Genomic DNA, 112767 nt, shown 5'->3' with positions numbered 1-112767 from the left:
CTCGAGTTCGCGTTCGTCTACGTCGCCTACCCGCTGTACGCGATCCACGCCGTCCTCACGGGCACCTCGCTCGCGCTCGTCAACGCGCTCGGCGTCAAGTCCGGGTTCGGGTTCTCCGCCGGCGCGATCGACTACCTCCTGAACTTCCGCATCGCGTCCATGCCCCTGCTGCTCATCCTGATCGGGCTGGGCTACGCGGTCGTCTACTACTTCCTCTTCCGGTTCGTCATCACGCGGTGGAACCTGCGGACGCCTGGGCGCGAGGAGGACGACACGCCCGGTGAGTCGCTGCCCGGCGGCTCACCTCCGGGCGAGTCCCTGCCCAGCGAGCCCGTCGAGCGCGGGACTTCCCGCGACGGGCGCGCCGCAGAGGCGGCCCCGGACCCGGACCCGGACCCTGACCCGCACCCCCCGACATCGCCCGACCCCAGCACCCCGCCCCCGAACGCCGACGTCAGGAGCAGCTCATGAGCACCGCCCTCCGCACCCCTTCGGACCACCGTGCCCGCGCCCCGCGCCGGGGGACGCACCCTGCGTTGAGCGGGGTCGGCGTCAGCCCCGGACGGAGCATCGGCGTCGTCGCGACCATGCCGGCCCCCGTGCCCGAGCCGCCCGTCGGGGAGGTGGACGACGCCGCAGACCTGGAGCGCGTCGTCGGCGCGATCGAGGCGGCCGTCCGGGCGGTCCGCGAGGACCTCATGGACCGGGCGGCCTGCGCGAGCGGGACGGCTTCCGAGGTCCTGACCGTCACGGCGGCCATGGCCGGCGACCCGACGCTCCTCAAGGAGGCCGTGCGCCGGGTGCGCGAGCGTCGCGCGACCCCGACGCGCGCGGTCTGGGAGGCGGGCAGCGCGCTCGCCGACCGGCTGGAGTCCCTGGGTGGGGTGATGGCAGGCCGCGCCCGGGACGTGCGGGACGTCCGCGACCGGATCGTGTCCTCGCTCCTGGGGCTGTGCCCGCCCGGGGTGCCGGACCGGGACCGCCCGTTCGTCCTCGTCGCCGACGACCTGGCCCCCGCCGACACGGCCACGCTCAACCCCGACCGGGTCGCGGCGATCGTCACGACGGGCGGCGGGCCCACGTCCCACACGGCGATTCTCGCGCGCTCGCTCGGGATCCCGGCGATCGTCGCGGTCGCGGGGGCGGGCAGCCTGCGTGACGGCGAGACCGTCCTGGTGGACGGCTCGCGGGGATCGGTCGAGCGCGACCCGTCGCCCGACGACGTCGCGCACCTCGCGCGCGCCGCGCAGCGTCCTTCGGTCTTCCGGGCGTTCGACGGGACGGGCCGGACCGCCGACGGGGTCCGGGTCCAGCTCCTCGCCAACGTCTCGGACGCGCGCGAGGCGCGCGACGCGGCTGCGGCCGGGGCCGAGGGGGTGGGGCTCTTCCGCACCGAGCTCTCGTTCCTGGGCAGGGACGCCGAGCCCGAGCTGGCCGAGCAGGTCGCGGCCTACCGTGCGGTGCTCGCGGAGTTCCCGGACCGCAGGGTCGTGGTCCGCACGCTCGACGCGGGCGTCGACAAGCCGCTGGCGTTCGTCGGGGCGACCGTCGAGCCCAACCCTGCGCTCGGCGTGCGGGGGCTCCGGACCGCGGTGCGCTTCCCGCAGGTCCTGGACCGTCAGCTCGAGGCGATCGCGCTCGCGGCGGCCGCGGAGTCCGCCGACGTGTGGGTCATGGCCCCCATGGTCGCGACGCCCGACGAGGCCCACGAGTTCGTGGACGCGTGCCGCGCGCACGGGCTGTCGTCGGCGGGGGTCATGATCGAGGTCCCGGCCGCCGCCCTCCAGTCGCGCTGGCTGCTCGAGCACGCCGACTTCGCGAGCCTCGGCACCAACGACCTCACGCAGTACACGATGGCCGCGGACCGGGAGCTCGGTGGGCTCGCGTCCTTGTCGACGTCGTGGCAGCCCGCCGTGCTCGCCCTGATCCACGCGGCGTGCCAGGGAGGCGAGGCCAGCGGCCGCCCGGTCGGGGTGTGCGGCGAGGCGGCAGCCGACCCGGCCCTCGCGGCGGTGCTCGTGGGCCTGGGCGTCACGTCGCTCTCGATGACCCCGCGCGCCCTGGGCGACGTCGCCGCCGTGCTCGCGTCGACGACGTCACGCGAGTGCGTCGACCTGGCCCGCCTGGCGCTCGCCGCACCGACCGCGGGCGCTGCGCGCGCTGCGGTCCGTCGGCGCCTGACCGTCCTGGAGCGACTGGGGCTCTAGGGCACGGCGTCTCGCCCCCTCGGGGTACGGGGGAGCGACGTGCCGTGCGACCTGCCCGACGGCAGAGCCCGGGCCGGGTCGTCGCCTCACCTCCGGGGACCCCGGGAGGCGGGCCGACGACGCGGCGTGCGCGCCGCCGTCGGGCAGGATCGTGGAAGGAGCCACCGAGGGCTCAGGCAGAGTCCTGCTCGAGGTACGCGACGAGCGACTCGAGCGCGGCCAGGGCCCGCTCGTCGTCGGTGTCCGTGGACAGGACGACCTCGTCGCCGTGACCAGCCCCCAGCGTCATGACACCGAGGATCGAGGATGCGTCGACGGCCTCGCCGTCGCCCTTGCGGATGGTCACGGGCACAGCCTGCTTTCCTGCTTCGGCGGCGAACAACGCCGCGGGGCGCGCGTGCAGCCCGTCGGGGAGAGCGACGACGGCGGTACGTTCCACGAGGGTCCTCCTGTGCTCTGGACGGCTGCGACGGTCAGCATCCTGCCAGAGTTCCGTGGCCCCGACGGACGACCTGTGAACGACGCACATCCGTCGGGGCTAGGGTGGCGGACATGCGCGAAGCGACGACGCCCGACGCCCAGCCGCCCGTCCCGGGCGAACCCGGCGAGGGCGAGCCCAGCACGGGCGACGAGCCCCGGATCAAGGTCACGCTGTCCAGCGCGAGCGTGTACCCGCGCAAGGCGCCGTTCGCGTTCGAGGCCGCGGCCCACCTGGGGTACGACGGCATGGAGGTCATGGTCTGGTCCGACTCGACGACCCAGGACGCCAAGGCTCTCGCCAAGCTCTCGGCCGACGTGGGCGTCCCGATCCGCAGCGTGCACGCCCCCACGCTCCTGGTCAGCCAGCGCGTGTGGGGTCGCCTGCCGGGACCCAAGCTCGAGCGCACCGTGGACCTCGCGCTCGAGCTGGGCGCGGGGACGGTCGTGGTGCACCCGCCGTTCCGCTGGCAGGGCCTGTACGCGCGCGGGTTCGCCGACCACGTGCGCGAGCTCAACGCGGCGACGGGCGTGACGATCGCGGTCGAGAACATGTACCCGTGGCGCGGGCGCAAGCGCGAGGTCCAGGCGTACCTGCCCGGCTGGGACCCCACCGACCACCCCTACGACAAGGTGACGCTCGACCTCTCGCACGCGGCAGTGGCCCGGCAGAACAGCCTCGACCTGCTCGACGTGTTCGGCGACCGGCTCGCGCACGTGCACCTCGCCGACGGGACCGACTCCATGTCGGACGAGCACCTGGTGCCCGGCCGCGGGGGCCAGCCGTGCGACAAGGTGCTGGGCGAGCTCGTGCGCCGCGGGTGGGAGGGCGACGTCGTGGTCGAGATCGCGACCCGGCGGGCGCGGACGGCGGCCGAGCGCTTCGAGGACCTCGCGGCGTCGCTCGCGTTCGCGCGCACCTACCTCCAGCCCGGGCAGCACGCGGAGTACGAGCCGCCGCCGGGGCACGAGCACCGGCACCTGGACGCCTGGTAGGGCTGGTAGGGGTCGAGCGGGGTGCGCCGGGTGAGCCGGGTGCGCGGGGTGAGCCGGGTGCCGAGAACGGGGTTGTGTTCGTTCTGAGTGGCAGAACGAACACAACCCCGTCCTCGACTGCACGGACCCTCGTGCTCGGCGGGGGCGGCCGGTGCCCTCGTCCGTGCCGATCGACCGCCGGTGCCGATCGACCGCCGGTGCCGGTCGACCGGCCGGGACCGCCGCCGTCGGGCTCGCCCAGGCAGCCGAGCCTGCCTACGCGGTGGGGCTCGCCCCAGCCGCCGAGCCCGTCTACGCCGCCGGCCCCGCGAGCGCGGCCTTGGCGTCCTTCGCGGCCGTGCTCTGCGCGAACGCCGCGACGAGGATCACGACGCCCGTCACGACGAGGTAGAGGCCCAGGAGGACCGTGATGGTCTGCAGCCCGGTCACGGGGCTCACGAGGACCAGGATGCCGAACACGACCCACAGCGCGGCCGTGGCGAGCTCCCAGTCCCAGCCGGGTTCGCGGGTCCTGCGGGCGCGCAGCGCGCCGACGAGCCCCACGAGCCCCGCGACGAGCGCCCAGATGCCCACGAGCCGCAGCACGAGCGTGACGCTCGCCGAGGGCCAGGCCGCGAGCGTGATGCCGACCGCGATCCCCAGGCCTCCCACGACCCAGCGCCACACGCCGCCCTCGCCGTTCTTGCGCTGCCGCCCGGCCTCGATCAGGAAGAGGACCCCCTGGAGGGCGGCCATCGCGGCCACGAGCCACGTGAGCCACTGGATGCCGCGGTCGGGCTCGACGAACAGCACCACGCCGACAACGAGGAACAGGATGCCGCGCAGGTAGGCGAGGCCCCACAGGCGGCGGGCGATCTTGGTGGTGCGTCCGGTGAGGGACTCGTCCTGCTCGGTCATGGGGTCCACCGTCCTCACGGGGCCTGCCCCCGGCGGGTCCGTGGGCGTCGCAGGGCCTCGTTCCTGGGAACGTAGCGCGCGGGGGTGCCGGGCGCGCGGCGGACCCGCTCGGGCTCCCGGTCGAGCGAGGAGTTCACCCGGCCGGCATGCCGAGCACGAGGTTCCGCGCGGTCGAGCACGAGGTTGCGGTCGTTCCGGGCGGCAGAACGACCACAACCTCGTGCTCGGCACCCGGGGGCCCGCGCCTCGGCACCCGCAGGGCCCGCGCCCCGGCATCCGAAGGGGCGGCCGTCAGCCCTGCTCGCGGGCCCGGTCGATCGTCATCTCGACCCCGTCGAGCAGCCTGTCGAGCGACGCGTCGAACGGGTCGGTGGGTGTGTCGAACCCGCCGGCCTCCCAGATCCGGGTCATGACGGGGTAGCGCTCGACGTCGAACCAGTCTGCCCAGAAGCTGCTCATCGACGTCCAGTACTCGTCGCTGCTCATGCCGCTCGCGTCGTTCTCGACGGTCTCAGCCACAGCGGCCCGTGCGAGGCCGCGCACGAACGTGTCGACCAGTCCGAGGATCTCGACGACCTGGTCGGCGGGCAGCCCGGTGTCGACGAGCGTCCGCAGCCCGGCCTCCTGGGCGTCGAGCACGTGCGGCGACAAGGGGAGGCGCCACATGTTGGTCTGCAGGATCCAGGGGTGTCGCTGGTAGAGGTGCCAGACCTCGCGCGCGTACCGCGACAGGCCCTCGCGCCAGGGGGCGTCGGCCGGGGGCAGGTCGAGCTCGCCGAACGCCCGGTCGATCATGAGGTCGACGAGCTCGGTGCGCCCGGGCACGTAGGTGTAGAGCGACATGGCGCCCACACCCAGGCGTGCGGCGACGCGGCGCATCGAGAGGGCCTCGAGCCCGACCTCCTGCGCGACCGCGGTCCCGGCCTCGACGACCTCGGCGAGGGTCAGGCGCGCCTTGCGCCCGCGCGTGGGCGGCGCGGGCGGGTCCCACAGGAGCGCGAGGCGCCGGGTCACGTCGTCGGGGCGGGGGACCTGGTCGGTCGGGTCGTCCACGACGTCCTCCACGACGTCGTCCGTGCCGTCAGTGTCAGCGCCGGCTTCGGCGTCGACCGATGAGTCGGGGGTCCGGGCGGAGTCCACCCCGTCGGAGGGGACGGGGGTGACGGTGTTGCTGGCCATGGTGCCTGATCCTCCCACTTCCGCGCGGTTCCGGGGACCCTTCAGTTCCCGTACGCCGTATGCTAACGTGAAATCTCTTTCCAGTACACCGTACGTGAGAGGCGTGAGCCATGATCCATACCGAAGGGCTGACCAAGACGTTCCATCGCAAGAAGGAAGTGGTCGAGGCGGTCAAGGGCATCGACGTCGACGTCCGCGAGGGCGAGCTCGTCGCGTTCCTCGGCCCCAACGGCGCCGGAAAGTCCACGACCCTGCGCATGCTCACGAGCCTCCTCGAACCCACTGCGGGCCGCGCCCAGGTCGCGGGCTTCGACATCCGCACCCAGCCCGCCGAGGTCCGGTCGCGCATCGGCTACATCGGCCAGGGCAACGGGGGAGGGTTCTCCTACCGGGTCGCGGACGAGCTCCACAACCAGGGCCGCTTCTACGGTCTGCCCGCCGCCGAGTACCAGCGCCGCGCCGCGGACCTCCTTGCCGCCCTCGAGCTCGACGGCCTCGGCAAGCGCACGGTCCAGAGCCTGTCGGGCGGGCAGCGCCGCCGCCTCGACGTGGCGCTCGGCCTCATGAACCACCCGCCCCTGCTGTTCCTCGACGAGCCCACCACGGGCCTCGACCCGCACAGCCGCGCGAACCTCTGGGAGCACATCGGTGCGTTGCGCGAGAGGTACGGCATGACGATCGTCCTCACCACGCACTACCTCGACGAGGCCGACTCGATGGCCGAGCGTGTCGTCGTGATCGACCACGGCACGATCGTCGCCGACGCCCCGCCGGCCGCGCTCAAGCGCGACCACGCGGACGACGTCGTGACGCTCGTCGTCGCCGGAACGCCAGGTTCCCAGGGCCAGTTGCCCGACGACGTCACGCGCGTCCGCGCCGCCCTCGCCCCGGTCTTGGGTGGCGTGGGCAGCGTGGGCGAGGGAGGAGGGGTCGGGCGCGACGGAGCGGGGCGGGCCGGCGGACCCGACCGGGCCGACCGAGCCGACCTGGCCGACGGGTCCGCCGGCCAGAGGCTGCAGGCGACCGTCGGCGCCGGGGGAGACGTCACCGTGACCCTGTCCACGACGCACGGCGCCGACCGGCTGCCCGAGGCGATCGAGTCCTTGCGCGTCGCAGGGTTCGCGGTCCGGTCGGCCGGGCTCAAGCAGGCGAGCCTCGACGACGTGTTCCTCAACCTGACCGGTCGGAGCCTGCGCGAGGAGGCGGCGTGATGGACGAGCAGACGGAACCGACGACGGGCACCGGCGCGGGAGCCGGTCCGGGAGCCGGTCCGGGAGCCGGTCCGGGAGCCGGTCCGGGGACCGGACCGGAGGTCGGCCGCGCGGCGGCGCGCACGGGCCTGACGAACCGTGCGCCCGGCACGGGCGGGACCTCGACGCAGACCGCACCACGGACCGGGGTGAGGGAGCAGACCGACCGACGCTCCGACGTCGGGCGCTCGCGGGCCGGGAAGTTCCTCGGCGACACCTGGGCCGTGTTCACGCGCGAGATCCTCCTGGTCCTGCGCGACCCCTTCACCCTCATCTTCTCGCTGCTCCAGCCGCTGATCTTCCTGGCCCTGTTCGGACCGCTGCTGACCGGCGCCGTGGGCGGCGGCATGGGCGGCCCCGGCGGGTCGACCGCCGCGACGCTCCAGTGGTTCGTGCCCGGCGTGATCGTCATGATCTCGCTGTTCGGTACCTCCATGACCGGCTCGAACCTGCTCTACGAGATGATGACCGGTTCCTACGAGCGGGTCCTCGCGACGCCGCTCGACCGGTCGGCGATCCTCGTGGGTCGTGCCCTCAAGGAGTTCGCTCCGCTCGTCGTCCAGGGGCTCCTCATCGCGGTCGTGTGCATCCCGTTCGGCTTCACGTTCTACCCGCTGCACGCGCTTGCGGGCCTCGCGCTCCTGGGGCTGTTCGGCGTGGGCGTCGGCGCCCTGTCGTGCGCGCTCGCCCTCGCCGCGAAGAGCCGCGAGTGGCTGTTCTGGGGCGTGCAGCAGTCGCTGTTGTTCCCGCTGCTCATCCTGTCCGGCATGATGCTGCCGCTCGAGGCCGGACCCTCGTGGATGCAGACCGCGTCGAAGTTCAACCCGCTGACCTACATGGTCGACGCCGAGCGGGCCCTGTTCGGCGGGACGTTCGCGAGCACCGAGGTCCTGTGGGGCGTGGTCGCGGCCGCGGTCACGTGCGCCGTGGGGCTGTTCGTCGGCATCCGCCGGACCCGGAAGTCGGTGTGAGCGCCGTGGGCAGGGTGACGTTCGACGTCGGGCTGTCCCTCGACGGGTACGTCGCGGGACCGCACCAGTCCCTCGAGAACCCCCTCGGCGAGGGCGGCGAGGAGCTGCACCGGTGGATGTTCGAGGAGCCCGAGGCCAACACGGCCGCGCTCGAGTCCATCGCCGCCCCCACCGCGTTCGTCATGGGGCGCAACATGTTCGCGCCCGGTCGCGGGCCGTGGGACGAGTCCTGGAGGGGATGGTGGGGCGAGGATCCGCCGTACCACGCGCCCGTGTTCGTGCTCACGCACCATCCGCGCGAACCCCTCGTCATGCAGGGCGGCACGACGTTCTTCTTCGTCACGGACGGGATCGAGTCCGCGTTGTCGCAGGCGCTCGCCGCCTCCCGCGACGGGCACGTCGGGATCGCGGGTGGCGCCTCGACCATGCGGGCCTACCTCGCGGCGGGCCTCGTCGACGAGTTCGGGCTCCATGTCGCGCCCGTGCTCCTGGGGGCGGGCGAGCGGTTGTTCGAGGGCCTGGGCGACCTGCGGGTCGAGCCCGGGCCAGTGAGCAGCAACCACCTGGTGACGCACCTGTCGTACCGCGTGGTGCGGGGGCTCGTCGGGGAGGGATGAGTGCTTGACCGACGTGACCGTGCGTGGACCGGTCATGGCTGACACGCAGGTCCGGCTAGGGTCGTGTCACATGATCACCGACCCGCGCACGGATCCGCCACGCTCGGGAGACGAGCTGACTCTCCTCCGCGGCTTCCTCACGTTTCACCGCGAGACGCTGCGCTGGAAGACGGCTGACCTCGACGCCACGCAGCTCGACCAGAAGCATGGCCCGTCGACCATGACCCTGGGTGGGATGCTCAAGCACCTTGCGTTCGTCGAGTCGTACTGGTTCACGGAGATCTTCCAGGATGGCCCGGCGCTGCCGCCCTTCGACACCGTCGACTGGGACGCCGACGCGGACTGGGACTGGCACAGCGCCGCCGGTGAGACCGCGACCGAGCTCTGGGGGCTTCTCGACCGGGCGATCGATGCCTCGGACGCGGTCGTGGCGCAGACCCTGGCGGACCCGGAGGGCGCCGGGCTCGACGCCCGCTCGGTGCGGGCGGCCCGTGACGGCGACCGCTGGGACCTGCGGTGGATCCTGATCCACATGATCGAGGAGTACTCGCGGCACAACGGGCACGCCGACCTGATCCGCGAGGCGATCGACGGCAGCGCCGGGGAGTAGGTGCCCGGCGCGGGCCGTTGCGGCCTCCCGGCGGCCGCGCCAGGATGTCCGGCATGACCACTCCCTCCGTCCCCGAACCCGCACGAACGCCTGCCCGCGGGCTGGGTCGAGGCGAGGTGCTCGGGTTCGTCGCCGGGGTGCTGCTCGTCGGCGTCGGGGTGTGGCTCGCGTCGCGCTCCTACGGTGCTGCCTCGTTCGGGTGGTTCGCGTACGCACCGCTGTCGGGGGAGACGTTCTACCCCTCCCGCCCGTGGTCCCAGGTCCTCGGGTTCGTCGCGCTGGGGGCAGGGCTCCTGGTGCTCGGCTTCGTCGCGGGGTGGGCGGTCGCGCGTCGGCGGGGCGGTGACGTCGGTACCGGGTCTGACCCGACCTCGACACCGAGATAGAGGGCCGGCGTCGAGGTAGAGGGCCCAGAACCTCTGTCTCGACGGGAGGGCTCTACCTCGGCGGCCGTGCGTCCATGGTGCACGGCAGAATCGATCACGTGACCACCGCGAACCCTCCCTATCGACTGGCCCTCCTCGACCTCGACGGGACGCTGACCGACTCGGCCCCCGGCATCCTCTCCTCGGTCCGGCACGCCTACGCGACCCTGGGGATCGAGCCACCGACCGACGAGACCCTGCGGCGCTTCGTCGGCCCTCCGCTCCACGAGACGTTCGCGCTGCACGGGGTCCCCGTGGACCGGGTCCCGGAGGCCCTCGCGGCGTACCGCGAGGTCTACGCGGCCGGAGCCATGCTGGACAACTCGCTCTACCCGGGGATCCTGGAGTGCCTGACGGCGGCGCGCGCCGCGGGCGTCCGGCTCGCGGTCGCCACCTCCAAGCCCGAGGTCTACGCGCGCCGCATCACCGCACACTTCGGGATCGACGACCTGGTCGAGGGGGTCTACGGCGCGACCCTCGACGGATCGCGCGGCTCCAAGGCGGACGTGATCGAGCACGCGCTCGCGTCGCTGGCAGCGTCCGACGGCGTGGCGGGCACGGCTTCGGTGGCCCCGGTGGACGAGGCGGCCTCGGCAGCCTCGGCAGCCTCGGCAGCCTCGGAGAGCGAGGAAGCTCCGGGAGCGGGGCGTGTCGGGTCCGTTCCCGACGGCATGCCGCCGCGCGAGGAGATCGTCATGGTCGGCGACCGCGAGCACGACGTGCTGGGTGCCGCTGCGCACGGCATCGGCTGCCTCGGCGTCTCGTGGGGGTACGCCGGGCCGGGGGAGCTCGAGGACGCGGGCGCGCTCGCGGTCGTGGCGAGCGCCGACGAGCTGGCGCGGGCGCTGCGGGGCGAGTGACGCCGTCGGGCGGTGAAGAGCGAGGCCGCGAGAACCACGGGAGTCGCGAGAGTCGGATCGAAGGGCGTGACGAGCGGACCCCGCCGAGGGGCAAGGACCAGCCGCAGGAGTGCACCGGCGCATCCCGCGTGCACTTCCGACAACAAGTCCGCAGACACAGGGTTGACCTTGACGTAGCGTCAACTTCTAGGGTCGATCGTGCTGCCTCACCCGAGGCCTGCAGAACCCGCAGCCCACGACGGCGCGCGTCGTCGTGGGCCCGACCGTCCAGGAAGGAGGAGCGCATGACCGCCAACGCACCGCATACCGCTACCGACTGGTCGATCCAGGAGATCGCCCGCCTCGCCGGGACCACGAGCCGCACGCTGCGCCACTACGACGCGATCGGGCTGCTCGTGCCCAGCAGGGTCGGGCACAACGGCTACCGGTACTACGACGGGCCCGCGCTCGTCCGCCTCCAGCGGATCCTCCTCCTGCGGGACCTCGGCGTGGGCCTCCCGGCCGTCGCCGAGATCCTGGATCGGGATGGTGAGGCGAGCCTGGCCGTGCAGGCGGGGGCCCTGCGGACCCATCTGGACGCCCTGCGGTCCGAGCAGCAGCGGCTGACACGACAGATCGCGTCGGTCGAGCGCACGATCACGACCATGGAAGGAGGTGGGCGACTCATGGCGGACGACATGTTCGACGGGTTCGACCACACGAAGCACGAGGCAGAGGTCACCGAGCGGTGGGGTGCCGAGGCCTACCGGACGGGCGACGCCTGGTGGCGCGGGCTGTCCGCGCAGGACAAGGCGGCGTACCAGGACCGGACCCGGCAGCTGGCCGCCGACTGGGCGGCCGCCGCTGCGGCAGGCGTCGCGCCCGACGGAGACGAGGCGCAGGCGATCGCGCGCAGGCACGTCGAGTGGCTGAGCGGGATCCCGGGCACCCCGGGGCACGGCTCGGCGCCGGTCAGGGAGTACGTCGTCGGGCTCGGGGAGATGTACGTGGCCGACGAGCGGTTCGCTGCGAGCTACGGCGGCGTCGAGGGGGCCACGTTCGTGCGGGACGCGCTCGCTGTGTACGCGGACCGGAACCTGTAGGTCACCGGCCGCACCGGCCTCCCTGCCACACCCGCCACGACGTGGGGCCGAGGTAGAACGTGCTGCGCGAGGTAGAACGCGACGAGCTCTACCTCGCGCAGCACGTTCTACCTCGGCGAGCAGGGTCGTCAATGGCTCAGAGCCCGTGCCGGCAGGATGATCGGCGCCCCGCCACCCGGGTGCTCGACGACCTCGACCGGGTAGTCGTACACCTCGCTCAGCCGCTCGGCCGTCAGCACCTCGGCGGGTGCCCCGTCGGCGACCACGCGGCCGCGAGCCATGAGCGTGACCTGGTCGGCGTAGGCCGACGCGAGCCCCAGGTCGTGCACGACGACGACCACGGCACCCCCGGCCGCCGCGTGGCGGCGCGCGATCTGCAGCACGAGCTCCTGGTGCTTGAGGTCGAGCGCGGCGGTCGGCTCGTCGAGCATGAGCAGCCCGGTCCGCTGGGCCAGGACGCGCGCGAGCGCGACGCGCGCCTTCTCGCCCCCGGACAGCGACGGGAAGTGCCGGTCGGCGAGGTGGGACACGTCGGTCGCGGCGAGCGAGTCGGCGACCACCTCGTCGTCGGTCTCCTCGAGGGGCGTCCCGCGCCAGGGTGCGCGGCCCATCTGCACGACGTCGAGCGACGTGAACGGGAAGCTGAGGTGGATCTGCTGCATGAGCACGGCCCGGCGCATCGCGAGCTCGGTCGCGGTCCACGACCCGAGCGGGGCGCCGTCGACCAGGACGGACCCGCCGTCGAGCGGCAGGTCGCCCGTGAGCGCACCGAGCAGCGACGACTTGCCCGCGCCGTTCGGCCCGAGCAGCGCCCGGACCTCGCCGGCCCGCACCGCGACCGACACGTCGCGCAGCACGGGGGTCCCGTCGAGCGAGAGCGTCGCCCCGCGCGCCTCGGTCACGACCGTGCCGGGCTCGGGAGCGCCCGGCAGGCGCGACGTGCGCCGTCGCCCTGTGACCGCGGTCCGGAGCGACGACCAGAAGCTGCTGCCCTCGTGGCGCGACTCGAGCTCCACGATCCCTGAGGTCCCGCGGCTCATGCCCAACCTCCCTGGCGAGAGCGCGTGCGGCGCAGCAGGTAGAAGAAGAACGGCCCGCCCACGAGCGAGGTGATCATGCCGAGCGGCAGCTCGACGTTCGCGACCGCGGTGCGCGAGACGAGGTCCGCGAGCAGCAGGACCACGGCCCCGCCGAGCGCCGACGCGGGGATGAGCCAGCGGTGGCTCGGCCCGCAGACCATGCGGACCAGGTGCGGCACCACGAGCCCGACGAACGCGATGATCCCGGTGAACGCGACCCCGGCCGAGACGAGCAGCGCGACGAGCACGATCACGATCTGTCGCAGGCGCTCGACGTCGACGCCCAGGTGCTGCGCGGCGCGCTCGCCCAGCGACAGGAGGTCGAGCTGGCGGCGCAGCAGCATCGCGCCGACCACGCCGACGATCGCGATGGGCGCGACCACCGCGACCGATCCCCACGTGGCCCCGCCGAGCGAGCCGAGCTGCCAGAACACGATCTGCTCGCGCGCGGCCGGGTCGGCGACGAACGTGAAGAACGCGAGCAGCCCGCCCGCGAACGCGTTGACCGCGATACCCGTGAGCACGAGCGTCACGACCTCGGTGCGTCCGCCGGACCGCGAGAGGGCGTAGACGACGAACGTCGTGATCAGTCCGCCCAGGAAGGCGGCCGCGGCGACCCAGGTCCCCGAGACGAGCGAGCCGGCGGTGACGATGACCGCGCACGCGCCCACGGCCGCGCCGGCGGAGACGCCGATCACGCCGGGCTCGGCGAGCGGGTTGCCGAACACGCCCTGCATGAGCGCGCCCGAGCAGGCAAGCGCAGCCCCGACCAGGATCGCCAGGACGACGCGCGGGAAGCGCACGACCCAGAGAGTGTTCTCGCCCTGCGGGTGCGAGGGCATGGGCCCGATGTCGAGGCCCATGTGGTGCATGAGCGAGCCGAGGACCTCGGCGGGCGACACGGGCACCTGCCCGGTCATGCCCGAGAGCACGGTGAGGACGAGCAGCGCGACGCCGAGGCCGATCATGAGCCAGGTCGCTGCCCGTCGTCGCCCGCGCCCGACGGCGGGGAGCGCGGGGGTGGGCTTCTCATGGTTCGCGGTGCCGCGGGACGAGGGGTCCGGCCCGACGGCGCCGCGCGCCGGGGAGCCCGGCTCGCCGCTGCCCGTGGTCGTCCCGTCCGCGGTGCGCGGGGCGGTCGTGCGCTGCGCGGTGGTGAGGGAGCCGGAGGTCGTGGGTGCCGTCGTCGGGCCGGCGGGGCGGGAGGTCGGCGTCACGGGGCGGTCGACCCTGCGGCCGCCGCGGTGTCGGCCGAGCCGACCGCGCTGACGTCCGGCGCCGGGACTCCGTAGAACGCCTCGACGAGCGACGCGATGGTCTCGCCCGTGCGGGGGCCGAACGTCAGCAGGCGGCTGCCGTCCATGTCGATCACGCGCTGGCCCTGGCCTGCCGGGGTCTGCGCGAGGCCAGGGATGGCCATCATGGCGTCGAGACCGCCGCTCGACTCGAGGCCGTCGGTCATGACGAGGTAGGCGGCCGGGGCCGCCGAGATGATGGCCTCGCTCGTGACGGGCGCGTACTGCTGCGTGAGCCCGATCGCGGTGCCCGCGTCCGTGCCGCCGATCTCGCGGATCAGGTCGTCGGCGCCCGAGCCGGGCCCGAACAGCATCTTGATGTTCGACCCGCGCAGGTACAGGAACGCGACGAGCGGGTTGCCCGTGTCCGCGGGGACCCCGGCGAGTGCCGCACAGATCTGCTGGTCGGTGCGCTCGACGAGCGCCGCCCCGGCGTCGGGGACACCGAGCGTGGTCGCGACCGCGGTGATGCGGTCGTCGATCCCGTCGAGCGTGCGGGCCTCGTCGAAGTACACGACCGGGATGCCCGAGGACTCGAGCTGCGAGCGTGCGGTGTCGGTGAGGAGCGTGGCGTCGGTCAGGATGACGCTCGGGTTCAGGCCGAGGATGGTCTCGATGTTGAGGGCGTGGCCCGCGCCGGTCACGACGGGGACGTCGGCGGCCTCGGGGAAGCCCGTGGGCAGGTCGCGGCCCACCACGTTCGCGCCCAGGCCCAGGCTGTAGACGATCTCGCCGAGCGTGCCGTACAGGTCCACCGCGATGATGCGCGAGGCGTCGGTCACGGTGACCTCGCGGCCGTCGAACGACTGCACGGTCACGGGCAGCGTCGGGGTCGGTGCCGAGACGATCGGGTCGATCACGTTGTCGGCGAACGTCGCCGTCGTCGGGCCGGTCGGGAACGTCGCGGGGTCCACGGTGGGGCGCTCGCCCGTCTCGAGGGCCGCGCAGGCGTCCAGGGCGACGGCCTCGGTGGGGGCGTCCGGGGTGGCCGACCCGCTCGAGGCGGGCGCCGGCGTCGGGCCCTCCGGCTCGTACGGGAGCGGGGCGCATCCTGCCGCGAGCAGCACCGCGGCGAGCGTGGCGACGCCCGCGAACGACGATCGGCGCAGGCCGCGCGACAGCGGGCCGCGCGGACGCTCGGGGGACGGGACGCGGGCAGGGTGCGACATCACAAGGGCTCCAGCAGGGATCGGCCGCCCCTGCGAGAAGGCGGCTCCGGGTAAGTTGAGGCTAACCTATGCAGGGCCTCGGCAGGGATGCCGGTCCACGGGATCTTCTGTGATCTTGGAGACGCTCCCGGCGGTCCCGGAGGTGCTGCCGGTGGTCGAGCGCGGCCGGCTCGTGGTGCCGAACATGCGGTGGGCGCCGAGAATCCGGAGAATCTCGACGCCCACCGCAGGGTCGACGCACGTCGACCGCATTCTCACCGCACGGTCAGCAGTGGACCGCGCCGAGCTCCGCGAACAGCGCGCTGTTGAGGCGGAACGCGCGCTTGGCCTCCTCGACCGTCTCGGCGAGCTGCTCGTCCGTGAGGTCCAGGGAGTCGAGGCGCTCGCGGTAGACGTCCTTGAACGGCTTGGCCTTGGGGATCTCGTCGAACGTGTAGAACGCGAGGCCGTCGGGGCCGAGCCCGTAGTGGCGCTCCATCATGCGCTTGATGATCTGGCCGCCCGACAGGTCGCCCAGGTAGCGCGTGTAGGCGTGCGCCGCGTAGGCGGGGAGCGACGTGCCGACCTCGAGCAGCCGGGCCACGTACGCCTCGGTCGCGGGCAGGATGCGGATCTCGGTGGCCCAGTCGGGCCCGACGAGGAACGCGAGGTCCTTCTCGATCGAGGGGGTGCGGGTCAGCTCGTCGAACACGAGGGTCGCGCCCTGGGCGTCGTCGCGGATCTGGGCGCTGGCCTGCTCGAGCGCACCGTAGATCGCGAACTGCTGCGCGGCGAGGTCCGTGTAGGCGGCGACGTCGAGCTCGCCCCCCATGAGCTTCTCGACGAAGCCCGTGGTCTCGGCCTGCTCGTGCTCGGGGCGGGTGCCCTCGCGCAGGCGCAGCGACAGGGTCGCGGGTGCGGCGTCGGTGGCGGGAAGGGTCTCAGCGGTCACGAGGGGCTCCTGCGGTTCGTCGTGTCACGTGCACGACGTCGGCACGTGCGCCGGGGTTCGGCGCAGGGTCCACGGTGTGGTGACACATCGTCATGACGTCGCGTCAGGAACGATACAACAGTGAGGTGAGGTTTACCTATGCTCTGTGGGGGAGATCTCACGGACTGGTCCTGGGGGCGTGGTGTCACCTCGTGGGCAGGGCGTGCTCCGCGACGTCCTCGGGGTTGGGCAGGCCGTGCAGGAACCGGTACCCGACCGCGGCCACCACGACCGTGAGCCCGCCCGCGACGAGCAGCGGTGTCGTCAGGTCGATCCGGGCGAGCAGGCCGCCCAGCAACGAGCCCAGCGGCATGGTGCCCCAGAGCAGCGTGCGCCACGTCCCGTGCACGCGCCCCAGCAGGTGGCCCGGGATCGCGGCCTGGCGCAGCGACATGACCAGGACGTTCCACACCGACGTCGACCCGAACGACACCGCGAAGCACACGACCGCGACCGGGATCGTCGGGAAGAATCCCATGACGACGAGCGCGACCGGCCCCACGAAGTTCGCCGCGGCCATGACGGGCCCGGCGCCGAACCGGACCTTGAGCGGGCTCACGACCACGGCGCCGACGATGCCCCCGACGGCGCCCGAGAGCATGAACACCCCGAACCACTGCTCGGGCACGTCGAGGCGCTCGAGCACGAACAGCACGTCCGTCGCGATCGCCGCCGAGAAGAACAGCGCGATCAGGATGCTGAGGAACCACAGGGGCCGCAGCATCGGGTGGCTCATGATGAAGCGGAAGCCGTCGGTGAGCTGGTGCGCGAACGTCGCACGGACGGACGGGAGCGCGGGCGTCCCGGCGTCGTCGTGCGGTGCGCCCGCGGCGGCGGTGGGCGCGTCGTCGACCCGGCGTCGGCGCACGCGGTGGGCGCCGGCCGCGGCGGCGGGCAGGAAGAACGCGAGCACCCCCGCGACCGCGTAGGACAGGGCGCCGATGCCCAGCGGGATCACGACCGCGACCGCGAACAGCGCCGACGTCACGGGCACCGCGAGGAAGTTCTGGACGACGAGCTCGCCCGCCTCGATGCGGGAGTTGGCACGCGGCAGGTCCGCGCGGCGCACGATCGCGGGGACGACGGCCCGGATCGCGCCGTCGTAGAGGGTCTCGAGCGCGCCGTACGCGAAGATCACCGCGTACAGCCACCAGATGGTCAGGGTGTCGGTCGCGAAGAGCGTGAGGAGCGCGACCGCGAGGAGGGTCCGGGTGCCGTTCGCGATCGCCATGGCGTGGCGACGGTCGATCCGGTCGAGCAGCACCCCGGACGGGATCGCGAAGAACAGCCACGGCAGCATCGCGACGGCCGCGATGCCCGCGATGAGCAACGGGTCGTCCGTGAGGCGGGCCGCGAGGAGGGGCGCGGCGACGCGCGCGATCCCGTCGGCCAGGCTCGAGCTGATGTTCGCGGTGAAGACGTTGGTGAAGGACCGGCCGAGCCCGCGGCGCGCGGGTTCGTCAGGCTGCCCGGACGGCCTCCGGGCAGCGTCAGCGGGGGGTGGGGGTTCTGCGGGGGGCACCGGAGAACTCTAGGCTCCCTGCCGCAGGGCTGTGCGCGGAGGTCACCGGCCCGACGGCGGAGCCTGGGCCGTGCCGTCGGGTGCGGTCTTGTCCGAGCCGCGGCCCGGCAGCGGATCCCGGCGGCTCCGGGAGGGTCCGTTTTCCACGGAGTCGCAACAATTGTTGCGGCTCCGCAGAAACACACCCCTGGGGGAGAGGCCCGACGGCGAGAGACGTCGGCGGGTGCCGGCGCAGCAGGACGAAAGCGGGCCGGGAAGAGCACCCGCACCACGTGAGAGGCCGGCGGCGGCTCCCGCCCCGGGTGCGCCAGACGTCTGCGCCAGGCGCGCAGGACCGCTCCGCGGGGACGTCCTACGCCGCGACGTCCTGCGTCCGGCGCGCCACGAGCGCGCTCTTGCCGCGCTTGCGCTGGGCCGCGGCGAACATGGCCATGAACACGGCCGTGGTCACGAGCGCGGCGATCGCGTTCGCGACGGTTCCCTCGGGGGTCGAGTGCCGGTCCCCGAGGGTGAGCAGCAGGGCGACGTTCACGAGCCAGTGCACGAGGGTCGCGAGCGCGACGCGCTGCCCCACGGTGCCGCGCCCGAAGTGCCCCACGAGCACCGACAGGGCCACGGTCGCGAGCAGGAAGCCCACGATCACGACGGGCCCCGCGGTGAAGATCTGCACGTGCCACACGCCCCACACGAGGCCCGTCACGACGCTCGCGACCAGGAGCGAGAACCGGTTCTCGAGCAGCGGCTGGAGCATGCCGCGCCACCCGATCTCCTCGCCGGCCGCACCCACGAGGTAGGTGAGGAGCAGCAGCACGAACGGCACGCCCGCGGTCGCGTGCACCCCTGCGAGGGGTTCGCCCTGCACCAGGAGCGTCACGACGAGCACGCCCCAGTAGAGCAGGCACGCCGCGAACGCCAGGACGAGGTGGGCGACGACCTGGCGCCGAGGGACTGCGCCCGGCAGCAGAGGCGCGAGGCGCCCCCGGAAGATCGCGAACGTGAGCCCGGCCCCGACCGCGGGAGCGAGCTGGACCAGCGGGAGCACGCCCGGGTCGATCCCCGAGACCGGCTGGAGGAGGAGCAGCGCGCCCGACGCGACGACCGTCAGCACGACGAACGTGAGGGTCGGGACGAGGAAGGCGCGAGGTGCTGGGGCGGTCGAGGTCACGCCGCAGGCTCGCAGCCCGTCGCGCGGGGTGTCAATCTCAACCGGCCACGAGCTCCTGCGTCCCGACGGCCCGCAGGACGAACGCCTCGGTGGCCTCGATCGCGCGCTCGCGCTGGGCGGGGTCCTCGGGGATGAGGCGGCCCGAGAGGCACGCGTTGACGAGCTGGACCGTGGTGCTGAGGTCCTGCTCGGGGAACTCGCCGCACTCGATGCCCGCGGTCAGGATGCGACGCAACGTGTCCTCGACGATCACGGCGTGCTCGCGCAGGCGCTGCTGTGTGCCGCGCGAGAGCACGGTGCGCAGGTCCGGCCCGGGGGCCAGGTGGAAGACCCGCTTGAGCTGCGCCTGCTGACGGATGTAGGTGCGGAGCTGCTCGACCGGGTCGTCGACGCCCTCCAGCGCGCGCTCGAGGGTGCCGACGTACTGCTCGGTCTCGTGCGTGATGAACCCCAGGAGCAGCGACTCCTTGTCGGGGAAGTGGTTGTACACCGCGGTGCGTCCCACGCCCGCCGCGGCGGCGATGTCCGCGAGCGAGATCGCGTCGAAACCGCGGTCCATCATGAGGTTCGAGAGCGCCGCGAAGAGCTTCTGACGGGTCTGTGCGCGGTGCTCGTGGAGCGAACCGCCGATGATCTTCGGCATGCTGACATCATAGGCACTTGCTGTCAGAATGCTAATTCGCAGGATCCTGCGGCTCCTGAGCCCGCCTCGCGATCCGGCTGCCTACACTGGCAGCAGCCCCGGATCGACCCGACAAGGACGTCGGAGGAAGGCGATCATGACCGACCATCGTGCACCCGCCCGCCCCGACGGCCCCGACGCAGACGGCAGCCCCCACATGCCGCCCCGGCCTGCGTCCGTCCGCGCAGCCCGTGAGGCCTTCCTCAGCACGGGCGCGCTCCCGCCCGGCATCCGTCCCCTCGTGGCCGAGTCGTGGCGCCGCAGCGCCCGCAGCGGCGTCGACCCCGACTCGCCCCAGCCGGACACGTCCATCACCGACCTCGACCTCGGCGCCTACCGGTCGCAGCACCCGCTCGCGCGAGCCATGCCGGTCGTGCGCGACCTCCTGGTCGCGGGCCTCGCGGGCGAGAGCGCGGTCGTCGCGCTGACCGACGACGCCGGTCGCCTCCTGTGGGTCGAGGGCAGCTCGAGCGTGCGCGACCAGGTGGGACGCATCGGGTTCGTCGAGGGGGCGGTGTGGCGCGAGGAGCGCGTCGGGACCAACGCTCCGGGGACGGCCCTCGCGACGGGCCGACCGGTCCAGGTCCTGGGTGCCGAGCACTTCACGCGCCCCGTCCAGTCCTTCAACTGCGCGGCCGTGCCCGTGCGCGACCTGCACACCGGCCGTGTCCTAGGGGTCCTGGACGTCACGGGAGGGCGCGTCGCGGGGTCGGGTCTCGTGCTCTCGCTCGTGCGCGCGTCGGTCGCGGCGGTCGAGCGCGAGCTCGCCGAGCACGTCCCGCCCGGCGGTCGGCTCGCAGGGGCTGCGAGCGCCCCGCAGCTCGACGTCCTGGGACGTCCGGGGGGCACGCTGCGGGCGGCGCCCGGAGCGGCGGCGGGGTGGCCCGGCCCGGGCACGTACGCGACCGTGCCCGACGGCGGCACGCACGCTGCGCCGTCGGGCCGCCTGAGCCTTCGCCACAGCGAGATCCTCCTGCTGCTCGCGGCGCACCCGCGGGGGCTCGGTGCGGACGAGCTGGCCGTGCTGCTGCACCCGGGCGAGCTGTCGGACGTCACGGTGCGGGCCGAGGTGTCGCGCCTGCGGCGGGCCGTGGGGCCGCTGCTGGGCGGTTCGCGCCCGTACCGGCTGGGCGGGCTCCTGCGCACGGACCTCGACACCGTCCGTGACCTGCTCGCGGTGGGCGACGTGCACGGGGCGCTCACGGCGTACGCGGGGCCGGTGCTGCCGCGGTCGGTCGCGCCGGGCGTCGAGCAGCTGCGCGACGAGCTCTCGGCCGAGGTGCGCGGGGCGGTCCTCGCGTCGGGCGACCCGGGGGCCGTGGGCCGCTGGCTCGCGAGCGACGAGGGCGCCGACGACCACGCGGCGTGGCGCCGGCTCGCCGCCCTCGCCGCGCCGGGCAGCCCCGCCGCGGCGCGGGCCCGGGCGCGTCTCGCGCTGCTGGACCGCTCGCTGGGCTGAGGTACCCGCCCCGACCGGGGCGTGCGCTCGTTCTGACAGGTTGACTGCAACCCTCCTGCAACCCTGGCGCCCGTAGCGTCCTGACCAACCCGGCGCAACGGTGCGCCACGGGCCGTGGACCGCGTCGGCCGGCGGGCAGCCGACACCACGCAGGCCACGCACGGCACGGAGCACTGCAAGGAGGCAGACGCACATGACCGTCTACGCAGCACCCGGTACCCCCGGGGCGATCGCCGAGTACAGGTCCCGCTACGACCACTGGATCGGCGGCGAGTACGTCGCACCGGCGAGCGGCCGGTACTTCGAGAACCCGAGCCCCGTCACTGGCCGCACCTTCACCGAGGTCGCGCGCGGCACGGCCGAGGACATCGACCGCGCCCTGGACGCGGCCCACGGCGCCGCCCGCACCTGGGGAAAGACCACGGCGACCGAGCGCGCCGTGATCCTCAACAAGATCGCCGACCGCATGGAGGCCAACCTCGAGAAGATCGCGGTCGCCGAGACGTGGGAGAACGGCAAGCCCGTGCGCGAGACGCTCGCCGCGGACATCCCGCTCGCGATCGACCACTTCCGTTACTTCGCGGGCGCGATCCGCGCGCAGGAGGGCTCGATCTCCGAGATCGACGAGGACACCATCGCGTACCACTTCCACGAGCCGCTGGGCGTGGTCGGGCAGATCATCCCGTGGAACTTCCCCATCCTCATGGCGGTGTGGAAGCTGGCCCCCGCGCTCGCGGCGGGCAACTGCGTGGTCCTCAAGCCCGCCGAGCAGACGCCCGCGTCGATCCTGTTCCTGATCGACATCATCGGGGACCTGCTGCCCCCGGGCGTCCTCAACGTGGTCAACGGGTTCGGGGTCGAGGCGGGCAAGCCGCTCGCGTCGAGCCCGCGCATCCGCAAGATCGCGTTCACGGGCGAGACCACGACGGGCCGGCTCATCATGCAGTACGCGAGCCAGAACATCATCCCGGTCACGCTCGAGCTGGGCGGCAAGTCGCCCAACCTGTTCTTCGAGGACGTGGCGCGCGAGAAGGACGACTTCTACGACAAGGCCCTCGAGGGGTTCACGATGTTCGCCCTCAACCAGGGCGAGGTGTGCACGTGCCCGTCGCGCGCGCTCATCCAGTCGTCGATCTACGACTCGTTCCTGGGCGACGCGATCGAGCGGACCAAGGCCGTCAAGCAGGGCAACCCCCTGGACACCGAGACCATGATCGGCGCGCAGGCGTCCAACGACCAGCTCGAGAAGATCCTCAGCTACATCGACATCGGCAAGGCCGAGGGGGCCAAGGTCCTCACGGGCGGCACGCGCGCCGAGATGAGCGGCGACCTCGCGGGCGGCTACTACGTGACGCCGACGATCTTCGAGGGCAAGAACTCGATGCGGATCTTCCAGGAGGAGATCTTCGGCCCCGTCGTCGCGGTCACGGACTTCGCCGACTTCGACGACGCGATCACGGTCGCGAACGACACCCTGTACGGCCTGGGCGCGGGCGTGTGGTCGCGCGAGGCCAACATCGCCTACCGGGCGGGCCGCGAGATCCAGGCGGGCCGCGTCTGGACGAACTGCTACCACGCGTACCCCGCGGCGGCGGCGTTCGGCGGGTACAAGGGCTCGGGCGTGGGCCGCGAGAACCACAAGATGATGCTCGACCACTACCAGCAGACCAAGAACCTCCTGGTCAGCTACTCGGCCTCGAAGCTCGGCTTCTTCTAGGCCTGCAGGAGGCGACCGTCGTGTGCGGGGTCCGGGACGTCCCGGGCCCCGCGCACGGCGGCCGCACCGTCCGGACCGTCCGCCACGAGGGAAGAAGGAACCATGCCCGACGACGTCACGCCCGCCCCGCAGGTCACCGCCCCGGGGGCGGTGGGCGCCGTGCCGGGCGGGGCGGTGGGCACCGCACCGAGCGAGGGACTGCCCGGGCGCGTGACCCTCACCGAGGGCGCGGCAGAGCTGCTCGCCCGGCTCCGCGTCCAGTACGGCGAGCTCATGTTCCACCAGTCCGGCGGGTGCTGCGACGGGTCGTCGCCCATGTGCTACCCGCAGGGCGAGTTCCTCACGTCGGACGCCGACGTGCACCTGGGCGACCTCACGGTCACGGACTCGTACTCGGCTCTTGCCGAGGTGCCCGACGCCCTGCCGCTCGGGGGCCTGTCGGCCGACCCGGCGCTCGCGGTGCCGCCGGGGCCCGTGGTCCCGGAGCACGGGGCGACGCCGGCCCGCGGGGCGGCGACCGTGCTGTCGGCCGTGGTCTCGGGGCACGTGCTGTCCGAGCCTGCGGTGGCGCCGGGGCTCGCGGGCGACGGGACGCGGGCCGGTGGCCCGACGTTCACCGTGCCGTTCTGGATGAGCCGCAACCAGTTCGAGTACTGGAAGCACACGCACCTCACGGTCGACGTGGTCCCGGGACGAGGGTCGGGGTTCAGCGTCGAGGCGCCCGAGGGCGTGCGGTTCATCATCCGGTCGAGGCTGTTCTCGGACGAGGAGTCGGAGGCGCTCGCCGGCCAGGTGCTGTGATCCGCCGTCCTGTGACCCGCCGTCCTGGGCCCCGCAGTCGGGTGCCCGCCGGCCCACCCGTGCGGTGCGGGCACGTCGTGCACGTCACACGAGGACGAACGTCACATCCGGCCGCCGAGCACACCTCGTCACCGCGCCCGGCCACCCGCGCCGTGGCAGTCTTCCGAGCATGAGTGCTGAACCGCCCGTGGCATCCCCGGCCCCCGCCCGAGTCCCCGGCAAGGTCGTCCTCGCCTGCCTCGCAGCTGCTCTCGGCGGGCTCCTGTTCGGTTTCGACACGTCGGTCGTGAACTCGGCCGTCGGTGCGCTGAGCGAGCACTTCGAGCTGACCGCGAGCATGCGCGGCATGGTGGCCTCGCTGTCGCTCCTGGGCTGCGCTGTCGGTGCATGGTTCGCGGGATCGGTCGCGGAGCGGGTCGGCCGCGTGCGGGTCATGCTCCTCTCGGCGCTGCTGTTCGGCGGCTGCGCGGTGCTCGCGGCGTTCACGCCGTCGGTCGCCCTGCTCCTGCCGGTGCGGTTCGTCGCGGGCATCGGGATCGGTGCGGCCTCGGTCATGGCCTCGGGCTACATCGCGGAGGTCGCCCCGGCGCGAGCCCGTGGACGCCTCGGCGGGCTCCAGCAGCTCTTCATCACGGTCGGGATCTTCGTGGCGCTCGCGGCCGGGTTGGCGATGTCCCGCGCGGCCGGGGGCGCGGCGCACGAGCTGTGGGCCGGTCTGCCGGCCTGGCGGTGGATGTTCCTCGGCGAGCTCGTCCCCGCAGCCCTCTACGCGCTGGCCGCGTTCCGTCTGCCCGAGTCCCCCCGGTACCTGGTCGCGCAGGGCCGTGAGGACGAGGCCAAGAACGTCCTCCGGCGGTTCACGGGAGTCGACGACCGCGAGGTCGACGAGACCGTGGAGGAGATCCGGACCTCGATCGGCGAGCACGCGACGACGTCCTTGCGCGACCTGCGGGGCCCGGCCCTGGGGCTCAGGCCCATCGTGTGGATCGGGCTGGGTGTCGCGGCACTCATCCAGCTCAGCGGCATCAACGCGGTCTTCGTCTACTCGACGTCGCTGTGGGAGTCGGTGGGCTTCACCGAGGCCCGGGCGCTGACCATGTCGCTCGTGACCGCGGCGGTCAACATCGCCGTGACGGTCGTCGCGATCGTGCTCGCCGACCGGTTCGGGCGGCGTCCCATGCTCGCGGCCGGTTCGGTCGGCATGGCGGTCTCGCTCGCGGTCACGGCGTTCGCGTTCGGTCACGCGACGACGTCGGCGGCCGGCGAGCTGGTCTTCCCGCAGGTGTGGGCCATGACCGCGCTCGTGGCCGTGAACCTCATGGTGGTCTCGTTCGGCCTCACGTGGGGGCCGCTCGGCTGGGTCCTGCTGGGTGAGATGTTCCCGAACTCGATCCGTGCGACGGCGCTTGCTGTGGCGACGGCCGTGCAGTGGTTCGTGAACTACGGCGTGACCCGGTCCTTCCCCGTCGTGAGCGAGTCGTGGGGGCTGCCTGCGACGTACGGGACCTTCGCGGCGATCTCGGCGTTCGCCGTGTTCTTCGTGCTGCGCTTCCTGCCGGAGACCAAGGGGCGGACCCTCGAGCAGATGGGCGACGGTGCCAGGGTGGGGTGAAGCCCAGGATCTCACCCTGTGCGGTGCTTCCCCAGGTCCGGGCGAGAATCGTAGCGTTGGATCGGAAACCTGGGGAGGGCCGCCGATGTTCACACAGGTCGTCGTGCACCGCCCCAAGGACGAGTTCCGGGGCGAGACGGTGGCGTTCCTCCAGCGCGTGACCGAGGCCGCCCGGGTGCTCCCGGGGGTCGTCGAGGCCGTGGTGTGGGCCGAGGGCGACGGCGAGCGCTTCGTCCTGACCACCACGTGGGAGTCTCCGGCGACGTTCGCGGCGGGGGAGGACGCGCTGTTCGACCTGCTCCAGAGCGTCCCGTACGACGAGTGGATGCGTGAGCCCCTCGACGTCCTGCTCCTCGACGAGATCCCGCCGCCGGCAGCCTGAGCGCCGGGGGTTCACCCCGGTGCCCCGCGGGCCTAGCATTCCGTGCATGACGTCGACGCCCGCTCAGCCCGCCCCGCAGGACCCCACCGGGATCACCCCGGACACCAAGGACTGGACGTGGGTCCTCGATCGCCCGTGCCCCGAGTGCGGTTTCGTGTCGTCGGCCGTGGACCCGGACCAGGTCGGCCCTGCGGTCCGGTCGTCGGTCGTGCGCTGGCAGGAGGTCCTGGAGCGCCCCGACGCGGCGCTGCGCCCGGACGAGCACACGTGGTCGCCGCTCGAGTACGCGGCGCACGTGCGCGACGTGTTCGGCATCTTCGACGTGCGGCTCGCCTCGATGGTCGAGGGCGACGACCCGCAGTTCGCGAACTGGGACCAGGACGCCGCAGCGGTCGAGGGCGACTACGCGAGCCAGGACCCGCAGGTGCTCTCGCGCGAGCTCGCGTTCGCGGGCGACCGGGTCGCGGGCCGGTTCGACGCCGTCGGGCCCGACGACTGGGAGCGTCCCGGCCGCCGCTCGAACGGCTCGGTCTTCACGGTCCGCACGCTCGGGCAGTACTTCCTGCACGACGTGGTCCACCACCTGCACGACGTGGGCGCGCCGACCACCTGAGTCACTCCCGGCCCGGCCCGGCCCGCCCACGCGAGCCCGACGTCCCCCGCACGACCCACGCCCGTAACCTCCCGGCATTCTTGGCGGTCGTCGACCCGTCTAGCGTCACGTCATGACGCTTCCTCTGACGGGGTCGGTCCCCGAGATGTACAGCAGTGACCATCTGCTCGCGCTGCCGCGCTCGCGCGGCGTGGCGCGTCCGGGGATCGAGGCGCTCGCGCAGGCCTGGTACCCGGAGGCGGGCTGGGTCAGCGAGCCGTCGAGCGGTCCGGCGGAGCGCCCCATGGCGGGGGCCCGCTTCCGGGGCGTGGTGCCCGACGACGTCCGTCGCCCCGGGGTCCTGCGGCTCGCCGAGGGCGTGGAGGTCGTGGGGCCGTTCGTGGTCCCGGCTCCGCAGTCGCTCGCGCTGGACCTGGCCTCGTCGGTCGCGGAGCTGTGGGCCGTGCGTGTCGCGCACAGGTCGCGCGACCGGCTCCCGGCCGAGGTCGACGACCGCGACGGCCTGGCACGGGTCTTCGCCGCGGGGCTCCCGGCCGAGGTCGACGACCGCGACGGCCTGGCACGGGTCTTCGCCGCGGGGCTCCCGGACGACGTGGAGCTGCGGGTGGTCCGGTGGATGGTGGCTGCTGCGCGCAAGGTCGGGGGCACGCTGTTCGTCGACGGCGTCGTGCCGCTCGCGCCCGAGCCCGCGGCCGCGGTCGACCTGACGCTCTACAGCGCGCAGGCCCTGACCCCTGACGCCGCGCTCGGTTCGCTGCAGACCGTCGTGCCGGGCGCTCGCGTCGTGGAGGTCGTGGAGCGCCCGGACCGGCTGGTCGACTTCGCGCTCGACGGGGAGACGGCGTACGACGGCGCGCTGCGGGTCGTGGTGCGCAAGGTGGACGTGGTCCCGGCCGTGCTCGGGGCCCTGGACTGGCGCGAGTACGGCCCGTTCGCGTACCGCATGAGCTGGGTGCCGGCGGACTCGTACGAGCTCGAGGTCGAGGAGCCGTCGGGTCTGCACCTCATCGCGCGCTCGCGCATGCGGGCCTCGGTGGCCCGGCTCGCGTCGGTCCTGCAGGGGCGGGCGGCCGGCGTGCTCGTGGACGACGGCGGCTTCGAGGTGACCTCTGCGGAGGTGGACGAACGCATCGCGGCGGTGAGCACGGCCCGCTTCTGGGTGTGACCCGCTCCCAGAGTTGTCCACAGATTCTGTGCACAAGCCTGTGGGTAACTCCGCGAGACCGGGCCTCCGGTTGTGGATGAACCTGTGGTCTCGGCCCGGGCGGAAATACCTCGTGCAGAGGTCTTGCCGCGGGCCCCGGCACAGGACTAGAAACGACAGTGTTGGCTCCGACGGGTACGGACGAGGCAGCCCCGACGACGCTCTCCCGCACGGGAGGACGGACCGGCAAGGACGCTGGAACCACAACCCCGAGGGACCCTGGTCGACCGGAAAACGGTGGGACGTCTCGTGGCCGCAAGGCCCCGAGCTGCGGGTGACGACGCAGGTCTCCAGCGGACCGGAAGACCGATCGTGAGAGACACCTCCCAAGGAGACCGGGACGGACTTCGGTACGTCGCGGGGGAGGCGTCGAGCCGCGACGTCGACGCGGAGCCCGGCCGGCCTACCCCTGCGGCCGACCACACAGGGCACACGGTCATCAGCGAGGCCCCTGGCGCAAGCCAGGGGCCTCGCTGAGTCCCGGGTCCGCCCCTGGCGGCCGGGTGGGCCGCAGTCCTGCGGCACGCCTACGCTCGACCCATGAGCAACCTCGAGACCCGGCCCCGCGAAGAGGTGTGCGCCGCGGGGAGCCACGCTCCGTCGTCGGGCACCCCCGGCACAGCACCGCGCGTGGAGATCCTCGACCACCGCCAGGTCCCGCTCGGCGGGACCCGCGCCATGGACGTGCGCCGCACCCTGCCGCAGCGCGCGCGCTCGCTCGTGGGCGCATGGTGCTTCCTGGACCACTACGGCCCCGACGACGTCTCGACCTCCGACGGCATGCAGGTGCCCCCGCACCCGCACACGGGCCTGCAGACCGTGAGCTGGCTGTTCGAGGGCGAGATCCTGCACCGGGACTCGGTCGGGTCGCTGCAGACCGTGCGGCCGGGCGAGCTGAACCTCATGACGGCCGGGCGGGGCATCTCGCACTCGGAGGAGTCGCCCGCGGGCGTGCGGCCGCCCCTGCTGCACGGCGTGCAGCTCTGGGTCGCGCTGCCGGGGGACCGGCTCGGCGACGAGCCGTTCTTCGAGCACCACGGCGACCTGCCCGTGTGGGCCGGGCCGGGAGGTGAGCGTGTCCAGGTGCTCGTGGGTGCGCTGCGGGTCGCGGGAGTCGAGCTGCGGTCGGCCGCGACGGTCTTCACGCCCCTGGTCGGGGCGCAGGTCGACCTGCCCGCGGGGGGATCGGTCCAGGTCGAGGTGGACCCGCGGTTCGAGCACGCGCTGCTCGTCGACACGGGAGACGCGTCGTTCGAGGGCGTCCCCGTGCCCGTGGCCTCGCTCGGCTACGTCGAGCCGGGGTGCTCGACGCTGACCGTCTCCGCGGGCGACGGGCCCGTGCGGGCCGTGCTGATCGGTGGGGCGCCGTTCGCCGAGGAGATCGTCATGTGGTGGAACTTCGTGGGGCGCTCGCACGACGACGTCGCGGCCGCCCGCGCGGACTGGATGGCGCAGGTCGAGGTCGTCCAGGACGACGGGGCGGACGTGCCCGTGCCCGTGCCCGGGGACGGCGGCACGCGGTACGCCCCGGGGGCGTCGGGCCGGCGCTTCGGGGAGGTCGTGGGGTACGACGGCGGTCCGCTGCCCGCCCCCGTGCTGCCTGACATCCGGCTCGTGCCGCGCAGGCGGCCTGTCTGAGCCGCCCCTCGTGCGTGTTCGTGGGAGCGAGCAGGCCGCCCTCCTCGTCGGGGGAACCCCCTCGCCCTGTCGCGTGCCGGACGTGGACCCGGGGGGCAGGAACCAGTGCCGAGCCGCAGACCTACCGCTTCGTCCCCGGCCGCTCCGACGGGTCCCAGCCGGGCCGCGGCTCGCGGGACGCCACGGCGGCGTCGCGCGAGCGGTACACGATGTAGGGCCGGAAGATGTACGGCACGGGCGCCGAGAACGCGTGCACGAGCCGCGTGAAGGGCCACAGGATGAACAGCAGGTTGGCCGCGACGATGTGGAGCTGGAACGCCGCAGGCACGCCCGCCATGAGCTCGGGCTGCGGCTGGAGGTACCAGAGCGAGCGGAACCACGGCGAGATGGTCTCGCGGTAGTCGTACCCGTGGTTCGCGGCGAGGAGCTGGGTCTGGACCGTCGCCCACGTCCCGAGCACGATCGACGCCGCGAGGAACACGTACATGACCTTGTCCATGCGCGTGGTCGCGAGGAAGACCGGGCCCGTGGTCCGTCGGCGGTAGATCAGGATGAGGAGCCCTGCGACGAGCACGAGCGCGGCGAGCGCCCCCATGTACGTCGCGACGAAGTGGTAGGCGCCCTCGCTGATCCCCACGGCCTCGGTCCACGTCTTGGGGATCACGAGCCCCATGAGGTGCCCGAGGATCACGAACAGCAGCCCGAAGTGGAACAGCGGCGACCCGAGGCGGAGCAGCTTCTTCTCATAGAGCTCGCTCGACCGCGTGGTCCAGCCGAACTTGTCGTAGCGGTACCGCCACACGGACCCGACGACGAACACCGCGAAGGTCACGTAGGGGAAGACCACCCACAGCAGGATGCTCCCCGTGCTCGCACCGTTCATCGTCGTACCTCCTCGGAGGGCGCCCCCGCGGGGGCGAAGGGTTCGAGCGGTCCCATGGCCGACAGCCCGACCATCTCGGTCGGCGGTCCGGAGGTCACGAGCTCGAGGTACCGCCGCTCGGTCTCGGCGTCGAGCGGGGGCAGGGTCAGGCACACGGCCTCGACCACGAGCGCGTACGGGCTGGCCATGGCGGCGAGCGCCGAGCGGAGCACCTCGATGCCCTGGCGGTGCGAGCCGAGCAGGCCCGCGGCGATGCGCTCCTCGTCGCGGGACCGGGCGCGTGCGGAGAACTCGAGGGCCATGGGGAGGTAGTCGGGCAGCTCCTCGCCGTCGACCTCCCACCCGGCCGCGCGGTAGGCCTGCACGAACCGCACGAGCGCCATGCCGCGCTTCCGGGTGTCCCCGGCGGCGTAGTAGGAGAGGTACATCGAGCACTTGCGCTTGAGGTCGAACGTCGCGACGTAGCGCGCCTCGAGCGCGGCGGTCTCGCCGGCCTCGAGGTCGTCGAGGAACGCGCCGAGCCGCGCCCGGACCTCGGGAGGAAGCTGCCCGACGACGTCGCGCACCTCGCGCGCGGCGGCGAGCGTCCCGGCGTCGGGGTAGTCGAGCAGGAGCGAGGCGGCCATGTGGGTGGTGCGCCGTTGCGCGGGCGTGGCCCGCACCGGGGCGAGGGGCTCCAGGAGCGGGGTGCGCGCCGTCGGGCGGGGCAGGAACGTCGTCGAGGGCGACTTCGAGAACAGTCCCATCACCGGGCCGCCGTGTCGTCGCCCGAGGTGTCCGGCCCGGGGCCCTCGGCCCCACCGGGCGACCCCGGCGGGAACAGGCCCGCGGGCCGCCCGTTGCCGTCCCAGTTGAGGAGGTTGACGCGCCCCGAGGTCGACGGGCCGTTGGGGGAGTCGGCCGTCTGGCGGGCCTGCAGGACGTGGAAGTTCTCGACCGCGACGGGCACCGGGGTCCCGCTCGACGAGCCGAACGGCCCTGCCCCACCCATGCCGCCCATCCCGGGGCCGCCGTCGAAGTCGAGCGAGCAGCTGATCTCCTCGAGCTCGCGCGCGATCTCCTGGTGCGCGGTCGGGATCACGTAGCGGTCCTCGTACTTGGCGATCGCGAGCAGGCGGTACATCTCCTGGATCTCGGTGCCCGTCATGCCGACCGCGCGGGCGATGGCCTCGTTGGGCTCCTCGCCCAGGTTGATGTCGCGCATGTAGGAGCGCATCGCGGCCAGCCGGCGCAGCGTGCGCTCGACCGGCACGGTGTCGCCCGCGGTGAACAGTCCCGCGAGGTACTCGAGCGGGATGCGGAGCTTGGAGATCGCCGCGAACAGGGTGCGCGGGTCCTCGCCGTCGTTGCCCGACGACCCGACCACGTCGACCACGGGGGACAGCGGCGGGATGTACCAGACCATGGGCATGGTCCGGTACTCGGGGTGCAGCGGCAGGGCCACGCGGTACTTCTGGATGAGGGCCCAGATCGGGGACGCCTGGGCGGCCGCGATCCAGTCCTCGGGGATGCCCTCGGCCCGGGCCGCCGCGACGACCTCGGGGTCGTGCGGGTCCAGGAACACCGAGCGCTGGGACTCGAGGAGCTCGTGCTCGTCCTCGACCGACGCGGCCTCGGTCACGCGGTCGGCGTCGTACAGGACCAGGCCCAGGTAGCGCAGGCGCCCCACGCACGTCTCGGAGCAGACCGTGGGCAGCCCGACCTCGAGGCGCGGGTAGCACAGCGTGCACTTCTCGGCCTTGCCGGTCTTGTGGTTGAAGTAGACCTTCTTGTACGGGCAGCCCGTGACGCACATGCGCCAGCCGCGGCACTGGTCCTGGTCCACCAGGACGATCCCGTCCTCGGCCCGCTTGTACATGGCTCCTGACGGGCACGACGCGACGCACGCCGGGTTGAGGCAGTGCTCGCAGATGCGCGGCAGGTAGAACATGAACGTCTGCTCGAACTCCGAGGCCACGTGCTCGCTCATGTGCTGCAGGATCGGGTCGTCCTGCATGGTCTCCTTGGACCCGCCCAGGTCGTCGTCCCAGTTGGCCGACCACTCGATCTTCATGTCCTCGCCCGTGAGCAGGGACTTGGGCTTGGCGACCGGGGTGTGCGGGCCCTGTGGGGCCGAGAGCAGCATGTCGTACTCGTACGTCCACGGCTCGTAGTACTCGTGGATCGAGGGGAGCTTGGGGTTGGAGAAGATCGTCGCGAGCTTCTTGGCCCGACCACCCGCGCGGAGCTTGAGCTTGCCACGCCTGGTCCGGACCCAGCCGCCCTGCCACTTCTCCTGGTCCTGGTAGGTCCGGGGGTAGCCGAGCCCGGGCCGCGTCTCGACGTTGTTGAACCACACGTACTCGACGCCCGTGCGGTTCGTCCACGCCTGCTTGCACGTGACCGAGCACGTGTGGCACCCGATGCACTTGTCGAGGTTCATGACCATCGACATCTGAGCCATCACGCGCACGGTGCCACCTCCTGGTCGGATCGGTACGTCAGCGGTCGGCGACGAGGGCGCAGACGCCGCTGCGGGGCGCCCATCAGTACGTCACGTCCTGCGAGCGGCGACGGATCGTCGTGACCTCGTCACGCTGGTTGCCCGTGGGGCCGAGGTAGTTGAACGCGAAGGCCAGCTGCGCGTAGCCCCCGACGAGGTGGCTGGGCTTGAGCAGCACCCGCGTCAGCGAGTTGTGGATGCCGCCGCGCAGGCCCGAGGTCTCGGCGAGCGGGACGTCGATCGTGCGGTCGGTCGCGTGGTGCATGTACACCGTGCCCTCGGGCATGCGGTGCGAGACCACGGCCCGCGCGACGACCACGCCGTTGCGGTTGTAGGCCTCGATCCACTCGTTGTCCCGGACCCCGATCTTGACGGCGTCGCGCGGCGACATCCAGATGTTCGGCCCGCCGCGCGAGAGCGAGAGCATGAACAGGTTGTCCTGGTACTCCGAGTGGATGGACCACTTGGAGTGCGGGGTCAGGTACCGCACCGCGACCTCGGCCTGACCCTGCGACCCGGGGTACCCGCTCGGGGAGCGGTCGCCGAGCGCCGGGGAGTCGGGGAACAGGCGGTGCATGTCGAGCGGCGGCCGGAACACGGGCAGCTGCTCCCCGAGCTCGGTCATCCAGTCGTGGTCGAGGAAGAAGTGCTGGCGCCCTGTGAGGGTGTGCCACGGCTTGAGCCGCTCGACGTTGATCGCGAACGCGGTGTACCGGCGCCCCCCGTGCTCCGAGCCGGACCACTCGGGAGACGTGATGACCGTCGTCGGGCGGGACTGGACGTCGGGGAACGTGACGCGCTTGCCCTGCTCGTCGCGCGCCAGGTCCGCGAGCTCGACGCCCGTGCGCTTCTCGACGTGCTCGAAGCCCTGGACGGCGAGGCGACCGTTCGTGGTGCCCGACAGCGCGAGGATCATCTCGCACGCGTGCGTGTCCTTGTCGAGCCGCGGGCGACCCGCCGCAGGTCCCGAGGGCACGAGCCCGTTCTTCTGCCCCAGGACCCGCACCTCCTCGCCGGGCGAGAACTGCACGCCCTTGGTGACCATGCCGAGCTTCTCGGTGAGCGGGCCGAGCGAGGCCATGCGGTCCGCGAACGCCGGGTAGTCGCGCTCGACCACGACCAGCTTGGGCATGGTCACGCCCGGGACGAGGGGCCGGGACGCCGACCCTGCGCCCGAGTCGACGATCGTGCCGTGCGGCACCGACATGGCGTCCGGGGTGTCGTGCAGCAGGGGCGCGGCCACGAGGTCCTTGCGCACGCCCAGGTGCTCGACCGAGTACTCGCTGATCTTCTTCGCGATCGTGTGGAAGATGTCGAAGTCGGTACGGGTCTGCCAGGGCGGGCTGATCGCGGGGTTGAACGAGTGCACGAACGGGTGCATGTCGGTCGTGGACAGGTCGTGCTTCTCGTACCACGTGGCTGCGGGCAGCACGACGTCCGAGAACAGCGTGGTGCTCGTCATGCGGAAGTCGAGCGTCGTGAGCAGGTCGAGCTTGCCGCGCGCGCCCTCCTCGGCCCACTCGATCGACCGTGGCCGCCGCCCCGGCGCCGACTCGTCCGCGAGCACCGCGGAGTCGGTCCCGAGCAGGTGCTTGAGGAAGTACTCGTTGCCCTTGCCCGAGGACCCCAGGATGTTGGCCCGCCACACCGTGACGCAGCGCGGGAAGTTCTCGGGGGCGTCGGGGGCCTCGACCGCGAACCTGAGCGCGCCGCTGCGCAGCTCGGAGACCACGTAGTCCGCGGGCTCGGCCCCGGCCGCCTCGGCCTGGTCCACGAGGTCGAGCGGGTTGCGGTCGAACGTCGGGTAGCTGGGCATCCAGCCGCGCTGCGCGGACTCGACCAGGCAGTCGGCCGTGGTCCGGCCCGCGAACATGCCCGAGCCCAGGGGGGTCGCGAGCGCGTCCGCGGGCAGCCCGTCGTAGCGCCACTGGTCGGTCGCGACGTACCAGAACGCCGTGCCGATCATCTGGCGCGGGGGCCGCGACCAGTCCAGGCCGCCCGCGTACTGGGCCCATCCCGTGACGGGCCGGCACTTCTCCTGCCCGACGTAGTGCGCCCACCCGCCGCCGTTGACGCCCTGGCAGCCCGTCATGGTCGTCAGCGCGAGCATGGCGCGGTAGATCGTGTCGGCGTGGAACCAGTGGTTGGCGCCGGCGCCCATGATGATCATCGAGCGCCCACCGGACTTCTCGGCGTTGTCCGCGAACTCGCGCCCGATCCGTGCTGCCGCCGCCGCGGGGACCCCCGTGAACTGCTCCTGCCACGCGGGGGTGCCGGGGGAGTCCGCGTCGTCGTAGCCCGTGGGCCACTCGCCGGGCAGGTCCAGGTCCTCGCGGTTCACGCCGTACCGGGCCAGCAGCAGGTCGAACACCGTGGTCACCAGGTGCCCGCCCACGCGCCGCACCGGCACGCCGCGCGTGACCGAGCCCGCGCCCCCCGTGTGCATGCCCTCGTCGCCCTGGTCGGGGTCGGGCGAGAGGTCGAAGCGCGGCAGGTCCACGCGCGCGGTCGTGGTGTCGTCATGGCCCGACGGCGCCGCCCCCGTCAGCGGATCGTGCCCGGTCGTGCGGCCGTCCGCGACCGACAGCAGCGGTTCGACGCCCTCCAGGTCGAGGTTCCACTTCCCCTCGTCGGCCTCGCCGAACCGGTGTCCCAGCGTGCCGTTCGGGATCACGGGCGAGCCGTCGGCGTCGAGCAGGACGGGCTTGAAGGCCGCGTTCGCGGCGCTCGCGGCGCCCGGCAGGACGTCGTCCGCGAGGTCGGCCGCGGTGAGGAACTTGCCCGGGACGTAGGTGACGTCCCCCGCGGGGCGAGCGGCGCCGTCGGGCCCCGACGCCGCCGGGCTCGGTGTGAGCGTCACGAGGAACGGAGAGTCCGTGAACCTCGTCAGGTAGTCCACGAACGGAGCGGTGCGACGTTCCACGTGGAACTCCCGCAGGATCACGTGACCCATCGCGAGGGCCAGCGCGCCGTCCGTGCCGGGGTGCACCGCGAGCCACTCGTCCGCGAACTTGGTGTTGTCCGCGTAGTCGGGCGAGACCACGATCACCTTCTGGCCGCGGTAGCGCGCCTCGGCCATGAAGTGCGCGTCGGGGGTGCGGGTCACGGGGATGTTCGAGCCCCACATGATGCAGTACGACGAGTTCCACCAGTCGGCCGACTCTGGCACGTCGGTCTGGTCGCCGAACACCTGCGGCGAGGCGACCGGGAGGTCCGCGTACCAGTCGTAGAACGACAGCATCGCGCCGCCAAGCATCGAGATGAACCGGGCCCCCACGCCGTGCGAGACCATCGACATCGCCGGGATGGGGGAGAAGCCCGCGATGCGGTCGGGGCCGTAGGCCTTGATCGTGTGGACGTGGGCCGCCGCGACGATCTCCGCGGCCTCGTCCCACGACGCCCGGACCAGGCCGCCCTTGCCGCGCGCCTGCTTGTACGCGCGCGCCGTCTCCGGGTCGCCCGTGACCTCGGCCCACGCCCGCACCGGGTCGCCCGTGCGGGCCTTCGCGTCGCGGAAGGCGCGCAGCAGCACGCCGCGCACGTACGGGTACCGGACCCGCGTCGGCGAGTAGGTGTACCAGCTGAAGGCCGCGCCGCGCGGGCAGCCCCGCGGCTCGTACTCGGGCGAGTCCGGGCCGACCGACGGGTAGTCCGTCTGCTGCGTCTCCCAGGTGATGATGCCGTCCTTGACGTACACCTTCCACGAGCACGAGCCCGTGCAGTTCACGCCGTGCGTCGAGCGCACCACCTTGTCGTGCGACCACCGGTCCCGGTAGAAGACGTCGCCCTCGCGGCCTCCCTGGAGGAACAGCTGCCGCAGGTCCGGTGAGACCTCCCCGCGGCGCAGGTGCTTGCCGAGCCGGAGCAGGGCGTCCTCGCCGCCTCCACCAGGGGACTCAGGGCGTGGGGCGCCCTCGGCGCGGGCGGCGGTGCCCGGGCCTGGGACGGTGGACTGCGACATGCGACCTCCTGGGGCGAGCAGGATCGTGCTTGTACGTTCGTCTGCCTCGCAGTATGCCCAGGTCCCGTCTCTTCTGCCCGGCGAGCGGTGCCCTGTCGCCCCGGGCCGCGCGATTGTCTACGGTGCTCCCATGACCTCGTTCGACGGGCCCTCCGCGGTCTTCCCCCTCGCCCACCTGCCCGTCACCGTCGTCACGGTCTCCGACCGCGGCTCGCGCGGCGAGTCGCCCGACCGCTCGGGCCCGCTCCTGGTCTCGCTCCTGGAGACGGGGGGCTTCGAGCGCGTCACGCTGCGTCTGGTGCCCGACGGCGTCGACTCCGTCCGCGACGCCCTCACCTCGGCGCTGGTCGAGGGGGCACGCCTCGTGATCACCACGGGCGGGACGGGCATCGGCCCGCGCGACCACACGCCCGAGGGCACGGCCGAGGTCGTCGACCAGGAGCTGCCGGGCGTCGCCGAGGCGATCCGGCGCCGTGGGGCGACCGTGGTGCCGAGCGCGGTGCTCTCGCGCGGGATCGTCGGGACCGCGCCCGCGGCGCACGGGACGCGCGCGCTCGTCGTGAACCTGCCGGGGTCACCGGGCGGGGTCCGCGACGGGTGGACGGTGCTCGAGCCGTTGCTGCCGCACGTGTTCTCGCAGCTAGCGGGCGGGGACCACTAGCCTTCTCCGCGCCCAGCGGAAGGTGGGTGGCCCTCAGCCGCCCGCGAAGGGGGGCAGGACGTCGACCTGCTGGTCGTCGGCCAGCGCGACGCCGTGGTCCGCCGTCCGCACGCCGCCCACGAGCACCGAGCAGCGGGGCAGCACCTCGGCGAGCGCGGGGTGGCGCGCGGTCATCGCGGCGAAGAGCTCGCCGACCGAGGCGCCCGGGAGCGACTCGGCCTCGAGGCCGGCCGCCTCGGCCGCCCCCGCGAAGTAGCGGACCTGCGGCACGTCACGCCCTCTCGAGCGAGGGGTCGGCGGGGCCCGTCGCGTCGGCGGGGCCGGTCGTGTCGGTGGGCTCGGCAGGTTCGCCGACGACCTCGTCGAGCGTCGCCTCGACGTCCCACGCGAGCGCGAGCTCGGTGGCCCGCTCCATGGCGTCCAGGCCGGGGTGGTCCGCCCCCTCGCCCGCCGAGAGCCCGGCGACGTACCCCGCGATGAAGGTCGTCAGCGGGGCCGCGGGCCTCTCCACGCGGTGCGCGGCATCGCGGGCCAGGTCGAGGATCGCTCCGATGTCCACCGCCTCGCGGTCGAGGTCGAACTCGTCGACGAGGGCGTCCACCCAACGCTCGAGGTTGCTCATGCCATGCCTCCCGATGATCCGTGCAGGTCGTGACTCGGAGTACTGCGCTGCGCGCGACGGTGCGCGTATGACTCCGCATCCTGCCACGTGTCGACGTCGGTGCTCAGGCCGTCCACGTCCTCGACCTCGAGGAGTCGCAGACCTGAGACGAGCCGACGCACGGGGGCGCCGTGCAGGCCCGACGGCGGGGGGCCGTCCGCAGCCCCCGGCCGATCGCCGTCGGACAGGTTCCCGCCGACCGGGACACCTTGCGCGACCCGGACGACCGCGGCGTCGAGCGCCTCGCGCCTGTACAGCCCCACGAGCCACTGGGCCCGCCCCTCGGCCGCGAGGTGCACGCCGTCGATCCCGTCGTCGGCCGTGCCGGTCCCGGGGGCGGCGGCCGCCCTCGTCACGAGCAGCGGCACGGCCTCCGCGGCGCGCGGGACGTCGCAGGCGAGGAGCAGGACCCAGGGGGCTGCGCCGTCGGGCAGGGCGGCGAGGCCCGCCGCGGCGCCCGCGACGGGACCACCGAACGGCGGGTCCTCGCGCGTCAGGACGTACGCGTCGGAGGCCAGGTCGTCGGGCCCGACGACGACGGTCGCCCGGGCGTCGCGCGTCGCCGCGAGCACGTGGTCGAGCAGGCGGGCCCCGTCGACCACGAGCCGCGGCTTGGACGTGCCCAGGCGGCTGGCCCGGCCTCCCGCGAGCACGACGGCGTCGAACGCGAGGGCCTCGGACGGCGGGGGAGTGCTCACACCGAGCGCACCCAGTCGCCCGACTTGCCGCCCGTCTTGGCCTGGAGGCGGATGTCGCTCAGCTCGACCGACTTGTCGAGCCCCTTGACCATGTCCACGACCGCGAGCCCCGCGACCGCGACGGCCGTGAGGGCCTCCATCTCGACGCCTGTACGGTCCGCGGTGCGCACGGTGGCGCTGATCTCGACCCCGTGGTCCTGGACGTCCAGGTCCACGGACGCGCCGTGCACCCCGATGATGTGCGCGAGCGGCAGCAGCTCGGCCGTCTTCTTGGCCCCCTGGATGCCCGCGATGCGCGCGACCGCGAGCACGTCGCCCTTGGGGACCTCGCCCGAGCGCAGGGCCGCGACGATGTGCGGGCCGCACCTGACCACGCCGGTCGCGGTCGCCGAGCGGACGGTGGGCTGCTTGAGGGTGACGTCGACCATGCGGGCGTGGCCGCGCTCGTCGAGGTGGGTGAACTCGCTCATGCGATCACCATGACATGCACGGTGTCACCGGGCCCAACCGCCTCGACCTCGGGCGGCACGACCGCGATCGCGTCGGCCCGGGTGAGCGCCGAGACGTGGTGCCCGCCCGGGCCGACCGGGGCGACGCCGCGCGCGCCGACGAACCGGACCGGCAGGAACTGCTGGCGCCCCGCGGGCGAGCGCCAGCCCTCGGCGGCGACGCGCTCGACGAGGGGTTCGGCCGGGTCGGGGTGGCCCGCGAGGCGGCGGACTGCCGGACGGACGAACGCCCGGAACGACACGTACGCGCTCACGGGGTTGCCCGGCAGCCCGAGCAGCGGCGTCCCGCGCCAGCGCGCCGCGGCCTGCGGCTTGCCGGGCTGCATGCCGACCGCGACCAGCCGGACGTCGGAGGGGCCCGCCGCGGGCAGCGCCGCGTCCGGCTGGCCGCTCAGGACGTCCTTGACCACGTCGAACGCGCCCGCGCTGACGCCCCCCGAGGTGACGATCAGGTCCACGTGGGGAGCGACGTCGTCGAGCACCGCGCGCAGCGCCTCGGCCGTGTCGGGGACCGCGCCCACGCGCACCGGGACGCCCCCCGCGTCGCGCACGCACGCCGCGAGCAGGAGCGAGTTCGAGTCGGGGATCTGGCCGGGCCCGGGAGCCGTCCCGACCGGGACGAGCTCGCTGCCCGTCGACAGCACCGCGACGCGCGGGACCCGGTGCACGGGGAGCGTCGAGTGGCCCGCCGAGGCAGCCGCGGAGACGAGTCGCGCGGTCGTCGGGGCGCCCGCGGCGGCGACCAGGTCGCCCACCGCGACGTCCTCGGCTCGGTACCGGATGTTGGGGCGCGAGGGCGCGTCGACCTGGATCGTCGCGTCGAGGGGCGCTCCGGCGACGAACCGTCGCGTCGAGGTCCGCTCCACTGGCACGACGACGTCGCACCAGTCCGGCACGGGGGCGCCCGTCATGATGCGGGTCGCCTCCCCGGGGCCGTGGGTCGAGCCCGCCGGGAGAGCGTCGGGGGAGCCGGGAGAGGTCGGGGCCGCGGCGATGTCGCCCACGACCCGCAGGGTCACGGGGGACGCGGCGCTCGCGGTCGTGAGGTCCGTGCTCCGGACCGCGTACCCGTCCATCGCGGACGCGTCGAAGCGGGGGACGTCGAGGAGGGACCGGACGTCCTGGGCGAGCACGCGCAGCGCCGGCGCCCCGGTCGCGAGCTCGTCGAGACCGACCTGCTCGGTGGCCAGCGGCGAGACCAGGGTCAGGACGTGGTCACGGTACTGCTCGACCGTGTGCGCGGTCCGGGCCGCCGACACGCCCGCCCCACCCGGTCCGTCGTCGGGACGTGCCCGGTCCCGAGCCCCGTGGGCTTCGGTCAGATCGTCGGAGGCGCGCGGGTCCATGGGGACACCGTAGGCCGACGGGGCGGGCGAGGGGCTGGTCGGTGCAGCGCGGCGGACGTGGACCGTCCGCGGAGCGGGCCGCCCGGAGCGCAGAGGAGCCCCGGTCGTCCGGGGAGAGTGTGCCGGGCCGTGGGCCCGACCCCTCGTCAGCCGCGCGTGCCGCGCCGCACGGGGCCCAGCGTGAAGAGCAGCGTCAGGAGCGCGGTCACGGCGAGCGCCGCGAAGCCCAGGCCGTACGTCCCGTTCGCCTGGTAGACCGCACCCATGATGAGCGGCGGGATGAACCCTCCCAGGCCACCCGCGGCCCCCACGAGTCCTGTGACCGCACCGACCTTGTCCTGCGGGGCGACCTTGGCCACGAGCTCGAACGTCGCGCCCGACGACGCGCCGAGACCCACGGCGAGGCCCAGGAACGCGATGGTCCCGAGGGGCACAAGTTCCGGCTGGAACGCGACCACCGCCGCCAGGACCGTGACGATCGCGAAGCACACGACCGACACGGGGATGCCGCCGAACCTGTCGGAGAGGGTCCCGCCGATCGGCCGGCACGCGACCGCGAGGACGACGAACCCGGCCGTGCGCGCCGCGGCGTCGGCAGCCGTGAGGTCGTACGCGTTGACCAGGAACGTCGGCAGGTAGACGCTGAACGCCACGAACCCGCCGAAGCCCACGGCGTACAGCCACGAGAGCTGGAGCGTCGCAGGCAGCTTGAACGTGGCCCACGTGCGTGCCAGGAAGTTCCCGTGCGCGGCGGGCTTGCGGTTCGGGGAGTCACGCACGAGCAACCACGACACGACCGCGTACACCGCCAGGACGCACGCCACGAGGACGAACGGCGCCTCCTCGCCGTACGCGTCGGTGATCCGCACGGTCGTGAACGCCGAGATCGCCGTCCCGCCCATCCCGATCCCGAAGATCCCGAGCGCGGTCCCCCGCCGCGCGGGCGGGTACCACGCGTTGACGAACGGCACCCCGACCGCGAACGCGGTACCGCCCAGCCCCAGGAAGAACCCACCCAGGATGAGCAGCGGATAGGTGTCCGCGACGAACCCGATGAACAGCACCGGGACGATCGTCGCGGCACTGACCAGCGGGAACATGATCCTGGCCCCGAACCGGTCGGTGAGGGCCCCGACCGGGATACGGCCGAGCGACCCCACGACCACCGGTACCGCGACGAGCACCGACTGCTGCACGGCCGACAGGCCGAGCGCCTTGCTGTACGCACCGCCGAGCGGGCTGATCAGCGCCCACGCCCAGAAGTTCACCGCGAACCCGATCGTCGCGAGGACGAGCATCAAGGTCGCGGAGCTGCCCGACCCAGACGTCGTCGGCGAGGGCGTCGAGGCCTGCCCGGCTCCGGCCGGTGCGGGACTCTCGCCCTGCCCGGCTCCTGGTGACGCCGGGGGTGTGGCTGCTTCGTCGTGGTGCGTCACTGTGACTCCCGGGGTTCGGTCGCCCGTCCTTGGACGAATCGGTGGAGCTCGAGATTCCCGCGCGACCCACGCTAGCCGCGAGGGTGGCGTGTCGCGCGGGCTGGCGGAGGCGCCGTCGGGCCCTACGGTGGTCTTCCGAGCCGTGACGCGGCGCCTCCCGGGGAGCCTGCTCCCGGCGCGCCGCACCCATGGCACCCACCCGACCCGGACCCACGAGAGCCCCCCATGACGCTGCTGTTCCTCGGTGTGATCCTCATCAACGTCTTCGCGTTCACGCTCGTCCTGGTGCGCGCCCCGCTGTTCCGCACCGAGGTCTACCGGCCCATGCTGCTCAACATCGGGCTGTCGGTGCTGCCGGTGTTCGTGCTGACGTTCTGGATCATCGGTGACCTGACGCTCAGCGCGGCCGGGGCGCCGCTGTGGCTCGTCACGACCGTCGCGGCGGCCGGGCTCGTGGTCTGGCTGCTGCTCCTGCCCAACGCCGGGTACCTGGTGACCGAGCTCAACTTCAGTCACCGCAAGGACGGCGAGGACGTGCCGCTCTGGTACGACATCGTCGCGGTCCTGACCCTCGCCATGTCCGGGGTCCTCAACACCGTGGTCAACATCTTCCTGGTGCAGATGTTCTACGCCGTGCTGCGCTACCCCGACGACCTCAAGCCGTTCCAGCGGACGGCGTCCTGGCTCGTGGTCGCCGTGATCCTCGTGCTGGTCTCGTTCGGCATCTACCTGGGCAGGTACATCCGCTTCAACAGCTGGGACCTGATGCACCCGGTCGGGTTCCTCCAGAAGTTCGTCCGCTACTTCCGCACCCCGGGCAAGGTGCGCGACGCGCTGCTGTTCAGCGGTCTCTACACGGTGTTCTTCGCGCTCATCTACCTGGTCGTGATCGGGTCGCTGCTCGAGACGATCACGGCTGTGACGGGGTGACGGAAGGTCCGTCCTGTGGCGGTCTGGTGCTTTCCTCCCGATAGACCCTATGCTCACGTGCTGTGACAGCCCCCGAGTACATCGAGATCACCCGCCGACGCATGGTCGAGGACGGATGCGAGGTGGGATGGGACCAGGTGGGTCCTGTGCAGGCCATGGTCGGCTACCGGGCGAAGTTCGTCCCTGCCGCGATGTCCCGCACCCACGTCGTCACCGCAGTCGCTCACTTCACGCCGTCCGCGCTGGACGTCGACCTCTACACACGGGACGTCTCGACGTTCGCCAAGCGGCGCAGCAGCTCGCTGCGCGGCATGCAGTCAGGGGTCGGTGCGTTCGCGGTGATCGTCGCCGACGGCGTCACGCCCGAGCTCGTCGCCGCCGCGACGGTGAAGCCGCGCCTCGAGTTCGCCGTGATCGTCCAGCCCGTCCTCGTGGACCTCTCGGCGCGCGAGATCCACACGTTCCGGGGGCGCCGGTTCATCGGCGCGGCGCTCAACGGCTTCCTGCGGCGCACGCTCGACGCGCAGATCCAGGCGCCCGTCTGACGGTCCGAGGCTCCTGGCTCGCGTCGCTGCGCCGCCGCGGGGCCGCGCCGCGTGCCTGTGCGGCGGCCGGCTCAGCGCGGCGGCTCGTTGCCGGGCTTGGGCGGTGAGTACGGCGCCGGACCCGTGTAGCGCTCGCCCGGGCTCCGGGTCAGCGCGCGCACGGTGAAGGCGGCCGCGACGAAGCCCGCGCCCAGGTAGGGGAGCACCGACACCAGGGACGAGACCGGCAGGAGGATCGTCTGGAAGATCGCGGCGCCCGACGAGTAGTAGAGCTCGGAGGCGAGCCGCGGCAGCGCGACGTTCCCCACGGCGCCTGCGACGATCATTCCCGCACCCCACCAGAGGAGTGCGGTGGCGCTGAGCTTCGGGGGCATGGGCGGTCCTCTCGACGGGCTGGCCCCGGCGGCATCGCCAGGACGGGTCCGGGGACGCCTCGACACCGAGGCGGGTCACCGGTCCGTGGACACTATCGGACGAGGTGCCTCGCCGACGGGCGTGGCCCGCGCGTCGCCGTGGGGCGGTCCTCCGCGTCACCGACGGGCGTGAAGCCCGCGCGGCGGGGGAGGGGCGTCAGGCCGACGGCGGCGCGACCGAACCGCGGATGACCAGGTGGAGCGGCAGGACCGTCCGAGCGGGCTCGAAGCCCGTGGCGGCCCCACCGTTCCCGGCCGACTCCTGCGCCTCCCGGCGGGCCATGGCCCGTTCGAGCGCGTCGACCGCGGAGAGCGCGAGCGCCGCGACGGGCTGCTCGAGGGTCGTGAGCTGGGGGCGCAGCCACTGACCGATGCGGATGCCGTCGCAGCCCACGACCGACAGGTCCTCGGGGATGCGGATGCCGTGGAGCTCGGCCGCGCCGAGCATGCCGACGGCCACGATGTCGCTGCCGACGAACACCGCGGTGGGCGCGCTGCCCGGTCGGGTGAGGTAGGGGAACGTCGAGGCGCCGAACTGCTCGGTGTACGGGCCGTGCCGGATCAGGTCGGGGTCGGCCGTCAGCCCGGCGTCGGCCAGGGCGTCGAGGTAGCCGCGCTTGCGTTCCTGGGTCGTCGAGAGCTCGGACGGGCCCGCGACGTGCGCGATGCGGCGGTGCCCCTGCTGGATGAGGTAGCTCGTGGCCTGGTACGCGCCGCCGTAGTTGTCGACCGTGACGGTGTCGACCGCGAGGTCCAGGTCGATCTCCTCGTCGATCACGACCACGGGCAGGCCGTCCGCGACCGCGCGGGCCAGGCGCTCGTCGGTGCGGCTCATCCCGAGGTAGATGAGGCCACCCAGGACGTCGGTCCCGCCGATGAGCGGGCTGAGGCCGCCGTTGCGCTCGCCGTGCTTGCCCGAGACCGCGACGACCAGGGGGATCTGCCGCGATGCCGCGAGGTCCGCGCACTCCTCGGCGAGCGTCGTGAAGAACGGGTTGGTGAAGTCGGGGACGACCAGGGCGACGACGCCCGTCCCGCGCGCGGACGAACCCGGCGCGGACGTCCCCGCGCGCGAGCCGCGCGCGACACGTCCCGTCGAGCCCGTGCGGTAGTCGAGCGCCGCCACCGCGGCATCGATACGTGCTGCGGTCTCGGGCTGGACGTTGAGCTGGCCGCGCAGGTAGCGCGAGGCGGTCGAGGTCGAGACCCCCGCGTGTTGCGCAACTTGCGTCAACGTCATGGCTGCTGCCCCTCTGCTCGTGCGCCCGGCCGTCGGATGCCCCCAGAGCCTATCGCTGCGCTGGTGGCAGGCACGTCCTGTGTCCGCCGGAACCCCGGGATCGTGCCGATCCTGCAGGCACGTGCCGTACGTGGCACCGCCCGGCCCACGGCCTCGGTTGACACCAGCCTGACGCACACCTAGGTTGTTGCGCAACAGCAACACAACATTGCGCAACGTCGCCGATGTGCGACGTGGCCCGAACCGTCTTTGAGGAGAACCGCATGAGCCGCGTGCTGCTTGCCGGAGAGTCGTGGATCAATGCCGCGACGGACTACAAGGGCTACGACGCCTTCCCGCACGCCCAGCTGGAGATCGGCTGCGCCAAGCTCCTCGAGGCGCTCGCCGCCGAGGGCCACGAGGTCACCCACCTGCCCTCGCACCTCGTCGCGACCGACTTCCCGTCGACCCTCGAGGAGCTCGACGCCTACGACGTCGTCCTGCTCTCGGACATCGGCGCCAACACCCTGCTGCTTCCCCCCGTCGTGTTCTCCGAGGGGCGTCCCTTCCCGAACCGCATCAAGCTCCTCGCCGAGTGGGTGCGTCGCGGCGGCGGCCTCATGATGGCCGGTGGCTACCTCAGCTTCCAGGGCTTCCAGGCCAAGGCCAACTACCACGGCACCGCGGTCGAGGCCGTGCTGCCCGTCGAGATCCTCCCGTACGACGACCGCGAGGAGACCCCCGAGGGCATCGGCGGCGTCCTGACCGACGTCGAGCACCCCGTGACCGCGGGCCTCGACGCCGAGTGGCCCATCCTGCTCGGCTACCAGAAGCTCACCGCCAAGGCCGACGCGACCGTCCTCGCCACGATCGAGGGGCGCCCCCTCGTCGCCGTGCGCACCGAGGGCGAGGGCCGCACGCTGGCCTTCGCGTCCGACATCTCCCCGCACTGGGCCCCGCGCGAGTTCATGGAGTGGTCCGGCTACGCGAAGCTCTTCGGCCAGGCCGTGACCTGGCTCGCGGGCTGATGAGCGCCGACCACGGGAGTGGGGGCGCCCCCGCCCATGCCCCCGAGATCACGGTCGTCGGCAGCCTCAACATGGACGTCCGGCTGACCGTCGACCGGATCCCGCGCTCGGGCGAGACCATCAGCGCGACCGGCCTCAAGCGCTCGCCGGGCGGCAAGGGGGCCAACCAGGCCGTCGCCGCCGCGCGGCTCGGCCGCCGCGTCGCGATGGTCGGGGCCGTCGGGGACGACGACGCGGGCCGTGAGATCACGGCCCGGCTCGTGGCCGAGGGGCTCGACGTCACGTCGGTCGCCTCGTCCGAGCAGCCCACCGGCACGGCCGTGATCCTCTGGGAGCAGCCCGAGTCGACCATCGTCATCGAGGCAGGTGCCAACGGCGACGTCGACGAGTCGTTCGTCGACTCACGGGACTCCGCGGTGCGCGCCGTCACCGACGCGCAGGTCGTGCTGTGCCAGTGCGAGACGCCGCTCGGCTCGCTCGCAGCGGTCACGCGCCTCGCGACCGGGACGACCATCCTCAACCCGGCCCCCGCGGTCCCGGTCCCGGCCGAGATCCGCGACCGGTTCGACGTCCTGGTCCCCAACCGGTTCGAGCTCGCGACCCTCGCAGGAGCCGGCGAGGCCCCGGCGTCGCTCGCGGACGTCGTGGCCATGGTGCGTGGGCTCGCGTTCCCGGGTGACGTCGTCGTGACCCTCGGGGCCGACGGCTCGGTCGTCGTCCCCCGCGACGGGCTCCCGACGCCCGTGCCCGCGGTACGCGTCGACGCGATCGACACCACGGCCGCGGGCGACAGCTTCTGCGCTGCCCTCGCCGACGGCCTGCTGCGCGGCGAGGACCTCGTCGGGGCAGCCCGCTGGGCGGCCCGCGTCGCGGCCGTCACGACCACTCGCGACGGGGCGATCGAGTCCCTGCCGCTCGCCCACGAGGTCCCTGCCCCACGACCGGAGGACTCCGCACCGGAGCAGTGACCCGCCCGGCACAGCACGACCCGCACGACCCCCCACCCAGCCCGACCACTCAGCGTCGACCCAGGGCTGGCCGTTCGATCGGTCCACCGATCCGACGTACCGTCGAAAGATGAAAGGCACGGCCAAGCAATGAAGCACACCACGCCGGAGACCACCGGCTCCCGCCCGGGAGGCGTCCAGACGGTCGACCCGACACCCCAGCGCAGCAAGGTCAAGAGCACGGCGACCGCGCTCCTCGTCCTCGCGACCGTCCTGGCCGGAGCCCTGGGCCCCATGCAGGCGGCCGTCAACGGGCAGCTGGGCAAGACGATCGGCGACGGCCACGCGGCCGCCCTCATCTCGTTCGGCACGGGCCTGGTCCTGATGTTCGTCATCGTGTTCGCGCGTCCCGTGACGCGTCGCGAGGCGCTCGCGATCCCGCGCCTCATCAAGGGCCGCACCATCCCGTGGTGGAACTTCCTCGCGGGCCTGTGCGGGGCCGTCATCGTCCTGTCCGAGGGCGTGACGGTCGGCGTCCTGGGCGTCGCGACGTTCCAGATCTCGCTCATCTCGGGTCTCGTGATCTCGGGCGTGATCTGCGACCGTCTGGGCGTCACGGCCTCGGTCAAGCAGCCGCTCACGTTCTTCCGCCTCGCCGGCGCGGTCCTCGCGATCGTCGCGACGGTCATCGTCATCTCGCCGAACTTCTCGGCCCCGCACACCATCGCCCTCGCGATCATGCCGTTCGTCGGCGGTCTCCTCGCCGGCTGGCAGCCCGCGGGCAACGCGGCCGTCGCCGACGCCACGGGCTCGATGCTCGTCTCGATCGGCTGGAACTTCCTGGTCGGCTTCACGGCCCTCGGCATCGCCTACGCGATCCGCGCCATGACCTCGGGCGTCGACTTCCAGCTCCCCGGCTCGTGGTGGATGTACCTGGGCGGCCCGCTCGGCCTCCTCTCGATCGCCCTCATGGCTCTCCTGGTCCGCGGGCTGGGGCTGCTGCTCCTGGGGCTCGCGTCCACCGCGGGTCAGCTCGTCGGCTCGCTCCTCATCGACGCTGCGATCCCGTCGCTCGGCCACACGATCTACGCCGCCACGATCATCGGCACCGTGATCGCGCTGATCGCCGCGGTGATCGGCATGATCCCGTCGGGGAAGTCGCCGGAGGCGACAGCCGACACCGCAGTGGCCGCCGCCGTCGGCGGTGGTGAAGCAGGAGAGGTGAGCCCGCGATGAACGTCACGCCGGCAGGGTTCGTCCAGACGGTCACCGGACCCGTCGCCGCACAGGACCTGGGGCTGACCCTGCCCCACGAGCACCTGTTCAACGACCTCTCCGGTGTGCTCGACGCGCCGAGCTACGAGTTCTCCCAGGCCGTGGTCCGCGAGCCGGTCTCCGCCTCGGTCGCCTGGGCGCTGCGCCAGGACCCGTACTGCTGCGCCGACAACATCGCCGACAAGCCGGTCGCGGCCGTCGAGGCCGAGATCCGCAGCTTCGCGGCCCTCGGTGGGCGGACGGTCGTGGACGCGACGTCGAGCGAGGCGATCGGGCGCAACCCCGAGCGCCTGCTCGACGTCGCGAGCCGCACCGGCCTCAACGTGGTCATGGGGGCGGGCGCCTACCTCGAGAAGTTCGAGGGCGAGCGCATCACGGCCCAGTCGGTCGACGCGCAGGCCGCGGCGATCTCGCGCGAGCTGTCCGACGGCGTCCGTGACACGGGCATCCGCCCGGGCGTCATCGGCGAGATCGGCGTCTCGCTCGACTTCACGGCGGGCGAGCGCGCCTCGCTCCGCGCCTCGGCGATGGCTCAGCTCGAGCACCCGCAGGTCGCGATGCAGATCCACCTGCCGGGCTGGCAGCGGCGCGCGCACGCGCTCCTCGACCTCGTGCTCGACGAGGTGGGCGTGCGGCCCGAGAAGGTCGTGCTGTGCCACATGGACCCCTCTGCCGAGGACCCCGAGTACCAGCGGTCGGTCGCCGAGCGCGGGGTCTGGCTCGAGTTCGACATGGTCGGGATGGACATCACCTACCCCAAGGAGGGGGTGTCGCCCGACCCGCACACGACCGCGGGCGCGGTCCAGCGGCTCGTCGACCTGGGGTTCGCTGGGCAGGTGCTCCTGAGCCACGACGTGTTCCTCAAGCAGATGTGGGTGCAGAACGGTGGCAACGGCTTCGCGTACGTGCCGACGGTCTTCACCGAGATGCTCGCCGAGCGCGGCGTCGAGCGCGAGGTGCTGCGCCGGCTGACGCACGACAACCCGGCGGCGATGCTGACGGCGTGACCGGGTGGCCGGCTGACCGCGAGGTAGAACGTGCTGCGCGAGGTAGTGCGCGGTGCGTTCTACCTCGCGCAGCACGTTCTACCTCGGCCCGGGGGACCCACCCGGCCGACGGCGACGCGAGCGTCGGGCGGTCGGCGCGCGACGTCGTCGGGCCGGTGGAAAACTCGGCCCATGCGATTCCGGACGACGATCCTCCAGAGCGGCAAGACGGCCACCGGCCTCCCCGTGCCCGACGACGTGGTCACCGCGCTCGGCGCGGGCAAGCGCGTCCCGGTGCGCGTCACGCTCGGCGGGCACACCTACCGCAGCTCGGTCGCGCCGTACCAGGGACGGTTCATGATCGCGCTCAGCGCGGAGAACAGGGAGGCCGCCGGGGTGTCGGGCGGCGACGAGGTGGACGTCGAGATCGAGGTCGACGACGCACCGCGCGAGGTCACGGTGCCCGACGACCTCGCGGCAGCGCTCACGGCCGAGGCGCGTGCGGCGTTCGACGAGTTGTCGTTCAGCCGTCGGCGCGCGCTGGTCGAGCCGATCGAGGCCGCGAAGACCCCCGAGACCCGGCAGCGGCGGATCGACAAGGCCGTCGCGGACCTGGCTCCCGGCGGGTAGGTCCCACGCCGGAGATCCTCGGCAGGACGACGGTCGGCCCCGGTCCCCGGGGGCAGCACGCCCTACTCCGAGCCCGCAGGCCCTCCCAGCAGCGCGAACGCGCTCTCCGCGGTGTCGACCAGCACCATCGGGTCCGCGAGCACGGCCGGGTCCGTGGCGGCGAGCTGCACGGTCACGACGTACGTGTCGCCCTCGGCGTCCTCCGCGAGCCACGAGCCCGCCAGGACGCCCGGCGCGCTGCCGCCCTTGAACGCGACGTAGGGCCAGGCCGTCGTGTCGACCTCGATGCCGGGGTTGACCGAGAGCACCTCACGGACCACGGGGTCCTGCTCGCCGCGGTCGTGCAACCAGACGTGCGCGGCGCACAGGTCCGACGACGTCGCGAACCAGTCGACGTCGTCCTGCCACACGGGCGTGGTCACTCCCGCGGGGTCGACGTCGAGGGGCCCGCCGGGCAGCGCGTCGAGCATCGCGCGCCGTTCCGCGGTGCCGGCCGCGGCCCACCCGGTGGCCTGCGACGGCGAGCCCCACGCGATCGCGAACGCGTCGCGGGTCGTCAGGAACGGGGTGTTCAGGGACGGGTCGGCGTGCCCCAGCTCGGCCTGCGCGCGTTCGACGGCGTCACGCCCCACGGCCTGGACCAGCAGGTCGGTCGCGGTGTTGTCGCTGATCGAGATCATGAGCCCGGCCGCCTCGCGCACCGTGACCACGGTGCCCGTGGGCGCGTCCTGGAGCTGGCCAGAGGGCAGCGACCGCACGTCGTCGGTCACGGTCAGCTCGTCGTCCCAGGTCAGCGTCCCGGCCTCGACGGCCTGCGACACCGCGCCCAGCACGTAGAGCTTGAAGATCGAGCCGAGCGGCAGCACCTCGTCCGGTTCCGTGCCGCCGGGGGCCTCCTCGACCGCCTGGCACGTCCCGTTGTCCAGGACCTGGGCCACGAGCAGCGAGCTCTGCGCGTCCACGGCGTCGAGGCGTTCGCCCAGCTCGTCCCAGCTCGCCGCGGGCTCGCGGTGCGGGTCGTCGCCCGGGCCGAAGAACAGGGTCTCGATGCGGCTGTCCGCATCGACCCCGATCTGCATCGTGAAGTACTGACCGCTCGCCCCGACGATCGTCAGCGCGGACTGCTTCTCGTCCGCGTCGACCACGTCGACCGAGACCGGCACCCACTCCCGGTCCGCGCGGAGCTGGTCAAGGACGGGCACGAGCTGCGCGGCGGGAACCTGGTCCAGGAACGACCGGGCGAACCGCCGGTCCAGCGTCGCGGCGTCGGGCGAAGCGTCCGCGTTGAGCACCTCGAGCACCCAGCCGGCCGCCTTGCCCACCGTGCCGCCGGGCAGCGCGACCGCGGTCGGGGCCGCGCTCGGCGTGGGCGGCACCTCGGAGCCGTTCCCGGACGACGAGCACCCGGTCAGTGCGAGCCCCACGACGAGGAGGCCTCCGACGAGGGGTGAGCGACGGCGTCGGGCAGCAGAGAGGGAGGGCATCGAGACACCCTACGGAACGACCCTCGCGCGGCGGGTGCGGACCCGCCGGTGCCGCCCGACCCCGGTCTCAGGACGCGCGGGCCGCGAGCCGCGTCACGACGCGCTTGGCCTCGCGCCCCGCGAAACGGCGGGCGAACACGCTCGCGGCCGCAGCGGCCGCGGCGAACGTGACAGCGCTGATGATGCCGACCTCGGGGTCGTCCAGGTCCTTGGGGGCGTCGTGCCCCGTCGCCTTGGCCCACGCGAAGCTCACGACCTTCTGCGCGACCCAGCCCGCGGCCAGCGTCAGGGCGACGGTCGCGACCTTCTCGGTGAGGGTCTGCTCGTTCTCGGCCATGTGGACCTCCTGGTGAGGGTGCGGCGGGCGGGGCGCGCCGCGCGTCGTGCACGTGCCCGACGGCGGAGCTCAGGTCCCACCGTAGCCGTCGCCCCGGGCGGGGCGCGCCTCGGGCGAGACCACACGCCGGACCCCTGCCCGCGCCGTCGGGCCGCGGTGTAAAGTCGCAGGTGAACGACAGGGGAGCGCCGACCGCCCGGAGACAACGGGCAACAGGCGCTGAGAGTGCGGACCACCGCAGACCCTCGAACCTGATCCGGTTAGCACCGGTGGAGGAAGTCGGGCTTCTCCAGCCTCGCTCACGGACCTTCCGTGCGCGAGGTCCCCCTCCTGTGACGTCCAAGGAGGACACGTGAACACCATCAGTACCCGCCGCGGCCCCGCTCACAAGATCGGCCTCGGTCTCGTCGGCGGGCTCAGCGCGCTGGCTCTCACGGCCTGTGCCGGGTCGACCGACACAGGCGCGGGCGACACCTCGAGCGCGGAGGCGAGCACCGTCACGCTCGTCACGCACGACTCCTTCAACGTGAGCGAGGACGTCCTCGCCGCGTTCGAGAAGGAGTCCGGGCTGACCGTCAAGCAGGTCGCTCCCGGCGACGGCGGAGCGCTCGTCAACCAGCTGATCCTGACCAAGGACGCGCCGCTCGGCGACGTCGTGTTCGGCATCGACAACTCGTTCGCGACCCGCGCGATCGACGAGGGCGTGCTCGAGCCCTACACGCCCGCGGGCCTCGCCGACTCGGCGGCCCAGTACGCCGTCGGGGACGGCGAGCTCACCCCCGTGGACCTCGGCGACGTCTGCGTCAACGTCGACCACGCCTGGTTCACGGCAGCGGGCATCCCCGAGCCCGTGACCCTCGACGACCTGACCGAGCCCGAGTACAAGGACCTGCTCGTCGTGACCAACCCCGCGACGTCGTCGCCCGGGCTGTCGTTCCTGCTCGCGACCGTCGGCGCCTACGGCGAGGACGGCTGGGAGGGCTACTGGAGCAAGCTCGAGGACAACGGCGTCAAGGTCGCTGACGGATGGTCCGACGCCTACTACGTCGACTTCTCCGGCTCCGAGGGCAAGGGCCCGCGCCCCCTCGTGCTGTCCTACTCGACGTCGCCCGCGTTCACGGTCACCGAGGACGGCACCGAGACCACGACGGGTGCGCTGCTCGACACCTGCTTCCGCCAGGTCGAGTACACGGGCGTGCTGGCCGGGGCCAAGAACCCCGAGGGCGCCAAGAAGCTCGTCGACTTCCTCGTGAGCGACGCGTTCCAGGCCGACATCGCCGACAACATGTACATGTACCCGGCGGACGCGGACACCGAGCTGCCCGAGGGCTGGGCCGAGTTCGCGCCCCTGTCCCCGTCGCCCTTCGAGGTCGCGCCGGCCGACATCACCGCCCACCGCGACGAGTGGATCAAGGCGTGGACGTCGACGGTGATCGGCTGAGCACGTTGCCCGTGAGCCGCGGCGTGCCCGCGGCGGTGCAGCGCGGCGGGCGGGTCCTCCTGTGGGGGCTCGCCGCCGGGCTGCCGCTGCTGTTCCTCGGGGTGTTCTTCGCGTGGCCCGTCGTGACGCTGATCGCGCGCGGGTTCGTCAGCAACGGCTCCCTCGACCTCTCCGGCTTCGCCGAGGTGTTCTCCGAGCCGCGGACCTGGCGGATCATCGGGCTGACGCTGTGGCAGGGCGTGCTCGGGACCGTGATCTCGGTGCTGCTCGGCGTGCCCGGCGCGTACGTGCTGTACCGGTGCCGGTTCCGGGGGCGCACGTTCCTGCGCGCGTTCGTGACCGTGCCGTTCGTGCTGCCGACCGTCGTGGTCGGGGTGGCCTTCCGCTCCCTGCTGGTCGAGGGCGGGCTGCTCGGGTTCCTGCGGCTCGAGGGGACGTTCGGGGCGATCGTCCTGGCCCTCGTGTTCTTCAACTACTCGGTCGTGGTGCGGACCGTCGGCGGGCTCTGGGAGCACCTCGACCCGCGCGCCGAGGAAGCGGCTCGCGCCCTGGGCGCCTCGCCCTGGCGTGCGTTCCGGTCCGTGACGCTGCCGTCGCTGGCCCCGGCCATCGCGTCGGCCGCGTCGATCGTGTTCCTGTTCTGCGCCACGGCGTTCGGGGTCGTGCTCGTCCTGGGCGGGGTCCAGTACGGGACCATCGAGACCGAGATCTGGATCCAGACCACGCAGTTCCTCGACCTGCGCGCGGCCGCGGTGCTCTCGGTCGTGCAGCTCGTCGTGGTCGTGGTCGCGCTGAGCGTCGCCAACCGGACCCGCACCCGCCGCGAGCGCGCGCTCCACCTGTCCGCGGCGACGTCCGCCGCCCGGCCGCTGCGCCTGCGGGCCGACGCGGCCCCGCTCGCGGTGACCGCCGTCGTCGTGCTGGGCCTGATCGCCCTGCCGCTCGTCAACCTCCTCGTGCGCTCGTTCCAGACCCCCGACGGCTGGAGCCTCGCGAACTACGCGAACCTCGGCACGACCGGCGGCCGCAACGCCCTGAGCGTGACCGTGTGGGAGGCCACGGCCAACTCGCTCCGGACCGCCGCGATCGCGACCCTGCTCGCGGTCGTGATCGGCGGGCTCGTCGCGCTCGTCGTCTCGCGGCGTCCGCGGTCGCGCACGGGGCGGCGGGCGATCAGCGCGCTCGACTCGGTCTTCATGCTCCCGCTCGGCGTCTCGGCGGTGACGGTCGGGTTCGGGTTCCTCATCACGCTCGACAAGCCGCTCGGCATCGACGTGGACCTGCGGACCTCGGGGCTGCTCGTGCCCATCGCGCAGGCGGTCGTCGCGATCCCGCTCGTGGTCAGGACCGTGCTGCCCGTGCTGCGCGCGATCGACCCGCGCCTGCGCGAGGCCGCCGCGACGCTCGGGGCGTCGCCCGCCCGCGTGTTCGCCGCGGTCGACGGGCCCATCGCGGCCCGGTCGCTGGGCCTCGCGATCGGGTTCGCGTTCGCGGTGTCGCTCGGCGAGTTCGGGGCGACGTCGTTCCTGGCCCGGCCCGACGCGGCCACGCTCCCCGTGGTCATCTTCCGGCTCATCGGGCGGCCCGGGGCGGAGAACTACGGCATGGCACTGGCCGCGAGCGTCGTGCTCGCGGTCCTCACGGCAACGGTGATGATGGTGGCGGAGCGCCTGCGCGGCGACCGCTCGGCAGGAGAGTTCTGATGGACGGAGCCACGGTGGTGGATCGGAGCGAAGGCCTCGACGGCTCGGCTGTGCCGCGCGTGCCGCACGAGCCGCGCGACCCGACCAGGAGCCCGGCGGGCCGAGGGCTCACGGTGCGCGACGTCGTCGTGCACTACCCCGACCCGGCCTCCTCGAAAGGCCCCGGGACGACGGCCGTGCGCGGAGTGAGCCTCGACCTCGCGCCGGGCGAGGTGCTCGCGCTGCTGGGACCGAGCGGCTGCGGCAAGTCGAGCCTCCTGCGTGCCGTCGCGGGGCTCGAGCCCGTCGCAGGCGGGAGCATCGCGTGGGACGGGCGCGACCTCGCGGGCGTGCCCGTGCACCGGCGCGGGTTCGGGCTCATGTTCCAGGAGGGGCAGCTCTTCCCGCACCGGGACGTCGCGGGCAACGTCGCGTTCGGGCTCCAGATGGCGGGCGTCAAGCGGTCCGCGGCGGCGGGCAGGGTGGCCGAGCTGCTCGACGTCGTCGGGCTCGCCGGGTACGCGCAGCGGCCCGTCGCGACCCTGAGCGGTGGCGAGCGGCAGCGCGTCGCGCTCGCTCGCGCGCTGGCGCCCGAGCCGCAGCTCCTGCTGCTCGACGAGCCGTTGTCCGCTCTCGACCGGGGGCTGCGCGACCGGCTCGCGGCGGACCTGCGCGCGGCCCTCGTCGCGACCGGGACCACCGCCCTGTTCGTGACGCACGACCACGACGAAGCCTTCACCGTGGCCGACCGCGTGGCCGTCATGGACGCCGGCCGGTTGCTCCAGGTCGCGGCGCCCGAGGACCTGTGGCGTGCGCCCGCGTCGCGCCGGGTCGCGGAGTTCCTGGGGTACCAGGCGTTCGTCGCACAGGGGGCTTCGGGCGGTGCCGGAGCCGGTGGCGAGCTGCTCGCGATCGGCCCGACGGGGCTCGTGCTCGTGCCTGCCCACCGCACCGCGGACACGCTGTCAGGAGGTGGCCCGGGCGTGGCCGGGGACCGTTCCGACGGAGTGGTGGCCTGGACCGCGAGCGGCACCGTCGTCCGCAGCGCCTTCCGACGCGGTCGCACCGAGGTCACGGTCGAGGTGGACCTGGGGTCGGGCCCGCAGCGCGTGGTCGCGCTCGGCACGCCGTCGGCGGGCTCCGTGCCCGGCGGCGCCGCGCACCACCCGTTCGCCCCCGCACCGGGGGAGCGGGTCCGGGTCGCGCTCGACCTTGCAGGCTGTGCGGTGGTACCGGCGGACTCGTGATCCGCCGGTCGCCGGTGCCGCCGACCATGCGGTTGTCGTCGGCCGAGCATGCGGTGGGCGTCCGATCTCGCGTCGCCTCGAACGACAACCGCATGCTCGGCACGAGGACCGGCAGAAGCACCACCCACCCTGCGACCGCCCGTCCCCGGCGTTAGCGTCGAAGCATGAGCGACGCCACGATCGACCACGTGACCGACCGTACCGAGGAGCACGACGGCAAGGCCGCGAAGATCCTGTACCGGCCGTTCGGGCTGATCAGCTCGATCATCGGCGGACTGGTCGCGGGCCAGGTCTTCAAGCAGGTCTACAAGCGCGTGTCTCCGGGCCACCGCAAGGACGCGCCCACACCGCTGCAGTCGGAGTACCCGTTGCGCGAGATCCTGGTCGCCGCCCTGATCCAGGGCGCGGTGTTCTCCGGGGTCAAGGCCCTGATCGACCGCGGCGGGGCGCGAGCCTTCCAGAAGTGGACGGGGGAGTGGCCGGGGGACTGAGCCGGGTGATCCCGACCCGTCAGACGCCTCCGGCGTCCCGCACCAGCACGGCGAGCTGCGTCCGGTTCTCCAGGCCCAGCTTGTCCAGGACGCTCGACACGTGCGCCTTGACGGTCGGGACGCTGAGGTAGAGCTCGCGCCCGACCTCGGCGTTGCTCGCACCGCGCCCGACGGCGAGCGCGACGTCGCGCTCTCTGCCGGTCAGCAGGTCGAGCGACGCCTGCGCCCGTGCCCGCGCCTCACCGACCGAGGCGGCCGAGGCCATGAGGCGTCGCGCGACGTCGGGCGACAGCACGGGCTCGCCGGCAGCGGCAGCGAGGACCGCAGCCGCGATCCGGGCCGGGGGCATGTCCTTGAGGAGGTACCCGACCGCGCCGGCGCGGAGCGCGCCGAGCACCTCGTCCTCGGTGTCGAACGTCGTGAGCACGACGACGGCGGGCGGGTCGGTCCGTGCGCGCACCCTGGCGGTCGCGGTGATCCCGTCGACCCGAGGCATCCGCAGGTCCATGAGGACCACGTCGAGGGGGTGGGCGTCGAGGAGGCCGGGGACCTCCGCACCGTAGGCGGCCTCGCCGACGACCTCGATGCCCAGCGTGCCGTGCAGCATCATGCGCAGGCCGGACCGCACCAGGGCGTCGTCGTCGACGATCGCGATCCGCACGGGTCGGGTCATGAGTCCCACGGTAGCGACACCGTGAGCCGGAACCCGGCACCCTCCGGGGCCGGCCCGGCGCGCACCTCGCCGCGCAGCAGCCCGGCTCGTTCGCGGAGCCCCACGAGCCCGGTCCCCGTGCCCTGGAGCGTGGGGACGTGCCCGGGCGAGGGGCCGTCGTCGGACACGTCGACCCGGACCTCTCCCGGAGCGACCACGACCGTGACGCGGACCGCACTGCCGGGAGCGTGCCGCCGGGCGTTGGTCAGCCCTTCCTGCACGGCGCGGAAGGTCGCGGCCTGCACGGTGGCCGGAACCCTGCCGAGGTCGCCGTCCAGCTCCCAGTCGACCTCGACACCGGCGAGCCGGGACTCGTCGACGAGCCGTGCCACGTCGGCCGGGCCGGGCGGCGGGCGCAGCGCGTCGGGCTCGGCGCGCAGCACGCCCACCACGTCCCGCAGGTCCTCGAGCGCGGCGCTCACGCCCTCCCGGACCAGGCCTGCGGCGCGGGCGACCTCCTCGGGCGGGGAGTCGGGCCGGAACTCGAGCGCTCCCGCGACGGTCGCGAGCAGCGACAGCCGGTGGGCGAGCGTGTCGTGCATCTCCCGGGCGATCCGCGTGCGCTCGGCCGTGCGGGCCTCCCGCACGCGCAGCTCCTGCTCGCGCTCGGCCCGCAGCGCCCGCTCGCGCAGGTCCGCGACGACCTGGGCCCTGGCCTGCGCGAACGCCCCCCAGCCGACGAGGGCGGCGTGCACCGCGGCGTCGCACAGCAGCCACCACCCGAGCGGGAGGCCCGTGGGGCGCCACAGCGCCTGGACGGCGTGCCCCGCGAAGCCTGCCGCGGCGACGAGCACCGCGACGCGCAGGGGCCGACGACGGGCCACCTCGAGCGTCGCGACCGTGGATGCGGGCGTCGCCGCGGGGGACAGTGCTGCGAGCGCCGCCAGGACGAGGGCCGGCACCACGGGGTCGCTGAGCGCCGCCGCGCCGTCCCTGGGGACCGGTCCTGTGCGGCGCGGTGACCACCACAGGAAAGGGCTGAGGGCCACGGCGACCAGACCGACGACGACGTCCAGCACGACGCGCGGCCCGGGCTCGTCCGGCAGGGCACCCCACAGCATCAGGGCGGTGAGGGCGCCGACCGCGAGCACGGCCCCGGTCAGCACGGTCCGCGAAGGGGTCCGCGGCGGTGAGCACGGATCGTTCGGGTGGATGTTCATGCCGCCACCGTAGGAACCGGCGCGATGCCACCACCACCGACTTTCGGAGGGGGGAGCGGGCCGTCGGTCGTGGTGGGCGAAGACGTCCGCAGGGTCCGGCGCCGAGGTCCGCGGGCCACGGTGGGGACGTCGGCCGAGGGGCCGGCGACCGGCCCGAGCACCGCTCGGTCGGCTGACCGAGGGAGGCGTCATGGGCACGGACGATGCGGGCAGGACCGAAGCAGGCACGAAGGACGCGGGCGCGGACGGGCTCGACCCGGCCGCGGGGCGAGGGGCCGTGCGCCCCGAGACGAGGACGAGGAGGGTGCCCGGGTGGAGCGTGCCGTTGCTCGCCGCTGCGGCAGGGCTGCTCGTGTGGGGCGCCGGGACGGCGCTCGGGGTCGAGGCCGTCGTGCGGGGCGGGGCCGGTGACACGGTGGTCGGACCGGTCGCCGTGATCGTCACCGCGCTGCTCGTCGGTCTCGCGGGTTGGGGTGTCCGGTCGCTCCTTCGCCGGCTCGGCTCGCCGCGGGCCGGAAGGACCCCAGGTGAGCGGACCTGGCTGGTGACCTGCGCCGTCGTGCTCCTGGTGTCCCTGCTCGGTCCGCTGGGTGCGGCGAGCACGTCCGCTACCGTGCTCCTGGCCGCGCTCCACCTCACGGTCGGGGCCGTGGTCGCGACGGGCCTGCGGCGCTGAGCCCACGTGGCCTGCGGCGCTGAGTCCCCATGGCCTGCGGCGCTGAGCCACGCGGCCCGACGGCGGCACGCACCCCGCGCGCAACGCGCCGGGGTGCGTGCCACGGTGGGAGGCAGGGACCGATGAGTTCGGCAGCGTCGCCCGGTCTCACCAGACGTACCCGCAGACCCTGAAGGGACCTCATCATGGCAAAACTCGTCTCCACGCTGTTCAGCTCGCTCGACGGCGTCGTCGAGATCGACCCGACGTGGCACTTCCCGTACTTCGACGAGCACATGGGCGCCGCGGTCGACGAGGACTACACGGGCGTCGACGCCCTGCTGCTGGGGCGCGTCACGTACGACAGCTTCGCGGGTGCCTGGCCCGGTCGCGAGGAGGCGGGCGAGGAGGATGCGGTGTTCGCCAAGCGGCTCGGCGACCTGCGCAAGCTCGTCGCGACCCGGGGCGACGCGGACCTCGGGTGGCGCAACGTCGAGAAGGTCGACGGCGACCTGGTCGAGGCCGTGACCACGCTCAAGGAGACCCCGGGCATCGCCAAGGTCCTGGTCGCGGGGTCGATCTCGGTGGTCCGTCAGCTCCTCGCGGCCGGGCTCGTGGACGAGCTGAGCCTCCTGGTCCACCCGGTCGCAGCGCGCAAGGGGGAGCGGCTCTTCGACGAGGGGGACACGATCTACCCCTTGCGGCTGCTGCGCTCCGAGGTCTTCCCCACGGGCGTGGTCCACCTGGTCTACGGGCCGGCCGAGCTGCCCGGGAGCGAGGGGTACGACGAGGCCAAGGAGCACGTGCCGGGCGAGGCCTGAGCCTGCTGGAGAGGTGCCGAGCACGAGGTTGCGGTCGTTCTGGGCGTCAGAACGACCGCAACCTCGTGCTCGGCACCAGCAGTCCGAGCGTCAGCTCCGCTGCTCGAGGTACCACCCGATGAGCGCCTGCGTCGACGGGTCCTGCGCGGCCAGCGCGGCGGCGTCGCCCGTGACCGCCGGGGCGATCTCGTTCGCGAGCTTCTTGCCGAGCTCGACGCCCCACTGGTCGAACGAGTCGATGCCCCACACGACGCCCTGGACGAACGTGATGTGCTCGTAGAGCGCGATGAGCTGGCCCAGCACCGAGGGCGTGAGCGCGGGCGCGAGGATCGACGTCGTGGGGCGGTTGCCCGAGAACACGCGGGCGCTCACGAGGTCCTCCGCGGTGCCCTCGGCCCGGACCTCGTCGGCGGTCTTGCCGAACGCGAGCGCCTTGGTCTGCGCGAAGAAGTTCGCGAGGAACAGCGAGTGCACGTCGACGGGCTCGTGACCGGCCGCGGTGTCGACGAGGGGGTGCGCGGGGTTGGCCACAGCGATGAAGTCGGCGGGGACCAGACGCGTGCCCTGGTGGATGAGCTGGTAGAACGCGTGCTGCCCGTTGGTGCCCGGCTCGCCCCAGAAGACCTCGCCGGTCTCGGTCGTGACCGGCGACCCGTCCCAGCGCACGGACTTGCCGTTGGACTCCATGGTCAACTGCTGCAGGTACGCCGGGAAGCGGTGCAGGTACTGCGCGTAGGGGAGCACGGCGTGCGTGTGGGCCCCGAGGAAGTTGACGTTCCACACGTTGAGCAGGCCCATGAGCGCGGGCACGTTCTGCTCGATCGGGGTGGTGCGGAAGTGCTCGTCGATCGCGTGGAAGCCCGCGAGGAACTCCTCGAAGCGTGCTGGGCCGATCGCGATCGCGAGCGACGTCCCGATCGCCGAGTCGACCGAGTAGCGGCCACCGACCCAGTCCCAGAACCCGAACGCGTTGGCGGGGTCGATCCCGAACGCGGCGACCTTGTCGAGGGCCGTGGAGACCGCGACGAAGTGCTTGCCGACAGCGGCGGTCCGGGCCTCGTCCGAGTCCTCGAGGGCGCCGACGGCCGCGAGCTCGGTCCAGAGCCAGTCGCGCGCGAGGCGTGCGTTGGTCAGGGTCTCGAGCGTGCCGAACGTCTTGGACGCGACGATGAACAGCGTGGTGCGCGGGTCGAGGCCCGCGGTCTTCTCGGCGACGTCGGTCGGGTCGATGTTGGACACGAACCGGACGTCGAGGTCCTCGGCCTTGTAGGGCAGGAGTGCTTCGTAGGCCATGACGGGGCCCAGGTCCGAGCCGCCGATGCCGATGTTCACGACCGTGCGCACGCGCTCGCCCGTGACGCCGGTCCACTCGCCCGAGCGGACCTTCTCCGCGAACGCGTAGACCTTGGCGAGCTCGGTGTGCACGTCGGCGTCGACGTCCTGGCCGTCGACCGTGAGCTCCGGCGAGGCTCCGGACGGTCGCCGCAGCGCGGTGTGGAGCACGGCGCGGTCCTCGGTCACGTTGATGTGGTCGCCGCGGAACATGGCGTCGCGCCGTCCGACGAGGTCGACGTCCTGTGCGAGGCGCACGAGGAGCGCGATCGTCTCGTCGGTCACGAGGTTCTTCGACAGGTCGACGTGGAGGTCGGCGGCGTCGAACGTGAGGCGCGCGGCGCGGCCCGGGTCCTGGGCGAACCATGCGCGCAGGTCCGGGTTCAGTGCGGCCTGGTGGGCCGTGAGGTCGGCCCAGGAGGGAGTGGTGGTGGCGTCGATCGGCGGTGTGCTCGCAGTGCTCACGATGGTCTCGCTGCTCCCTGGTCGGTGGGGGTCTTCGGGGGTCGCCCGGGTCTTGGCCGGACCCGACAACCGTAGGCCGCGACCTGCGGGGTTGTCCTGATGGCTCACGGTGCGAGCGGTTGTGAGGTGCGGTGCCGGACAGTCGGGCGCGCCCGACGGCGGATCGTCCGCCGGGTGCGCCCGTCGCCGCGCGCGGGCGGCAGGGTCTGCGACGGCCGCAGGATCGTCAGTCGAGGCGCTTCTGCCAGACGGCCGCGACCCCGACGGGCTCGAAGCCGAGCGCGACGTTGATCGCGAGCATGTGCTCGTTCTCCTGGGCGTTCCACGTGTTGATCCGGCGTTCGCCGGGTCGTCGATCCTCGTAGGCGCGCAGGTTGGCGACCTTGACGAGCATCCCGAGCCGGTGGCCGCGGTGCTCGCGCAGCACGAGCGTGTCCTCCTGGAACGCGAAGGGCACGTCGGGGACGGGCATCTGCAGCACCGAGAAGGCCGCGAGCGTGCCCGTGGGTGCGTGCTCGGCGACCGTGATCAGCACGTGCTGGTGCCGTCCGGCGAGGTCGCGCAGGTGGCTGCGGACGCGTGCGGCGTCCCAGCGGCTCTCCGCGACGTCGAGGCCCGCGTTGGGGATGTCGGTGCTCATGCGCGTCCACAGGACCGCGACCTGGTCCTCCCACGCTGTGGGCACCTCGTCCCACCAGGTGTGCAGCCGGTAGTCGTCCCCGGCCACCTCCAAGGATTGCTCGCCGAGCGCGTCGAGCAGGGCCGGGTCGACCGGGAGCCGGAGGACCGAGGCGCGCTCGACCTGCTCGAGCGTGAAACCTCGTCCGAGCGCGAAGCGGGCCGGCCGGGACGCGGCGGGCACCCGCCCCGCGCCCGTGGGCGGGTCGAGGGCGTCGGGACCGGGGGCGGGCTCGGGAGAGTGGTTGCTGAAGGCGATGACCGTGGTCCGGTCCGCGGCGCGCGCGATCTCCTCGACCCGGTCCAGGAGCACGTCGCCGATGCCCTGGCCCTCGAGCCCGGGGCGCACCATGAGCGTGACGTACGCGAGGTGCGTGTTGCTCACGGTCGCGAGGTTGACGATCGCGGCACCGCCCACGGCTGTGACTGCCTGTCGCACGAGGATCTGTACCCCTGACAAATGGCTACAACCGGGTTCGTGTGACAGGTGAGTTCACGTGATGTCGGTACGGCCCACCGACCGCAGGCTCCGAGGCCGGTGGCGTCGCGGCGGCACTCCCCCAGCGGCGCGCGTCGGCCCGCGGCGGTGCGAGACCTCCGCGGGTGGGTGGTCAGCGGCTGGCGGGCCGCCCGGCCGCTTCCGTGGGGATGTCGGCGGCCGGTTGGTGGTCGGTGACCGAGTGCCAGGGTGCACGGTCGGTCCAGGAGTAGCCCGTCTGGACGCTCACCGTCTTGGCGTTCGCGCGCACGACCCGGCGCCAGGTGTCGCCGATCTTCACCGCGTCGCCCTTGGCGACGTTGTGCCGGCCGTAGTCACCGCCCGCGCGGGGCCTCGGGGCGCAACCCGCGGTCCGGCCCGACGACGGGGCTCGTTGCCCGGGTGAAGCGACGAAGGAGCGCCGGGCGGCGAGTTTCGACGGCGGGGCGGCGACGAAGTCGAGCGGGTTGAGCCACGGGGTGCGCGGGCGATGATGGAGAGCCAGGAGGGGAAGAAAACCCCGCGCGCAGCGCGGTGACAGCGGCCGCGCAGCGGCCACGAGCACCCGCGACGAAGTCGCGGGCACGGCATGCAGGGGCTCTTTTGAACTTCCCCCTCGCTACCGATAGTTGATCGGGTAGACGTTCCCTGCGTCTACTAGTACGGTCTGTCGCACTGGCTGACCAGTCCAGTGTGGGGGCGTTTTGCTGGTCCCTCACTCCTCAATGAAGAGAGAGTGTGAAGCATGCGAAGGAAGAACTTCCGCGCGTCCGTTGCGGCGCTCGGCCTGGGCGCCGTCCTTGCAGCAGGCGTGGGTATTGCCCCGACGTTCGCTGCACCGGACGTCGTCCCACTGGCGGGATGTCAGCTCCTGGCCAACGTCCCGACCTACTCCGGCGGGTCGGCATACGCGAAGGGCGGGCGCGGCGACGCGTGTGCCGGGACCGTGTCGTGGGTTGAGGTCAAGCTCATGCACGTCCAGGCCGGGCCGCTGCCCGACACCAACATGAAGACCGTGAAGCGTACGAACGTCGGGAACGCGACGTGGTCGGCGTCGAACCCGTCGTCCTCCGGAGCTGTGTACCGCACGCTGGTTCGCTCCTCGACTGGTGCGTCCTCGCAGTCTTCGACCTCGTACGCTCCGTGACCGGAGTCGTCGTCCGGTGCATTGACGTGCATCATGCCTATGGTCGCCGTCAGGCCCTTCGGGGTCTGACGGCGGCCATGGGCCCCGGGCTCGTCGGTTTGCTGGGGCCGAATGGTGCCGGGAAGTCGACCCTGATGGGGTTGCTCTCCACCCTCTCGGAGCTTCAGTCGGGAACGATCCACGTCGGGGATGCTGATCTCTCGGATGCGGAGAAGGTGCGGCGTCACGTCGGGTACCTTCCACAGAGTTTCACGGTGCCCGCGTTGGAGCGGGTGCATGCGGTCGTGGAATATGCGGCGTGGGCTCGCGGTGTCGACAGCGCACAGTGCGCACAGGTCGCGGCCGAGGCGATGGCGGCGACCGGGATCGAGGAGCGCGCCCGCGAGCGGGTTCGCTCCCTCTCGGGCGGGTATCGCCAGCGGTTGGGTATCGCGTGCGCGATCGTGGGTGACCCGTCGCTGGTTCTCCTCGACGAGCCGACCGTCGGGATCGACCCGGTACAGCGTGTGCAGATCCGGCAGCTCCTGGGGCAGGTCGCAGAGCGAGCCACCGTGCTTCTCGCCACCCACCTGCTGGAGGACCTCGACCTGCCCGACGCCCGTGTCGTGGTGATCAACGAGGGCCAGGCACTCTTCCAGGGCAGCATCACGGAACTGAGCCTGCTGGGAGCCGGGGTGGTGGAACCGGGCCAACGACCTCTCGAGGCCGGGTACGTGACGGCACTTCGGGGGCAGTCTTGAGCGCGCCCGTCCGAGCGCGCTCGCCTCTGCGCCCTCCGCGGTCTGTTCGCGCGGGGAAGCGATCGCCACTTCGCCGTCTGCTGTGGCCGCTCTCACCGACCCACCTCCTGGTCGTGGTCGCAGTCGGTGCCGCGGGGTGGGCGTATGTCGCTGTCAATGTCTTGGACTGGGCGCCAGCAAGCTGGCTGCGCCTGGACAGGAACATCCGGGACGCGTCATGGGTCCCGGCGTTGGTCGCGGCGTTGTGCGCCGGCTACTTCGGACGCTGGGTGTCCCCGTCTTCGGCGATGTTCAGCCCTGCCGCCGGCCGCGGTCTAGAAAGGCTCACCGGTGCCTTGATCCGTTCACTCGCCCTCGTCATCGGCGCAGTGAGCCTGGGCTCGGTCGCGATACTCGCCTTGATCGTCGCTGCCCGAGGCGCTGACGGTATCGGGGCGGTTCTCAGCACCGTCTCCCACGTGGCCGGGGTGATCGCCGCGGTCCCGCTGGGATTCGTTCTCGCTCGAGTCTCACCGGCACGAACCTGGCCACTGGTCACGCTGGCGGGCACGGCACTGGTGCTCTTCCTTCCCCTCCTGGTCACAGACACCCTCATGGTCGACACGGGACGCTCTCTCCTGTCGGTCTCGCTCTCCTGGGGGATCGCAGCCCCCGATACCGGCTGGACCGTTCCAGCGACCATCGCACTGCTGCGTATGGGGTACTTCGCGCTGCTGGCACTCGCGTGCGCGCTGCTGGCGGGCGCTGTGGTGCGCCGCGGCTCGACGCGGGACAAGGTCCGTGCGCTCGCACCTGCCGCCATGCCGGTCGGGCTGCTCGCAGTGATCGCGCTCGGCTCGCCGAACCTGCACCTCGTGACGCCCACACCCGTCGAGATGGTCTGTGGCGAGCCGACCGAGAAGACGAGGGTCTGCGTCGCCGACGACGACCACGCCCTGCTTCCAGACATCAGCAGGACGGTCGAGACGCTGGCATCCGTCGCGCCGCCGACGAGTCCCGTGCTCGTCTCCTCCCCCACCGGCTCTGCCGGAAGCGACCCCTCGACGATCCTCCTTCCGGAGATCGCGAACGCCACCACCCGCTCAGGCTTCGACCGGCAGGTCGCACGCGAGACATCCCTTGCACTTCTCTCCCCGGGCGATTGCGACGCGCTCGAGGACGCCGATGTCCCGGCTGAGTACTGGCGTGGGGTGCTGTCGAAGATGCTCACGACCGTAGAAGTCCCGCCCGAGCAGACCGGGATCGTCGAGGACTCCGGCGCCCCGGTCTACGGCAACGGCTACGACCGCCTCGCACCCCTCAGCACGCCGGACTTCGCAGACTGGTTGACCCAACACCTGGACCAGGTGCGTGACTGCTCCCTGACGGAGGACCAGCTACCGTGACGACGTCCTACTGGTCGGGCAGGCAACCCACCGTCCTCCTTGCCGCGGCGGCGCTCTACGCCGTGATCTCGATCGGCCTCTGGCGCCACCAGTTCGTCACCGAGCCAGTTGCCGGCGGGGTGCTGCGCGCGTTCCCCGCGATGGAACTAGCGGCGATCCTCTGTGCACCGGTCGCCGCCCATGGCCTCACCTCGCGCATGCCCGCTCTCGACCTCACCTCACCGCGACCGCTGCGGCGGCGCGCCATCGCTGCCGCAACATCCCTCATGGGCGCCTTCGCGGCGGTGCCCCTGCTGATCCTGGCCGCAGTCAACCTGGTTCCCGAACTCCTGCCACCTGGGACTTTCGCGGACGTGAGCACCGAGGACCGACCACTGGACGCGATCTACACACCCACGATGGCGCTCAGCATCGCAATGGGGGTCGCGCTCCTGTGCGCCCTCGCGCTGCTGGCCGTCGGACTCGTCGGCTCGGTCGCCGGCCCCGTCCTCTACCTCGCACTTGCGGGCGCGATCGTGATGGCACAAGGGACCACCTCCGGAAGCGTGATCGCACTGAGCGGAGCAGGAGATCCGCCCTACGAGATCCACCTCTGGGGCGCCCTCCTCGCCGCAGCCGCCTGCAGCACCGCCACTCTCGTGTGGTCCCGAACCCGGGCAGCAGCAGCACCGCTCTCGGCCCGACTACGACACTCCCGTTGGCTCAGTACGGGCATCCCATCAAGCGCGCCGACCAGGGCCTCCGCAAACAACTAGAAGCGCACGCTAGTGAAGTTGACATTCGAACGATTTGTTGAGCGAGAACGCAGGTGACGCCAAGGGGCGCCGGGGCCGTGCCGTCGGTGAGCGGGACGTCGCCGCCGGAGGAGGTGTCGGTTGCCGACCCCGGGGCCGCTCCCGGCGCCCCCGCAGGGAGCGCGACGACCAGGACCTTGCGCTGGTACTCCTGCTGCTGGAGCGCCCCGTGGATCACGGGCAGGGGCGCCCACCAGTCGGTCCAGCCCCAGGTCGCGAGCTGCACGTCGTGCTCGATCTCGCTGTAGGCCTGGTACGCCCAGATGTCGGGGTGCTCGAGCGTGGGCGGGACGGGAGGGGCGTCGACCGCACGCCAGGTCGTGCCTGCGGGGGCCGTGGGCCCGGGGGAGGTCTCGGTGCTCGTCATGCGCTCCACTCTCGCGCCCGGGGGCCCGCTCGGGCCAGACAATAACGACACATCGCTCTCTGTCGGGCGGACGGGCGAGCGGCTGGAGTCAGCACGCCGCGCCGCAGCAGCACGCCGCGCCGGCTCCGCTCACCGCCTCACGCGAGCCGCAGCTGCCACTCCGCGTCGACGCTCGCGACCTCGAACCCGAGCGCCTCGTTGATCGCGAGCATGTGCCGGTTCTCCTGCGCGTTCCAGGTGTGGATGCGCCGCGACGAGGGCCGCACGCGCGCGAGCTCGTCGAGCACCGCGATCTTGACGAGCGTCCCGAGCCGGTGACCGCGGTGCTCGCGCAGCACCAGGGTGTCCTCCTGCATGACGACCTGGGGACGGTCGTGCGGGTAGGAGACCATCGAGAACCCGGCGAGCCGTCCGGACGCGACGTGCTCGGCCACCGCGATGAGGTACCCCTGCCCGCGGTCGGCGAACGACCGGGAAGCCGCGCGCACGCGGTCGGCGTCCCAGGGGTCCTCCTCGAGGTCGAGCCCTCCCGAGGGTGCGTCGGTGCTCATGCGGGTCTCGAGCACGGCGAAGTCCTCGATCCACTCCTCGGGGACGTCGTCCTGCCAGAGGTGCACGCGGTAGTCGTCGCCGGCCGCGGCACGGGCGGCCTCGCGCAACCGGTCCACGTCGGCCTGGCGTGGGGGCAGCGAGATCGCCGAGTGCCGCACGACCTGCTCGAGCGCGAACCCGCGCGAGAGCGCGAAGCGGGTGCCGGGGTCGTCGAGCGGGACGCGTCCGCTCCCGGTCGGGGACTCGAGCGCACCGGGGCCGGGGGGAGGCTCGGGGGCGTGCGACGAGTCCGACAGGATCACGGTGCGTCCGGCCTCGCGCGCGATGCGCAGACCCTCCTCCCAGAGCGCGGTGCCCGCGCCCTGGCCGCGGTGCGCCGGATCGACCCCGACGTACACGATCGCGACGTGCGTGTTCCCCTTCTGGGGCAGGCCCACCATGCCCCGCCCGACGACGTCGCTCGCCAGCGGGGTACCGTCCGGTCCTCCTGCTCCGGAGTCACGCACCGCGACCAGCCGGATGCTCTGCTTGTACTCCTGCTGGGCCGTCATGGTGACGAGCGCCGTCGCGGCGTCGAGCGCGAGGTCGGTGTGCCCGTAGATCTCCCGGTCGACGGCGTCGCCCGCGAGGACCGTCCCGTGCACGCCCCACGCCTCGGGGGGCGTCGAGCGAGTCCGGGACGGGCACGCGCAGGACGCGCCACGCCGTCGGGCCGGAGAACTGGTGCTCCGCGGGTGCCGCGGCCTGCGACGGGCCGCTCACACGCCCACCCGCTTCTGCCAGCCCGCGTAGCCGCCGGCGGGCGTGAAGCCCAGGTCGATGTTGATCGAGAGCATGTGGTCGTTCTCCTCGGCGTTCCAGGTGTGGATGCGTGCGGTCCCGGGTCGGCGCAGGGCGAGCTCGTCGAGGTTCGCGACCTTGACGAGCATCCCGAGCCGGTGCCCGCGGTGCTCGCGCAGGACCAGGGTGTCCTCCTGGAACGCGAACGCCGGGCGGTCCTCGGGGTAGGCGAGGACCGAGAACGCGGCGAGCGTGCCCGACGGGACGTGCTCGACGACCGTCATGAGCAGGCCGTGCCCCTTGCCGAGCAGCTCGTCGACCCAGACGCCCACGCGCTGCGCGTCCCACGGGTCCTCGCGGAAGTCGATGTCGCCCAGCGGGGCGTCGGTGCTCATGCGCGTGAACAGCGTCCCGACCTGTGCGCGCCACGCCTGGGGGACGTCGTCCTCCCACACGTGCGTGCGGTAGTCGGGCCCGGCGGCCTGGACGGCCCGCGTGCGCAGGCCGTCCAGCAGGGTGGGGTCGACCGGCAGCGCCAGGATCGAGTGGCGCTCGACCTGCTCGAGCGCGTAGCCCTTGCGTGCGACGAAGCGCGGCCCTGGGGCGTCGGCAGGGACGCGCCCGGCGCCCGTGCGCGCCTCGAGGGCGCCTGGTCCGGGCGGCGGCTCGGCGCCGTGCTGGGTGTCCGTGAAGAGGACGGTCCGGCCCGCGTCGACGAGGATCCTCTCGCCCGTCTCCCACAGGGCCGTCCCCAGCCCCTGCCGACGGGCTGCCGGCCGGACCTGCACGGACAGCTCGCCCAGGTGGGTGTTGCTGCTGGTCGGCAGGGCGAGTGCCAGGTGGCCGAGCACGTCCTGCGGTCGCGGTGTCTCGGGTGCGTCCGCGCGGACGGCGACGAAGCGCTGCTTGGTCGTGTACTGCTGGCTGTCCATCCCGGCAAGGATGTCGCGTGCCTCGTCGGCGAGGTCGTCGTAGCCGTGGATCTCTGTCGTGACCTCGGCCTCGACCTGGGCGATGCCCTGGTACGCCCAGGCGTCGGGGGAGTCGAGGCTCGGGGGGTGCGGTGCCTCGAGGACCCGCCAGGTCGTCGTCGACTCGGTCGGTGGGCTCATGGTCCCAGCGTGCTCCGCGGAGAGGGAGCGGTCCATGGTTTTTCTGGGTGCGCCCGCGTCGTCGGACGCCGGAAGGCCCGGCCCTCCGAGGGGGCCGGGCCTTCCGGGATGCTGCGGGGAGCCGTCAGGTGCCCGACGGCGGAGCGAGCGTCACGCCTTCGACCTGCGGCCCGAGATCAGACCCCAGATGAGCAGCACGACGAGCGAGCCGATGAAGGCCCAGAACCACGTCGAGAAGGACCAGAACTCCTGGTTGGGGTCGGACCCGAAAGCCCTGCCGATGAATCCACCGACGAACGCCCCGACGACGCCGACGACAAGCGTCACGACCCAGCCTCCACTTGCCCTACCAGGCATGATGGCGCGAGCGATGGCTCCCATGATGAGGCCGATGACGATCCAGGACAGAATCCACATAGCCACTCCGTTCTCCGGGCGACGACCCGGGCGGTGCGAGTGCGGCCGGTGGGCGTCGGTTCCTCTTCACGGTGGCACGGTTGCGCGGGGTTCGCACGCCCAAAGACGACATTCGCCGCAGAGGCGCTCTGCGCCGTCGGGCCGTGACGACCGGTCCCGCGCGGGTCGGGAGCCGCCTACGCTGGGGTGGTCCGACGTCGGGAAGGGAAGTGACCATGCGGGTCGACAGCTGGCTCTGGGCGGTCCGCCTGACCAAGAGCCGATCGGTGTCCACGGCCGCGTGCCGCGCCGGTCACGTCAAGGTGAACGGGACGCGGGTCAAGCCCGCGGCGAACCTCAAGGTCGGCGACACCGTGACCTACCGCGGCGAGCGCGAACGGATCGTCGAGGTCGTCCAGCTGCTCACCAAGCGCGTCGGCGCGCCCGAGGCCGCGAAGGCGTACGTCGACCACAGCCCACCGGTGCTGCCGCGCGAGGCGGTGCCGTTCGTGCCGGTGCGCGACCGCGGGGCAGGGCGCCCGACGAAGCGTGAACGACGCGAGATCGACAAGCTGCGCGGGCGCGACCTGCCCCCGGTGGGCTGGGTCGACGAGGACGACTAGTCGACCCCGAACTCCATCGCGGCGCGGTCCAGCGCCTCGTCGAGCTCGGACGAGGAGGTGCCGCGTGACGCGATGGCCTCGGCGCCGCCCTCGGGCATCTGGCCGATGAGCTCGGTCTGGCCCGTCCCGATCAGTGCCGCGTGCTGCGCGCCGACCATGCCGAGACCCGCGTACTGCTCGAGCTTGGCGCGCGAGTCGGCGATGTCGAGGTTGCGCATGGTGAGCTGGCCGATCCGGTCCGTGGGACCGAACGCCGAGTCCGTCGTGCGCTCCATCGACAGCTTGTCGGGGTGGTACGAGAAGTTGGGGCCCGTGGTGTCGAGGATCGAGTAGTCCTCGCCGCGACGCAGGCGCAGCTTCACCTCGCCCGTGATCGCGGCACCGACCCAGCGCTGCAGCGACTCGCGGATCATGAGGGCCTGCGGGTCGAGCCAGCGGCCCTCGTACATGAGGCGGCCCAGGCGGCGGCCGTCGTTGTGGTAGCTCGCGACCGTGTCCTCGTTGTGGATCGCGTTGACGAGGCGCTCGTAGGCGATGAACAGCAGCGCCATGCCCGGGGCCTCGTAGATGCCGCGGCTCTTGGCCTCGATGATCCGGTTCTCGATCTGGTCGGACATGCCGAGCCCGTGGCGGCCGCCGATCGCGTTGGCCTCCATGACCAGGGCGACGGCGTCCTCGAACTCCTGGCCGTTGATCGCGACCGGGCGTCCCTTCTCGAAGCGGATCGTGACGTCCTCGGTCGCGATCTCGACCGCGGGGTCCCAGAAGCGCACGCCCATGATGGGCTCGACGTCCTCGAGGCCCGTGTCGAGGTGCTCGAGGGTCTTGGCCTCGTGCGTCGCGCCCCAGATGTTGGCGTCGGTCGAGTAGGCCTTCTCGGTGCTGTCGCGGTACGGGAGGTCGTGGGCGAGCAGCCACTCCGACATCTCCTTGCGCCCACCGAGCTCGGTGACGAAGTCGGCGTCGAGCCACGGCTTGTAGATGCGCAGGTTCGGGTTGGCGAGCAGGCCGTAGCGGTAGAACCGCTCGATGTCGTTGCCCTTGAACGTGGAGCCGTCGCCCCAGATCTGGACGTCGTCCTCGAGCATGGCCCGCACGAGCATGGTGCCGGTCACGGCGCGGCCGAGCGGGGTCGTGTTGAAGTAGGAGCGCCCGCCCGAGCGGATGTGGAACGCGCCGCACGTGATCGCGGCCAGCCCCTCCTCCACGAGTGCTGCGCGGCAGTCGACGAGGCGGGCCAGCTCGGCACCGTAGGCCATGGCGCGGCCCGGCACGGAGTCGATGTCCGGCTCGTCGTACTGCCCGATGTCAGCGGTGTAGGTGCAGGGCACCGCACCCTTGTCGCGCATCCACGCGACGGCGACGGAGGTGTCGAGACCCCCGGAGAAGGCGATGCCGACGCGCTCGCCGGCCGGAAGTGAAGTGAGTACCTTGGACACGACTCAAGTATATGCAGACGATTGCATATTCATGCAATCGGAACGGCGAGAGGGCCCGTCCTGGCCCGCCTGCTGATCCAGGCGGGCTCCGGACGGGCCCTCATGATGCTCCCGCCGCCACGTTCTCCAGCGCGTCGACGGGACGGTCGTCACCTCAGCAGGCGCCGAGGTTCTTCCACACGCCCCACTGGCCGCTCGTGCCCGGGTTCTCGCCCGTGGTCCACCACTTGGCCTCGTACCTCGTGTTGTCGTACGAGACCCGGGCGCCGCCCGTGTAGACCGAGCCCGCCGACCAGGCCGGGTCCGTGCACGTGCCGTTGCCGGTCGTGCCGCCGGTGCTTCCGGTCGGGTCGCCGCCCGTGGGGTTGCCGCCGGTCGGGTCGCCGCCCGTGGGGTTGCCGCCGGTCGGGTCGCCGCCCGTGGGGTTGCCCGTGGGGTCACCGCCGACCGTGATGTCGACGCAGTTGTAGAACGCGTTGACGGTGTTGGACACGTTCCACCGGGCGAGCACCGTGTGGTTGCCGGCAGGCAGGTTCGTCAGGGTGTGCGAGATGTTGCTCGGCGGCTGCGCGCCGCCCTGGCTGAACGTCTGGTGGAGCTTGCCGTCGACGAAGTACTCCCACGTGCTCGTGTTGTGGGCCGCCGTGAGCTTCCACTGGAACGTCACCGTCGAGCCGACGCTCTTGCGGGGCCAGGCCTTGCTGTTGTCGTCGAGGACGGTGAACCCGCTGCCGCCCGAGCACTGCATCGACCCCTTGGGTGCCTCGACGCTCTGCGGCTCGTACTGCACCCCTCCACAGCTGAAGGACACCGCGCCCGTCGCGCAGTTGTCCTGCCGGCTCGGCGGGGACGTGATCCACCCGTGCGCCGAGGCGCTCGGTGCCACGACGATCGGGGCCGCGATCGCGGCCACCCCGAGGACGGCGGCGATCATCGCCGCGCGTAGTCGTCTCATGTTTCTCTTCTCGCTCTCCATGGAAGTCGGTAGGCCCCATTGCCGGGCGACCTACTCATGTCGAATCGGACATCTTCGACGCTAAGGAAAGAAACAGGCAGGCACAATCCGGTAAAGCACGTAGGGGGTCCTACGTATCGGGCGCACAAAGAAGTGGCGCCGTGCCAGGAATTCTCCTGGCGCGGCGCCGTCTCTCTGCGCGTCGTGCGCGGTACCTCACGCCCTCACGGGCACCGCGTCTCAGCAGGCGCCGAGGCTCTTCCAGGGGCCCCACTGCGCGCCCGCGCTGGGAGCCTCGCCCTTGGTCCACCACTTGGCCTCGTAGACCTGGCCGTCGAGCGACACCTTGGTGCCGCCCGTGTAGACGGCGTTGGTGTCCCAGGCCGCGTCGGCGCACTGGCCGGGCGTGCCGCCCGTGGTGCCGCCGGTCGTTCCGCCGGTCGTGCCGGTCTCGCCGCCCGTGGTGCCACCGGTCTCGCCGCCCGTCGTGCCCCCCGTGGTCCCGCCGCCCTCGACCGTGATGTCGATGCAGTTGTAGAACGAGTTGACCGTGTCGGCCACGTTCCAGCGCGCGAGGATCGTGTGGTTGCCGGCAGGCAGGTTCGTCAGGGTGTGCGAGATGTCCTTGGGCGGCTGCGCGCCACCCTGGTCGTACGTCTGGTGCAGCTTGCCGTCGACGAAGTACTCCCACGTGCTCGTCGCGTGGTTCGCGGTGAGCTTCCACTGGATCTTGACCGACGAGCCGACCGTCGTGCGCGGCCAGGGCTTGCTGTTGTCGTCGAGGATCGTGTAGCTGCTGCCGCCGCTGCAGGTCGTGCCGCCGTGCGGGGCCTCGACGCTCTGCGGCTCGTACTTCAGGGTGCCGCAGTCGAAGGACACGGCGCCGGTCGCGCAGTTGTCCTGACGGCTCGGCGGGGACGTGACCCAGCCGTGGGCGGAGGCGGCGGGCGCCAGCACCACGGGGGCGACGATGGCGGTCGCGCCGAGAACGGCGGTGATGAACGCCGCGCGAAGTCGTCTCATGTGCATCTCGCTTTCATTGTGGTGGACGGCGAGACGCAGGGCCTCGGTCCACCTCGACCAGAACGCTGCGACGGTAGGTCAGCGGTCGTCGCGTCTTCAAATGGTCGACAGGGGTAGGGGAAATCACGTAGTCGCGCCGTCGTGGTGCGTGGAACGGCTACCTGGTGCGGATCGGGAGCGAGGATTCCAGGGGCGTGCGATGCCCGTGAGATCGTTTCGACGATCAATCGTGTGGAGAACACCTAGATGACCGGAACGTCCGATCTTGGACAAGCGCCGCGTCGGCAGGTCGGCGGGACCGGGTCTCCGGCGTGACGTCACGGCCGCGGGAGAGGTCCGCCGGCCGCCTCGGGCGAGCGCCGCCGTCGGGCGGGGGACGAAAGTCCCTGACCCCAGGGACCGTCGTCCGTGGCCCGGGGAGGCGCGCAGCCGGGAGGCTGGGAGCATGCCGAACCGTGGAGAGAACCTGACTGCTGCCGTCGTGTACGAGTCGATGTTCGGGAACTGTGAGAAGGTCGCCCGCCAGATCGCCGCCGGCATGGCCACGGGTGTTCCCGTCAAGGTCGTCGACGTCGCGGACGCCGTGGCGGACCCCTCGCTCCTCGACGACGTCGACCTCGTGGTCGCGGGCGGTCCGACGCACTCCATGTCGATGAGCCGGCCGGGGACCCGGGCCGAGGCCGTCCAGCGCTCGGGCGGCACGGTGCCCGCCCGCAACGTCGGGCTGCGCGAGTGGTGCGTCGCGCTGCCCGAGCACTCCGAGGGTGCCGGTCCGCGCTGGGTCACGACGTTCGACACCCGCACGGCCCTGGGGCGTGCGATCCCGAGCTCGGCGTCACGCGCCGCGGCCCGGATCATCACGCGCAAGGGGTACGAGATGCTCGTCCCGCTCCGCTCGTTCCTCGTCGAGGACGCCGCGGGGCCGCTGGTCGACGGGCACATGGAGCAGGCCTACGTCTGGGGCGAGTCGATCGCTGCGGCGTTGCGCGCGAAGGCGCCGCTCACGGTCTGAGACCGTGGGTGCAGGACGGCCCCACCAGCAGCCGAGCCCGGCCGGGGAAGACGGGCTCAGCCGCTGGTGGGGCCGTCCTGTTGCTGGAGGAGGCCCGTGACGACGTCGAGGATCACGGAGTCCTCCATGCCGAGCGCGCGGCCGTGGGCGACCAGCTCTGTCGCGAGCGCGGCGAAGGACTGCTGGTCGGCCTCCGAGGTGCGGTGCTCGGGGACGGCGACCACGGTTCCCGTGCGCCGCCGGGAGACGACGGCGCCGGCCGCCTCGAGCTCGCGGTAGGCGCGCTGGACCGTCCCGACCGAGATCCCCAGGTCGCGCGCGAGGTCGCGGGACGAGGGCAGGCGGTCGCCCGGGCTCAGCGCCCCCAGGGACACCAGCGCGGTGACCTGGCTGCGGATCTGCTCGTAGACGGGGACGGGGCCCTCGAGGTCGACCGTGAGGGTCTTCATGCGGCGGACGGCAGGGGTGCCGCAGGAGCGGCAGGTGCAGGGTGGCGGGCGAGCACCGAGAGCCCTGCGACGACCGACGTGATCCCGATCGCCGTGGCGACCGCGAACGCGACGAACGCGGCCGGGCTGCGGTCCGCGGAGAAGAGCGCGAGCGACGCGAGGAGCATGACCGCGGCCGTGCCCAGCCCGATGAGCAGCTGCACGCCCGCGAGCACGTGCGCGGCGCTGAGGCGGCGCAGCGAGTCGTCCTCGGCGGGGGTCGCGCCGCTCACGACCGCACGGCGCGAGACCAGCTTGAGGACGCCCAGCGTCGCGACGGTCACGACGGCCAGGGCGACGAGGAGCGGCACCCCGTAGGGCCAGCCCGGGTAGGGGCCCGAGCTCCCGGTGGACCAGCCGTCGGGGGAGACCTGGATCGGGGCGTCGACGGCGCGCCCGCCCTCGCCTGCGGTCAGGCCGAACACCACGAGCCCGACGGCGGAGATCGCCACGGTCACGAGGAAGAGGGTCAGGCGCCACTCGCCCAGGGAGCGGACGCTGCGTCGGGCGAGCGCCGCGGTCCGCACCGCACCCTGGGTGCGGGGCCAGGTCAGCTCGCCCACGGCGCGGACGGCGAGGAGCAGCACGGCCGTGGCGGGCGGCGCGACGGCGAGCAGCAGACCGGGGGTGTGCGTGCTGCTCGTGAGGTCCGCGGCGCCGGCAGGAGAGAGGGCGTAGGCGAGCACGAGCAGCGCGAGCAGGCCCGCGACGGCCGAGGTCGTCCGCTCGTGGGTCAGGGCGGCGTCGAGGACCTTGCGGGTCGGGTGCCGACGGGAGCGGACCGAACCGGCCAGGATCAGCACCGCGGCCGAGACGGCGCAGAGCGCAGCCAGGGCGGCGACGGGCGGACCGAACATGGGCACTCCTCCGGATGGACCAATGAATCATAGTATTGACTCATTGGTGCCGGGGTGTCCAGCCCGCTCCTCGCTGTCGCCGTCGCGGGGTGCGCCTCGCCCCGTGGCTCGGCGCACCCCGCGAGCGTCACCAGGTCGAGGGCGCCGGGGGAGCGACGACCTGGGGCCGGTCGTCGCACGTGATGGTGTTCGGCAGCTCCCACGGTGCGAGCCAGGGGCCGGTGGTCCCGCCCCCGTCGTTCCCGCCGAGGTCGGTCACCGTGAACTCGGAGCCCGTCGCGGGGAAGTTGAACGAGCCGCAGTTGTTGATGCCGACGGCCCCGACGTTGCGGGCGTCGACGTTCTCGAACGTCGCCGAGCCCGCGACGCGTGCGCTCAGGACCGAGGTGCCGGTCCCGTCGATCCGGGTGTCCTTGAAGTGGACGCCTCGGATCGCGACCTGGTCCTTCACGGGCCAGTCGGACACCAGCATGATCGCGTTGTAGGTGCTGTCGAGGAAGTGGTTGCCGACGACCTGGACGTCGGCGTCGATGTCGCGGTCGAGCGCGTAGAACCAGATCGCACCGAGCCCGATGTTCCAGTTGAGCTCGTACGTCCCGGACCGCACGGTCGTGTTGTCCGTGATCCGGAGGGTGCCCGTGAAGGGCTCGGCGCCGAACCGTGACCCCACGTGGAGCGCGCTGCCCTCGCGGACGGGGTCGGCGACCAGGTTCCTCGACACGGTGTTGTCGGTGCCGCCGTAGACCGCGATCCCGTTCGCGAGCGTGGGGGACTGGATCGTGTTCCGGTCGAACGTGTTGTTCGCGTTGGCGAGCTTCTCCGACCACATGGCCAGGCCGTCGTCGCCCGTGTTGCGGACCAGGTTGTTCGAGACGACCGAGCCGGTCACGCCGCCGTGGAAGTTGAGACCGTCGGCGATCTGGTCGGTGATGACGTTGTTCGTGACGCGCAGGTTGTCCATGGGGCCGTCGAACCACAGCCCCACCTTGGTCCGGTGGATGTAGAGCCCGTCGATCGTCGAGTCGCTCAGGGCCCCTCCCACGCCGTTCACCTGGTCGGTGTCGATGCGCTCGCGGACGTCGCCCTCGATCGTGAACCCGGACAGGTGGACGTCGCGGCTCCCGCCGTCGGCTGCGTCCTTGCCGTAGAACCCCACGCCCGTGTGCACCGAGCCGTCGGGAGCGGGGGTGCTCAGGGCCGTCTCGCGACCCTTGACGATCGTGTACCAGCTGCCTGCCCCCTGGATCGTCACGTCGTCGACCATGATGTGGCGGTTGACCTGGAACGTGCCCGGCGGGACGTAGACGGGGACTCCGGCCTTCTTCGCGAACGCGATGGCCTTGTCGAACGCGGGGGCCGAGTCGCGGCGACCGAACGGGTCGGCGCCGAACGCGAGCACGTTCGCGGCGCGCAGCGTGACCTTCGGAGGTGCCACGACCTGCGAGTCGAGCAGGTCGATCACGGTCCAGGCGGCCTGGCTCCCGGCGGGGACGGTGAGGCGGACGGTCGATCCGGCCGGGTAGGTCCTCGTCAGGAGCAGGCGCTGCTCGTCGTAGAAGTGCGTGGGGCGGAACGGCTTGGCGATCTCGGGGGCTGGTGTGGTGGCGGCCGGGACGCACGCGCACTCGGTGATCCACCAGTCGGGGTGCAGCAGGTCGGCGCCCGGGTCGTTCGTGAACGGGTACTGGTTGTAGAGCCACGAGTACTGCGACGTGAGTGTCATGGTCCGGCTCGGACCCCGGTCGATCGACACCGCGAGCGGCGCGGTGATCCCGCCGCCGCCCGGCGCGTCCGGGATCGCGTAGCGCACGGTCAGCGCGTTGGCGGCCTTCGGCAGCGTGAACTCGACGTGCTGGCCCGGCGTGAGCCGGACGCCCGAGCGTCCCGAGGCCTCGGACGCGAGCGTGTAGGCGGTCCGGTCGGGGGCGAGGACGGTGCCGTTCGTGACGGCCGACTCCGCCTCCTGCTCGACGATGCCGAGGTCCGCGCCGCGACCCGCGACGAGGTCCGGGGCCAGCGCTGCGCGGGTCGCGGCGGGGCTCGACGGTCGGGGGTCGCGACCGTGGGCCGATGCGCCGGCCGCGGCGCCGACGACCAGGCCGAGCGCGACCGCGAGTGCGGTGAGCGAGGTCAGGGCCCGCCCTCGTGCGCCGTGGGGAGGGGTGGGCCGGAGGGGTGTTCGTGTCATCGTCGACTCGACTTCTCTCGGGAAGGCGGTGCCTTCGCGGTGCAGGGCGTCATCGCCCTGACGGTGAGCCGAATCTATGGCCGGGCGTTCACCCGCGCAAGAGTTCTGTGAGAACTTTTCGCAGTTCTGTCAATTTCTTGCGTGCGCCGAGTGGTGACTACCCGTGACGGGTGATGCCACGACCACCCGACGCCCCAGAAGGTGGGGAGGACGATCCCTCGGCCACAGGAGACCACCATGAGCGACACCGCCCCTCCGACCGCCCCCGACACCGTGGTCCTCGTCCACGGTCTGTGGATGACGCCGCGCAGCTGGGAGCACTGGATCCCGTACTACGAGGCCAAGGGGTTCCGCGTGCTCGCGCCCGGCTACCCCGGCTTCGAGATCGAGGTCGAGGCGCTGCGCGAGGACCCCGACGTCATCGCGAGGCTCACGGTCCCCGAGACCGTCGACCACCTCGCGGGGATCATCGAGGGCCTCGACCGGCCGCCCATCATCATGGGCCACTCGTTCGGCGGCACGCTGACCCAGCTCCTGCTGGCCCGCGGCCTGGGGGCGTCCGCCGTCGTGATCGACGCGGCCCCGACCGAGGGCGTGCGCCTCAACCCGCCCTCGCAGTTCAAGTCGCTCTTCCCCATCCTCAAGAACCCGGCGACGGCGCACCGTGCGGCGGGGTTCACGCCCGAGCAGTTCCACTACGCGTTCACCAACACGCTCACTGCCGAGGAGTCCCGCGAGGTCTACGACCGGTACCACATCCCTGCCCCCGGGAGCTGGGTGTGGGCCTACGGGCTCATCGCCAACTACAAGCCGGGCAAGCAGGAGACGTGGGTCGACTACGACGCGGACCGCGCGCCGCTCCTGTTCATCACGGGCAGCGAGGACCACATCATGCCGGCGTCGGTGAACCGGTCGAACGCCCACAAGTACCACCGTTCGCCCGCCGTGACCGAGGTGCTGGACCTCGAGGGCCGGTCGCACTGGACGTGCGCCGAGCCCGGCTGGGAGGCCGTCGCGGACGCCGCCATCGAGTGGGCCGTCGCGCACGCGCGCGCACCCCAGGAGGCAGGGGAGCCCGCCTGAGCACTGGCCTCCGCGTGCGGCGCCCGTCCGCACGGGGCGACGTCTACCGCCCGACCGTCGCTCCGGCGTCGGGCGGGCGCAGCGCGTGCGCGAGCTGCCGGCGGGACGAGACCCCGAGCTTCCGGAACGCCTTGCGCAGGTGGTAGTGCACGGTGTGCGGGCTGATGAACAGGTGCGCCGCGATCTCGGCGTTGGTCGCGCCCGAGGCCGCGAGCTCGACCACGCACTGCTCCTGCGCGGTCAGTCCCGTCGTGGGCCGGTCGAGCGGTGCCTGGGCACGCCCCGTGACCGCCGCGAGCTCACGGCGGGCGCGCGCCGCGAACGGCTCGGCCCCCATGCGCTCGAACAGGTCGAGCGCGGTGCCCAGGGCGTCCGCGGCCTCGCGCCGACGGCGCCGTCGCCGCAGCCACTCGCCGTGCAGGAGGTGGGCCCGCGCCAGGTCGGCGACCGCCCGCGTCCGCGACAGGTGCCCGACGGCGTCGCGGAAGTGGGCGTCCGCCTCGCCGTCCTGCGCGAGGAGGGCTCGCGAGCGGGCGAGCACGCCCAGGCCCCACGGTGCCCCGCTCGCCGAGGTCACGTCGGCGAGACGGGCGAGCGCCGCGTGGGCCGCGTCGTCGTGACCGCTGCGTCGTGCGGACTCCACGAGGTCCGGCAGGACCCGGAGCCCGACCTGCAGGAACCCCTCGCGGGCGATCGTCGACGCGGCGTCGAACGCGGCGGCGTGGTCGCCCGCAGCGAGGTCGAGCAGCATGCGGGCGGTCCGCGCCAGGCTCACGGCCCCGCCCAGACCCAGGCGGTCCGCGGCCCCCTGCGCCTGGTCGATCCGGTCGCGCAGCGCGGGCGAGTCGGGGCCCTGCCACGCGAGCAGCTCGACGTTGACGAAGATCCGGGCCTGCTCGGGGCTGAGCCCCACGGCCTCACGGAGCTCGTGGACCTCGGCGAGGAGATGGTCGGCGGCGTCGAGCCGTCCCATGACGGTCTCGCACAGCGCGAGCACCCACAGCGCCGAGTCGAGGGCCGGGATCGCTCCGGCGGCCCGGGTCTGGGCGCCGGCCTGGCGCACGAGCTCGTCGCGGGCGGCGTCGTCCCACAGCGCCGTGGTCACGGCGACGGCCAGGAGGCCGTGCCGCGCGAACGTCTCGGACGATGCCGTTCCGGGCGCTCGCATCGCCTCGACGGCCGTCCGCAGCGCCGGGACGCACCGCGCGTCGGGGGTCGTCGCGAGGGCTGCGAGCGCGTCCAGCAGGGTCGAGGCCACGTCGGCCGGGCGGCCGAGACCGGTGACCTGCTGGGCGCGGACCTCCCGCGCGAGGTCCGCGAGGGTGTCGTCGCCCGCTGCCCGCTCGGCGCCGAGGATCTCGCCGAACGCGGTGAGCAGCGCGTCCTGGGCGGCGGCCGGGTCCGCGGTGCGCAGCGTGCGTGCGGCGCGCAGGAAGAGGCCCGGGCTCTCGGCCGCGGCGTACGGCGCGCCGGAGTACTTGCGGGCGACGGCCCGAGCGGTGAGGCATCGCGCGAGGACCGCCGGGGCGAGCGAGCGCTCGTCCACCCCGTCCAGGAGAGCCAGCGCACGGACGGGCGACCCCGCGTGCGACGCGGCCTCTGCGGCGGACACCGAGCGTTCGTCCCGCCCAGGACCGGGTGGGGTGAGCTCGACCGCGCGAGCGAGGAAGGCGGCCCGGGCCGCGTAACCACCGCGGGCGTGGGCGCGCTCGGCGCCCTGCACCAGTGCCGCGGCGACGCCCTCGTCCGGGCCGAGGGCAGCCGCCGAGAGGTGCCAGGCTCGCTGGTCGACGTCGGCGGGCCTGTTCGTCACGGCCGCGAGCGCGGCATGGGCGGCGCGGCGCTCGCTGCCGGTCGCGCCGCGGTAGACGGCCGACCGCACGAGCGGGTGACGGAAGGCGACGTGGTCCTCGACCGTCACGAGCCGGTCGTGCTCGGGCGGGTCGGAGGCGTCGGCGGGTAGTCCGAGGGCCTCGGCGGCTGCCCGGACGTACGCTGCGTCGCCTCCGGGTTCGGCCGCTGCGAGGAGGAGCCAGCGCTGGGTCGCGGGGGCGTACGAGCGCGTCTGGCGCTGGTAGTGCTCCTCGAGGTGGCTGCCGACCGAGAGCGGGGCGGAGAGCACCGCGCCTCCGGCGAGCTGCGACGCGCTCAGCTCGCCGCTCAGGTCGAGCAGCGCGAGCGGGTTGCCACCTGTCGCGGCGACGATCGAGTCGGCGACCTGGGGGTCGAGGGCCGTGCCCACCTGGGAGCGCAGGAGCGAGAGCGCCGCGTCCCGCGGGAGCCCGGCGAGGTCGACGGTGGGCAGGTCCGACACGGCTGCGGCCCCCGGGGTGCCGGTCCGGACCGAGAGGACCAGGGCCACCCGCTCGGCGCGCAGCCTGCGGCCCACGAACGCGAGGAGGTCGAGCGACTCACGGTCGAGCCACTGCGCGTCGTCGGCGAGGACGAGGACGGGGGCGTCGTCGGACAGCGCGGCGAGGAGCGACAGCACGGCGAGGCTCACGAGGAACCGGTCGGGTGCGGGGCCCGACGACGTCCCGAGAGCTGTGCGGAGCGCCTCCGCCTGAGGAGCGGGGAGGTCCGCGATGCGCGGGGCCAGGGGGAGGAGCGCGCGCTGGACCGCGGCGAAGGGCAGGTCCGTCTCGGTCTCGGTCCCCGTGAGGCGCAGGACGTCGAGGCCGTGCGCGCCGGCGCCCAGATGGTCGAGCAGGGCGGTGCGACCAGAGCCGGGCTCTCCGCGCAGGACCAGCACCCGGCTCGATCCTTGACGCACCGCGGCCAGCAGGTCGTCGAGGACCTGCTTCTCACGCTCGCGGCCCAGCAGGGTCACGTCGTCCGGTACGGCGGCCACGCACCACTTCCCTCGAGCCCCGCCGGAGGGCTCTGTCCACGGCACGGCGGGGGTCGGGGTGCCCCTCAGCGGGACACTAGCGGGTGATGCGGGCTACGTCACCGGGAAGGGGGCGACGGGCTCTGCGCGAGTCGGCGGCCGGGCGCCGAGAAGGTGACGATGATTGCGACGGCGAGAGTGACGGCGACGGTGATACGGCGACGTTCCGCCCGTGCGCCTCGCGAGCGACCACGGGCGCCCGGCTCCTCTTCCCCCTGCCCCTGCCCCTCTGCCTCGTGGGGCCCGGGGGGACGGATGTGTTTCTGCGTAGCCACCACAATTGTGGTGGCTACGCAGAAGGACACCCGCCTCCGGGAGGGGGCGGACTTCGATCACCGGTGACTGGTGCGCCGGCCAACCAGCCGCCAACCGCTGGCTGCCGATCGACCGACAGGCGCCGACCGACAGGCGCCGTCAGTCGACCGTCACGGCGTCGAGCACCGGGAGCCGCGCCGCACGCAGCGCGGGCCACCCCGCGGCCAGGACGCCGACGAGCACCGCGACGCCCACCATGGTCCCGAGCCCGGCCCACGGGATCGCGAGAGCGGTGAAGCCCGTGCTCGCGAACACGGTCGGCATCGCCGCGGCGAGCCCCACCCCGACCGCGAGCCCCAGCAGCGTCCCGAACACGGCCGTGAGGACCGACTCGATGACGATCGTCCCGGCGAGCTGCGACCGCCCCAGGCCCACGGCCCGCAAGAGCCCGATCTCACGCGTCCGCTCGATCACCGACAGCGCCAACGTGTTGACGATGCCGAGCACCGCGATGACGATCGACAGCCCCAGCAGGGCGTAGAGGATCGTGAGCATCTGGTCGATCTGGCTCGCGAGCGCCGAGACGTACTCCTCGTCGTCCATGACCGACACGATCATGTACGGCTCGGCGGCCGCGGTGACCACGGCGTCGAGCTCGGCCTGGGTCACGCCGTCGGCCGCCTTGACGAGCACCATGGTCGACATCTCCGCGGGGGCCGCCGACAGCTCCGCGAACACCGTGTCGGGCACGACGACCGGGACGCCCAGGGCGGGTGAGTCGAAGATCGACCCGATCGTGACGTCCACGCTGCCTCGCTGGGTGCGGAGCGTGAGCTCGTCGCCCAGGGCCCAGCCCTCGTCCGTCGCGGTCGCCTGGAGGACGCTGACCTGTCCGTCGGCGAGCGTGTCGAGGCTGCCCTCGACCGTCTCCGTCTGCCACGTCCGGCCGAACACGCCAGGGTCCACCCCGAGGACGAACAGCGGTGACGCGTCGGCCCCGTCCCCCGAGGAGCGCCCGACGAAGTACTGGTCGGCCGTCAACGAGTCGGCCGCGCCGACCTCGGGCAGCGCCGCGATGTCGCTCACCGCGCCCGAGGGGACCGTGCCCGTCGCGGACTCGACGACCAGGTCGGCCAACGACTCGTCGGCCACGATGGACTTCATCGACGCCTGCATCGACACGGCCAGGACCGAGGCCGCACCGACGAGCGACATGCCGATCATGAGGGCGCTCGCCGTGCTCGCGGTGCGGCGGGGGTTGCGCGTCACGTTGCCGCGCGCGAGCGTCCCGAGGGGCTTGGCGAACGCGACGAACGGCGCGGACATGACGTGCAAGACGCCGCGCGCGACGACGGGGGCCAGCAGGAGCGTCCCCACGACCACCCCGACGGCCCCGAGGCCGAGGAGGGGCCCCGTACCCGCGTTCTCGTCGGCCGCGGCCTGGACGACCGCGACGACCACCGCTCCGACGCCCGCCCCGGCGACGACCGCGCCCGCGATGCCCCGGACGCGGAGCGACCCGGCCTGGGCGGGGGAGTCGTCGCGCATGGCCTCGACCGGGGGGACGAGCGCCGCGCGTCGGGCAGGAAGCGCCGCCGACGCGACCGAGACGACCACGCCCAGCACGAGCGAGACCACGACGGTCGTCGCGTCGAGCGGGATGTCGCCCGCGAGCTCCATGCCCATCGACCCGAACATGGCCTTGAGCGCCGTGACGAGCCCCAGGCCACCGAGCACCCCGAGCGCACCGCCGAGCGCCCCGATGACCGCGGCCTGGACCAGGATCGAGGCGAACACCTGGAGCGGGGAGGCCCCCACGGCGCGCAGCAGCGCGAGCTCGCGCTGCCGCTGCCGCACCGTCATCGCGAACGTGTTGGCGATGATGAACCCGCCGACGAACAACGAGATCCCCGCGAAGACCAGCAGGAACGTCTCGATGAACCCGAGCTGGGACGCGATGTCCTCGCGGGCCTCGTCGCGTACGGACTCGCCCGTGACCACCTCGACGGGCGAGGTGCCGGTGGCGGCGTCCGCAGAGCTGTCGAGCGCGGCCGTGATCCGGTCGGCGAGCTCCTGCTCGCCCACGCCGTCCTCGGCCAGGACCGAGATCGTCGAGACCGTGCCGTCGGGCGCGAAAGCCGCCGCGGCCGTGGGCTCGTCGAAGAACACGATGCTCGCGCCGGCCATCGAGGCCCCCATGTCGACGATCCCCGTCAGGGTCGCCTCGGTGACCTGCCCCGCGACGACGAGCGTCGTCGTGCCGCCGACCGTGAGCCCGCTGGCCTCGGCCGTGCCGGCCTCGAGCAGGAACTCTCCGGGGCCCGACGGCGCCGCACCCTCCGCGATCGGCGTCGAGGGGTCGGCGGCTCGCCACGCGAGGCCGAACGTCGGCGCGCCCGTGGTGGGCGGCGGGGTGCCGTCCGCACCGACGAGCACCAACGGACCGGTGTAGTCGGCGAAGACGTGCGCGACGCCGTCGATCCCCTGGACCGTGTCCGCGAGGTCCGCCGGGATCGTGGTGCGGACGGCTCCCGCGCTCGCGTTCTCCTGCGTGAGCGCCGCGGAGTCCTCGCCGCCGCGCAGGTACACGTCGGACGAGGACCCGGCGTCGACGATCCCGTCGAACGTCGAGGAGAGCATCTCGCGCAGCGAGAAGGTGCCCGCCACGAACGAGACGCCGAGCACGACCGCGAGGATGGACAGCCCGAGGCGCACGAGGTGCGCGCGGACGTTGCGCAGGGCGACGCGCAGCATCAGGCGGCCGCCTTCTTGCGCGTGAGGGAGCCCAGGACCTCGAGGACCGAGTCGGGCGTGGGGTCGGTGATCTCGTCGACGATCCGGCCGTCCGCGAGGAACAGGACGCGGTGCGCGTAGCTCGCGGCGACGGGGTCGTGCGTGACCATGACGACCGACTGGCCCAGGTCGTCGACCGACTCGCGCAGGAACGTCAGGACCTCGCGCGAGGACGTCGAGTCCAGGTTGCCCGTGGGCTCGTCCGCGAACACGACCGCAGGACGGGAGACCAGGGCGCGCGCGCACGCGACACGCTGCTGCTGGCCACCGGACAGCTCGCTCGGGCGATGCGTGAGACGGTCCGTGAGCCCGACGGCGTCGACCACCTTCGCGAGGTACGCCCGGTCCACGGGCCGGCGCGCGATGTCGAGCGGCAGCGTGATGTTCTCCTCGGCCGTGAGCGTCGGGACCAGGTTGAACGACTGGAAGACGAAGCCGAGCTGGGTGCGGCGCAGCTTCGTGAGCTGACGCTGGTTCATGCCCGAGACCACGAGGTCGTCGACCACGACCGTGCCGGCCGTCGGGGAGTCGAGGCCCGCCATGCAGTGCATGAGCGTCGACTTGCCCGAGCCCGAGGGGCCCATGATCGCGGTGAACCGACCACGCCCGAAGTCGACGTCGACGCCCGCGAGCGCGTGGACGGCCGTCGGGCCCTGGCCGTAGGTCTTGACCAGGCCGCGGGCCGACGCGATGGCCTGCGTGGTCGTGGCGTCGTGCTCGAAGGTGCCGACCGCACCGGAAGGGAGCGTGGGGGACGTCGTCGTGCGGGACGGGGAGGACATGGCGGACTCGTCTCTGGGAGGGTGCGCTGGGCTGTGCAGCGCCCCTGACGGAGCGGGTCGACGGGGCACCGAGCCCTGCTCACGCTCGCCCCTCCGGGCCGCTGGCACCATGGTGGCGCGCACGGCCCGGGCCGGGCATCGGGGATGCCCCTGAGAAGGACCCTGAGAGTTGCCTGAACCCGGGTCCGGTCGAGGCCCGGCGGCCGAGGTTCGGCCGAGGGCTAGGGGGTGGCGGGGGGAGCCGGGTCCGCGGGAGGGGCGGGGTCGGCCGGGGGAGCAGGGTCGGCCGGAGCGGGGTCCGGAGCGTCGTCCCTGGGGGTCTTCTTGGGAGGCTGAGGGGCCGGCGCCTGTCCCACCATCGCGGGGTCGGGTCCCGGGAAGCCGATCACCGGCGTGCCCTCGAGCGCGGTCTCCATGAAGGACCGCCACGTCGGTGCCGCGAGCGTCGAGCCGTACCACCGCTTCTCGTAGCGGCCGTTGATGCGCATGTAGCTCATGGAGACGTCGTTCTCGGCGTTGCCGATCCACACGGCCGTGACGAGCTGGGGCGTGTACCCGATGAACCAGGTGTGGTTGTTGTTGTTCGCGGTCCCCGACTTGCCCGCGCTCGGGCGGGAGAGCTGGGACTTCTTGGCCGTCCCCTGGGTCATGACGTTCTCGAGCGCGAAGGTCACGGTGTTCGCGATCCGTGGGTCGACCGCGTTCGGGGTGCAGTTCGCCGACGGGACCGGGAGGTCCGCACCGTCGGCTCCGACGACGCGCGTGATCGCGATCGGGGCGCAGTACGTGCCGCCGCTCGCGAACGTCGCGTACGCCGCGGCCATCTGCAGCGGGGAGGAGTTCTGGGTGCCGATCGTCATGGTCGGCATGACGTGGATCGAGGACGCGTCGCCCGTCAGCTCGGACGTGATCGACGGCCGCAGCCCGGCGTTCCACGCGGTGTCCCGGACCGCGCACAGGTCGAGCTGGGACTCCATCGAGGCGTAGGCGGTGTTGACCGAGTTGAACGTCGCGCGCAGGACGGGGATCGACCCCTGGTCGGTCGACCCGTCGGAGTTCCCGGGCGACCACGGGATGCGGTCCAGGCGGGCGCACGACGCGCGGAAGTCCCTGTTGGGCACGAACGTCCGCTTGTTCGCGTTGACCGTGTCGTTGAGGGTATGGCCCGAGCGCAACCACTCGGCGAGCGTGAACACCTTCCACGTCGAACCGGGAGAGAAGCCTCGGGACGAACCGTGCAGCTGGTCCGCGGAGTAGTTGATGGCCGTGGTCCCGGGGGCAGGTTCGCGGGCGACGTCGTAGGGCCGGTTCTGGGCCATCGCGAGGATCTTCCCGGTCCCGGGCTCGACCGTCACGAGCGCGTCCTCGAGGCCGCTCGGGTCCAGGGCGGGGACGGCGGCCGTGATGTTCGCCTCGGCAGCGGTCTGCAGGCGGGGGTCGAGCGTCGTGGTGATGTCGAGGCCGCCGCGGTAGAGCAGGGCCTGACGGTCCTTCTTGGTCTCGCCGAACGTCGGGTCCGACGTGATGACCTTGGTGACGTAGTCGCAGAAGAACGCCGCCCCGCCGGCCGTCTGGCACCCGGCGGAGATGGGCTGGACGTTGAGCGTGGCCGGCAGAGGGGTCGCGACGGCCTCGTCGTGCTCCTGCTGGGTGATGTACTCCTGCTCGAGCATCCTGTCGAGGACCCGGTTGCGGCGCGTCTCGGAGCTGGCCGGGTTGGTCACGGGGTCGTACCTGGTCGGTGCGTTCGTCACCCCGGCGATGGTGGCGGCCTCGACGATGCTCAGCTCGGAGGCGTGCTTGCCGAAGTAGTGGAGCGAGGCGGTCTCCACGCCGTAGACCCGGATGCCGAACTGCGCGATGTTGAGATAGCCCTGCAGGATCTCGTCCTTGGACATGACCGTCTCGAGCGAGATCGCGAGCTTGGCCTCGCGTGCCTTGCGCCCCAGCGTGTCGTCACGTGCCGAGCGGACCGCGATGGGGTCCTCGTCGCGCATGGCCTGCTCGATCAGCACGTTCTTCACGTACTGCTGCGTGAGGCTCGACCCGCCCTGCGTGTCGCCACCCGTGAAGTTGTTGATCGCGGCACGGCTCACGCCCTCGGGGTCGAGCCCGCCGTGCTCGTAGAAGCGCTTGTCCTCGATCGCGACCACGGCGTTCTTCATGTGCTGCGAGACCTGGTCGAGCGGCACCACGATGCGGTTCTCGGTGTAGAAGGTCGCGAGGAGCGTGGTCCCGTCGTTCGCGAAGACGCGCGACTTCTCGGACAGCGGACCGGGCTTGAGGTCGTCGGGGAGCTCGTCGAACAGCTGCGTGACGTCCTTGCTCACCGCGCTCGCACCGGCGGCGAGCGGCAGCAGCAGGCCGGCCGCGAGGACTCCCCCCACAGCCGACACGAGCAGGAAGGCCAGGAGGAGCGCGAGCGCCTTGACGGCGTGGGGCTGCTGGCGGGGTCGTGTGGACTGGCCCATCTGCCGACTGTACGTCCGGCGGTGCTGCACGGCTCGGTGACGCTCGGGTCGTGACCTGGACGTGACATGGGTGGTGCGGCCCGGTCGGGCCCGGCCGGGCCCGATCCTCGCCAGGCGGTCCTCGTCCCGCCGCCATAGCCTGGTGGTCGACCCGGGAGACGACATGCTCACGTCCCGCACGCCCCGAGGCCTCGACCGGCTCGTCAACTTCACGGACGCCGCGGTGGCCATCGCCATCACGCTCCTGGTCCTGCCGCTCGTCGACCTGGTGACCGACGGCAAGGAGCACGAGCTCCGGACGATCTTCGAGGACGAGCGGGGGACGTTCCTCGCGTTCGCCATCAGCTTCGTCGTGATCGCGAACTTCTGGACGGGCCACCACCGGGTGTTCGAGCACCTGCAGGACTACTCGTCGGGCATGCTCTGGGCCAACTTCCTGTGGCTCGCGAGCATCGTGTTCATCCCGTTCACGACCCAGCTGCTCGCGGACCAGGGCACCGACACCGCGGGCGTGAACGCGCTGTACATCGGGACCATGATCGTGACGACCGGGAGCCTGGCACTGATCGAGGTCCTGGCGATCCGCGACCCCTCGCTCCAGCGGGCCGAGGTCCGCGGCCAGCTCGACGCCCGCGGGGCGTTCGTCGCGATCGGCCTGCTCGTCGTCGCGCTCGTGCTGAGCGTCGTCACGCCCGTCGTCGGGCTGTACTGGCTGTTCCTGCTCTTCCTCTCCGGACCGCTCACGCGGTTGGCAGGGGGGCGACGTCACGGGGTGGGTGCGAGCCACGTGCCGGAGGACTCGGGACGGTCCGACGGGCGGGACTGACGATCAGGCGTCCAGCGCGCTAGCGTGACGCCGTGCCACTCACGCTGTGCGTCCTGCTCTGGGCCGTCGACGGCCACGTCGAGTCCCTCGCGCGCTACGAGGACGAGGTCCTCGCGCTCGTCCCGCGCCACGGGGGCCGCGTGCTGTCGCGGGTCCGGAGCGTGCCCGGCGAGGACGCGTCCCGGCCCACCGAGGTGCAGGTCATCGAGATGCCCGACGACGCCGCGCTCGCCGCGTACATGGCCGACCCGGACCGCGCGGCGCTCGCGGACGTGCGGGACCGGTCGGTCGCCCGGACCGAGATCGTGCGCGTGGAGCAGGTCGTCGGCTGACGGTCGGGTCGGCGGGCGACGGGCTCGCGCGCCGAGAGTGGCTGGCCGGAGCGCCGAGGGTGACCGGCCGGACCGCCGGGGTGGCGCTGGGCGTCGTCGACGGTGACCGACGGCCGTCCACGACGCCTGCCCCCGCCGTCGTCAGACGCGGACCCGCGACGTGCCGCGGCGCAGGTAGCCCCACGCGAGGACTGCGCACACGATGCCGTTGACGAAGCCGGCGAGGACGTCCGTCAGGGAGTGCATGCCGCGGTACAGGCGCGCGAAGCCGACCGCGAACGGGACGAGCACCGCGAGGACCGTGAGCACGACCCGGAGCACCGGGTTCTGCACGCGCTGCGCGAGCAGTGCGAGCGTGAGGTAGAAGGCCGTGGAGGCGCCCGTGTGACCGCTCGGGAAGCTCGAGGTGGGCGGGGCGTGGTCGAGCATCTCGACCTCGGGGCGTGAGCGGCCCACGACGAGCGAGGACGTCAGGAAGACCAGGGCCTGCAGCGACACCGCGAGCGCGGGGACCAGGGCGAACCACCACTGCCGTGTGCGCCACCAGATCAGGGCGACCGCGAGCACGCAGGCGCCGATGATGAACTCGGTCGTCCCGATCGCGGACAGGAGCTCGGTGACCGTGTCGAGGAACGGGGTCCGCAGGTCGACGAGGCCCTGGTTGACCCCGGCCTCGCCCCGCAGGTTCTCGAGGGGACCCTTGATGAGGAACCCCAGCCCCACGACGGCGAGCCACAGCACGGCGCCGGGGAGGAACGCCCGGAGGGCCAGGTCGCGGGCGACCTCGCGGCCGGTCGGCCGAGAAGGGTCGAGCTCGTAGCGGTGGACGAACGGGTGCACAGGGCCTCCAGCGGTGGTCGGCACGCGACGACCTGGGGTCGCCGCGTGGGCGTCACCGGACATTACGTGCAGACCGGGCGACTCGCGCGGGGGAGCGACCGCGGCGGCCGACGCGGCGGTGGGTGGTGGGCAGCGCTCGTCCCGCAGGCCGCTCCTGGGTAGGGTCGTCCGGTGCAGCCACCGAGAGAGGTCCTGGCCGCGTTCGGCGCCGTCGGCCCCCCAGTGAGGCTCGACGGCGGACGGGGCGCCGCGTGGCACGCCGGCGACCTGGTGCTCAAGCCGCTCGACGTGCTCCCGGCCGAGCTCGCCTGGCTACGGCGCCACGCGCCGGCGGGCAGCGACGACCTCCGGCTGAGCCTGCCCGCGCGGAGCCGGACGGGCGAGCTCGTCGTCGGCGACTGGACGGCGTTCCCTGTCCTGCAGGGCGAGCACGTCGCGGGGCGATGGGCGCAGGTCGCGGGAGTGGCGCACTGCTTCGCGCAGCTGTTCGACAGCGCGGAGCGGCCCCCGTTCCTCGACGAGCGGACGCACGCCTGGGCTCGTGCGGACCGCCTCGCCTGGGGCGAGGACGTGGTGGAGGTGCCCGACGACGTCCCGCACCTCCCGGCGCTGCTCGCGGCCCGACGTGTGGTCGACGAGCCCTCGACGATCATCCACGGCGACCTCACGGGCAACGTGCTGTTCGCCGACGGCCTGCCGCCCGCCGTGATCGACCTGACGCTCTACTGGCGGCCCGTGCGGTACTCGGTGGCGATCGTCGCCGTCGACGCGGTCTGCTTCGAGTGAGCGCCGCTGTCTCTCCTCGAGACGATCGACCCGGGGGAGGGCTTCGCCCAGCACCTCGTGCGCGCGCTGGCGTTCCGGATCGCGACGGACTGGTTCAACGGACTCCTGATGGACACCGACGAGGTGTACGCGGCGACCGTGGAGCGGGTGCTCGACCTGGCGGCGCAGGGGCGGTAGCCGCACCCTCGGTTCGGGTGGCCGTCAGTGCGTGCCGGTGGTTTCCGCACCCGAGCGGTGCAGGGCCGCCACGACAGCGACACCCGCGATCGTCAGGACTGGCCCGAGCACGAACGCCGCTACCTCCGCAGGCATCAGGCGGCCGACGGTGTGCCCCTCGTCCGCGGCGACGCCCTCGACGTAGCCCGTGTAGGCACCCGCGGCGAACAGCAGCGCTCCGCCGACGATCGCGAGCCAGCACAGGACGAGGACGCCCCGTCGCAGACCTGGAGCCATGTCGTCTTCTCCTCGCTCGAACCGGCAGCTGCCGGAACCGTAGCGCAACAGCGAGATCCGCCGTCGGGGAGGTCTGGAGTGCGGCCCGCGCCGCTGCGAGGATGCGTGGATGGCTGACGCAGAGACGTGGGACCTGCTCGACGACCAGGGCAGTCCCACCGGGGAGGTGCACCGCCGAAGCGACCCGGGATGGCCCCTGGGCCGCTTCCACCTCATGGTGGCGACGTGCGTCGTCCGGTCCGACGGCCTGGTCCTGCTCACACGTCGCGCCGCGACCAAGACCTTTCCGTTCGCGTGGGAGATCCCCGGCGGCAGCGTGCTCGCGGGCGAGACCGGCGCTCAGGCGGCCGTGCGCGAGGTGCGCGAGGAGACGGGGCTCGTGATCGACGGCGAGGCCCTCACGCGGGTGGGCAGGGGACCGCTGCCCACGGCGTTCCTCGACGTCTACGTCGCGGCCGTGCCCGGTCGCCCGCGGCTGGTCCTCGACCCGGCCGAGGTCGACGACGCCGCGTGGGTCAGCTGGGCCGAGGTCGAGGCGCAGCGCGCCGCAGGAGGGATGCCTGCGCCCTGGGTCGGGAGCTTCGCTCCGCTCTGGCCGGAGCTCACGCGGGTCGTCGCGGAGGTGGCAGGCCGAGGGTGAGCCGCCAGACCGCCGAGGCACGACCGGTCCACACGCCCGTCGGTGGTGCAGGGGATCGGGGGAGGGGCGCGGTGGTGTGTCGGTCGTAGCCATGGCCGCACGTTCGTGCCTCGACCGGGTCGAGGGTCAAGGAACCCAACGGTCGGCGGTCCCGACCGGGGGGACAATAGGAGACAGCAATGTCTGCCGAGATAGAGGAGTCCCCAGTGCCCCAGGGAACTGTCCGATGGTTCGACGCCGACCGAGGGTTCGGCTTCATCGACCTCGGGAACGACGCCGAGGACCTGTTCGTGCACGCGTCAGAGATCGTCGGAGACGACGGAACGAGGCTGCTCCGGGAGGGGCAGATCGTCGAGTTCGAGATGGGTGAGGGCGACCGTGGCCCGCAGGCGCGCCGCGTGCGTGTCACCGGCGACCGGGCTGCAGACGCGCCCCTGGGCGTGCTGGGCACCGTCACCTGGTACGAGCCGACCAAGGGCTACGGCTTCGTCACGCCCGACGGCGGCGGCGCCGAGATCTTCGTGCACAGCTCGGCCATCGTCGGTGGCGGAGTGATCTCGGAGGGGCAGCGGGTGGCGTTCCTCGTCGTCGACGGGGAGAAGGGGCCGCAGGCGGACCACCTGCTGCCGCTCGCGGCCGAGGCCGCGCGGCCCGCGTCGGACGGCGCCGACGGCACCGTGTCCTGGTACGACGAGGTCAAGGGCTTCGGGTTCGTCGCACCCGACTCGGGGGGCGGCGACGTCTTCGTCCACGTCAGCGCGCTCGGCTCGGGACTGACCGAGCTCTCCGAGGGCGATCGTGTGACGTACGACGTCGTCGACGGCGACAAGGGGCCGAACGCCCGCAATGTGCAGCTCGCACGCGGCTCCGGTGCGTACGCGGCATCGGACCGCGGTCGGTCGGGCCGTCCGGGAGCGTCCGGCGGGCCCGTGCGCGGAGGCGAGGGCACGGTCGCTCGCTACGACGAGGAGCGCGGCTTCGGCTTCATCACCCCTGACGACGGGGGCCTGGACCTGTTCGTGCACGTGTCGGTCGTGCGAGGAGACGAGGTCCTGGAGGAGGGCGACCGGGTCCGCTACAAGGTGCGCCAGAGCGACCGGGGGCCGCAGGCCGACGCCGTCGAGCTGGCCTGAGCAAGAAGACGGCATCCCGGGCGGAGGCGTGAGCGGCTCGAGGTGAGCCGGTCCGGCCACCTCGGGAACGAGCGTCAGCGACACACAGCCCCGGGCGCGAGGACGCGCCCGGGGCTTCGCTGTGTGCGGCACGCGGCCCGCATCTGGTCCGGAACCGACCCACGAACGTGCTGATCTCGCCTCCTCGTCCGTACGGGAGTGCGCGCGCGGCGCATCGACCCGATGACGAGGGGCCTCCCGGCGGCGCGCCGAGCAGATGACGGCGCCTGTAGGTTCCCGCCGAACTTGTCGGTTGTGCGGGCCTGTGACCTGGAGGTTCGCATTGGCGTGTCGTGGATGAATTCTCACCAAGGTGGCGGGTTCCTCGGAGAATCCCGCCGACCGGTAGGTTTCGGGGCTTGCTCGTACCCTAGGGCGGGTCTCCCAACTCTGAACGGAGTTGGGAGACACGCCCCGCCGTGAGGTCAGGTCAGACGCTCGCTCAGGACCCGGTCGAGAGCCGCCCGTCCCGCTGGACCCCATGCAGGCTTGCCGCCAGGAAGGCCGCGGTCCCCGTTCTGGCCCATCAGCATCAGGAAGAGACATTTCAGCGCGGCCAGCCCACGGGCGCGCCGGACCGTCGCTTCGTCAGCCTCCGCATAGGCCGCGAAGAAGCGTGCGGCCGCGCCCGGCGGCAGCAACACCCAGGCGGCCGCCAGGTCGGACGCCGGGTCGCCGACGGACAGGTCACCGAAGTCGACAACGCCCGCTAGCGTCCCGTCCGAGACGACCACGTTCGCGGGATGCAGGTCGCCGTGCACCCACACCGGCGGACCCTCCCATGCGGCGGCCGCGACCGCGTCGTCCCAGACAGCCCGGACGTCGGCGGCGTCGGAACCGATCGCGTCGGCGTCAACGGAGTCGAAGAAGTGGTCGAAGCCGTCCGTGCAGTCTTTGGGATGCGCACCGCGGCCGGATTCAGTCGGTGCGTCGGCGGGCGCTGGCACATGCAGCGCCCGGAGGAACGCCGCCAGGCTTTCGGCCGCGTGCTCGCCGCGTGTGATCGACCCGTGGTCAAGCGGCGTGCCTGGCACCCACGTCATGACCGTCCAAATCTTGGGGAATCGCTCGGAGGGCGCACCACTCCGCGCCGGGACGGGGATTGGCAGCGGCAGACTTGGGGCGAGCAGCGGCAGCCACCGGCGCTCCTTGAGCTGGTGATCGGGGCCGGTATCCATACGCTGGATGCGCACGGCAAGCTCGTCCCCGAGGCGCCACATCTGGTTGCCCCAGCCGCCTTCCACCTCGCGGAGGGGCAGATCGGCCAGGTCCGGGTGCTGGTCCCGCAGCAGGTCGCGGATGAGGCCAGCGGTGACGTCGAGCTCGGTCATGCTGAGCAACCTAGTGGATTCGACCACCTTGCGTCACAGCCCGCTAGGAGTCCGGATCGTAGCGCTGCGACACGTTGGTGGAAAGGCTCGCCACGACCACGACACCTTGATGGAAAACTCGCCACCATAGGTGGAAACCTACAGCGCCGGCGCCGCATCGGCTCGACCCCCCGCACACCTCCGGGAATACCCCGCCCAACCCCAAGGTTGAGCCTAGTGGACTCAAGTTCACGGGCCTGCAGGTTGCGCAGCGGCACAGACCGGCATAACTTGAGTGAGGACGACTCAACCGGCGGCCGGGTGGCGACACCCGCCGGGCAGGGGAAGGCCTCGACGGGCGCGCCACGCGCGCCGTCGGGCAGGGAACCGCCACGGGCTGCCGATCGAACGACACACACGTAGCAGCACACAGCAACACAACGGAGGCACGAACATGGCACGAGCGGTCGGAATCGACCTGGGCACCACCAACTCGGTGGTCGCCGTCCTCGAGGGTGGGGAGCCCACCGTCATCGCGAACGCCGAGGGCGCTCGCACGACCCCGTCGGTCGTCGCGTTCTCGAAGACCGGCGAGGTCCTCGCCGGCGAGATCGCCAAGCGTCAGGCGGTCACCAACGTCGACCGCACCATCACGTCGGTCAAGCGCCACATGGGCACCGACTGGTCGGTCGAGATCGACGACAAGAAGTACAGCGCGCAGGAGATCTCCGCGCGCGTGCTCGGCAAGCTGAAGCGCGACGCCGAGGAGTACCTGGGCGAGCCCGTCACCGACGCGGTCATCACCGTCCCGGCGTACTTCAACGACGCCGAGCGCCAGGCGACCAAGGACGCCGGGCAGATCGCGGGCCTCAACGTCCTGCGTATCGTCAACGAGCCCACCGCTGCCGCTCTGGCCTACGGCCTGGAGAAGGGCAAGGAGGACGAGCTCATCCTCGTCTTCGACCTCGGTGGTGGAACGTTCGACGTCTCCCTCCTCGAGGTGGGCAAGGACGAGGACGACTTCTCGACCATCCAGGTCCGCGCGACCTCGGGCGACAACCGCCTCGGTGGAGACGACTGGGACAACCGCATCGTCGAGCACCTCATCGCGCAGGTGAAGAACAGCTCGGGCGTCGACCTGTCCAAGGACAAGATCGCGCTCCAGCGTCTGCGTGAGGCTGCCGAGCAGGCGAAGAAGGAGCTCTCGTCCGCGACGAGCACCAACATCTCCATGCAGTACCTCTCGATGAGCGAGAACGGCCCCATCCACCTGGACGAGAAGCTCACGCGCGCTCAGTTCCAGCAGATGACGCAGGACCTCATCGACCGGACCAAGGCGCCGTTCCACGCCGTCATCCGCGACGCCGGCATCTCGGTCAACGACATCGACCACATCGTGCTCGTGGGTGGTTCCACCCGCATGCCCGCCGTGACCGAGGTCGTCAAGGAGCTCACGGGCGGCAAGGAGCCCAACAAGAGCGTCAACCCGGACGAGGTCGTGGCCGTCGGTGCCGCGCTGCAGGCCGGTGTCATCAAGGGTGAGCGCAAGGACGTCCTCCTGATCGACGTCACCCCGCTGTCCCTGGGCATCGAGACCAAGGGTGGCGTGATGACCAAGCTCATCGAGCGCAACACGGCCATCCCGACCAAGCGCAGCGAGGTCTTCTCGACCGCCGAGGACAACCAGCCGTCGGTGCTGATCCAGGTCTTCCAGGGTGAGCGCGAGTTCGCCCGCGACAACAAGCCGCTGGGCACGTTCGAGCTCACGGGCATCGCGCCGGCACCGCGTGGCCTGCCGCAGATCGAGGTCACCTTCGACATCGACGCGAACGGCATCGTCCACGTCGGCGCCAAGGACCGCGGCACCGGCAAGGAGCAGAAGATGACCATCACCGGTGGCTCCGCGCTGCCGAAGGAGGACATCGACCGCATGGTCAAGGAGGCCGAGGAGCACGCGGCCGAGGACAAGAAGCGTCGCGAGGAGGCGGAGAACCGCAACCAGGCCGAGGCGTTCGTGTACTCGACCGAGAAGCTCGTCGCGGAGAACAAGGAGAAGCTCCCCGCTGAGGTCGTCACCGAGGTCGAGGCCGACATCGCGTCGGTCAAGACGGCGCTCGAGGGCACCGACGCGGAGGCCGTGAAGTCGGCCCACGAGAAGCTCCTGGCCTCGAGCCAGAAGATCGGCGAGGCGCTCTACGCCGCTGCCGAGCAGGAGCAGGCCGCGGGCAACCAGGGTGCTGCCGACGCTGACGCCGCTGCGGCCGCCGGCGCCCCGTTCGCGCCCGACGAGGACATCGTCGACGCGGAGATCGTGGACGAGGACGACAAGAAGTGACGAGCGACGCCCAGGGCCCCGAGGAGCTCGGCTCCGAGGACCAGCCCTTCCACTTCACCGACAAGCGCAAGGTGACCCCGGAGGGGCAGCCCAAGGAGGCTGCCCCCGAGGGGGCCGGCTCGGCCGGGGACGACGCCGAGCAGGACCCGCTGGCGGGGCTCGACTTCGAGCCCACCGGCGAGGCCGGGGACGACGCAGCGCTCCTCGCTGCGCAGTCCGAGGCGGCTGCTCACCTCGACGCCCTCCAGCGCGAGCGGGCCAGCTTCACCAACTACCGCAACCGGTCGCTGCGTGACCAGGAGGCCGCGCGCGTCAAGGGCGTCGAGGACGTCCTGGGCGCGCTCCTGCCGGTCCTCGACGACATCGACCGGGCCCGCCAGCACGGCGAGCTCGACGGGCCGTTCGTCGCGATCTCCGACAAGCTCGACGCGAGCCTCGCGAAGTTCGGCATCGAGCGGTACGGCGTCGTGGGCGAGGAGTTCGACCCGAACGTCCACGAGGCGCTCATGCACCAGGTGGACCCGGAGGCCACGTCGGCCACGGTCAACATGGTCATCGAGCCGGGCTACCGGATCGGCGAGAAGGTCGTGCGCGCAGCGCGCGTCTCGGTCGTCGGACCGGAGTAGGACGGTCGTGGGCGCCCGGTCCTCCGGGGCCGGGCGCCCACGTCCCCGGATGCCCGACGACGGAGCGCACCTTCCGCGCGAAGGTGGCGCTCCGCCGTCGGGCAGGCCGGGAGAGCAGGTCCCCGGACCTGGTGCACCACTGAACGACAGAACGAGCGAACGACTGAAAGAACACCAAGACTTCATCCATCAGACGACCACCGGCCCCCGGCCGGTGACACCACGAGAGGAGGCGCCTTGACCGGTCAGGACTGGATCGAGAAGGACTTCTACGCCGCGCTCGGCGTCCCCAAGGATGCCGACGACGCCGCGATCAAGAAGGCGTACCGCAAGCTGGCCCGTACCTACCACCCCGACCAGAACCAGGGTGACGCCAAGGCCGAGGCGAAGTTCAAGGAGATCGGCGAGGCCTACGCGGTCCTCTCCGACGCCGAGCAGCGCCAGCAGTACGACGCGATCCGTGCCATGGCCGGCGGGGGCGCCCGCTTCTCCGCAGGAGCCGGCGGGCCCGCCGGCGGGGCCGGAGGATTCGAGGACATCTTCGGCGGCATGTTCGGCGGTGGTGGTGGCGGCGGAGGCCGCGTGCGGTACTCCACGCAGACCGGCGGAGGCGGAGGCTTCGAGGACATCCTCGGGTCGATGTTCGGCGGCGGAGGAGCCCAGACGGGCTTCCGCCCCAACGCGGTCCGGCCGCAGGACGGGGCCGACGTGCACTCGTCCGCGACGCTCGGGTTCCGGCCCGCCGTCGAGGGCGCGACCGTCACCGTCTCGACCGAAGGACGCACCGTCACGGCCCGCATCCCGGCCGGGGTGCGCGACGGCCAGAAGATCCGCCTGCGCGGCAAGGGTCGCCCGGGCGTCGCGGGCGGAGCGCCCGGCGACCTGGTCATCACGGTGCACGTCACGCCGCACCCCGTGTTCTCGGTCGACGACAAGCACAACCTGCGGCTCACGGTCCCCGTGACGTTCGCCGAGGCCGCGCTCGGCGCGACCATCGAGGTCCCGACGCTCGACGGCAAGCCCGTCAAGGTCAAGGTCCCCGCAGGCACGCCGTCCGGTCGCACGCTGCGCGTCAAGGGCAAGGGCGTCAAGACAGCCAAGGCCACCGGTGACCTGCTCGTCACGATCCAGGTCGTCGTGCCGCAGAAGCTCACGAAGGCCGCCAAGGAAGCGGTCGAGCAGCTCGCGGCGGCGACCGACGGCGAGAACGACGTGCGCTCCGACCTGTTCGGACGCGCCGCGGAGTAGCAGGAACCGGGCGCGACGAGGCCCGCGAGGCCTCGTCGCGCCCGTCCCACGAGAGCAGAATGGTGAGAGGAGGACGCATGGTCAGGAGAGATCCCGGAGCGGCGACGGCGCAGGTGCCGTTCAACGCGTACGACGACGCCCCCGTGCTCGCCATCTCGCAGGCCGCGGCGCTCGCCGGCATGCACCCGCAGACGCTGCGCCAGTACGACCGGCTGGGACTCGTGACCCCGCGCCGCACCATGGGGCGCGGGCGCCGGTACTCGCAGCGCGACGTCGCCAAGCTCCTCGAGGTCCAGCGGCTCTCCCAGGAGGAGGGCATCAACCTCGCAGGCATCCGTCGCATCCTCGCGCTCGAGGAGCAGGTCGACCAGCTCGAGTCCCGGCTCGACGCGCTCTCGGCACGCCTCGAGGGCGGACGGGTCTTCGCCGCGGGGGTCAGTGGCGACGTGGTCATGGTCCCGCGCGGCCGGCGGGTCCGACGAGGGAGTCCGGAGGACGCCGGGCGCAGCGTCGCAGGGCAGAGCACGGAGACCCGTGCGCTGGTGCTGTGGCGTCCCGGGCGCGGGGACTGTGGCGTCCCGGGCGCGGGGACTGAGCCCCGTCGGAGTGCGTTCCAGAACGTGTGAAAAAACTGCGGCCGGCAATTCCGTGGACATTTACGTGAGGTCTGCGTGACGTAAAAACGGTGGAATTCCGCCGAAGTGAGTGAGGCCTTGCTTCCTGTACAAGGGCTGCGACAGGGAATACCGTGAAGGAAATGCACGGTCGGACGCCCCGCCCCTTCGAGCAAGGAGAAGTCCCATGAGCAGCCTGATGGAGTTGCCCCAGGTCGTCGAGTGTTCGATCGACGGATGCGGATACAACCACGAGCACGGGTGCCACGCCGGTGCCGTGACGATCGCCGCCCACGGCGGCGAGGCCGAGTGCGCCACGTTCATCCCTCTCACGGCCAAGGGAGGCCTCGAGAAGGTCATCGCCCACGTCGGCGCCTGCCAGCGCGGGGAGTGTGCCCACAACGAGGCGCTCGAGTGCAACGCCTCCTCGATCCGTGTCGGAGCGGGCCCCCTGGGTGCCGACCACGCGGACTGCCTCACCTACGCTCCTCGCTGAGCGAGCCGGAACCCCCGCGCGACGTCCCCCCTCTCGCGCGATCCCCTCGACGCCCCGCTCGTCCCTCGCCGGACGCCGGGGCGTCGAGCCGTCTACGGGACCTGGCGGCGCGTGCGTGATCCGTCGAGGGCCAGGTCAGCGCCCGAGCGCCTGGAGCAACGCCGCGGCTCCCGCATGAGCCGTCGGGAGCGGCTCGACCCAGACGCGCGGAGGTCGCCGGAGCACCGCGGTCACGCCGTACGAGAGCGCCGTGCGTTCGATCCGGTGCCGCAGCTCGGCGCGCAGCGGCTCGAGGTCAGGGCTGCGCTCGCACAGCGCCGCGTAGACGCCCGCACCGAGCGTCGCGACCGGATGGCCCGTGCCGAAGACCTCGCTGAAGATCTTGCCCATCGCGGCGGCCCGGGCGATCCTCTGCCATCCGTCGAGCCGGTCGACCGCGACGTCCACGAGCAGCAGGCAGTGCGTGCGGGACGCGGGCCGGCCGCTGCGTTCGCCCGCACCGTACGTCTCGCGCAGGCGTTGTACGAGGTACTCGGGGGTGGCCAGACCCGACCGCGGGTCGGTCGTGAGCGGGACCAGGAGGCTCGGCTCGTTGCCCCGGACCCAGCCGGTGCTCAGGGCGCGCAGGGTGTCGAGCCCGGGCTCGGTGCCCCAGGCGCGGAACAGGCACGCGAGATCGTCGATCGTCTCGCCCATGCTGATGCCGACGTGTCCCCGAGCCTCGCCGAGCCGGTCGGCGGCGGGCGCCGTGGGGAGCCCGTCCGTGAGCGCCTCGGCAAGAGCCTCCACCGCAGGGTGGTACCAGTCGCCGGGGCGCAGCCAGACGGAGTCCATGCTCGCCGCCTGCCACTCGGCGAGCAGCGAGTCGACGGCTGGCTGGGGGTAGCCAGGTCGTAGGTCCATACCGATGAGACCCCTCAGGCCGGCACTCATGACGCGATACCGACCGAGCATTTTGGTTTCATCCGCTCGGAGTCACGGACGGTCCGCGCGAACGGGCCCACCGAGGAGAGGACAACCCGGGCAAACTACCCGTGAGACGTTGAAAACACTGGGCTCCGTGACGTCTACTATGAGCGAGAGGAGCCTCAACTGCACGAGGCGCAGTCAGGGGCGAGGTAATGACCCAGGTCGAGACGTACGCGGACGGCGCGTCGACGAGCGACGCCGAGCTGATCACCGCCGTACGCGGTGGCGACTACTCCGCGTTCGGTGCGCTCTACGAGCGGCACGCGGTGGCCGCTCGTACCGTGGCGCGCCAGTACGTCCACTCGTCCTCCGACGCGGACGACGTGGTCTCCGAGGCGTTCGCCAAGGTCCTCGGCATCCTGCAGACCGGCGGTGGGCCCGACGTCACGTTCCGGGCCTACCTCTTCACCGTCGTCCGGCGCCTCTCGTACGACCTGGTCAACGGCGTCCGGCGTACCCAGCCCACCGACGACGTCGAGACCTTCGAGACCGCGTTCGGCCCCATGGCCTCGACCGAGGACCCGACGCTGCAGGGCTTCGAGCGCTCGGTCGTGACCAAGGCCTACCAGGGCCTGCCCGAGCGCTGGCAGGCGGTTCTCTGGTACACCGAGGTCGAGGAGATGAACCCGGCCCAGATCGCACCCCTGCTCGGGCTGTCGGCCAACGGCGTCTCCGCCCTCGCCTACCGTGCGCGCGAAGGACTGCGGCAGGCCTACCTCCAGCAGCACCTGACGGGCGCGACGAGCGAGGGGTGCGAGGTCGTCAACCCGCTGCTCGGCTCCTACGTCCGCGGCGGGCTCGCCAAGCGGGAGACCGCCAAGGTCGACGCTCACCTCGAAGGGTGTGGCGAGTGCCGGGGCCTCGTGCTCGAGCTCGGTGACGTCTCGCACGGCATGCGTGCGGTGATCGCGCCCCTGGTGTTCGGGGTCGCGGGGCTCGGGCTCGTCGGGCACGCGCTGCCTCTCGCAGGCGGCGGTGCCGTCGCCGGTGGCGCGACCGGCGCCAGCGCCTCGGGAGGTGCTTCCGGCACGGCCGCGGGTGCTTCCGGTGGTGGTGCGGCGGCTGGTGGCACCGGAGCTGCGGGAGCAGCGGGAGGAGGCGCGACGGCAGCGGCCGGAGCCGCCGGTGGATCGGTCGCGGCAGGAACCGGAGCAGGAGGGGCCGCGGGAGTGGCGGCCGCCGCCGGTGCGACGGGCGCCGCTGCGGCGACCTCGGGGGCCGCCGTCGCCGGGGCGACGGGCCTCGCCGCCTTCATCGCGGCGTCACCGCTGGTCGCAGCCGCGGTGGGCGTCGTGGCGGTCGCGGCCGTGGGCATCGGTGTGGTCGCCGTGAACGGCGGCTTCTCCTCGGACACCCCGCCCAGCGCGGGCGCGAGCTCCGACCCGTCGCAGTCGCCGACCGACACGCCGTCCGGGACTCCCTCCACCACGCCCACGGCTCCGAGCGCCGACCCCACGTCCCCAGCCAACCTGACCCCGCTCGAGGGGGACACGGCCGGTTCGACACCGACCACCTCGGGCGGCGCCGGCGGCGCGGGGACCGGAACGGGAGCCGGAGGAGGTACCGGCACGGGTACCGGGAGCGATACCGGGACCGGGCAGCCCTCCCCGGGCACGGTGAACCCCGTGGACCCGGCCAACCCGGTGGACCCGGCCAACCCTGTGGATCCCGTGAACCCGGTCGATCCTGCGCCGGCCTCGCTCGACCTGGCCTTCGCCCCGCTCCAGCTCGCTCCTCGAGACCCGGAGGACCTGACGCTCACGGCGTCCAACACCGGCGGGACCTCCGCCCAGGAGGTCGTCGTCGACGTCACGCTGCCGGCCAACGTCTCGGTCGTGAGCTCCACGGTCGTCGCCGGGCGAGGAGTGGTGCCCGTCCTGAAGACCGCGGCGCTCCCGTGCGGTGCGTCCGTTCCCCAGGGGGACGGCACCTCGCTCGTGACCTGCTCGGTGGGCGTCCTGGCGCCGGGGGAGAAGAAGGAGCTCGTGGTCACGGTGCAGGCCTCCCGCGGGGGCACGTACAGCTTCGGCGGATCGGTCCGCGGCAAGGGCCTTGCGCCGGTGAATCGATCCACTCCGCAGGTACCGGTGTCCAATTTCGGTGCCGAGCTCTCCCTGCGCACGCCATCGGTCGGCCGACTCATCAACCCGGGCGCGACAGAGGTGCTGCTGCAGCCGTACAACTCCGGAGACGAGCGAGCAGAGCTCACAAAGGTCGAGGTTGCCGGAATTCCGGCAGGGACGATGCTGCGATCGGTCACGGATGGCTGGAGCTGTCAGCCCCTAGAGGGAGCCGAGGACACCAGCGTCTGCCAGCCAGTTGCAAGCGTCGATCTCCCTGTCTCTGCCAGCGCTTCTGCACCCGAGCTGCCGGTCGACCTGACGGTCCAACTTGTCGCGGTCGGGCGCAAGGGTTCGGGGACCGGGGGCGCGGGAGCGGAACTGACCTTTCAAGCGTTCGCTTCGGGGCTCGATGGCCGGCGACTCAGCGCGGTCAAGCGTGCCGACCTCATCGTGCAGGCTCCCTGGAAGGGCGTCCAGGAAGGAGTAGTTCGTACGGCAGGTGCTATTTGCGTACCGGGCGAGTCGGACTGGGGTCGACGCGTCACTATCAGTGCGAAATACAAGAACACGACGAGCTACCAAAACTTGACGGCTGGGCTTTCGGTGGCCGGTCGACCAGGTGATCCCGTTCCGTTGCGATCCGGGGAAGAAGGGCGTCTACTCCTCGACGAGGACCTTCGCACGCTCGGTGGTGACGCGAGCGTCGTGCTCACCGCCACCGTCGGGGAGTTCGGGGCGTTCCCGGGCATCACGACGACGACGGCTCCGACAGTTCCCGCTGGGAAGGTCGACGCCCTCGACTGCTTCGAGCCCAGGCTCCTCGACGAGGAGGACGTTACTGTCGTCTCGTCCAACGTGGGCGGCGAGGTACGACTGATCGCGACGGTCCAGAACACCACGACGACGCCCTTCGAAGTGGCGCTCAAGGGCACGCCGTTCGGTTCCTCTGCTGATTCCAAGGTCATCCAGCCCGGGGAGGATGCCAAGTTCACCGTCGACACGGGGCAGCGTGTTGTGGATGCGGGCAAGCTTCGGTTTTCCCAACAGTCGCCGTCGGACGCCCAGGGTGACCCTGCTCCGATCCTTGGCTTCGAGGCGCCGTTCGCCAAGGCGGTGATCGCTCCGGAGGTGTCGCAGCCGTCGCTGGGTGCGTGTCGTTTCGATCCGGTGACGCGGGCGTCGGTGTTCGACGTGGTGTTCGTGTTCGACAACTCGGGTTCGACGCTTCCGGTGGTGTTCGGGGTCGTGGGTCATGAGGAGCTGCGCACGGAGGTGGGTGCGGGCGAGAAGGTGAGCGTGACGGCGTCGGGCCTGGTGCAGGGGCTGGGTGCGCACAGGCTCACGGTGGCGACCGATGGTCGCTCGGCGGGGTCGTTCACCGTCCAGGGTGAGAGCTGCTACGTGCCGTCGTGGTCGCAGGAGTTCTCGGTCGCGGCGCAGAACGTGGGTGGTTCGGTCCGCCTCGTGGGCACGTTGACCAACACGACGGCAGAGGCCATGGACGTGCGGATGCTCGCTCCGGCGGGCCTGGGCGACGTCAAGGACTCGGAGAAGGTCACGCTCGCCCCGGGCGCCACGGGCACGTTCACGATCGACACGGGCAGGGCCCAGGTCGCGGCCGGGAAGGTCACCTTCCGCCAGTATCGCTGGGTCACCGAGGTCGGCGCACCGGGCAAGGGGTTCACGCAGAACCAGCCCGTACCGTTCGCCGCCGCGTCGATCGCCCCCACGAGCCCGGCACCCGTCGTCGGCCAGTGCGTGTTCGACCCGGACGCGCACGCCTCGTCGGCCCCCGTGACCCTCACGTTCGACAACTCGGGCTCGACGCTCCCCGTGCAGTTCACCGTGGCGGGTCGCGACGACCTCGCCCGGACGGTCGCCGCCGGGCAGACCGAGACGGTCCGGACGAGCGTCGGTGCCCAGGGTGCGGCGTTCACGGTCCTGGCCGACGGCGTCCAGGTCGCGAACCACACCGTGCCGGGAGTGTCCTGCTACGCGCCGGACTGGACGGTCAAGGCCTCCGCGACCTCCGCGGTCGTCGACCGCACGGTCCACCTGACAGGCCGTCTGACCAACTCCTCGAACGAGTCGATGCAGGTCTCGATGGTCACCCCGTTCGGCAGTGCCGGTGCACCGGTCACGGTCGAGCCCGGGGCCACGGCCACGTTCGCCCAGGACACGGGCAAGAGCGAGGTCCCCGCGGGGAAGGTCGAGCTCCGGCAGTCGCGCACGGTCGACGGCAAGGAGTACACCAGCACCAGCACCGCGGGCTACGAAGCGGCTCGCTACGTGCCGGTCGTCATCGCCCCCGTCGTCGGTGCCCCCACGGTCGGCGCGTGCTGGTTCGAGGACAACGAGCAGCGCTCGTACCAGCCCGTCACGTTCGTGTACGACAACCGCGCGTCGACCCAGGCCGTGACGTTCCACATCGAGGGGTCGGCCGCGGTCGTGCGCGACTCGACCCGCACCGTGCAGCCCGGGACGAGCATCCAGGTCAAGGCGCCCAACGCGGGCGAGGCCGGCGCGACCTACCGTGTCGTGACCGACGCGGGGGCGTCGTGGACGTTCCAGGTCGCCGGGAAGACGTGCCTGCCCGCCTGGCAGTACGGGCAGTTCTACGTGCGGGGCGACCGCGTCCAGAGCCACGGGGCGAACTACGTCGCGACGGTCTCCCACCTCTCGCTCTTCACGCCGCACACCCTCCTGGGGCGCACGACGTGGGACGCGGAGTAGACGGTCAGTCGCGCGGCCGCGCAGCCTGGGGCTCACCGGCCACCGGGACCGCGAGCGGTGCCAGGTGGTGGGACGCCAGGTCGGTCGCTGTCGTCGGTGCTCGCCCGTCGCCGAACGGTGAACCACCGAGCGACTCGCGCCCGTGCGGGGTCAGCCATCCCGACAGGTCGGGGCCGTCGGGGACGATCCCGCTCGGGTTGAGCTGTGTGTGCACCCGGTAGTAGTGGTGCTTGATGTGGTCGAAGTTCACGGTGTCACCGAAGCCCGGCCTCTGGAACAGGTCCCGCACGTACGCCCACAGGACCCGGTCCTCGGTGATCTTGTTGCGGTTGGTCTTGAAGTGCCCGTGGTACACCGCGTCGAAGCGCACGAGCGTCGTGAAGAACCGGACGTCGGCCTCGGTGATGTGGTCGCCCACGAGGTAGCGGCGCTCCGACAGCCGGTCCGACAACCAGTCGAGCCGCTCGAAGAGGATCCCGAAAGCGGTGTCGTACTTCTCCTGCGAGTCCGCGAACCCGGCCCGGTAGACCCCGTTGTTGACGTCGGCGTAGACCTTCTCCGCGACGTCGTCGATCTCGTCGCGCCACGCCTCGGGGTACAGGTCGGGGGCGCCCGGACGGTGGTGGGCGGTCCACTCGGTCGACAGGTCGAGCGTGATCTGCGGGTAGTCGTTGGTGACGAGCAGCCGGGACGGGACGTCGACGATCGCCGGCACGCTCACCCCGCCGTCGTCCTCGGGGTCGCGCGCGAGGTAGTGCTCGGCGAGGAAGTGCGACCCGAGCTCGGGGTCGATCCCGTCGCGGTCGAGCGTGAAGCGCCACGACCGGGAGTCCTGGATCGGGTCGACGATCCCCAGCGAGATCGCGCCCTCGAGCCCCAGCAGGCGCCGGACGATGATCGACCGGTGCGCCCACGGGCACGCGAGGCTCGCGACGAGCCGGTAGCGGCCGGCTTCGACGGGCCACCTGCCCTGGTCGTCGCCCTGGCCGCCGGGCTGCGAGGTGCTGCTCGCCGCGATCCGGTCGGTGAAGTGCGGGCCGCGGCGCTTCCAGCCGCGCGGGACGGGGTTCGATCCGGTCGCGTCGCTCATGCTCCGAACCTACGTCGCCGACCGGGCGGACGCAGCGATCCGGGTCACGGCGCGGGTGTGACGTCCGTCCGGACCGGGCGCAGGCGGGACCCGACCACCCGGGACGTGCCGTCGTCGTGCACCTCGACGAGGACCGTGACGGTCTGGGAGACGGTCCACCCCGTCAGTCGCGCCCCGACCGGGACGGTGCCGATCGTCGCGGTCGTGGGCGTCGGTGCCGTCCACCTTCCCGTGAGCGCGACGCTCTGCGTGCACTCGACCGAGGCCATCGCGAAGATCCCCCGGGTGGACGACGCCCAGGCCGGGGCGGGGTCCTCGAGCGTGCACGCGCGCTGCTCGGCCCCGGCGTCGGGCGAGAGGTCGGGCAGCGGGAAGCCCTGGGTGTGCGCGGTCGTGAGCTGGTCGGCGTCCGTCACGTCGAGCGTGGGGGCGGCCTGCCCGGTGCTCGCGTAAGCGACCACGTCCTGGAGGGCGAGGTCACCGCGGGCGCGCGCGTCGTCGTCGGGCACGACGGCGGAGCCGCCCACGAGCGCGGGCTGCGGCAGGGCCACGGCCGGGTCGGTCGCCAGCCGGTAGGTCAGGAGCCACGGTGCGCCCTCGCCCGTGCGCGTGAAGAACGTCGACTCGACGTACTCGCCCGTGGTGGAGACCACCGCGGTGTCGCCCGGGGCGCTCAACGAGTAGAACCAGTCCGCGGTGCCGCGCTCCGGGGCGGCGAGGGTGCCGACGGTCGAGGTGTAGGGCGCGACCGGGGCGGCCCCCTGCGCGGTCTGCGCAGCGTAGGCGAACGTCGAGGCGCGCAGGCTCGGCCCCGTCTCGAGCAGCGAGAGAGCGGCCGCGTCGCGGGTCGCGTTCGCGGCGTTGCGCGCCGAGGTGAGCCGCGCGAAGAGCGCGTCGGCCTCGGCGCGGGTCGTGACGGGTTGCCGCACGGGGACCGCGGGCGCGGCCGGTGCCGCGGTGGCTCCGGTCCCGGTGCACCCCGTCAGGAGCGCGAGCACGACGCCTGCGCCGAGGAGGCCGACGGAGCGTCGGGCGGGCAGTGGGAGCACGGGCACGGCGGAGAGGACCTCGCTGGGACGGAACGGATGAACCGGTCCATCCAACCCTTCGCGGGCGCCTCGGCCAAACCAGCCCGTGACCTCCGGGTGGCTCCGCGCGCAGGAGCCGTGCTGCCGGGTCGCGCCGATCCCCCCACGGAATCACGTGCGCCCGACCCGGCAGCACCAGTCCTCAGGCGGCGTCCCCCGAGCCGCTGAGGACGACGTGGGTCTGCGGGTCGAACCGGTAGCCGAGCCCGCGGACGGTCGTGATGACGTGCTGGAGGCCGAGCTTCTCGCGCAGCCGGCGGACGTGGACGTCGATCGTGCGGCTGCCGTCGCGCACGGCGTCGGCTCCCCAGACCGTCGACAAGAGCTCCTCGCGGGTCACGACGCGGTGCGCCGAGCGGTAGAGGTGCGACAGGAGCTCGAACTCCTTGTACGTGAGGCGCTGGACCGACCCGTCGACCGTGACGCGCCGGCCGACGGGGTCGATCACGACGCGCGGGAACGGTGAGAGCGCCGCGAGGCGGTCGCGGAACGCGTTGACGTCACCGAGCGGCGCCAGGTCCGGGGCCGGGGTGGGGATCTCGGCGCGGCGGGCCGCGCTGCGCCCGCGCACCTTGCGTCGGCCGTGGTCGACGAGCGGCTCGTGCGAGTCGGTCGCGGGCTCGGAGAGGGTCAGGGCCGTGTAGGTCTCGGCGGCCGGCAGCCACTCACGCGCGAGCTCGCCGAGGGCCTCGGCGAGCTCGACGAGCTCGGCCTGCGGGTGCTCGCCCGACGCCGCGTCGACACCGACGTACAGGACGAACCCGGGGTGGTTGCGACGGTGCGCGGCGTGGGGCTGGGCGGACTTCTGGGTCAGCGTGGTCATGCGAGGCTCCAGGGGTCTTCCCGCTCGACGGCGGGGAGCCGGAGCGGCGCCGACGAGGGTCGGCAGGGTTGTCAGAGGGCTGAGCGAGTCAGGCCGGACAACAGACGCAGGAGGACATGCTGACGCTCGGGCGCCGGGTGGCGCCGCGGAAGCTCAGCGAGGGGATCACCAGGTGAGCATGGCAGCGACGTCGGGGGTCGCCAAGGGGGAGAGCGGAGAATCTCACAAGGTGAGACGCGAAAATGGGACGGACGTGGCGTCGTCGGGCACCGTGGCGCAGGACGGGGCCGCCGGGACCTCCCGGCGACCCCGTTCCGTGCGCGCGGACGACGGCTCGGTCAGACGACCCCGTACAGGCGGTCGCCCGCGTCACCCAGGCCGGGCACGATGTACGCCTTCTCGTCGAGACGCTCGTCCACCGCGGCCACGACGAGCTGGACGTCGACACGGTCGCCGATCGCCTTCTCGAGGACCTCGATGCCCTCCGGGGCCGCGAGCAGGCACACTGCCGTCACGTCGCGGGCGCCGCGCTCGAACACGTAGTCGATCGCCGCGACGAGCGTCCCGCCGGTCGCGAGCATGGGGTCGAGCAGGAACACGTGGCGACCCGTCAGGTCGTCCGGGAGGCGGTTGGCGTACGTGACGGCCTCGAGGGTCTCCTCGTCGCGCTGCATCCCCAGGAAGCCCACCTCCGCGGTGGGCAGCAGGCGGGTCATGCCCTCGAGCATCCCCAGGCCCGCACGCAGGATGGGGACGACGAGCGGACGGGGCTCGGCGATGCGGACCCCGACCGTCGTGGTGACCGGGGTCTGGACCTCGTGGGGCTCGACCCGGACGTCCCGCGTCGCCTCGTAGGCCAGCAGGGTCACGAGCTCGTCCACCAGGAGGCGGAAGGTCGGGGAGGCGGTGTCCTTGTTGCGGAGGACGGTGAGCTTGTGGGCGACCAGCGGGTGGTCGGCGACGTGCAGGCGCATGGTTCGAGGGTACCGCCCGGTAGCCTCGGGAGCATGGTCCCCGACGACGTCGCCCCCACCGCAGAGCCCGGCCCGGCAACGCCCGGCCCCGCGGGGCTCGACCTGCCCTGGGCGACCGGCACGTTCCCGCCCGACACGGTCGCGGCCCGCCGTGCCGTCTGGGACGAGCTCATGGGGCTCGCGCTGCACGAGGCGACCCACGCCCTCGCGTCGGGCGACGTGCCCATCGGGGCGCTCGTCGTCGGGCCCGACGGGCGTCTGCTCGGCCTCGGCCGCAACCGGCGCGAGGAGATCGGCGACCCCACGGCCCACGCCGAGGTCCTCGCCCTGCGGCAGGCCGCCGCGACGCTCGGCTCGTGGCGCCTCGAAGGGTGCACCCTCGTCGTGACGCTCGAGCCGTGCGCCATGTGCGCGGGAGCGACCACGCTCGCGCGGGTCGAGCGCCTCGTGCTGGGCGCGTGGGACCCCAAGGCGGGCGCGTGCGGCTCGGTGTGGGACATCGTGCGCGACCGGCGCAACCCGCACCGCGTCGAGGTCGTGGGTGGCATCCGTGACGTCGAGTGCGGCGACCTCATCCGGGAGTTCTTCGAGACGCAGCGCTGACGGGCCGGCGCCGCCGAGGCGGCGTCGTCCTGCCGGTCCCAGCTGCTGAACGGGGCCCGCGCCACCCGCGAGACTGCGCGATACTGCCCGGGAGCCGCGAGGACCTCGCGGCTCGGCGCGCGGACGTCCGGGCGCCGAGGGGGACCGGTCCTGCGGGGGCGTCGGTGACGACGAGGCGGACGGTCGGAGACAGGGGGATGTTCATGAGGTCTGCACGCTGGCTTCCGGCGGGCGTGGCGCTCGTCGCGGTGCTTGCCGGAGGGCCGGTCGCCGCTGCGCAGACGTCGGATGCTCCGGACGAGGAGCTCGATCTCACGCAGGGCGTGGTGCTCGTCGACGGCGTCGAGGCCCCGATGCGCGGCACCTTCGCGTATCCGTCCTTCGGCCTGGGGAGCGACCCCGTGGTCCGGGGGATCGTGCACGGCGTCCACCGCCTGGAGGGCGCGACGGTGCTCTACTACTCGCTCACCGAGCCGACGAAGGGCATCGGGAGCGGAGGGGTGAACGCCTTCCCGAGCGACCTCCAGGAGCCCGGGCTCTACGGTTACAACATGGCCTCCGCGGTCGAGCTGCTGGACATCGTCGGTCTGCAGGGATATCGACCGCTCGCCGTCGACGGCGAGGCCCTCACGTCGGCAACGGCAGACCTGCAGGCGGAGCCGGGCGAGCTCGCAGTGGCCTTCGCGCTGTTCCCCGAGCTGCCGGAGGGGGTGACCACCGTCGACGTCGTGATCGGACGGGACGTCGTCGCGGAGGTCCCGGTCGGTGACGGGGCGCTGACCCCGGTCGTCGAGGAGCCGGCCGTGCTGCTGGGCCAGGGGTGGCCGGAGCTGCCGTCGAGCGACCGGATCGCGGCGGCGGGTGCCGAAGGGACGGTCTTCGGGCTCTCTCGGCGGACGGCCGACGCCGAACAGGTCGCTCGGACGGAGGAGACGGTCGAGCAGGTCGCGGTGACGCTGGATGCGAACGTCGTGTTCGACAAGGCGTCTGCGGTGCTGTCCGCGGGCGCGCAGTCGACGCTCGCCGACGTCGCGGCCGACATCGCGGCCCGCGGGACCGGCGAGGTGGTCGTCACCGGGCACACCGACTCCGACGGCAGCGACACAGAGAACCAGACGCTCTCCGAGCAGCGGGCGGCGTCGGTCCTGGCGGCGCTCGAGCCGGCTGTCGGGGACGAGGTCACGCTCGCGGCCGTGGGGAAGGGCGAGTCCGAGCCCGTGGCGAGCAACTCCTCGGACGAGGGGCAGCAGGCGAACCGTCGGGTCACGGTCGTCTACTCGGTGCAGGAGGGGAAGCGATGAACGGCACGAGGACCAGGGGCGCGTGGGGTGGCCTGGTGGTCGCCCTGATGCTGCTGGGCGGGTGCTCGGGCGGCGCCGCGACCCCCGACGCGTCGGGGGACCCCTCGCAGACGACGACGGCCGAGGAGCCGGACTCCCCGCCCGAGGTCTCGGCGCAGGACATCGCTCAGGCGTCGACAGCAGCAGAGGACCTCCCTGTGCTGGGCACGGCCCGCGGAGACGTCTCCTTGGGTGGTGGCCGGACCGGATCCGTCGTCGTGGAGGTTCGTTCCGTCGATGCCTCTCCCGACAGGACCGTCGTGCGGTTCTCGCTCGCCGCGGGGGATGGTGGGGAGATCAGCCTCCACCCGTCCTCGTTGTCGGGCGAGCAATGGAGCTTCGACTACCTCGAGGGCTTCGCGGTCGTCGACCCGGAGACCCGGCAGCGACTCCTGAGCTTTCGGGAGTCGGACCGCGAGGCGGGCGAGAGCGCCGTGCAGACCTGCTCGCTGAAGCCGAAGTCGCTCAGCGTCGAGGAGTTCCCGCAGACCTGCATCCTCCCGGCGCTCGATCCGGCGACGAAGTCGGTGACGATCGAGGTTCCCCGCCTGCCCGCGATCGAGGACGTGCCGGTCACCTGGCACCAGGAGGAGGAGTGAGTCACCAGGTCAGAGCCTGTCCGCGAGCTCCTCGAGCGTCTCGGACACCCCGGCCTCGAGCTTGATCGTGGCGAGCGGGTCGCCCCGGGTCGCGCCGCGGTTGACGATCACGACGGGCTTGTCGGTCTTCACGGCGTGCTTGACGAACCGCAGCCCGCTCATGACGGTCAGCGACGAGCCCGCGACGAGCAGCGCGTCGGCGG

104 protein-coding genes, 2 pseudogenes and 1 riboswitch (2 of these 107 running past the window's edge) are annotated in these 112767 nt (G+C 72.5%); of the genes and pseudogenes, 53 read left to right on the top strand and 53 right to left on the bottom strand.

The genetic code is table 11. The features are described from left to right. Positions 1 to 471, top strand: the final stretch of a protein-coding gene (locus ACFWGN_RS00895; RefSeq protein WP_377615266.1) for a PTS transporter subunit EIIC. 957 nt of this gene lie to the left of the window's left edge; only the last 471 of its 1428 coding nucleotides appear in the window; the start codon falls outside the window, past its left edge; the stop codon is at positions 469 to 471. Continuing rightward, the gene (gene ptsP / locus ACFWGN_RS00890) at positions 468 to 2207 is read left to right on the top strand and encodes a phosphoenolpyruvate--protein phosphotransferase (protein WP_377615265.1); all 1740 of its coding nucleotides are present in this window, start codon (positions 468 to 470) and stop codon (positions 2205 to 2207) included. The genes ACFWGN_RS00895 and ptsP overlap by 4 nt, the downstream gene beginning before the upstream one ends. 172 nt (positions 2208 to 2379) lie before the next feature. On the opposite strand, the gene ACFWGN_RS00885 is transcribed toward ptsP, so the two are convergent. Then, the gene (locus ACFWGN_RS00885) at positions 2380 to 2646 is read right to left on the bottom strand and encodes an HPr family phosphocarrier protein (RefSeq protein WP_318244460.1); all 267 of its coding nucleotides are present in this window, start codon (positions 2644 to 2646) and stop codon (positions 2380 to 2382) included. A gap of 113 nt (positions 2647 to 2759) precedes the next feature. Between ACFWGN_RS00885 and ACFWGN_RS00880 the strand changes: the two genes are divergently transcribed. Continuing rightward, positions 2760 to 3680: a sugar phosphate isomerase/epimerase gene (locus tag ACFWGN_RS00880; RefSeq protein ID WP_191802680.1), complete on the top strand. Its 921-nt coding sequence runs from the start codon at positions 2760 to 2762 to the stop codon at positions 3678 to 3680. 291 nt (positions 3681 to 3971) lie between these two features. Here the strand turns inward: ACFWGN_RS00880 and ACFWGN_RS00875 are convergent, their stop codons facing one another. Both ACFWGN_RS00875 and ACFWGN_RS00870 read right to left on the bottom strand, forming a co-directional pair. Then, positions 3972 to 4577, bottom strand: a complete 606-nt coding sequence (locus ACFWGN_RS00875; protein ID WP_377615264.1) for an HdeD family acid-resistance protein — start codon at positions 4575 to 4577, stop codon at positions 3972 to 3974. 291 nt (positions 4578 to 4868) lie between these two features. Next, a complete protein-coding gene (locus tag ACFWGN_RS00870; protein WP_377615263.1) occupies positions 4869 to 5756 on the bottom strand; it encodes a TetR/AcrR family transcriptional regulator in 888 nt (295 codons plus the stop codon). A 110-nt stretch (positions 5757 to 5866) separates the two neighbouring features. Here ACFWGN_RS00870 and ACFWGN_RS00865 point away from each other — a divergent pair, with 110 nt between their 5' ends. The 7 genes from ACFWGN_RS00865 (at position 5867) to ACFWGN_RS00835 (ending at position 11571) form a co-directional block, all read left to right on the top strand. Further along, positions 5867 to 6967 carry an ABC transporter ATP-binding protein gene (locus ACFWGN_RS00865; protein ID WP_377615262.1) on the top strand — a complete coding sequence of 367 codons (1101 nt, stop codon included), beginning with the start codon at positions 5867 to 5869 and terminating at the stop codon, positions 6965 to 6967. Next, positions 6967 to 7977, top strand: a complete 1011-nt coding sequence (locus ACFWGN_RS00860; RefSeq protein ID WP_377615261.1) for an ABC transporter permease — start codon at positions 6967 to 6969, stop codon at positions 7975 to 7977. The genes ACFWGN_RS00865 and ACFWGN_RS00860 overlap by 1 nt, the downstream gene beginning before the upstream one ends. Positions 7978 to 7982: 5 nt before the next feature. After that, positions 7983 to 8594, top strand: a complete 612-nt coding sequence (locus ACFWGN_RS00855) for a dihydrofolate reductase family protein (protein WP_377615450.1) — start codon at positions 7983 to 7985, stop codon at positions 8592 to 8594. A gap of 70 nt (positions 8595 to 8664) precedes the next feature. Continuing rightward, positions 8665 to 9204, top strand: a complete 540-nt coding sequence (locus ACFWGN_RS00850; RefSeq protein ID WP_377615260.1) for a DinB family protein — start codon at positions 8665 to 8667, stop codon at positions 9202 to 9204. A gap of 53 nt (positions 9205 to 9257) precedes the next feature. Continuing rightward, entirely contained in the window at positions 9258 to 9590 is a 333-nt protein-coding gene (locus tag ACFWGN_RS00845) for a hypothetical protein (RefSeq protein ID WP_377615259.1), read from the top strand. Between the two features lie 98 nt (positions 9591 to 9688). Further along, the gene (locus ACFWGN_RS00840) at positions 9689 to 10489 is read left to right on the top strand and encodes an HAD hydrolase-like protein (RefSeq protein WP_377615258.1); all 801 of its coding nucleotides are present in this window, start codon (positions 9689 to 9691) and stop codon (positions 10487 to 10489) included. Between the two features lie 284 nt (positions 10490 to 10773). Then, entirely contained in the window at positions 10774 to 11571 is a 798-nt protein-coding gene (locus ACFWGN_RS00835) for a MerR family transcriptional regulator (RefSeq protein WP_377615257.1), read from the top strand. Between the two features lie 128 nt (positions 11572 to 11699). On the opposite strand, the gene ACFWGN_RS00830 is transcribed toward ACFWGN_RS00835, so the two are convergent. From ACFWGN_RS00830 to ACFWGN_RS00800, 7 genes are all read right to left on the bottom strand, one after another. After that, a complete protein-coding gene (locus ACFWGN_RS00830) occupies positions 11700 to 12611 on the bottom strand; it encodes a heme ABC transporter ATP-binding protein (protein WP_377615256.1) in 912 nt (303 codons plus the stop codon). Beyond that, on the bottom strand, positions 12608 to 13618 hold the full coding sequence (locus ACFWGN_RS00825) for an iron ABC transporter permease (RefSeq protein WP_056646481.1): 1011 nt from the start codon (positions 13616 to 13618) through the stop codon (positions 12608 to 12610). Before ACFWGN_RS00825 ends, ACFWGN_RS00830 begins: the two co-directional genes overlap by 4 nt. Positions 13619 to 13863: 245 nt before the next feature. Beyond that, a complete protein-coding gene (locus ACFWGN_RS00820; protein WP_377615255.1) occupies positions 13864 to 15114 on the bottom strand; it encodes a hemin ABC transporter substrate-binding protein in 1251 nt (416 codons plus the stop codon). Positions 15115 to 15379: 265 nt separating this feature from the next. Then, positions 15380 to 16045 carry a heme oxygenase (biliverdin-producing) gene (locus ACFWGN_RS00815; RefSeq protein ID WP_377615254.1) on the bottom strand — a complete coding sequence of 222 codons (666 nt, stop codon included), beginning with the start codon at positions 16043 to 16045 and terminating at the stop codon, positions 15380 to 15382. 184 nt (positions 16046 to 16229) lie between these two features. Further along, positions 16230 to 17606 (bottom strand): MFS transporter, encoded by a 1377-nt coding sequence (locus ACFWGN_RS00810; RefSeq protein ID WP_377615253.1) that lies wholly within the window; start codon positions 17604 to 17606, stop codon positions 16230 to 16232. Positions 17607 to 17958: 352 nt separating this feature from the next. Beyond that, positions 17959 to 18771, bottom strand: coding sequence for a CPBP family intramembrane glutamic endopeptidase (locus tag ACFWGN_RS00805; RefSeq protein ID WP_377615252.1), 813 nt, complete (start codon positions 18769 to 18771; stop codon positions 17959 to 17961). Positions 18772 to 18808: 37 nt separating this feature from the next. Then, positions 18809 to 19414, bottom strand: coding sequence for a TetR/AcrR family transcriptional regulator (locus ACFWGN_RS00800; protein WP_377615251.1), 606 nt, complete (start codon positions 19412 to 19414; stop codon positions 18809 to 18811). A gap of 136 nt (positions 19415 to 19550) precedes the next feature. Between ACFWGN_RS00800 and ACFWGN_RS00795 the strand changes: the two genes are divergently transcribed. The 9 genes and pseudogenes from ACFWGN_RS00795 to ACFWGN_RS00755 all read left to right on the top strand — a co-directional run bounded on the left by ACFWGN_RS00795 (position 19551) and on the right by ACFWGN_RS00755 (position 28879). Next, positions 19551 to 20912: a transcriptional regulator gene (locus ACFWGN_RS00795; protein ID WP_377615250.1), complete on the top strand. Its 1362-nt coding sequence runs from the start codon at positions 19551 to 19553 to the stop codon at positions 20910 to 20912. Positions 20913 to 21105: 193 nt separating this feature from the next. After that, complete coding sequence (adh, locus tag ACFWGN_RS00790; protein WP_056644733.1) at positions 21106 to 22629, top strand: aldehyde dehydrogenase; 1524 nt, start codon at positions 21106 to 21108, stop codon at positions 22627 to 22629. A gap of 102 nt (positions 22630 to 22731) precedes the next feature. Beyond that, positions 22732 to 23010, top strand: a pseudogene (locus ACFWGN_RS00785) (DUF779 domain-containing protein); the annotation flags it as partial. Positions 23011 to 23241: 231 nt separating this feature from the next. After that, positions 23242 to 23430: pseudogene (locus ACFWGN_RS00780) on the top strand (DUF779 domain-containing protein); the annotation flags it as partial. A 169-nt stretch (positions 23431 to 23599) separates the two neighbouring features. Continuing rightward, the gene (locus tag ACFWGN_RS00775) at positions 23600 to 25042 is read left to right on the top strand and encodes a sugar porter family MFS transporter (protein WP_377615249.1); all 1443 of its coding nucleotides are present in this window, start codon (positions 23600 to 23602) and stop codon (positions 25040 to 25042) included. An 85-nt stretch (positions 25043 to 25127) separates the two neighbouring features. Next, on the top strand, positions 25128 to 25424 hold the full coding sequence (locus ACFWGN_RS00770; protein WP_191802715.1) for an antibiotic biosynthesis monooxygenase: 297 nt from the start codon (positions 25128 to 25130) through the stop codon (positions 25422 to 25424). A 46-nt stretch (positions 25425 to 25470) separates the two neighbouring features. Then, positions 25471 to 26037, top strand: a complete 567-nt coding sequence (locus tag ACFWGN_RS00765; protein ID WP_377615248.1) for a DinB family protein — start codon at positions 25471 to 25473, stop codon at positions 26035 to 26037. Positions 26038 to 26149: 112 nt separating this feature from the next. Further along, entirely contained in the window at positions 26150 to 27202 is a 1053-nt protein-coding gene (locus ACFWGN_RS00760; RefSeq protein WP_377615247.1) for a hypothetical protein, read from the top strand. Positions 27203 to 27781: 579 nt separating this feature from the next. Continuing rightward, positions 27782 to 28879 carry a pirin family protein gene (locus tag ACFWGN_RS00755; protein ID WP_377615246.1) on the top strand — a complete coding sequence of 366 codons (1098 nt, stop codon included), beginning with the start codon at positions 27782 to 27784 and terminating at the stop codon, positions 28877 to 28879. A 121-nt stretch (positions 28880 to 29000) separates the two neighbouring features. On the opposite strand, the gene narI is transcribed toward ACFWGN_RS00755, so the two are convergent. The 4 genes from narI to ACFWGN_RS00735 form a co-directional block, all read right to left on the bottom strand. Then, positions 29001 to 29762, bottom strand: coding sequence for a respiratory nitrate reductase subunit gamma (narI, locus tag ACFWGN_RS00750; protein ID WP_377615245.1), 762 nt, complete (start codon positions 29760 to 29762; stop codon positions 29001 to 29003). Next, on the bottom strand, positions 29759 to 30508 hold the full coding sequence (narJ, locus tag ACFWGN_RS00745) for a nitrate reductase molybdenum cofactor assembly chaperone (protein WP_377615244.1): 750 nt from the start codon (positions 30506 to 30508) through the stop codon (positions 29759 to 29761). The genes narI and narJ overlap by 4 nt, the downstream gene beginning before the upstream one ends. Next, positions 30508 to 32214, bottom strand: coding sequence for a nitrate reductase subunit beta (narH, locus tag ACFWGN_RS00740; protein ID WP_377615243.1), 1707 nt, complete (start codon positions 32212 to 32214; stop codon positions 30508 to 30510). The genes narJ and narH overlap by 1 nt, the downstream gene beginning before the upstream one ends. 73 nt (positions 32215 to 32287) lie before the next feature. After that, positions 32288 to 36205, bottom strand: coding sequence for a nitrate reductase subunit alpha (locus ACFWGN_RS00735; RefSeq protein WP_377615242.1), 3918 nt, complete (start codon positions 36203 to 36205; stop codon positions 32288 to 32290). A 130-nt stretch (positions 36206 to 36335) separates the two neighbouring features. Here ACFWGN_RS00735 and ACFWGN_RS00730 point away from each other — a divergent pair, with 130 nt between their 5' ends. Beyond that, the gene (locus ACFWGN_RS00730; RefSeq protein ID WP_191802730.1) at positions 36336 to 36866 is read left to right on the top strand and encodes a molybdenum cofactor biosynthesis protein B; all 531 of its coding nucleotides are present in this window, start codon (positions 36336 to 36338) and stop codon (positions 36864 to 36866) included. 33 nt (positions 36867 to 36899) lie between these two features. Here the strand turns inward: ACFWGN_RS00730 and ACFWGN_RS00725 are convergent, their stop codons facing one another. From ACFWGN_RS00725 to ACFWGN_RS00700, 6 genes are all read right to left on the bottom strand, one after another. Next, on the bottom strand, positions 36900 to 37136 hold the full coding sequence (locus tag ACFWGN_RS00725; protein WP_191802732.1) for a MoaD/ThiS family protein: 237 nt from the start codon (positions 37134 to 37136) through the stop codon (positions 36900 to 36902). A 1-nt stretch (position 37137) separates the two neighbouring features. Then, positions 37138 to 37488, bottom strand: a complete 351-nt coding sequence (locus ACFWGN_RS00720) for a DUF6457 domain-containing protein (RefSeq protein WP_191802734.1) — start codon at positions 37486 to 37488, stop codon at positions 37138 to 37140. Beyond that, a complete protein-coding gene (locus ACFWGN_RS00715; protein ID WP_377615241.1) occupies positions 37485 to 38225 on the bottom strand; it encodes a molybdenum cofactor guanylyltransferase in 741 nt (246 codons plus the stop codon). The genes ACFWGN_RS00720 and ACFWGN_RS00715 overlap by 4 nt, the downstream gene beginning before the upstream one ends. Continuing rightward, the gene (moaC, locus tag ACFWGN_RS00710; RefSeq protein WP_191802736.1) at positions 38222 to 38695 is read right to left on the bottom strand and encodes a cyclic pyranopterin monophosphate synthase MoaC; all 474 of its coding nucleotides are present in this window, start codon (positions 38693 to 38695) and stop codon (positions 38222 to 38224) included. The genes ACFWGN_RS00715 and moaC overlap by 4 nt, the downstream gene beginning before the upstream one ends. Then, the gene (gene glp, locus ACFWGN_RS00705) at positions 38692 to 40080 is read right to left on the bottom strand and encodes a gephyrin-like molybdotransferase Glp (protein WP_377615240.1); all 1389 of its coding nucleotides are present in this window, start codon (positions 40078 to 40080) and stop codon (positions 38692 to 38694) included. Before glp ends, moaC begins: the two co-directional genes overlap by 4 nt. Positions 40081 to 40226: 146 nt before the next feature. Further along, entirely contained in the window at positions 40227 to 41516 is a 1290-nt protein-coding gene (locus ACFWGN_RS00700; RefSeq protein ID WP_377615239.1) for a nitrate/nitrite transporter, read from the bottom strand. A 225-nt stretch (positions 41517 to 41741) separates the two neighbouring features. Between ACFWGN_RS00700 and ACFWGN_RS00695 the strand changes: the two genes are divergently transcribed. Together ACFWGN_RS00695 and ACFWGN_RS00690 are read left to right on the top strand one after the other, a co-directional pair. Beyond that, entirely contained in the window at positions 41742 to 42446 is a 705-nt protein-coding gene (locus ACFWGN_RS00695; RefSeq protein ID WP_377615238.1) for a DUF1361 domain-containing protein, read from the top strand. Positions 42447 to 42508: 62 nt separating this feature from the next. Beyond that, positions 42509 to 42991: a hypothetical protein gene (locus ACFWGN_RS00690; protein ID WP_191802744.1), complete on the top strand. Its 483-nt coding sequence runs from the start codon at positions 42509 to 42511 to the stop codon at positions 42989 to 42991. A 71-nt stretch (positions 42992 to 43062) separates the two neighbouring features. Here ACFWGN_RS00690 and ACFWGN_RS00685 read toward each other — a convergent pair whose 3' ends face one another. Together ACFWGN_RS00685 and ACFWGN_RS00680 are read right to left on the bottom strand one after the other, a co-directional pair. Next, positions 43063 to 43365, bottom strand: coding sequence for a hypothetical protein (locus ACFWGN_RS00685; RefSeq protein WP_191802746.1), 303 nt, complete (start codon positions 43363 to 43365; stop codon positions 43063 to 43065). Positions 43366 to 43561: 196 nt separating this feature from the next. After that, complete coding sequence (locus tag ACFWGN_RS00680) at positions 43562 to 44821, bottom strand: LacI family DNA-binding transcriptional regulator (protein ID WP_377615237.1); 1260 nt, start codon at positions 44819 to 44821, stop codon at positions 43562 to 43564. An 86-nt stretch (positions 44822 to 44907) separates the two neighbouring features. Between ACFWGN_RS00680 and ACFWGN_RS00675 the strand changes: the two genes are divergently transcribed. The 5 genes from ACFWGN_RS00675 to ACFWGN_RS00655 all read left to right on the top strand — a co-directional run bounded on the left by ACFWGN_RS00675 (position 44908) and on the right by ACFWGN_RS00655 (position 49489). Beyond that, entirely contained in the window at positions 44908 to 45651 is a 744-nt protein-coding gene (locus tag ACFWGN_RS00675) for a glutamine amidotransferase (RefSeq protein ID WP_191802751.1), read from the top strand. Then, on the top strand, positions 45651 to 46619 hold the full coding sequence (locus tag ACFWGN_RS00670) for a ribokinase (protein WP_377615236.1): 969 nt from the start codon (positions 45651 to 45653) through the stop codon (positions 46617 to 46619). The genes ACFWGN_RS00675 and ACFWGN_RS00670 overlap by 1 nt, the downstream gene beginning before the upstream one ends. Positions 46620 to 46748: 129 nt before the next feature. Continuing rightward, complete coding sequence (locus tag ACFWGN_RS00665; protein WP_377615235.1) at positions 46749 to 47834, top strand: DMT family transporter; 1086 nt, start codon at positions 46749 to 46751, stop codon at positions 47832 to 47834. Then, a complete protein-coding gene (locus tag ACFWGN_RS00660; RefSeq protein WP_377615234.1) occupies positions 47831 to 48880 on the top strand; it encodes a phosphotriesterase in 1050 nt (349 codons plus the stop codon). The genes ACFWGN_RS00665 and ACFWGN_RS00660 overlap by 4 nt, the downstream gene beginning before the upstream one ends. 171 nt (positions 48881 to 49051) lie before the next feature. Next, a complete protein-coding gene (locus ACFWGN_RS00655; RefSeq protein ID WP_377615233.1) occupies positions 49052 to 49489 on the top strand; it encodes a YdeI/OmpD-associated family protein in 438 nt (145 codons plus the stop codon). Positions 49490 to 49551: 62 nt separating this feature from the next. On the opposite strand, the gene ACFWGN_RS00650 is transcribed toward ACFWGN_RS00655, so the two are convergent. Both ACFWGN_RS00650 and ACFWGN_RS00645 read right to left on the bottom strand, forming a co-directional pair. Then, positions 49552 to 50973, bottom strand: coding sequence for a serine hydrolase (locus tag ACFWGN_RS00650; protein WP_377615232.1), 1422 nt, complete (start codon positions 50971 to 50973; stop codon positions 49552 to 49554). A gap of 67 nt (positions 50974 to 51040) precedes the next feature. Further along, positions 51041 to 51310, bottom strand: coding sequence for a DUF4235 domain-containing protein (locus ACFWGN_RS00645; RefSeq protein WP_191802764.1), 270 nt, complete (start codon positions 51308 to 51310; stop codon positions 51041 to 51043). A 169-nt stretch (positions 51311 to 51479) separates the two neighbouring features. Continuing rightward, positions 51480 to 51605, top strand: a riboswitch (TPP riboswitch). Positions 51606 to 51662: 57 nt separating this feature from the next. Here ACFWGN_RS00645 and ACFWGN_RS00640 point away from each other — a divergent pair. From ACFWGN_RS00640 to ACFWGN_RS00625, 4 genes are all read left to right on the top strand, one after another. After that, on the top strand, positions 51663 to 52751 hold the full coding sequence (locus tag ACFWGN_RS00640) for a thiamine ABC transporter substrate binding subunit (protein WP_377615231.1): 1089 nt from the start codon (positions 51663 to 51665) through the stop codon (positions 52749 to 52751). Positions 52752 to 52762: 11 nt separating this feature from the next. Further along, positions 52763 to 54454, top strand: coding sequence for an ABC transporter permease (locus ACFWGN_RS00635; protein WP_377615449.1), 1692 nt, complete (start codon positions 52763 to 52765; stop codon positions 54452 to 54454). Next, a complete protein-coding gene (locus ACFWGN_RS00630; protein ID WP_377615230.1) occupies positions 54454 to 55680 on the top strand; it encodes an ABC transporter ATP-binding protein in 1227 nt (408 codons plus the stop codon). Before ACFWGN_RS00635 ends, ACFWGN_RS00630 begins: the two co-directional genes overlap by 1 nt. A 164-nt stretch (positions 55681 to 55844) precedes the next feature. Continuing rightward, entirely contained in the window at positions 55845 to 56171 is a 327-nt protein-coding gene (locus tag ACFWGN_RS00625; RefSeq protein WP_377615229.1) for a DUF4235 domain-containing protein, read from the top strand. 19 nt (positions 56172 to 56190) lie between these two features. On the opposite strand, the gene ACFWGN_RS00620 is transcribed toward ACFWGN_RS00625, so the two are convergent. After that, positions 56191 to 56844, bottom strand: a complete 654-nt coding sequence (locus ACFWGN_RS00620; RefSeq protein WP_377615228.1) for a response regulator — start codon at positions 56842 to 56844, stop codon at positions 56191 to 56193. Continuing rightward, positions 56841 to 58043, bottom strand: a complete 1203-nt coding sequence (locus ACFWGN_RS00615; protein WP_377615227.1) for a sensor histidine kinase — start codon at positions 58041 to 58043, stop codon at positions 56841 to 56843. Before ACFWGN_RS00615 ends, ACFWGN_RS00620 begins: the two co-directional genes overlap by 4 nt. Before the next feature lie 190 nt (positions 58044 to 58233). Between ACFWGN_RS00615 and ACFWGN_RS00610 the strand changes: the two genes are divergently transcribed. Together ACFWGN_RS00610 and ACFWGN_RS00605 are read left to right on the top strand one after the other, a co-directional pair. Next, positions 58234 to 58719, top strand: a complete 486-nt coding sequence (locus ACFWGN_RS00610) for a DUF6069 family protein (RefSeq protein WP_377615226.1) — start codon at positions 58234 to 58236, stop codon at positions 58717 to 58719. 185 nt (positions 58720 to 58904) lie between these two features. Continuing rightward, positions 58905 to 59519 (top strand): dihydrofolate reductase family protein, encoded by a 615-nt coding sequence (locus ACFWGN_RS00605; protein WP_377615225.1) that lies wholly within the window; start codon positions 58905 to 58907, stop codon positions 59517 to 59519. A gap of 90 nt (positions 59520 to 59609) precedes the next feature. On the opposite strand, the gene pgi is transcribed toward ACFWGN_RS00605, so the two are convergent. From pgi to ACFWGN_RS00585, 4 genes are all read right to left on the bottom strand, one after another. Continuing rightward, positions 59610 to 61316 carry a glucose-6-phosphate isomerase gene (pgi, locus tag ACFWGN_RS00600; RefSeq protein ID WP_377615224.1) on the bottom strand — a complete coding sequence of 569 codons (1707 nt, stop codon included), beginning with the start codon at positions 61314 to 61316 and terminating at the stop codon, positions 59610 to 59612. Positions 61317 to 61542: 226 nt separating this feature from the next. Beyond that, positions 61543 to 62433 (bottom strand): GNAT family N-acetyltransferase, encoded by an 891-nt coding sequence (locus ACFWGN_RS00595; protein ID WP_377615223.1) that lies wholly within the window; start codon positions 62431 to 62433, stop codon positions 61543 to 61545. Between the two features lie 172 nt (positions 62434 to 62605). Continuing rightward, entirely contained in the window at positions 62606 to 62773 is a 168-nt protein-coding gene (locus tag ACFWGN_RS00590; protein ID WP_377615222.1) for a hypothetical protein, read from the bottom strand. A 587-nt stretch (positions 62774 to 63360) separates the two neighbouring features. Further along, a complete protein-coding gene (locus ACFWGN_RS00585; RefSeq protein WP_377615221.1) occupies positions 63361 to 63651 on the bottom strand; it encodes a hypothetical protein in 291 nt (96 codons plus the stop codon). Between the two features lie 45 nt (positions 63652 to 63696). Here ACFWGN_RS00585 and ACFWGN_RS00580 point away from each other — a divergent pair, with 45 nt between their 5' ends. The 3 genes from ACFWGN_RS00580 (at position 63697) to ACFWGN_RS00570 (ending at position 66499) form a co-directional block, all read left to right on the top strand. Further along, positions 63697 to 64359 (top strand): ATP-binding cassette domain-containing protein, encoded by a 663-nt coding sequence (locus ACFWGN_RS00580; RefSeq protein ID WP_377615220.1) that lies wholly within the window; start codon positions 63697 to 63699, stop codon positions 64357 to 64359. Between the two features lie 113 nt (positions 64360 to 64472). After that, positions 64473 to 65744, top strand: coding sequence for a hypothetical protein (locus ACFWGN_RS00575; protein ID WP_377615219.1), 1272 nt, complete (start codon positions 64473 to 64475; stop codon positions 65742 to 65744). Beyond that, positions 65741 to 66499, top strand: a complete 759-nt coding sequence (locus ACFWGN_RS00570) for a hypothetical protein (protein WP_043651913.1) — start codon at positions 65741 to 65743, stop codon at positions 66497 to 66499. Before ACFWGN_RS00575 ends, ACFWGN_RS00570 begins: the two co-directional genes overlap by 4 nt. Here the strand turns inward: ACFWGN_RS00570 and ACFWGN_RS00565 are convergent. The 4 genes from ACFWGN_RS00565 to ACFWGN_RS00550 form a co-directional block, all read right to left on the bottom strand. Then, entirely contained in the window at positions 66447 to 66905 is a 459-nt protein-coding gene (locus tag ACFWGN_RS00565) for a hypothetical protein (protein WP_377615218.1), read from the bottom strand. The genes ACFWGN_RS00570 and ACFWGN_RS00565 overlap by 53 nt on opposite strands. A 137-nt stretch (positions 66906 to 67042) precedes the next feature. Beyond that, positions 67043 to 68101 (bottom strand): GNAT family N-acetyltransferase, encoded by a 1059-nt coding sequence (locus ACFWGN_RS00560; protein WP_377615216.1) that lies wholly within the window; start codon positions 68099 to 68101, stop codon positions 67043 to 67045. Between the two features lie 114 nt (positions 68102 to 68215). Next, on the bottom strand, positions 68216 to 69349 hold the full coding sequence (locus ACFWGN_RS00555; protein ID WP_377615215.1) for a GNAT family N-acetyltransferase: 1134 nt from the start codon (positions 69347 to 69349) through the stop codon (positions 68216 to 68218). A gap of 150 nt (positions 69350 to 69499) precedes the next feature. Next, complete coding sequence (locus ACFWGN_RS00550) at positions 69500 to 69766, bottom strand: GlsB/YeaQ/YmgE family stress response membrane protein (RefSeq protein WP_377615214.1); 267 nt, start codon at positions 69764 to 69766, stop codon at positions 69500 to 69502. 215 nt (positions 69767 to 69981) lie between these two features. Between ACFWGN_RS00550 and ACFWGN_RS00545 the strand changes: the two genes are divergently transcribed. Continuing rightward, positions 69982 to 70368, top strand: a complete 387-nt coding sequence (locus ACFWGN_RS00545) for an RNA-binding S4 domain-containing protein (protein ID WP_068626931.1) — start codon at positions 69982 to 69984, stop codon at positions 70366 to 70368. Here the strand turns inward: ACFWGN_RS00545 and argG are convergent. The 3 genes from argG to ACFWGN_RS00530 form a co-directional block, all read right to left on the bottom strand. Then, the gene (gene argG, locus ACFWGN_RS00540) at positions 70365 to 71807 is read right to left on the bottom strand and encodes an argininosuccinate synthase (RefSeq protein ID WP_068626930.1); all 1443 of its coding nucleotides are present in this window, start codon (positions 71805 to 71807) and stop codon (positions 70365 to 70367) included. The two genes, ACFWGN_RS00545 and argG, sit on opposite strands and share 4 nt — an antisense overlap. 154 nt (positions 71808 to 71961) lie before the next feature. Next, a complete protein-coding gene (locus tag ACFWGN_RS00535; RefSeq protein WP_377615213.1) occupies positions 71962 to 72762 on the bottom strand; it encodes a lytic polysaccharide monooxygenase in 801 nt (266 codons plus the stop codon). Between the two features lie 240 nt (positions 72763 to 73002). Then, positions 73003 to 73785, bottom strand: a complete 783-nt coding sequence (locus ACFWGN_RS00530) for a lytic polysaccharide monooxygenase (RefSeq protein WP_377615212.1) — start codon at positions 73783 to 73785, stop codon at positions 73003 to 73005. 445 nt (positions 73786 to 74230) lie between these two features. Between ACFWGN_RS00530 and ACFWGN_RS00525 the strand changes: the two genes are divergently transcribed. Next, entirely contained in the window at positions 74231 to 74797 is a 567-nt protein-coding gene (locus ACFWGN_RS00525) for a flavodoxin family protein (RefSeq protein WP_191802791.1), read from the top strand. Positions 74798 to 74853: 56 nt separating this feature from the next. Here ACFWGN_RS00525 and ACFWGN_RS00520 read toward each other — a convergent pair whose 3' ends face one another. The 3 genes from ACFWGN_RS00520 to ACFWGN_RS00510 all read right to left on the bottom strand — a co-directional run bounded on the left by ACFWGN_RS00520 (position 74854) and on the right by ACFWGN_RS00510 (position 78330). Beyond that, positions 74854 to 75246 (bottom strand): GntR family transcriptional regulator, encoded by a 393-nt coding sequence (locus ACFWGN_RS00520; protein ID WP_377615211.1) that lies wholly within the window; start codon positions 75244 to 75246, stop codon positions 74854 to 74856. Next, a complete protein-coding gene (locus tag ACFWGN_RS00515; RefSeq protein ID WP_377615210.1) occupies positions 75243 to 76142 on the bottom strand; it encodes a hypothetical protein in 900 nt (299 codons plus the stop codon). The genes ACFWGN_RS00520 and ACFWGN_RS00515 overlap by 4 nt, the downstream gene beginning before the upstream one ends. A 127-nt stretch (positions 76143 to 76269) precedes the next feature. Next, the gene (locus ACFWGN_RS00510; RefSeq protein ID WP_377615209.1) at positions 76270 to 78330 is read right to left on the bottom strand and encodes a glycosyl hydrolase family 28-related protein; all 2061 of its coding nucleotides are present in this window, start codon (positions 78328 to 78330) and stop codon (positions 76270 to 76272) included. Between the two features lie 237 nt (positions 78331 to 78567). Between ACFWGN_RS00510 and ACFWGN_RS00505 the strand changes: the two genes are divergently transcribed. Then, positions 78568 to 79413, top strand: coding sequence for an alpha/beta hydrolase (locus ACFWGN_RS00505; protein WP_377615208.1), 846 nt, complete (start codon positions 78568 to 78570; stop codon positions 79411 to 79413). A 43-nt stretch (positions 79414 to 79456) separates the two neighbouring features. Here ACFWGN_RS00505 and ACFWGN_RS00500 read toward each other — a convergent pair whose 3' ends face one another. The 4 genes from ACFWGN_RS00500 to ACFWGN_RS00485 all read right to left on the bottom strand — a co-directional run bounded on the left by ACFWGN_RS00500 (position 79457) and on the right by ACFWGN_RS00485 (position 88604). Next, positions 79457 to 82264: an AAA family ATPase gene (locus tag ACFWGN_RS00500; protein ID WP_377615207.1), complete on the bottom strand. Its 2808-nt coding sequence runs from the start codon at positions 82262 to 82264 to the stop codon at positions 79457 to 79459. A 453-nt stretch (positions 82265 to 82717) separates the two neighbouring features. Continuing rightward, a complete protein-coding gene (locus ACFWGN_RS00495; protein WP_377615206.1) occupies positions 82718 to 85312 on the bottom strand; it encodes an ABC transporter permease in 2595 nt (864 codons plus the stop codon). After that, positions 85312 to 86133, bottom strand: a complete 822-nt coding sequence (locus ACFWGN_RS00490; RefSeq protein WP_377615205.1) for an ABC transporter ATP-binding protein — start codon at positions 86131 to 86133, stop codon at positions 85312 to 85314. Before ACFWGN_RS00490 ends, ACFWGN_RS00495 begins: the two co-directional genes overlap by 1 nt. Before the next feature lie 221 nt (positions 86134 to 86354). Continuing rightward, a complete protein-coding gene (locus ACFWGN_RS00485; protein WP_377615204.1) occupies positions 86355 to 88604 on the bottom strand; it encodes a transglycosylase domain-containing protein in 2250 nt (749 codons plus the stop codon). Between the two features lie 142 nt (positions 88605 to 88746). Between ACFWGN_RS00485 and ACFWGN_RS00480 the strand changes: the two genes are divergently transcribed. Both ACFWGN_RS00480 and ACFWGN_RS00475 read left to right on the top strand, forming a co-directional pair. After that, positions 88747 to 89430 carry a TMEM175 family protein gene (locus tag ACFWGN_RS00480; RefSeq protein WP_377615203.1) on the top strand — a complete coding sequence of 228 codons (684 nt, stop codon included), beginning with the start codon at positions 88747 to 88749 and terminating at the stop codon, positions 89428 to 89430. Between the two features lie 32 nt (positions 89431 to 89462). Then, complete coding sequence (locus ACFWGN_RS00475; protein WP_377615202.1) at positions 89463 to 89762, top strand: DUF1330 domain-containing protein; 300 nt, start codon at positions 89463 to 89465, stop codon at positions 89760 to 89762. Between the two features lie 141 nt (positions 89763 to 89903). Here ACFWGN_RS00475 and ACFWGN_RS00470 read toward each other — a convergent pair whose 3' ends face one another. Beyond that, a complete protein-coding gene (locus ACFWGN_RS00470; protein WP_377615201.1) occupies positions 89904 to 90626 on the bottom strand; it encodes a phosphatase PAP2 family protein in 723 nt (240 codons plus the stop codon). Between the two features lie 147 nt (positions 90627 to 90773). On the opposite strand from ACFWGN_RS00470, the gene ACFWGN_RS00465 reads away from it, so the two are divergent. Next, positions 90774 to 91388, top strand: coding sequence for a phosphotransferase (locus ACFWGN_RS00465; protein ID WP_377615200.1), 615 nt, complete (start codon positions 90774 to 90776; stop codon positions 91386 to 91388). A 201-nt stretch (positions 91389 to 91589) separates the two neighbouring features. On the opposite strand, the gene ACFWGN_RS00460 is transcribed toward ACFWGN_RS00465, so the two are convergent. Continuing rightward, positions 91590 to 91841: a hypothetical protein gene (locus ACFWGN_RS00460; RefSeq protein WP_377615199.1), complete on the bottom strand. Its 252-nt coding sequence runs from the start codon at positions 91839 to 91841 to the stop codon at positions 91590 to 91592. 109 nt (positions 91842 to 91950) lie between these two features. On the opposite strand from ACFWGN_RS00460, the gene ACFWGN_RS00455 reads away from it, so the two are divergent. Continuing rightward, the gene (locus tag ACFWGN_RS00455; RefSeq protein ID WP_377615198.1) at positions 91951 to 92481 is read left to right on the top strand and encodes an NUDIX domain-containing protein; all 531 of its coding nucleotides are present in this window, start codon (positions 91951 to 91953) and stop codon (positions 92479 to 92481) included. Positions 92482 to 92687: 206 nt separating this feature from the next. Further along, the gene (locus ACFWGN_RS00450) at positions 92688 to 93614 is read left to right on the top strand and encodes a cold-shock protein (protein WP_377615448.1); all 927 of its coding nucleotides are present in this window, start codon (positions 92688 to 92690) and stop codon (positions 93612 to 93614) included. A gap of 464 nt (positions 93615 to 94078) precedes the next feature. Here ACFWGN_RS00450 and ACFWGN_RS00445 read toward each other — a convergent pair whose 3' ends face one another. Continuing rightward, positions 94079 to 94984, bottom strand: coding sequence for a phosphotransferase (locus ACFWGN_RS00445; protein ID WP_377615197.1), 906 nt, complete (start codon positions 94982 to 94984; stop codon positions 94079 to 94081). 433 nt (positions 94985 to 95417) lie between these two features. Here ACFWGN_RS00445 and dnaK point away from each other — a divergent pair, with 433 nt between their 5' ends. The 5 genes from dnaK (at position 95418) to ACFWGN_RS00420 (ending at position 100282) form a co-directional block, all read left to right on the top strand. After that, complete coding sequence (gene dnaK, locus ACFWGN_RS00440; protein ID WP_377615196.1) at positions 95418 to 97298, top strand: molecular chaperone DnaK; 1881 nt, start codon at positions 95418 to 95420, stop codon at positions 97296 to 97298. Beyond that, positions 97295 to 97924, top strand: coding sequence for a nucleotide exchange factor GrpE (gene grpE, locus ACFWGN_RS00435; protein WP_377615195.1), 630 nt, complete (start codon positions 97295 to 97297; stop codon positions 97922 to 97924). The genes dnaK and grpE overlap by 4 nt, the downstream gene beginning before the upstream one ends. Positions 97925 to 98161: 237 nt before the next feature. Then, the gene (locus tag ACFWGN_RS00430; protein WP_377615194.1) at positions 98162 to 99172 is read left to right on the top strand and encodes a DnaJ C-terminal domain-containing protein; all 1011 of its coding nucleotides are present in this window, start codon (positions 98162 to 98164) and stop codon (positions 99170 to 99172) included. 77 nt (positions 99173 to 99249) lie between these two features. After that, the gene (locus ACFWGN_RS00425) at positions 99250 to 99798 is read left to right on the top strand and encodes a heat shock protein transcriptional repressor HspR (protein ID WP_377615193.1); all 549 of its coding nucleotides are present in this window, start codon (positions 99250 to 99252) and stop codon (positions 99796 to 99798) included. Between the two features lie 175 nt (positions 99799 to 99973). Then, the gene (locus tag ACFWGN_RS00420) at positions 99974 to 100282 is read left to right on the top strand and encodes a DUF1540 domain-containing protein (RefSeq protein WP_191805350.1); all 309 of its coding nucleotides are present in this window, start codon (positions 99974 to 99976) and stop codon (positions 100280 to 100282) included. A 135-nt stretch (positions 100283 to 100417) separates the two neighbouring features. On the opposite strand, the gene ACFWGN_RS00415 is transcribed toward ACFWGN_RS00420, so the two are convergent. Then, positions 100418 to 101185: a hypothetical protein gene (locus ACFWGN_RS00415; RefSeq protein ID WP_377615192.1), complete on the bottom strand. Its 768-nt coding sequence runs from the start codon at positions 101183 to 101185 to the stop codon at positions 100418 to 100420. Between the two features lie 218 nt (positions 101186 to 101403). On the opposite strand from ACFWGN_RS00415, the gene ACFWGN_RS00410 reads away from it, so the two are divergent. After that, positions 101404 to 106047 (top strand): sigma-70 family RNA polymerase sigma factor, encoded by a 4644-nt coding sequence (locus ACFWGN_RS00410; protein ID WP_377615191.1) that lies wholly within the window; start codon positions 101404 to 101406, stop codon positions 106045 to 106047. A gap of 4 nt (positions 106048 to 106051) precedes the next feature. Here ACFWGN_RS00410 and ACFWGN_RS00405 read toward each other — a convergent pair whose 3' ends face one another. The 4 genes from ACFWGN_RS00405 to upp all read right to left on the bottom strand — a co-directional run bounded on the left by ACFWGN_RS00405 (position 106052) and on the right by upp (position 110022). After that, positions 106052 to 107137 carry a glutathione S-transferase family protein gene (locus ACFWGN_RS00405; protein WP_377615190.1) on the bottom strand — a complete coding sequence of 362 codons (1086 nt, stop codon included), beginning with the start codon at positions 107135 to 107137 and terminating at the stop codon, positions 106052 to 106054. A 44-nt stretch (positions 107138 to 107181) separates the two neighbouring features. Further along, positions 107182 to 108192: a hypothetical protein gene (locus ACFWGN_RS00400; RefSeq protein ID WP_377615189.1), complete on the bottom strand. Its 1011-nt coding sequence runs from the start codon at positions 108190 to 108192 to the stop codon at positions 107182 to 107184. Positions 108193 to 108367: 175 nt separating this feature from the next. After that, positions 108368 to 109048, bottom strand: coding sequence for a winged helix-turn-helix domain-containing protein (locus ACFWGN_RS00395; RefSeq protein WP_377615188.1), 681 nt, complete (start codon positions 109046 to 109048; stop codon positions 108368 to 108370). 338 nt (positions 109049 to 109386) lie between these two features. Continuing rightward, on the bottom strand, positions 109387 to 110022 hold the full coding sequence (gene upp / locus ACFWGN_RS00390) for a uracil phosphoribosyltransferase (RefSeq protein WP_354508913.1): 636 nt from the start codon (positions 110020 to 110022) through the stop codon (positions 109387 to 109389). A 171-nt stretch (positions 110023 to 110193) separates the two neighbouring features. Here upp and ACFWGN_RS00385 point away from each other — a divergent pair, with 171 nt between their 5' ends. From ACFWGN_RS00385 to ACFWGN_RS00375, 3 genes are all read left to right on the top strand, one after another. Beyond that, positions 110194 to 110625 (top strand): nucleoside deaminase, encoded by a 432-nt coding sequence (locus ACFWGN_RS00385; protein WP_191805364.1) that lies wholly within the window; start codon positions 110194 to 110196, stop codon positions 110623 to 110625. Positions 110626 to 110828: 203 nt separating this feature from the next. After that, positions 110829 to 111926 (top strand): OmpA family protein, encoded by a 1098-nt coding sequence (locus ACFWGN_RS00380; protein ID WP_377615187.1) that lies wholly within the window; start codon positions 110829 to 110831, stop codon positions 111924 to 111926. Then, entirely contained in the window at positions 111923 to 112564 is a 642-nt protein-coding gene (locus ACFWGN_RS00375; RefSeq protein ID WP_377615186.1) for a hypothetical protein, read from the top strand. The genes ACFWGN_RS00380 and ACFWGN_RS00375 overlap by 4 nt, the downstream gene beginning before the upstream one ends. A 9-nt stretch (positions 112565 to 112573) precedes the next feature. Here the strand turns inward: ACFWGN_RS00375 and ACFWGN_RS00370 are convergent, their stop codons facing one another. After that, positions 112574 to 112767, bottom strand: partial view of an NAD-dependent protein deacetylase gene (locus ACFWGN_RS00370; RefSeq protein ID WP_377615185.1) — the end only. Its footprint extends 649 nt past the window's final position; 194 of the gene's 843 nt are visible here — the last part of the coding sequence; its start codon lies beyond the right edge, outside the window; its stop codon occupies positions 112574 to 112576.

It is taken from the genome of Oerskovia sp. NPDC060338 (assembly GCF_042726295.1).
In the GTDB taxonomy this organism is placed as follows: Bacteria; Actinomycetota; Actinomycetes; order Actinomycetales; family Cellulomonadaceae; genus Oerskovia; species Oerskovia merdavium.
Note: the sequence above shows the minus strand (reverse complement) of the source record. Positions and strands in the feature narration are given on the sequence as shown.

Excerpts from the sequence above, each read along its gene's own strand:
- ptsP (WP_377615265.1), top strand. The coding sequence starts at position 468 with ATGAGCACCGCCCTCCGCACCCCTTCGGACCACCGTGCCCGCGCCCCG.
- ACFWGN_RS00880 (WP_191802680.1), top strand. The coding sequence starts at position 2,760 with ATGCGCGAAGCGACGACGCCCGACGCCCAGCCGCCCGTCCCGGGCGAA.
- ACFWGN_RS00875 (WP_377615264.1), bottom strand. The coding sequence starts at position 4,577 with ATGACCGAGCAGGACGAGTCCCTCACCGGACGCACCACCAAGATCGCC.
- ACFWGN_RS00870 (WP_377615263.1), bottom strand. The coding sequence starts at position 5,756 with ATGGCCAGCAACACCGTCACCCCCGTCCCCTCCGACGGGGTGGACTCC.
- ACFWGN_RS00865 (WP_377615262.1), top strand. The coding sequence starts at position 5,867 with ATGATCCATACCGAAGGGCTGACCAAGACGTTCCATCGCAAGAAGGAA.
- ACFWGN_RS00860 (WP_377615261.1), top strand. The coding sequence starts at position 6,967 with ATGGACGAGCAGACGGAACCGACGACGGGCACCGGCGCGGGAGCCGGT.
- ACFWGN_RS00850 (WP_377615260.1), top strand. The coding sequence starts at position 8,665 with ATGATCACCGACCCGCGCACGGATCCGCCACGCTCGGGAGACGAGCTG.
- ACFWGN_RS00845 (WP_377615259.1), top strand. The coding sequence starts at position 9,258 with ATGACCACTCCCTCCGTCCCCGAACCCGCACGAACGCCTGCCCGCGGG.
- ACFWGN_RS00835 (WP_377615257.1), top strand. The coding sequence starts at position 10,774 with ATGACCGCCAACGCACCGCATACCGCTACCGACTGGTCGATCCAGGAG.
- ACFWGN_RS00830 (WP_377615256.1), bottom strand. The coding sequence starts at position 12,611 with ATGAGCCGCGGGACCTCAGGGATCGTGGAGCTCGAGTCGCGCCACGAG.
- ACFWGN_RS00825 (WP_056646481.1), bottom strand. The coding sequence starts at position 13,618 with ATGATCGGCCTCGGCGTCGCGCTGCTCGTCCTCACCGTGCTCTCGGGC.
- ACFWGN_RS00820 (WP_377615255.1), bottom strand. The coding sequence starts at position 15,114 with ATGTCGCACCCTGCCCGCGTCCCGTCCCCCGAGCGTCCGCGCGGCCCG.
- ACFWGN_RS00800 (WP_377615251.1), bottom strand. The coding sequence starts at position 19,414 with ATGCCGAAGATCATCGGCGGTTCGCTCCACGAGCACCGCGCACAGACC.
- ACFWGN_RS00795 (WP_377615250.1), top strand. The coding sequence starts at position 19,551 with ATGACCGACCATCGTGCACCCGCCCGCCCCGACGGCCCCGACGCAGAC.
- adh (WP_056644733.1), top strand. The coding sequence starts at position 21,106 with ATGACCGTCTACGCAGCACCCGGTACCCCCGGGGCGATCGCCGAGTAC.
- ACFWGN_RS00775 (WP_377615249.1), top strand. The coding sequence starts at position 23,600 with ATGAGTGCTGAACCGCCCGTGGCATCCCCGGCCCCCGCCCGAGTCCCC.
- ACFWGN_RS00770 (WP_191802715.1), top strand. The coding sequence starts at position 25,128 with ATGTTCACACAGGTCGTCGTGCACCGCCCCAAGGACGAGTTCCGGGGC.
- ACFWGN_RS00765 (WP_377615248.1), top strand. The coding sequence starts at position 25,471 with ATGACGTCGACGCCCGCTCAGCCCGCCCCGCAGGACCCCACCGGGATC.
- ACFWGN_RS00760 (WP_377615247.1), top strand. The coding sequence starts at position 26,150 with ATGACGCTTCCTCTGACGGGGTCGGTCCCCGAGATGTACAGCAGTGAC.
- ACFWGN_RS00755 (WP_377615246.1), top strand. The coding sequence starts at position 27,782 with ATGAGCAACCTCGAGACCCGGCCCCGCGAAGAGGTGTGCGCCGCGGGG.
- narI (WP_377615245.1), bottom strand. The coding sequence starts at position 29,762 with ATGAACGGTGCGAGCACGGGGAGCATCCTGCTGTGGGTGGTCTTCCCC.
- narJ (WP_377615244.1), bottom strand. The coding sequence starts at position 30,508 with ATGGGACTGTTCTCGAAGTCGCCCTCGACGACGTTCCTGCCCCGCCCG.
- ACFWGN_RS00735 (WP_377615242.1), bottom strand. The coding sequence starts at position 36,205 with ATGTCGCAGTCCACCGTCCCAGGCCCGGGCACCGCCGCCCGCGCCGAG.
- ACFWGN_RS00730 (WP_191802730.1), top strand. The coding sequence starts at position 36,336 with ATGACCTCGTTCGACGGGCCCTCCGCGGTCTTCCCCCTCGCCCACCTG.
- ACFWGN_RS00720 (WP_191802734.1), bottom strand. The coding sequence starts at position 37,488 with ATGAGCAACCTCGAGCGTTGGGTGGACGCCCTCGTCGACGAGTTCGAC.
- moaC (WP_191802736.1), bottom strand. The coding sequence starts at position 38,695 with ATGAGCGAGTTCACCCACCTCGACGAGCGCGGCCACGCCCGCATGGTC.
- glp (WP_377615240.1), bottom strand. The coding sequence starts at position 40,080 with ATGGACCCGCGCGCCTCCGACGATCTGACCGAAGCCCACGGGGCTCGG.
- ACFWGN_RS00695 (WP_377615238.1), top strand. The coding sequence starts at position 41,742 with ATGACGCTGCTGTTCCTCGGTGTGATCCTCATCAACGTCTTCGCGTTC.
- ACFWGN_RS00685 (WP_191802746.1), bottom strand. The coding sequence starts at position 43,365 with ATGCCCCCGAAGCTCAGCGCCACCGCACTCCTCTGGTGGGGTGCGGGA.
- ACFWGN_RS00675 (WP_191802751.1), top strand. The coding sequence starts at position 44,908 with ATGAGCCGCGTGCTGCTTGCCGGAGAGTCGTGGATCAATGCCGCGACG.
- ACFWGN_RS00670 (WP_377615236.1), top strand. The coding sequence starts at position 45,651 with ATGAGCGCCGACCACGGGAGTGGGGGCGCCCCCGCCCATGCCCCCGAG.
- ACFWGN_RS00665 (WP_377615235.1), top strand. The coding sequence starts at position 46,749 with ATGAAGCACACCACGCCGGAGACCACCGGCTCCCGCCCGGGAGGCGTC.
- ACFWGN_RS00660 (WP_377615234.1), top strand. The coding sequence starts at position 47,831 with ATGAACGTCACGCCGGCAGGGTTCGTCCAGACGGTCACCGGACCCGTC.
- ACFWGN_RS00655 (WP_377615233.1), top strand. The coding sequence starts at position 49,052 with ATGCGATTCCGGACGACGATCCTCCAGAGCGGCAAGACGGCCACCGGC.
- ACFWGN_RS00650 (WP_377615232.1), bottom strand. The coding sequence starts at position 50,973 with ATGCCCTCCCTCTCTGCTGCCCGACGCCGTCGCTCACCCCTCGTCGGA.
- ACFWGN_RS00645 (WP_191802764.1), bottom strand. The coding sequence starts at position 51,310 with ATGGCCGAGAACGAGCAGACCCTCACCGAGAAGGTCGCGACCGTCGCC.
- ACFWGN_RS00630 (WP_377615230.1), top strand. The coding sequence starts at position 54,454 with ATGGACGGAGCCACGGTGGTGGATCGGAGCGAAGGCCTCGACGGCTCG.
- ACFWGN_RS00625 (WP_377615229.1), top strand. The coding sequence starts at position 55,845 with ATGAGCGACGCCACGATCGACCACGTGACCGACCGTACCGAGGAGCAC.
- ACFWGN_RS00620 (WP_377615228.1), bottom strand. The coding sequence starts at position 56,844 with ATGACCCGACCCGTGCGGATCGCGATCGTCGACGACGACGCCCTGGTG.
- ACFWGN_RS00615 (WP_377615227.1), bottom strand. The coding sequence starts at position 58,043 with ATGAACATCCACCCGAACGATCCGTGCTCACCGCCGCGGACCCCTTCG.
- ACFWGN_RS00610 (WP_377615226.1), top strand. The coding sequence starts at position 58,234 with ATGGGCACGGACGATGCGGGCAGGACCGAAGCAGGCACGAAGGACGCG.
- ACFWGN_RS00605 (WP_377615225.1), top strand. The coding sequence starts at position 58,905 with ATGGCAAAACTCGTCTCCACGCTGTTCAGCTCGCTCGACGGCGTCGTC.
- ACFWGN_RS00585 (WP_377615221.1), bottom strand. The coding sequence starts at position 63,651 with ATGCACGTCAATGCACCGGACGACGACTCCGGTCACGGAGCGTACGAG.
- ACFWGN_RS00580 (WP_377615220.1), top strand. The coding sequence starts at position 63,697 with ATGGGCCCCGGGCTCGTCGGTTTGCTGGGGCCGAATGGTGCCGGGAAG.
- ACFWGN_RS00565 (WP_377615218.1), bottom strand. The coding sequence starts at position 66,905 with ATGACGAGCACCGAGACCTCCCCCGGGCCCACGGCCCCCGCAGGCACG.
- ACFWGN_RS00555 (WP_377615215.1), bottom strand. The coding sequence starts at position 69,349 with ATGAGCCCACCGACCGAGTCGACGACGACCTGGCGGGTCCTCGAGGCA.
- ACFWGN_RS00550 (WP_377615214.1), bottom strand. The coding sequence starts at position 69,766 with ATGTGGATTCTGTCCTGGATCGTCATCGGCCTCATCATGGGAGCCATC.
- ACFWGN_RS00545 (WP_068626931.1), top strand. The coding sequence starts at position 69,982 with ATGCGGGTCGACAGCTGGCTCTGGGCGGTCCGCCTGACCAAGAGCCGA.
- ACFWGN_RS00535 (WP_377615213.1), bottom strand. The coding sequence starts at position 72,762 with ATGAGACGACTACGCGCGGCGATGATCGCCGCCGTCCTCGGGGTGGCC.
- ACFWGN_RS00530 (WP_377615212.1), bottom strand. The coding sequence starts at position 73,785 with ATGAGACGACTTCGCGCGGCGTTCATCACCGCCGTTCTCGGCGCGACC.
- ACFWGN_RS00525 (WP_191802791.1), top strand. The coding sequence starts at position 74,231 with ATGCCGAACCGTGGAGAGAACCTGACTGCTGCCGTCGTGTACGAGTCG.
- ACFWGN_RS00520 (WP_377615211.1), bottom strand. The coding sequence starts at position 75,246 with ATGAAGACCCTCACGGTCGACCTCGAGGGCCCCGTCCCCGTCTACGAG.
- ACFWGN_RS00515 (WP_377615210.1), bottom strand. The coding sequence starts at position 76,142 with ATGTTCGGTCCGCCCGTCGCCGCCCTGGCTGCGCTCTGCGCCGTCTCG.
- ACFWGN_RS00510 (WP_377615209.1), bottom strand. The coding sequence starts at position 78,330 with ATGACACGAACACCCCTCCGGCCCACCCCTCCCCACGGCGCACGAGGG.
- ACFWGN_RS00505 (WP_377615208.1), top strand. The coding sequence starts at position 78,568 with ATGAGCGACACCGCCCCTCCGACCGCCCCCGACACCGTGGTCCTCGTC.
- ACFWGN_RS00495 (WP_377615206.1), bottom strand. The coding sequence starts at position 85,312 with ATGCTGCGCGTCGCCCTGCGCAACGTCCGCGCGCACCTCGTGCGCCTC.
- ACFWGN_RS00490 (WP_377615205.1), bottom strand. The coding sequence starts at position 86,133 with ATGTCCTCCCCGTCCCGCACGACGACGTCCCCCACGCTCCCTTCCGGT.
- ACFWGN_RS00485 (WP_377615204.1), bottom strand. The coding sequence starts at position 88,604 with ATGGGCCAGTCCACACGACCCCGCCAGCAGCCCCACGCCGTCAAGGCG.
- ACFWGN_RS00460 (WP_377615199.1), bottom strand. The coding sequence starts at position 91,841 with ATGGCTCCAGGTCTGCGACGGGGCGTCCTCGTCCTGTGCTGGCTCGCG.
- ACFWGN_RS00455 (WP_377615198.1), top strand. The coding sequence starts at position 91,951 with ATGGCTGACGCAGAGACGTGGGACCTGCTCGACGACCAGGGCAGTCCC.
- ACFWGN_RS00445 (WP_377615197.1), bottom strand. The coding sequence starts at position 94,984 with ATGACCGAGCTCGACGTCACCGCTGGCCTCATCCGCGACCTGCTGCGG.
- dnaK (WP_377615196.1), top strand. The coding sequence starts at position 95,418 with ATGGCACGAGCGGTCGGAATCGACCTGGGCACCACCAACTCGGTGGTC.
- ACFWGN_RS00425 (WP_377615193.1), top strand. The coding sequence starts at position 99,250 with ATGGTCAGGAGAGATCCCGGAGCGGCGACGGCGCAGGTGCCGTTCAAC.
- ACFWGN_RS00420 (WP_191805350.1), top strand. The coding sequence starts at position 99,974 with ATGAGCAGCCTGATGGAGTTGCCCCAGGTCGTCGAGTGTTCGATCGAC.
- ACFWGN_RS00415 (WP_377615192.1), bottom strand. The coding sequence starts at position 101,185 with ATGGACCTACGACCTGGCTACCCCCAGCCAGCCGTCGACTCGCTGCTC.
- ACFWGN_RS00410 (WP_377615191.1), top strand. The coding sequence starts at position 101,404 with ATGACCCAGGTCGAGACGTACGCGGACGGCGCGTCGACGAGCGACGCC.
- ACFWGN_RS00405 (WP_377615190.1), bottom strand. The coding sequence starts at position 107,137 with ATGAGCGACGCGACCGGATCGAACCCCGTCCCGCGCGGCTGGAAGCGC.
- ACFWGN_RS00395 (WP_377615188.1), bottom strand. The coding sequence starts at position 109,048 with ATGACCACGCTGACCCAGAAGTCCGCCCAGCCCCACGCCGCGCACCGT.
- upp (WP_354508913.1), bottom strand. The coding sequence starts at position 110,022 with ATGCGCCTGCACGTCGCCGACCACCCGCTGGTCGCCCACAAGCTCACC.
- ACFWGN_RS00385 (WP_191805364.1), top strand. The coding sequence starts at position 110,194 with ATGGGGCTCGCGCTGCACGAGGCGACCCACGCCCTCGCGTCGGGCGAC.
- ACFWGN_RS00380 (WP_377615187.1), top strand. The coding sequence starts at position 110,829 with ATGAGGTCTGCACGCTGGCTTCCGGCGGGCGTGGCGCTCGTCGCGGTG.
- ACFWGN_RS00375 (WP_377615186.1), top strand. The coding sequence starts at position 111,923 with ATGAACGGCACGAGGACCAGGGGCGCGTGGGGTGGCCTGGTGGTCGCC.